Origin of the sequence: Pseudomonas sp. N040, from assembly GCF_015637705.1 — a bacterium.
In the GTDB taxonomy this organism is placed as follows: domain Bacteria; phylum Pseudomonadota; class Gammaproteobacteria; order Pseudomonadales; family Pseudomonadaceae; genus Aquipseudomonas.
The window spans coordinates 129970-239268 of the sequence record NZ_JADOBE010000006.1; the positions used below are offsets into that span (position 1 = coordinate 129970).

Genomic DNA, 109299 nt, shown 5'->3' on the forward strand with positions numbered 1-109299 from the left:
ACCTGCACCCAGACGCTGGCCGACATGGGCGCCGAGGTGATCAAGATCGAAGCGCCCGGCGGCGACCTGTGCCGCGCCCTGCCGCCCTTCGTGGGCGGCGAGAGCCTGCCGTTCATGGCCATCAACCGCGACAAGCAGAGCGTGGTGCTCGACCTCAAGGACCCGGCCCAGGTGGCCCGGGCCATCGCGCTGATCGACACCGCCGACATCCTGGTCGAATGCTTCCGCCCCGGCGTCATGCAGCGTCTGGGGCTGGGCTATGAGGCCCTGCGCGAGCGCAACCCCAGGCTCATCTACTGCTCCATCTCGGCCTATGGCCAGCACAGCCCGGACAAGGACCTGCCCGGTGTCGATGGCGTAATCCAGGCCGTATCCGGGCTGATGAGCGTGACCGGCATGCCCGACTCCGAACCCTGCAAGGTGCAGGTGCCGGTGGTCGACATGGTCACCGGCTACCTGGCCAGCATTTCGGTACTGGGTGCGCTGGCCTTGCGCCAGCGCGAAGGCGTCGGCCAGCAGCTGGACGTGAGCATGTTCGGTAGCGCGATCGCCCTGCAGCAACTGGGTATCTCCACCTATCTGCACGACCGCGAAATCCCTGCGCGCACCGGCAGCGCGGCGCCCTACTCCACCCCCAACGAAGCCCTGCGCTGCGCCGACGGCTGGATCATGGTGGCCGCCTATCATCCGGCCCGCTGGCAGGCCTTCTGCCGGGTGCTGGGCGTGCCGGAACTGGCCGATGATTCGCGTTTCGCCGAGGCTGGCGTGCGCCTGAAACACCGCGCCGAGCTGATCGCACTGCTGGAGCAGGAACTGACCAAGCGCTCCAAGCACGAATGGCTGCCGCTGCTGCAGCAGGCCGACATCATCTGCGGCGTGATCAACGACTACCGTGAAGTGGTCGGGTCTCCCGCCTTCCAGGCCGCCAACCTGGTAGAGACCTGCATGCACCCGAGCGCCGGCGAACTGAGCCTGCCGCGCAGCCCATTTCAGCACCCCGGAAGCGCTCGCCGTCCAGCGCCGCGCCTGGGCGAAAACACCCACGAAGTGCTCGGCGCGCTGTCAGCCGCCGACTGACCAACCCTTCCAGCGCCACGAGGATTCCAGCATGCCCGTTACCCTGCAGATTCAGGACTATGTCGCCACCGTTACTCTCGACCGCCCCGAGGCCCTGAATTCCCTCGACCCGGAGTCGATCACCCAACTCAAGGAGATCTGGGCGGAAATCACCCGCAACCCCGAGATCCGCGTAGCGGTGCTCACCGCCGCCGGTGAAAAGGCGTTCTGTACCGGCGCCGACCTGAAGAAGACCATGCCGCCGAAGGAGAGCTTCGCTCAGCTGCACTACGCGCCGGCGGGGGCCGAAACCTTCGCTGCCGTGCTCTCAAAGCTCTATACCGACAAGCCGGTGATCTGTGCGATCAATGGCTACGCGCTGGGTGGCGGTCTGGAACTGGCGCTGCTCTGCGATGTCCGCATTGCCTCGACCAGGGCGATCTTCTCCCTGCCGGAAGTGTGCATTGGCAGCATCCCCGGTGCCGGCGGCACGCAGCGCCTGATCCGCACCGTGGGCCGCTCGGATGCGATGCTGATGCTGCTCACCGGCGAACGCATCGACGCCGCCGAAGCCCTGCGTATCGGCCTGGTCAGCCGCGTGGTCGAGCCCGAGCAACTGCTGCCGACCGCCCAGGCCCTGGCTGAAAAGATCGCCGGCAATGCGCCATTGGCCGTGGCCGCCGTCAAACGCCTGGCCAGCATAGGCGGCGAGTTGCCGCTGGCCGCCGGCCTGGAGTTGGAGCAACACGCCTTTGGCGTTCTGCGCGACAGCGAAGACCGTATCGAAGGGCGCAAGGCCTTCGCGGAAAAGCGCAAACCCAATTTCCGCGGCTGCTAGATCGATGAAACTGAGCAAGGAACAAATCCCCGTGCGCTGCACGATCATGCGCGGTGGCACCAGCAAGGCGGTGTTCATGCGCATGGACGACGTACCGAGCGAGCCCGCTGCGCGTGATCGCTTGCTGCTGGCCCTGTTTGGCAGCCCGGACCGGCGCCAGATCGACGGGCTGGGCGGCGCCGATCCGCTGACCAGCAAGTTTGCCATGATCGGACCGGCCACCCGGGCCGATGCCGACATCGACTACACCTTCGCGCAGATCGGTATCGAAGAGGCCTACGTCAGCTACGAGATCGTCTGCGGCAATATCTCTTCGGCCACCGGTGTCTATGCCATCGAAGAGGGTCTGGTGCCGGCGGTCGAGCCAGTCACCACGGTGCGCGTGCACAACACCAACACCAACAGCATCCTGATCATCAAGGTGCAGGTAAAGGACGGCGCGCCGCTGGTTGAAGGTGACTTCGCCATTGACGGCGTGCCCGGCACCGGCGCCGAGGTGGCGCTCGATTACTCCAACACCAGCGGCGGCGCCACCGGCAAGCTGCTGCCCACCGGCAATGTGCGCGACAGCGTGCTGGTGCCCTCGCTCGGGCGCAGCATCGAGGTGTCGATCGTCGATATCGGCACCATCTGCGTCTACTTCCGCGCCGCCGACCTCGGCCTGACCGGCAGCGAGCTGCCCGGCGAAATCCCGCCCGCGAAGTACGTTGCCGCCGAAGAGATTCGCCTGGCCGCCGCCGCTTTGTGCGGCCTGCCGCAAAGTGGCAAGAACATCACGCCCTTCCAGATCATGATCGCCCCGCCGCGCGACTACAGGTCGCTGCCGGGTGAAGCGGTAAAAGCCGCGGACATCGACTTCGTCGCCCGGCAGATCAATGTCGATGGCTGGATGCACAAGGCCTTTGCCGGTGGTGCATCCACCTGCACCTCGGTAGCGGCGCAGATCGAGGGCACGATTGCGCACGAGTGCAGTTCGCTGGCTACCACTCCGCGCCGGGTCCGGATCGGCCACCCCAGCGGGGTGCTGCCGATCTTCGCCCACGTCGAGCGCGACGCGCAGGCTGCCTGGGTGGTGCGCGAAGTTCACTTCTCACGCACGGTGCGCCGCCTGATGGATGGCACGACCTATATCCGGCGTGCCGTGATGGAGGGCTGAGCGCTCGTGAAAAATCTACTGCGCGTTTTGGGTCAAGGCTTGGGCGGTGCTCGCAATCCGCATGTACTCAAGTACGTTCCGCTTGCTGCGTTCCGTCCGCACCCTGCTGCAACCCGCTCGCTACGATTTTTCACAAGCTCTGAGTCGCCAGCGGCTCAACCACTTTCGGTAGCCGCGATACCGGCACGCAGCGGGCGACCGCGATCGCCATGATCGATAAGGCCAACATGCCGGCCACCACAGCCACGATCAAGATCGAAGACGAAAGCAAGCCCGCAATCCCTGTTCCTGGTCATGTAAGGAGACCGCCATGACTACCAAGAAAAACCCGCCTAGCACAACGCGCAGCCCGGCGAAGCGGCGCGCAAGCAAGCGCGCAGAGCCCTCCGCAATCTCCGATAATGCGGCCGAACTGATCCAGGCCGCGAGCAACAATACGCTGGCTGCCAGCCCCCTGATCGGCCTTTCGGCACGCGACGTGGGCGCCGCCGCCGGGGCGATGGTCGATGCGGTGATACGCACTCCGGGCGAGGCCAAGCGTCATCTGGGTAATCTCGGGCGCGAGGTGCGCTCGGTGCTCAAGGGCGAATCCTCGCTCGCGCCCAATCCCAAGGACCGCCGCTTTGCCGACCCGGCCTGGCAAGGCAACTTCGTGCTCAAGGGCCTGCTGCAAACCTATCTGGCCACGCAACGCGAGCTCGACCGCTTCATCGAAGCCGCTGATATCAGCCCGGTGAAAAAGGGCCGCGCGCATTTTCTCTCCAGTATCGTCGTCGATGCCCTGGCGCCCAGCAACTGGCCGCTGGCCAACCCCACCGCCCTCCGCAAGGCGCTGGATACCGGCGGTGCCAACTACAAACAGGGCATACGCAACCTGATTGCGGACATTCGGCACAACAACGGCCTGCCTTCACAGGTCGATAGCGAACCGTTCAAGGTCGGCGTCAATGTCGCCACCACGCCGGGCGACGTGGTCTTCCGCAATGAAATGTTCGAGTTGCTGCACTTCCGCCCGACCACCGCCAAGGTGCACCAGCGCCCGCTGGTCATGTCACCGCCACAGATCAACAAGTACTACATGATCGACCTCGCACCGGAGAAGAGCCTGATCAAGTGGGCTACCGACAGCGGCATTCAGTTCTTCTGCATCAGCTGGCGCAACCCCAAGAGCGAGCACCGCGACTGGGGGCTGGCCGACTATGTGCGCTGTCTCGATCAGGCCGTGGATGTGGCGCGTGAGATTACCGGCAGCCCGGATGTGAACATGTGGGGCAGCTGCTCCGGCGGGCTGACCCTGGCCGCCTATCTGGCCTGGCTGGCGGGGCGTGGCGAGCAGAAAAAAGTCACCAACACGACCTGGGCGGTCTGTGTCCTTAATACCAAGATCACCGTCGACGAAACCACCATCGGGCTGTTCACCACACCCAAGAGCATGGCCAAGGCCAAGGCGGCGTCGCGCAAGAAAGGTCGGATTACCGGCGCTGAACTGGCAAGGATGTTCGCCTGGATGCGCCCGAACGACCTGATCTGGAACTATTGGGTCAACAACTATCTGCTCGGCAACAAACCGCCGGCCTTCGACATCCTGGCCTGGAATAACGACACCACGCACCTGCCGGCGAAACTGCATGCCGACTACCTCGATCTGGTGGAACGCAACCCCTATGCCAATCCCGGCGCCATGGAAATCGACGGCGTGCCCATCGACATGCGCAAGGTGAAGGTCGGTGCCTATGTCATCGGCGGCACGACTGACCACATCACGCCCTGGCATGGTTGCTATGGCAGTGCACGCCTGCTGGGCCCGGATACCACCTTCGTACTGGCCAACGCCGGCCACTTGCAATGTTTCGTTAATCCGCCCGGCAATCCGAAATCGTTCTACTTCATGGCGCCGGCCAAGGCCAGGGATGCCAATGCCTGGCTCAAATCCGCCGGGACGCAGGTGAGCGGAAGCTGGTGGCCGCACTGGCGCGAGTGGATACAGCAACGCTCAGGCATAGAAGTCGATGCCCCGGCCAAAACCGGCTCGGCCAAGTATCCGTCGCTGTGCCCGGCCCCCGGCACCTACGTGCTGGAAAAATAAACTGCCATTCAACTAGGAACTGGACATAAACCATGCGCTATCGACTGCGTTCCGCCATGGAAAAAACTTTGCACCCCGTGCAACGCGTTTTGGAGTTTCGCCAGGCACTGGTGAAACATCGGCTGCACCCTCTGGCTAACTCACGCCTGAACAGGCTGCGGGCGGCTGCTATCGAATCGACGATCCGCCTGATCAAGCCCTACCCGAAGCAGTCCTTCAACTACGCACCGATTACCGTACCAGGGCATCCCGGGCCCCTGGCCGTGGATGAAGAAGTTGTGCTGCACAAACCCTTCTGCGAGTTGCGCCGCTTCTCGACGGTACTGAGCAAGGATGCACCGAAAGTGCTCTTCGTGGCGGCCATGTCCGGTCATCACGCCACCTTGTCCAGGGAGACCTTGCAGGCGTTCCTGCCCGGCTTCGATGTGTACATTACCGACTGGGTCGATGCTCGCCTCGTTCCGCTGCAAGAGGGGCACTTCGACTTCGAAGACTATGTCAGCTACCTGATCGAGTTCCTGCAACATCTCGGGCCGAAGGTGCATCTGATCGGCCTGTGCCAGGCCGCGGTGCCGGCGCTGTGTGCCACGGCGTTGATGGCGGAGGACAAGGACACCTGCCGTCCGGCCACACTCAGCCTGTTGGCTGGGCCGATCGACGTGCGCGTCAACCCCAACAACTTCATCAAGCGCACTGCAAGCCTGCCGCATTCGATCATGAAGATGCACATTCATACCGTGCCCAAGGGCTACCCCGGCGTCGGGCGCAAGGTCTATCCCGGCTACATGCAGCTGATGGGCTTCGTCTCCCTCAACCTGCGCAACCATGTGCGCAAGCATGTCCAGTTCTTCCAGGACGTGGCGGCGGACAACCTCAGCGCCGCAGAGAAACATCGCGAGTTCTACGACGAGTACAACGCCATGATGGACTCGACCGCCGAGTTCTACCTGCAGACGCTGGAACGCGTGTTCTTCGACCAGCATCTGGCCAAGGGCACCATGCGCTACCGGGGTCGCCTGGTGAATCCGGCCGCCATTCGCGACATACCATTACTGACCCTGGAAGGCGAAAACGACGACATGGTTGCCATTGGTGTGACCGAGGCGGCACAGGGCCTGTGCACCAACCTGCCGGACAAGCTGCGCGAGCACCGGGTTGAGCCCGGGGTCGGCCACTACGGCATTTTCAACGGCACGATCTACCGCAACCGCATCGCCCCCCGGATGATGGACTTCATGCAGCGTTACCCCAGATAGACAGCGGACTGCTGCCCGTCTAACCACAATCAACATGGCTGCCCCGTGCAGCCACAAAACAGGAAAACAACACTATGTCGAATCAGATCACCGGCGCCGAACTGCTGGCGCGCGCGCTGGCCAATGAAGGCGTCCGTTTCGTCTTCGGCCTGCAGTCCCCCGAGGCCGATCCGTTCCTTGCCGCGCTGGAAGGCAACTCGATCGAATTCATCACGGTGCGTCACGAGGCGGCCGCGGTACACATGGCCGAAGGCATGTACAAAACCACCGGCCAGGTCGCCGCCGTGCTGGGCAACCCCGGCCCGGGCTCGGTCAACCTGCTGCCGGGCATCGTCACCGCGCGCCACGAAGGCGTGCCGGTCATCGCCATCACCCCGCAGCACCGCCTGGGCCTGGTCTATCCCACCACGCCGGCCACCTACCAGGGAGAAAACCAGCTCGAGCTGTTCAAGCCCGCGGTCAAGTGGGGCGGGCCCATGTTCGAATGGACACGCATTCCCGAGATCGTGCGCATGGGCATGCGGGAAATGTGGAACGGCCGCCCCGGCCCCATCCAGTTCGAGATCCCCGCCCCGGTCTTGTATGCCCTGGGTGATCCCGCCACTGCACCGATCTATCCCAGCAGCCAGGGTCGGGCCAGCCTGCCGCAAGCCTCCGAGGCGCAGCTGGAAAGCGCTGCCGAGATGCTCGCCACGGCGCGCGCGCCGGTGATCTTCGCCGGCTGCGGGGTCGACCGTGCCGGCGCCAACCAGGCCCTGCTGGCACTGGCCGAACGCCTGGGCGCGCCGGTACTGCCGTCGATGGCCGGACGCAGCGTCTTCCCGCGCGAACATCCCCTGTGCTTCCAGTCGCAAAGCCCCGCGGCCGACACGCTGCGCCAGAAGGCCGACGTGATGCTGATCGTCGGTTCGCGGGTCGGCAACATCGAAGTGCCGTTCGACAAGTACTGGGGCGACCCGCGCGGCTGCCGCATCATCCAGATCGATGTGGACGCGCTGAACATCGGCGTGTCGCGCCCGGTCACCCTGGGCATCGTCGCCGATGCGCGCAGCGCCCTGGAGGGCCTGGCGCGCCAACTGGAACAGCGCCGGATCACCAGCCACGGGCGCACCGACATTGCCGTCATGCGCCAGCAGTTCGACCAGTGGGCCCTTGGCATCAGCGCCGGCATCCAAAGCTGGCAGGGCCCCGGCATCCACCCCGCCCACGCCTGCGCCACCGTGGGTGCGGTATTCGGCCAGGAGACGGTGTATTTCCTTGATGGCGGCATGACCACCCTGTGGGCCTCCGTGGCCCTGCCAGCGACCCAGCCTTCCTCGTACCACAGCATCCTCGAGCTGGGCATGCTCGGCGTCGGCATTCCGGCCGCCATCGGTGCCAAGCTCGCGGCCCCCTCGCGCGACGTGGTCTGCGTCACCGGCGATGGCGCTGCCGGCTTCAACGTCATGGAGCTGCAGATCGCGGCCCGCGAAGGCATCAAGGTCACAGTGGTGGTGATGGCCGAAGGTGAGTGGAGCATGTCGCGCCTGAACCAACTCGCCCGCTGGGGGCGCACGTTCAAGACCGCCATGGGCGAAGTGCGCTGGGATCGGGTTGCCGAAGGCCTTGGCTGCCATGGCGAGTATGTCGAGTCGATGAGCGATCTGGGCCCCGCGCTGCTGCGCGCCAAGTCTGCCCCTGGCCCGGCACTGGTCTGCGTACGCACCGACCGCGACGCCAACGCCGACATTCCGTCGTCGATCGCCAGCCGCTTCATGGAAGTCTACACGGGCCCTAACGCCTGAACGCAGCTGCCATGCTGCCTGTCCGCAGGCAGCTCAGCCCGGACTCAGGCAATCGCCTGGAAATCGTTTAGCCCAGGTAAACGTTTCCCAGAATATATCGAATGACACTCCGAGCCCCTCTCTGGATACTCGGTGACAGAAAAAACGGCTGGAGTTGCATCGGCTGGCTGGCCAAAGTCCTTATTTGGCCGTGAGCAGAAGAAGCACCAGGCAGCACACCATCAAGCGGGTATTCCCAGGACTACCCCGCGATACAACCCAGGAGACACCAATGGGCAAGTGGAATTTCTCGGCTCCGATGGTTCAAGGCAATGCGCCGCGCCAGGCGCACGCCGACATCCCCTCCGGCCTGTGGGAGCGGGAAATGGGGCGCGATGCCTTTTTCGGCCCGTCCACCGATTTCTATCACCGCAATCCGCCGAATGCCTGGAGCACCATCGACAAGAATGGCCCGCGCCCGCACGTGTTCGACACCCGCCACATCGTGCACATCACCCGCTCGCCCTGGCATGCAGCAGAGATGCTGGTAAACGACAGTATCCGCATCCGCTACTGGAAGACCAGCGGCAGCATGGACCACCTGGTACGCAACGCTGACGGCGACGAACTGATCTTCATGCACCGCGGCAGCTGCGAGCTGTTCTGCGACTTCGGCCATATCAGCCTGGTCAAGGGCGACTACTTCATTCTGCCGCGCGGCACCATGTGGCGCATCGAGGCTGACGGTGATGTCGACATGCTGCTGGTCGAGTCCACCGACGCGCCCTACCGCCTGCCGGAAGGGTCTATGCTAGGCCGTCACCTGCCCTTTGATCCGGGCGTGCTCGACGTGCCGCAGCTGAATGAAACCTTCCGTGCGCAGAAGCGCGATGCCGAATGGCAGATCCGCGTCAAACTGGATAACCGTACCTCCGATATCACCTTCCCGTTCAACCCGCTGGATGCCGAGGGCTGGAAGGGAGACCTCTACCCGATCCGCCTGAACGTCAAGGATATCCGCCCGATCTCCTGCAGCCGCGCCCATGTGGTGCCGAGCGGCCATTGCACTTTCGTCAGTGACCGCTTTCTGGTGTGCACATTCCAGCCCTACCCGTCGCCGACCGACCCGGATGCGCTGCAACTGCCGGCTTATCACGAGAACGTCGAGTGCGATGAAGTGCTGTTCCTCCACGACGGCCAACCTTCGTCCCTGACCGAAGGTTTCGAGCCGGGCCTGATGACCCTCGACCCGCGCGGCCTGACCCACGGCCCGCTGCCGGACCAGCAGAAGTACTTCCACAACCCTGCCCCGGATATGGACAACAACTTCACTGTGCTGATGTTCGACACCCGCGACCCGCTGAAACTGGGCAAGCATGCGCGTCACTACGAACTGCCCGCCGTGCAGTGGCTGCCCACCGACGGCATCAAGAATGCCCCGGATGCGCTGCGCAAGTTTCACCCCCTGCGCCAGCTGGCCAAGGCGGGTGCCATTGCCCACTACCTGTATGTGCAGGCGCGCTACCGCATCAGAAAGATCATTTACTGAGCCCGTCGCCCCTTGTCATCCACCGCCTGAACGAGAGCCAATTCATGGATGCCCTTTACCTCACCCTGCTGCAGCAGTTCTTTGCCGGCGCCTTCCTGTGCAACAGCGTCCCCCATCTGGTGGCGGGCCTGCAGGGCCGCAAGTTCCCCTCGCCCTTCTCCATCCCCGCCACCATCGGCTACTCCTCGGCGCTGACCAATGTGCTCTGGGGCCTGATCAACGCGGTGGCCGGTCTGCTGCTGCTCAGCGCGGCGCCGGTGACTGTCGGCCTCAACGCCGGCTGCATCAGCGCCCTGCTCGGTGCAGCCAGTACCGGCATCTTCGTCGCCAAGCACTTTGGCCGGGTGACCGCCGGCGGACGCTGAGTCATCCGCACCAGGCCCACTGAACGGCAATCGCATACAGATGTCCACGTCGCAGCCGCCTCGGCGCAATGACGCAACAGGCAAGCCGCCAAGGCGCGTAAACAGGAGAACAGCATGAGCAACAAGTGGAATTTCAAGGCCCCGCTGACGCGTGGAATAGCTCCGCGTCAGGCCCACGCCAACGTACCCGAAGGCCTCTGGGAGCGCGAACTGGCGCGTGATGCCTTCTTTGGCGCGTCCACCCACTTCTACCATCGCAACCCGCCGACAGCCTGGAGCAGCATCGACGAGCAGGGCCCCCGTCCGCATTGCTTCGACACCCGACATGGCATCCCCAGCAGTGCCTCACCCTGGGACGCCCGCGAACTGGCGAGCAACGCCAGCGTGCGCATTCGCTTCTGGAAAACCAGTGGCAACATGGACCACCTGGTGCGCAACGCCGATGGCGATGAGCTGCTGTTCATCCACAGCGGCGGCTGCGAACTGTTCTGCGACTTCGGCCATATCAGCCTGGCCAAGGGCGACTACTTCATTCTGCCGCGCGGCACCCTGTGGCGCATCGAGGCCAGCGAAACTGTCGAGATGCTGCTGATCGAGTCGACCGATACGCCCTACCGGCTGCCGGAAGACTCCATGCTCGGCAGGAGTCTGCCCTTCGACGCCGGGGTTTTCGACGTACCGGAGATCGACGACGCATTTCGCGCCCAGGTGCGCGAGCGCCAGACCAGGGTACGCATCAAGCACGGCGGCAACCTGTCCAACCTGGTCTATCCATTCAACCCGCTGGATGCCGAGGGATGGCAGGGTGACCTCTACCCGATCCGTCTGAACATCCGCGACATTCGCTCTATTTCCTCGCACCGCGCCGAAGTGGTGCCCAGCGGGCATATCACCTTCCTCAGCGACCGCTTCCATATCTGCACCTCGATGCCGACACCGCCGCCAAAGGACCCGAACACACTGAAGGTGCCGGCGTTCCGCGACAGCGTGGAGTTCGATCAGGTGCTGTTCGTGCATGACGGCCACCCCAGCGCGCAGCACATCGGCCTGGAAACCGGCCTGCTGACTCTTGATCCGCGCGGCGTCACCTACGGCCCGCAACCGCACCTGCTCTATCTGTTCCATGACCAGGCGGCCAGCGCCGCGGCTCATCAGTGCAGCCTGATCATGCTCAACGTGCGTGACCCGCTGACCGTTGCTCAGGACGGCGACAGCCAGCCAGCCCCGGCCGCCAGCGCCGCTACAACCGATACCACGCCTGCAACCGCTCCGGCCGCCAACACACTGCTGCTGAACAAGCTGAACCTGTCCAGCGAACTGGCCAGCCGGCTGATGGCGGGCGCAGTCGCCAAGGCCAAGGAAATGGGCATCCCGATGTCCATCGCCATCAGCGACGCTGCCGGCAATCTGGTGCAGTTCCAGCGTATGGACAATGCCTCGCTGATCAGCCTGGGCATCGCCCAGGACAAGGCCTACAGCTCGGCTGCCACCGGCGTGCCGACCGATGCCCTGCACGAGTTCATCAAAGGCGATGCGCCGCTGGCTGCAGGCTTGGTACACACCCCGCGTCTGGTGGTATTCGGCGGCGGCTACCCGGTGATTGCCGACGGCACGGTCGTTGGCGCCATCGGCGTCAGCGGCGGTCACTACAGCCAAGACATGGACGTCGGAAAAGCCGCGCTGGCCTTTGCCGGTCTGGCCTGATTCCAACCCAACTCAACCCAACTCAACCCACCTAACCCCCACAACGGAGCTTCATCATGGAACCCACTACTCTCGTCTACCTGCAGCAATTCCTGGTCGGCATGTTCCTGCTCAACAGCGTGCCGCACCTGGCCGCCGGCCTGCAGGGCCGCACCTTCCCGTCGCCCTTCGCCAACCCGCCGACCATTGGCCACTCCTCCGCTCTGGTCAACGTGTTCTGGGGCCTGTTCAACGTAGTGGCCGGCCTGGTCCTGCTGGACATGGCACCGATCACCATCGGCTACAACGGCGGCTTCATTGCCGCCATTGCCGGCGCCCTGGGTACAGGCGTGTTCCTCGCCCTGCACTTTGGCAAGTTCGCCTGGCGCAACCAGAAGCAATGACGACCCTGTGGTGGTGACAGCCCTGTCGCCACCACTACCCTGACCCTGCCGAGGAGGTCAAGCGCGACTCCGGCACCGCCCATTTCCGCTTCAACAATGCTGGCGTGATGCTTAACCGCACCTTCGATCACCAGTCGATCGAAGAGCTACGCCCGGCTGGTGCAGATAATGACTTGAAACAGCTGACCGGCAGGAACAATGGCGTGCGCGGCCAACGGCCGCCGACACCCTGCCTGCAGCATGTAGTTCAACGGCTTTCAGAGTGCTGTCGTCAGCAATCAGCGCACTTACAGCCAGGCCATAAGCTGTCGTTCTTGAACGGGAAACCCCGGATGGCTCCAATGCGGCAGGGGCCGGACCACTGCCTGGCCCAGGCTTGAAGGCCGCAAGACATTTGCCGAGAAGCGCCAGCCGCAATATGAAGGACTGTAAGTTAGTGGAGATGATGAGTATGAAAGACGATAAGTCAGTGGCGATGACAGATGCCCCCCGAGAAGGTACACGCTATCGCTTCTCCGGCCATGAACGGATCCTGCACCGTACGCCTGCGCATAAGGGCCTACCGGAGTTGATGGACTGGTTCGGCTACCGCCGCGCCTACATTGTCTGCTCGCGAACACTCAACACCAAAACCGATGTGATCCGCCGGCTTGAGGCCGCGCTCGGCGAGCGCTGCGTCGGTGTCACCGATGCAGTAGGCGAGCATTCGCCCTTGCCCAACGTATTGGCCGCCGCCCGTGAGGCACACACGCTCGATGCCGACGTGATCGTCTCGGTGGGTGGCGGGTCGGTCATGGACATGTGCAAAGCCATGCAGTTGTGCATCACCGAGCAGGTTTTTGACCGCAGCAGCCTTCTACAGCTGCAAATGAAGCTGTCGGCCGATGGAACGGAAGTGATTGCGGCTACGCGCACCTCGCCCCGTGTCAGGCATATAGCCATACCGACGACCCTCGCTACCTCGGAATGGACGCCGGTCAGTACGCCCATCGACGAAGAAACCCACCTGAAGGCACGGTTTCTAATAACGGATGGAGCTCCACACGGCATTGTGTATGACCCGGAGCTGCTGGCGCGCACGCCTCTGTCGCTGTTGTTGTCGACCGGCATACGCGGGCTGGACCATGCCATCAACACGGTGTGCTCTACTCAGCCGCACCCCCTTGCCAGTCTGCTGGCGGAAAAGGCTATTCAGCTCTATGTCGAGAACCTGCCGCGCCTGAAAGACAGCACGGACCTGGAGGCCTTTTCGAATTGCCAGCTGGCAACCTGGTACACCGGAATGGGGCAGCTGTCCGTGCCGCACGGCTTTAGCCACTGGATGGTCCATATCGTCGGCCCTTATGCCAACATTCCGCACAGCGACGCCGCGTGCGTGCTGATGCTTGCGCAGGCCCGATGGCTTGAGCATCACGCCGCAGCCCAGCATGGCAATGTGCTGCGTCTGTTGGGGCGTTCTGGTTCGTTTGCCGACGTGCTGGATGGTCTGCTGGCGGAATTGGGCTTGCCGCGCAGTCTGCAGGACCTCGGATTGAGCGCTGAACAGGTGGAGTCCTTCATTCAGCCAGCCCTTGCGCATCCGCAGGTGACCCGGAATAACCTCCGGCCCATCACCACCGCGGAAGATCTGCGCGCAATATTGCATTTGGCTGACCGGACTTATTCTTCCACTTCGATTTGAATGTCTGAATTGCCTCTGGAGTTGCAGACAAATCCCGGTGGCTGCTTTTGGCCGATTCTGTTGAAAAAGTAGCTGTCTCCCCGTGCCGTTGGCAAAATTGCTCTGTCAGTGAACGCGGGGTCGAACTGAATCGCCCCTGATTTCGCAGACACACAATGACCGCTTCTGGTCGATTCTGTTGAAAAAGTCGGTTTTCCCAAACGCCCCATATCGTGATCTGTGAAAATGCTTTATTTGCACGTTGCTACGTGAAATCGGAGTCCAGAAGCCTCTGCCGGAAGTAAGGATTTCAATCTCAAGCGCGTACTTTTCTGTCGAGAAAATCATGACGGACTTTTTCAACAGCTTCTGGCCGTTCTCTGCCAGTCATCACTACGGCGGGCCAAGCTCAGGTCGAATGCAAATGACCGGTCAATGGCATTGCAATCGGTTGACGAAAGTCGCTGTCAATCCAACACTCCAGCCGGCACTGCCGCCGGACGCCGCCACTGGCTCAGTGCCACTCCGGCAAACACCAGCACAGCCCCCGCCATCTGCAGCACATTCAGGCGCTCATCCAGCAGCCACACGGCAAAGATCAGGGTAAACACCGGGATCAGATTGACGAAACCCGATGCCTGGCTCGCCGGCAGCCGACTGACGCCGAAGTTGAACAGCCCGTAGGCGACCACGGTCACCACCAGCCCCAGGTAGAGCACCGCCAGCGCCCCCTGCAGGCCGATCTGCACCGGCAGCGGCTGCAGCGCCAGGGCCAGCGGCAGGAAGAAGATGGCGCCGACAAACGCCTGCATGGCGGTCAGGATGAACGCCGAATAGCGCGACGACAGATGCTTGAGCAGCAGCGTGTAACCCATCGCGCAGAGCATGGCGAGAAACTCGAAGAAGTTGCCCGCCAGCGGATTGGGTGCGCTGGCATCCGCGCTGCCGACCAGGCTCATCCAGATCGCTCCGCTCACGGCCAGCAGGAAGCCGGCCAGGGTCAGGCGGGTAATCCGCTCGCCCAGCGCCAGGTAGGCGCCGATCGCCACCAGCAGCGGCATCAGCGCGGTGATCATGCCTGCCTGTGCGGCACTGGTGTTCTGCAACGCCAGGGCCTCGAAGACGAAATACAGACAGGGCTCGCACACTGCCAGCCCGAGCAGGTACTTCCAGTCACCGGCCTGATAGTGCATGCGCCCACGCCAGCGCCAGGCCAGCAGGAACACCAGGCTGCCGATGGCCATGCGGCCAAAGATCACCCACATGGGTGGCAGTTCGACAAAGGCGATTTTCAGCGCGATGAAGGAACTGCCCCAGAGCGCCATTGCCAGCGTCAGGCAGGCCAGGGCAAAGAAACGGGTATGCCGCACGCGAGTCTCCAGGGTTGGGCTGAACTATTGATTCGGCTCTTGATTTGCAAGCGCGGCGCCCGCGCCGCGACGGGGCGGCAAACGCACACGCCGGCATTACGCCAAACCGGTTGGGCAATCCGGCGGGAAGCAGTCGCCAGCCTGTACGGCCCAGCACCCAAGGGCAAGGGCATTTCCAGATGTCGGCCACAGGCACGACCATAAATGTCGCATCAGCCCAAGAGTGCTGCGCCCGCCCGTAATTCGCTGGCAGCAATGGCTTTCCAAACGGTTACAATCAAGCCTGCTGGCCATCCAGCGTGTGCCCGAATGCCCATGGAGATTCCCCCTTGCCCCTGAAGCACGCCCTGTCCCGTTTTCTGCAACTGGAGTCTGCCAGCGGGCTGCTGCTGATTGCAGCCGCCGCCCTTGCCCTGGTGATCAACAATTCACCGTTGGACTTTCTCTACAACGGCCTGCTGGATACCCGGGTTGCCGTGCAGATCGGCGCACTGGCCATTCAAAAGCCCCTGCTGCTGTGGATCAACGATGGACTGATGGCGCTGTTTTTCCTCACCGTCGGACTGGAGCTCAAGCGCGAGATCCTTGAAGGCCAGCTGGCCAGACCGGCGCAGATCATCCTCCCGGGGGCGGCGGCCATCGGCGGCATGCTGGTACCGGCGCTGATCTACTGGTTCATCAACCGCGACGACCCGGCCGCCATCAGCGGCTGGGCCATTCCGATGGCCACCGACATTGCCTTTGCCCTCGGCGTGCTCGGCCTGCTGGGCAGCCGGGTACCGGCCTCGCTGAAACTGTTCCTGATGACCCTGGCGATCATCGACGATCTCGGCGCCATCATCGTCATCGCGATTTTCTACTCGACCGACCTGTCGCAACTGTCGCTGATCCTGGCCAGCATTTTCCTGATTACGCTGATCGTGATGAACCGCCTGGGCGTGAGCAAACTCTCGCCGTACATGGTGATCGGTACCTGCCTGTGGATCTGCGTACTGAAAAGTGGTGTCCATGCGACCCTGGCCGGCGTGGTGCTGGCGTTCACCATCCCACTGCGCCCGACCAATGGCGAGTCCTCACCCGCGCACGCGCTGGAACAGGGCCTGCATCCGTGGGTAGCCTTCTTCATCCTGCCGCTGTTTGCCTTCGCCAACGCCGGTGTGCCGTTCAGCGGCATGAGCCTTGCCAGCTTTGTCGATCCGGTGCCGCTGGGAATTGCCGCCGGCCTGCTGCTGGGCAAGACCCTTGGCGTGTTTGGCCTGACCTGGCTGGCGGTGAGCTTGCGCATTGCGCGACTGCCACTCGGCGCGAACTGGACGCAAGTGCTGGGGGTCTCCGTGGTCTGCGGTATCGGCTTCACCATGAGCCTGTTTGTCGGCTCGCTGGCCTTTACCCCGGACAGTCCGTACTTCGGCCTGGATCGCGTCGGCATTCTCAGCGGCTCGCTGCTCGCCGCCGTCATTGGCTATTCGATTCTCGCGCTGGCCGGCAAAAAAACCGTGCGCTGAAGCATCCTTGCAGGCATAAAAAAACCCGCTGAAGTCAGCGGGTTTTTTACGGCTTGCGAGGTCAGGGTGCTACGCGGCTGGTGCCGTTGACCGTCATGATGCGCACACGTTGGCCGACCTTGAAGATCTGGTTGGGCTCTACTTCCTGGACATAGGCGCGCAGGCTTCCGTCGTCTTCACGCACGGTGATTTCGACACCCTGGGTGCGCGTAAAACCTTCTTCGGCAGCGGCACCGAGCAGGCCACCGGCTACCGCACCGATGACCGCCATGACATAACTGCCCTTGCCGCCACCGACCGCGCTGCCACCAATACCGCCCACCGCGGCGCCGGCACCGGCACCGATTGGCGTCTTGGTGCCTTCGATCTGCACCGGGCGCAGGTACTCAATGGTCCCCAAGCGCACGTTCTGCACACTGCGCGCTTCATCGCGGGAATAACTGTCACCGGTCAGATTGGAAGCACAACCGCCGATCATCAGGGACATGGCCGCGATACTGGCCACCAGCAAAACAGGCTTACGCATGTGAATCTCTCCATTAACAGGTTGCGCAATTAGACCGCGCAAAAGCGCAACTGTCACCCGCTCACTGAAAATCCTGTGCGAGAATTCTGCAATCGGACATTTACCGCCAGAGATCAACATGGACTACTTCATCATCGCGCTGCTCACTTTCACCGCCATCTACTTTCACTGGTGGCTGTATGTACGCTTCAAGCGCTGGGGTGACCGCGACTTGGCCCTGTCGATGGCCGGCGACGACGCCGCGAAAAAAACCTACATGCTCGAACGGCTGGCACAAGCGCAGCGCCACAAGATCAAGGGCGCCGCCCTGCAAGCCTGGCTGGAGCAGGCCGCCAGCGACTATCCGCAAGCCTGAGCGATGTTTCAGGCCACTCAGGGGGCCAGCCGCTCGCGCTGCCAGCCGCCCGTCTCCAGGCGGTAATTCAGGCGATCATGCAGCCGACTCGAGCGCCCCTGCCAGAATTCGATTCTGTCCGGCAACAGCCGGTAGCCGCCCCAATGCTCCGGGCAGTGCGGCGCCTGATCGAGAAAGCGCAGTTCGGCACTGGCCAGCAAGGCTTCCAGTTCGCCGCGATCACGCAACACCCGGCTTTGCGGGGAAGCCCAGGCGCCCAGGCGACTGCCCAGCGGCCGCACCTGAAAATAGGCATCCGACTCTTCCCGGGTAACCCGCTCCACCCGACCTTCGATGCGCACCTGGCGCTCCAGCGTTGGCCAGAAAAAGGTCATGGCGGCCAGCGGGCAGGCTTTCAGCTGCTCGCCCTTGGCGCTCTCATAGTTGGTGAAGAAGGTGAAACCACGCTCATCGAGGGCCTTGAGCAAGAGCACCCGGCAATGCGGCCGGCCGGCCCGGTCAACCGTCGCCAATATCATGGCGTTGGGTTCTACCGGCGCTCGTTCGGTCTGCCGTGCATCATCGAACCAGCGGTGAAACAGACTGAACGGTTCGTCTGGAGACTGGGCTTCAGTCAATCCTTCACGGGTATACTCCCGGCGCATATGGGCGAGTGAATGGGGCATGACGCTTCTCCTGTTACTGAAACTTTGAGCCTAACCATTAGTCAGAGAGTGCGTCTTGATTTGCGGCAAGTCACAAAACGCCAACAAAATGACGTCATAATGTGCCAGATGAATCCCGATCACTTGTAGAAATCCCCAAATACAGCAACTCTGCTAACAGGTTCACACTAATCGGACAACTCTTTGGAATCCACTGGCATTGATACCCTGACAGGCCTGCTTGACCGGCAAGGCTGCCTGCGCACGGCGACCCGGCTTACCGCCAACGCCAGGCGCAGTCATCAGCCACTGATCGCCCTGTGGCTGAACATCGACCGTTTTCGCACCATCAACGGTTCGCTGGGTATTTCCGGCGGCGATGCCGTCATCGCCAAGCTCGCCAGCCGCATGCAGTCCCGACTGCAACATCGCGCGCATCTGGCGCGCATGGGCAGCGATGATTTTCTCCTGCTGGCCAGCGGCTTCGCCGCCGGTGAAGCGACCTTGCTGGCGGCAGAGGTCATGGCGCTGATCAAGCAGCCGATGAAAATCGGCAGCATCGTGCTCCATCCAACCTGCTCCATGGGCTTGGCCAGCCTCGAATACGCCGAACCAGCCGAAATCTTTCTGCAGCGCACCGAACATGCCATGTTTGAAGCCAAGCGCCAGGGCGGCGATCAAATGGTGGTGCTGGGCGACGAGCAGCTCCCCGAGTGGTTGGGGATCAATCTGGCGCGCGAAGAGCTGGAAGTTGAACACAAGCTGCACGCCGCCCTGGAAAACAACGGCCTGTACCTGCAGTTCCAGCCGATCCTGCGCTTTGACGGCCAGGTTGAATCGGTCGAAGCACTGATGCGCTGCACGATCAACGGCGAGCTGATCCCGCCGAACATATTCATTCCGGTCGCCGAGAAGACCGGGCTGATCGTGCGCCTCGGCGAGTGGTGCCTGATGAAAGCCGCGATGCAGGCCAAGCACCTGTCCGAAGCCGGAATCAATACCAAGATCGCGGTGAATGTTTCACGGGCTCAACTGACTGCACCCAAGTTCTCCAAGGCGCTCTACAACGCGCTGGTGTGCAGCGGTGTGGCGCCCGAACTGATCGAACTGGAGATTACCGAGTCGTTGTTCATGGATGTCTCGGATCAGGTCCAGAACCACCTGCGCGACGCGATCGAGATGGGCGTCAGCCTGTCGATCGACGATTTCGGTACCGGCTATTCCTGCCTGGCCACCCTGAAAGACATTCCAGCCACCAAGCTGAAGATCGACCGCGCCTTTGTCGCCCCGCTCCCCGAAGACCAGCGCGGCTTTGCCCTGGTCAAGGCCATCACCCAGCTGGGCCGCGAACTGGGCATGACGGTGGTCGCCGAAGGTGTGGAAAACCCGGCGCAACTGGAAAAACTCCGCGAAGCCGGGGTGGATGCCATCCAGGGATTCCTGCACAGCCGACCGATGAATGAAGATCAACTGCTTGACTGGCTGCTACGCCAGAAGAAGATGAACTGGGCTGCCGACACCTTCGCGAAAATAGGCTGAGCAGCAGCGCTGGCTGCCCTGCCAGCCAGCGAGGCGAACGCATCCTGCTCCTGCCACCACCGCTACCGGCCCTCGTCCTTCCAGCGCAGCCGCTACCTACAGGCAGCCCTGCAGCACACCTGCCAGGCGCTGCGCCCTTGGGTCCATCAGCACATAGGGCCCCAGGCTGTTGGTGACAAAGCCAAAGGCTACCTCGCGCTCCGGATCGGCGAAGCCGATCGAGCCGCCAGCCCCCGGATGCCCGAAACTCTGCGGCCCGAGCCCGAAGGTGGCATTGGCAACCTCTGGTTGATCGAGCATGCAGCCCAGGCCGAAGCGGGTGCTGGTGAGCAGGGTCAGATCCTCGCCGCGGCAATGCTCGCGGGTCATCTCCGCCAGCAGCTCGCCTTCGAGCAAACGGCCGTCGAGCAAGCCGCTGTAGAACCCCGCCAGGCTGCGCGCATTGCCGTGCCCGTTGGCCGCCGGCTGCTGGGTACGGCGCCATTCGGGTTTGTTGGAGCTGGTCAGGATCGACGGCGGGTTGGCAAAGGCCAGCGTGGTCATCGCCGCCGGCTGGGTGAACGTTACCCGCAGCAAGCGCTGCGCAGCCGCATCCCCCAGCTCGCCCTTGACCCGGGACAGATGGGCCACCCGCGGAAACTCGGCATCATCCAGGCCGATATGAAAATCCAGCCCCAGAGGCGCCGCCGTTCGCGCCACGATCGCCTCGCCGGGGGCCTTGCCGGTGCACCGCCGCAGCAGTTCACCAACCAGCCAGCCATAGGTGATCGCGGCATAGCCATGGGCCTTGCCCGGCACCCACCAGGGTTCCTCGGCAGCCAGCGCCGCACACATCCGCGGCCAGTCATAGAGCGCCTCGGGCGGCAGCAAGTGACGCAAGGCCGGCAGACCCGCCTGGTGGGAGAGCAGTTGGCGCACACTGATGCGCTCCTTGCCCGCAGCGGCGAATTCAGGCCAGTAGCGGGCCACCGGCGCATCCAGCTCCAGCCGGCCTTCGCCCGCCAGCTGCAGGACGGTTACCGCGGCGAACGGCTTGGTACAGGAGAACAGGTTGAGAATGGTGTCGCTGTGCCAGGCCTGGGTGCCGTCCTTGTCCGCCAGCCCAGCCCACAGATCGACCACCGTCTCGCCGCCAACCTGCACGCAGAGCGCGGCACCGCGCTGCTGCGGGTCATTGAACAGGGCTGCGAAAGCATCGCGCAGCGCCGCGAAACGAAGATCAAAAAAACCCTGTACCTGCACCGCACTCTCCCTTGAGAAATCAACCGCAATCACGCCCGTTCGGACTCAGGGCGCAACCGCCTGCTGCGCTGCCGGCTTGGCCTGGGCCGCTGGCAACCATTGGCCAGGCAGCGCCAGATTGGCCTTGCGCACCGCTTCCACAAAACCGCGATAAGGCAGGTCGGTAATGCCGATCAGGCCCAGATGACCATTTTCACCATCGAGCAAGCGCCCGCTGACCGGCTGATCAAGGTACTGGAACCAGTGCGCGCCGACCAGTTGCGGCTCCTTGAGCGACTCCTTGAGGAAATTCGCATAGGCCGGGCCACGCTCCTCCTCCCGATAGACTTCGCTGACCCCGCCCCAGAACGGACCACGATCACGCGAGCCAAAATGGAACTCGCTGACCAGCACCGGCTTGTCCAGCTGGCGCAGCAGGCTCCAGTCGTAACCGGACTGCACTGTACGGCTGTAGAAATTGAAGCTCAGCACGTCGCAATACTGCGCACAGGCAGCCACCGCTTCCGGTGTGGTGATGGCGAAGCGCCCGCCCAGCAGCAGCTGGTTCGGTGCATGCCACTCCAGCGCATCGGCAATGGTCTTGAAGTAGGTGTCGGCGAACAGGCGGAGGAATTTCTGCAGGTCCTTTTCGATCTCCGGGTGCGCCGCATCCGGCAGTGGCGCCTCGAAGCCCGGGTCCTCCATCAATTCCCAGGCCTGCAAGTCGATGCCCCAGGCCTTGGAAATACCCTTCTGGTTACGGTACTTGTCGCGCAGCTGCTTGAGAAATGCGCGCTTGGCCGGAACGTCGGTGGTCAGGCGCAAGGTGGCATAGGCCAGGGCATAGCGCGCCCGGGCGTCGCTGCCGGGGGCCGCCCAGGCCAGCTCGTTGTCGGCGAAGTAGCCGATCAGCCAGGGGTCATCACGGCGGTCGCGGCTGGCAATGGCGATGGTGCGCTCGGTAGCCATGGCAAAGCGCGGATCAAACGGATCGGGCATGCCGCCCCACCAGTCCTGGCCGGTGCTGATCGAGGCAAAGTCACCACGAATCGACAGGGGCACGGTATAGGGCACACGCTGATTGTCGACCAGCTCCGGATCGCTCCAGTTGCCCAGCGTGTTGAAGCCCCAGGCCTGCAGGCGATCGAGGCTGAGCTGGCGCCATTGCGCCAGGTCGGCACTGCCATGGATGCGCTGGCGATTGGCATTGTAGAAGTCATACCAGCGCCCGTGATCGTAGGCCCGCCCGCGGTTGGCGCCGCTGTCGCTGCGATTGTCGCCAGTGCCGTAATGCACTGCCAGCGGCTCGCCATCCGCCGGCAGGCTGGCAAACATCGCCTCACGCCCCTCGACATAGGTCTGGCTATGCGCAGGCGATACTGCATTCACCCCGAGCGAAAAGAAGGCATTCCCCTCCGGGGTCACCAGGTACCAGCGACCATCCCGCTTGCTGGTATGGAAAAAGCCGCTGGCCTCGAAGCCCCCGGCGTTGAGCATGCCGCCAAACTTGTCGGTCTGCGGCCGCTTCGCCAGCCAGTCCTTGAGTAGTGCCTGCTCCTGCTGGGCGGCATTCTTCAGTTGCTGCTGGTCTTTGACCTTTTCCGGCCAGCTGCCACGGGTGTACTGCCCATAGGCATCGACCAGACCTTCGTACAGTGGCTTTTGCAGGCTGTCCTGGCGTGTACCGAGACGCCCCAGGAGAATGCTTTGCGGGCTATCCGGTTGCGGCATGGACAGACTGACCGACAGCACCTGGTCTGCAGCCAGCTCGCCCTCGACATTTTCTGCCAGCAGCCAGCGCTGGCCATCCCTGACCCACGGCATCGGCGGTCCGGCACGCATGCCATGGGCCAGCGGCGAGGTGGCCGCCAGCGGCAGCAGCAGGGTCTGTGCCGGACCGGCCGGCAATGCCAGGCGGGTTCGCAACAACTTGCCACCCGCACTCTCGATCACCACGTCCAGGGTAATCGCCCAGTCCATGGCGTTCTGCAGGCGCAGGCTCACGGCTTCGGCACCGCTCCAGTTCCAGCTGCCCGACTGCGGGAACATACGCAGGACCGGCTGCTCGGCGACCTTGAAGGTCAGGCGACGCAGTATCTCGCCCTGGCCATTTTCTTCGGCTGTCTGGCTGGGCAGCAGGGTGCCCTGCAACTCCAGCCGGACCACATCCAGCGGTTTCACGAAGTTGTACAACTCCGTGGGTTCTCCCGCGTACAGCTGCCCGGCAACGCCCAGCCCCATTACCATGAGCAGCATGCCCCGCCGCACCGCGCTATATAGCTTCATCTACTGCCTCTGACTTCCCGCATAGAACCGGCATTATCCTGCAAGGCAGCAGCCAAACTGCGCCAGCCCAACGGAAAACACGCGGTACCGCAATTGATTCAACCGGTTGGCCCGGCTGCCAGCTGTTTTCTGCATTAACCCTGGTGAGCGAGCCGAACCCCAAGCCGCGCATTCTCCCAATCCATTTACAGTGTCGCGCGCAACATCAACATTGATCCAGTGATTGTCGTCAAAATTTGCTGCCTTTACCCGGACTCGGCGCATGGTCACGCCTGACGCAGGACGAGTGCCAACCTCGAGCCGGATTGCGGCTCCGGCGCAGATAGCTGTTCAGTGTGTGGGGGCAGCGTTAAGTCCGACAGGCGCCTAGCCAATCTCCCGGCGAAACGGCGGCAAGGCATTGAGTATCGCCTTGCCATAGCGCTGCGTGACGACCCGCCGATCCAGCAAGGTGATGATGCCGCGGTCCTCTTCGGTTCGCAGCAAGCGGCCACAGGCCTGGATCAGGCGCAACGAGGCATCCGGCACCGAAATTTCCATGAAGGGGTTGCCGCCGCGAGCTTCGATCCACTCGGCCAGCGCCGCCTCGACCGGATCATCCGGCACCGCAAAGGGAATCTTGGCGATCACCACGTGCTCGCAGTAGGCCCCGGGCAAATCCACGCCTTCGGCAAAGCTGGCCAGGCCGAACAACACACTGGGCTCGCCGTCATCGACCCGTGACCGGTGCCGGTCAAGCGTCTCCTGCTTGGACAGGTTGCCCTGGATCAGCACCCGCCGGCGCCATTCACGCTCAAGCCCGTCGAACACCCCTTGCATCTGCTTGCGCGAGGCAAACAGCACCAGGGTGCCGCGGGCACTGCCGATAATGCCCGGCAGGTCACGCACAATGGCCGCGGTATGCGCCGCCGCATCGCGTGGGTCGGCACGCAAGTCCGGCACCTGCAGCAGGCCTGCATCGGCGTGCAGGAACGGACTCGGCACTACTGCGGTCACCGCGCTCCTGGGCAGTCCCGCGCGCATGCGCAGGCGATCGAAGCTGCCCAGCGCCGTCAGGGTGGCCGAAGTCAGCAGGGCGCCGTAGGCAACATTCCACAGATTGCGGCGCAAGGTTTCGGCGGCCAGAATCGGGCTGGCGTTGACCTCGATGTCGAACAGCGCGCCCGTTTCGGCAAGGCTCAGCCAGCGCGCCATCGGCGGGCTGTCAGCCGGATCTTCGGCGGTAAAGGCGCACCAGAGTTCCCAGTTGCCCTGCGCGCGGGTCAGCAGGCTGCCAAACAGCGGGTACCACTCCTCGGCCTGCTGGCTGGCAATTCCAGCGCCCAGCTCGCCATCCATGGCCTGCTTGAGCAGCTCGGCAAGCCGGGTAAACAGGTCGTTGAGCCGGGCAAAACCCTTTTTCAGCTCGCTCGCCAGGTCGATCAGGTGCTCCGGCACCACACCCGCGACGAAACGATGGCGCGGCCGCTCGCGGCCCTCCATGTCTTCGCCGGTCCTGAAGTCGGCCAACTCTTCGCACGCGCTGAACATGAACTGTTGCTGGCTGCGCAGCTCCCGCGCCAGCTCCGGTACCGCCCCGATCAGCCGCCCCAGCTCACCGGGCAGGGGGTGCTGGGCAAGCAGCTTGCTCAGGTTTTTCTCCACCTGCCCCAGCCAGTCCGCAGTTGCACGCAAGCGGGTGAAGTGGGCGAAGTGGCCGATCGCCTTGTCCGGCAGGTGATGGCCTTCATCGAAGACGTACAGGGTATCGCGCGGGTCGGGCAGGATCGCGCCGCCGCCCAGGGCCAAATCCGCCAGCACCATATCGTGGTTGGTGACGATCACATCGACCTTGGTCATGCCTTCGCGGGCCTTGTAGAAGGCACACTGCTGAAAGTTCGGACAATGCCGGTTGGTGCACTGGCTGTGATCGGTGGTCACCCTGGCCCAATCCGCGTCCTCGATGGCTTCGCTCCATGAGTCGCGATCGCCATCCCAGCGATTCGCCGCCAGTCGCTCCATCATCTGTCCGAGCAGCTTCTGGCCATCCTCGTCGACATCGATGCGGAAACCTTCCTCGGCAAACATCTGCGCCGTACTGCTCTGCGCCTGACCTTCCTGCAGCAGCAGGTCCAGCTTGGACAGGCACAGGTAGCGGCCACGGCCCTTGGCCAGGGTAAAGCTGAAACTCAGCCCGCTGTTGCGCAGGATGTCCGGCAAATCCTTGTTGACGATCTGCTCCTGCAGGGCCACGGTCGCCGTCGCGATCACCAGGCGCTTGCCGGCCGCCTTGGCTGCCGGAATGGCGGCAAGGCTATAGGCGACGGTCTTGCCAGTACCGGTTCCGGCCTCCACCGCAACCACCGCCGGCTCGCCCGAGCGATGCCCCTCCTCATCCATCTCGATAGCGCCGAGCACTTTGGCCACCTCGGCAATCATCAGGCGCTGGCCATAGCGCGGCTTGAGCCCCTTGGCATCGAGAAAACGGCTGTAGGCGCCCTGGATCAGGGTCTTGAGTTCGTTGCTGAGCATGCGGGGTCGCTTGTAGAAAGACTGGATAAATTCTCAGTCATACGGCTGGGCCGCTATGATAGCGCGCTACCCGCCAATACGCTGTCCGGAGTTACCGATGACGATTCACGCCCTGATTTACACCCTGCATCTGCTCTGCGCCCTGATCTGGGTGGGCGGCATGTTCTTCGCCTGGATGATCCTGCGCCCCGCCGCCGTCAGCACCCTGCAAGCACCCGCGCGCCTGGGACTCTGGAGTGATGTATTGCCGCGCTTCTTCCGCTGGGTATGGCTGGCCGTGGTGATCCTGCCGCTAAGCGGATTCGGCATGCTGCACCTTCGCCAGCAGACAATAGAAACCGCACCGCACTTCATTCAGGTAATGATCGGTCTCTATCTGGTCATGCTGTCACTATTCCTGCGCGCCCAGTTGCTGGAGCTGCCGGCGTTGCGCAAGTCGGTTGCGGCAGAAGACTGGACCCAGGGCGGTGCAGCACTGGCAAGGATTCGCCGGCTGGTCGGCTTCAATCTGCTGATCGGGATGACACTAGTCGGCCTGGCCGCCGCCCGCCCGACTTTCTGACTGCTGCACGCCACCAGCATCCGTAGCCGCCATCGGCGGCCGGTGAAAGGCGCCGAACAGCAACAATTGCAGGCGCGTCAGCCAGCGATGGCGTCCCTGCGACTGTCGCTCAAGCAACGCAAGATTGAGCAGGTGCACCAGCACGATCGCCACGGACAGCACACCGAGCACCAGGCCAAAGGGCTTGGCGACCGGGACAACCCAGGTCTCCAGCAGCGCCAGCCAGAACAACGCCAACCCCAGCTTGCCGGCCCACAGCAGATATCGCATAAAACCATCCAGACAGCCGTTAGTGTTCGAGTTTCATGTTGGCCAGAAACAACGAAGGAGGCCTAAGCCTCCCGCGTATTTACATCTTTACAAATCAGCGGTCGACCTGAATCTCCACCCGCCGATTTTGCGCCCGTCCCTCTGCAGTCGAGTTATCTGCCACCGGGTTGCTTTCACCCTGGCCTTGCTGGGTGACCTTATCCGCCGGAACGCCCTGACTGATCAGGAAATCAGCCACACTCTTGGCACGCCGCTCGGAAAGCGCCTGATTGTACGCATCCGAGCCTACGCTGTCGGTATGTCCGATGACTTTGACGCCAACCAGGTTCTGGCTGGTAATGCGATTGGCAATATCCGCAAGCAGGTCCTTGCTATCCGCAGAAAGATCGGAGGAGTCTGTGGCAAACAACACGCCGCCCAGATCACTAAGCACTATGACTTCGTCTTGGGCAGGTTCTGCAACTACGGGAGCAGGCTCAGGAAGAGCCTTGAGCGGACAACCATTTGGATAAACCTGGCTACCCGCAGGAGTGTCAGGGCAGTTATCCCGCCGGTCATGAACACCGTCAGCGTCTTGATCGCCATCCAGCGTGTAGCAAATCAGGCTACCCACAAGTGCACCCACACCGGCGCCAACACCCGCCGCAGAGGAGCTCTCGATAGCGCCCAACCCGCCACCAGCGACGGCACCAATTACTGCACAGATTGGCCAGTTCTCCTGGTTCAGCACCGCATCTCCCTTACTGGCAGTTGAAGTGCAGCCTGAAAGAACACTACTGACCAGAAGAAAGGGCACTACAGCCCGAGAGAGGGAAGTTCTCATGCTTTGAATCTCCTGTGTCACCGGTTCATTACCGGTAACACAGAAGTAAAGACTGTTAAATCGCTATGTACAAGCAGTCCATAGCGATTTAACCACTCGCTTAATTGCGATCGATTGCAACTTCCACACGACGGTTCTTGGCGCGGCCTTCAGCTGTTGCGTTATCGGCAACCGGACTGCTTTCGCCTTCACCAACCACGCCAACGATGCTCGCCTGCGGCACGCCCTGAGCTACCAGATAGTTAGCCACGGCTACAGCACGCTTCTCGGACAGCTTCTGGTTGTAGGCATCGGTACCAACGCTGTCGGTGTAGCCAGCGATAGCCAGAGTAGCATCCGGAGCTTCGGATTTAAGCTTGCCGGCCAGCTCGTCGAGCAGAGCCTTGTCGCTGTCCTGAAGGACATCGGAGTCAAAGGCGAACAGCAGGTTGTCGACGACCAGAACAACGTCAGCCTCTTCGACCACAACCACTTCTTCTACGACTTCAACAGGAACCGGGCAGCCATCAGCATCAACTTCGGTGCCTTTCGGAGTGCCTGGGCACTTGTCATTCTTGTTGGTTACGCCGTCGCCATCTTCATCGCCGTGCACCCAGCAATAGGCTGCAGCAGTCAGACCGAAGCCCAGCGCACCCCAACCAGCAACAGCGGAGCTTTCAGTAGCGCCCAGACCACCACCGACCACACCACCGATGGCGGCGCACAGCGGAATATTGTCCCCACGCTCAAAAGTCGAACAGCCAGTCAGGGCCGTCGCCAGCAGAAGCATTGGCAGTGTCTTTTTCATCATGCTCATTTGTTATCTCCTTAGGTGAATCGGCCAGTAACCGATGACATGCAGTTAAGCCGTCGCTGCTAGAATACGCCAGAGTTCCACCGCAAACCAAGCTCAAATCCAGCCAGACCAGACCTTGGAATGATTTTTCCTGCCGGATTGGCGAACCAAGCGCCGGAGTTGCACATATCCCGCTGCTTTACCGAGAAGCCCAATGATTGCAAGCATTTCAACCCGCACCCCGCAACAGGCTCTAGCCGCACTGCTGGAGCGGCAAAAACCGGTTCGACTACTGCTGGTGGGGGACAGTGAATTACCGGCTATCAAGGCCTTTATCACCAAGCACCCGGAAAGCCAGCTATGTCATGCGCCCGCCGCCGCCTTGCCAATAGCGGTGACGAGCCTGCGTTACGACCTGGCAATCGTCGCCGATTGCCTTGAGCATTTACCCAAGCGCGAAGCCCTGGAGCTGGTTGCCGGTATCCGCAACCTGAATGCCAGCCGGCTGGCAGTGATGGTCGACCTGAATGCCTGCGACTGGCTTGAGGCGGATTTCTTTGCCCTGGCCATGCAGGCCAGCGAGCGGTTCGAGCGGGACGGGCAGATGCTGACCCTGTTCACCTATGACCTCTATGACTACAAGCAGATACCCGACTGGCTGAACGCCAAATTCTGGGCCAATCCACAACACTTCGGGAAGTACTGGTGGTAAGTAGCTGCCCCTGTGGCAGTGGACAGTCCTACGCGGAATGCTGCGGCCGCTGGCACGCCGGCGCACCCGCGCCAACCCCGGAAGCGCTTATGCGCTCACGCTACAGTGCCTATGCTCTGGGTATGATCGACTACCTGATTGCAACCACCCTGCCCGCCCAGCAAGACGGACTGGACCGGCAAGCCATGCGCGAGTGGAGCATGCACAGCACATGGCTGGGCCTGACGGTCGAAAGCGCCGAGCCGGCAACCGATGCATTCGGCCACGCCAAGGTCAGCTTCCGCGTTCGCTGGGAGGACCGCGATGGCCAGCATGAGCACCGGGAATGCTCGATCTTCGTGCAGCGCGGGGAGCGCTGGTATTTCATTGACCCGGGGCTGCCGTTGCAGGCCGGACGCAATGATCCGTGCCCCTGCGGCAGCGGCGGGAAATTCAAGAAATGCTGTGCCGCCTACTTCTGACTCCCGCCGCAACGAGTAGCCACCACCCTGACGTGCCCTACTGCAACTTCAGGTGCGACACATCCGGCGGCGGTCCCGCCGGTGGACGCTTCTCCTGACCCATGTCACTCCCGGGCGGTGCGAGGCTGAACTGGCTCAGGTCAACCTTCGGTGCTGCAACCGCTGCAGGCTCGTCCTGCAGGTCGACACCCAAAGGCGCGATACCGAAGTCTGGCGCCTCGACATCGATAAAGGCCGCCATATATTCGTCGCGCGGAGCAATCTTCAATTTCCCTACTGGAGACGCAGGAATCTGGGGGTCGCCTGATGCAGCCGCCACCGGTGAAACAGTGCCGGCCTGGCTCGCTGGCGCCGGCGCTGCCGCCACATCCAGCGCCCGCACCTCGACCAGAGCGCCCGCGCGCGCCAGCGTTTCGCGGTAACGCTCAGCTCCTGCCGCATCCAGATTGCTCTTGATGACTATGCGGCGCCCGGAAAACAGCAAGGCCATGCGCTGTTCATCTGCCTGGAAAATCTTCGCGACATTGGCCTTCACCAGATCCAACCGGGCCCCGGCAATCAGTTCTCCGGAAAACGCAACTTCGTAAAGGCTCATCGCTCGACTCCTGACAGGTACGCGGCAGAGTATGGCGCAAATTTTTTTTACTAAACAACAGATTGCATGCCATTAGTGGCTTGTTACACTGCGCCGTCATTCGGAGTATCGGCATGCTATTCGCGCCAAACAGAAAATCCATAATGCACCTCGTCGTGCTCAGCCTGGTTTTCTGCCTGCCGGCCTGCTCCAGCCTGTTCAGCGAAGACTTCCACGACCCGAGCATCCATCTGGTCAGGGTTGAAGTGGTTCGCGCCAAGATGCTCGAACAAAAGTTCAACCTGTATTTTCGCGTGGAAAATCCGAACGAATTCAGCCTGGACATCGACGACCTCAGCTACAGCGTCTTTCTGAACGATATCCCGCTGGCCAGCGGGCAGCGCAGCATCAGTGTCACCCTGCCAGCGGACAGCACCACCGAATTCAAGGTTCCGGTACGTGCCAATCTGTGGCGTAACCTGAAGCAGGTGATCAAGATGCTGAAAAACCCCAACGAACCTATCCGCTATCGCCTAGAAGGTACGGTTGAGGCCGGCTCCTGGTTTGGCCGAACCGTACACCTGTCCCGCAGTGGCGAGATCATTCCAGGCAATTTCATTCCGGAGTAACGCCAATGTCCAACGAACCTCACGTCCACGGTCCCGACTGCAACCATGCGCATGAACACAACCATGAGCCTGCGCATGTGCATGGTCCGGACTGCAATCACAGCCATCAGGACCCCGTGCGCAATCCACTGAAAGATGTGGGCCGCAATGATCCCTGCCCCTGCGGCAGCCAGAAGAAATTCAAGAAATGCCATGGCGCCTGAGCGCATCCTGCTGATCGGCCGCAGTTAATTCGGAGCAGTACATGACCACTTCTGCCTGGCGCTCCCCGGCTCGTTTGCTGACCCTGCTTGCGCTCGCTGGCAGCCTGACACTGACCGGCTGCAAGGCTTTTCTCGACAGTCAGTTCGCCGACAGCGTCGCCCCTAAAACCGGCGTGGTGCGCCTGAACGGATTGGCACACAACGCCGAAATCCGTCGCAACGCACTGGGCATGCCGCTGATCGAAAGCGGTAACCTGCACGATGCGCTGTTCGCGCTCGGCTACGTGCATGCCAGCGACCGTCTGAGCCAGATGGTCGGCATGCGCCTGATGGCACAGGGGCGGCTGGCGGAAATGGCCGGTCCCGGCGTGATCGAAATCGACCGTTTCATGCGCACCATCAACCTGAAGCAGAGCTCTGCCAGCCTCTACCGAAGCGCCTCCCCGCAGATCAAGAAAGCTTATGAAGTGTATGCGCGCGGGGTTAACGCATACCTCTACCAGAACCGCGACACCTTGCCGATGGACCTGGCCGAGTCCGGTTACCAGCCGGCTTACTGGACCGCGGAAGATTCCGTCCTGGTATTCAGCCTGTTGAACTTCGGCCTGTCGATGAACCTGCAGGAAGAAATCGATGCCCTGCTGCTGGCACAGAAGGTAGGCAGCGACCGACTGGCGTGGCTGCTACCCACCTATCCGGATGAACCCCTGCCGTTCGATGAAACCGCCAAGCTGGAGGGTCTGCGCCTCGATGGGCAGATTCCGGGCCTGGCGCAGGTTGGCCGGACCGTCCAGCAGATTGCCGCTCTGGACATGCTCGGCGTGGCCGCCTCGAACAACTGGGCCATCGCACCCGCCCTGAGCAAGGGTGGCAAAAGCCTGCTGGCCAACGACACCCACCTGCCCCTGTCGATGCCTTCTGCCTGGAATTACGTGCAGATCCGCACGCCCAAATATCAGGCGGCCGGGGTCAGCCTGGCCGGGGTTCCGGCGGTGATTGCCGGCTTCAACGGCAAACTGGCCTGGGGCATGACCATGGTCATGGCCGACAACCAGGACATCTTCCTGGAGAAAATCAAGCGCGAGGGCAACCAGACCCTCTATCTGGCTGACGGCAAATGGCTACCGGTCACCCAGCGCAACGAAACCTTTTTCATCAAGGGTGAGCGGCCGATCCGCGAAACCATCTACGAAACCCGTCACGGCCCGCTGCTCAATTCGGTCCTGGGCCAGCGCAAGAGTCCCTTGCAGCCGATGGCGCTCAGCAGTGGGCTGGGCCTGGCATTCAAGAGCACGCTGTTCGAGGCCGACCAGAGCCTCGATGCGTTCTTCCAGCTGTCCCGGGCCCAGTCGGTAGAGCAGGCGCATGAGCCAGCCCGCAATATTCGTGCGGCAGGACTGAACCTGCTGTACGCCGACGCACAGAACATCGCCTGGCAAGTCAGCGGCCTGTATCCGAATCGCCGCGGTGGCCGCGGCCTGCTGCCATCGCCCGGCTGGGACAGCCGTTATGACTGGGACGGCTTTGCCGACAGCATGCTGCACCCCTATGACCAGAATCCGCCGCAAGGCTGGCTGGGTACGGCCAACCATCGCACGGTAGCCGGCGGCTACGCGGTGCAGATGTCCAACTCCTGGTTTTACCCGGAACGGGCGGAGCGCATTGCCCAGCTGGCACCGGCAGGCAAGCACGACACGCAAAGCATGATCGCCATGCAGTATGACCAGACCTCGCCTTTCGCCGGCAAGCTGCAGTCGATGCTGAGTGCAGCCGACATGGCCCCGGCATTGCAGCAGGCCATAGCCCGCCTGCCAGGCAGCCAACCGCAGCAAGCCCGGGCGGCCCTGCAACACCTGTTGGCGTTTGACGGCAAACTGTCTGCCACCTCGGCGAATGGCGCACTCTACTCGGCCTTCCTGCAGGAGAGCGCCCGGCAGATCTTCCTCGATGAACTGGGCCCGGACGACTCGCCAGCCTGGCGGGCCATGGTGGAAACTGCCGACATGTCCTATTCCGCCCAGGCCGACCACCTCACAGGACGCATCGACAGTCCCTACTGGGACGATGTTCGTACCGCAGAAAAGGAAGACAAGCCGGCGATTCTGGCGCGCAGCCTCGCAGCGGCGCAGTCCTTGTGCGAGGAAAAGCTCGGGCAGGATCCGCGCAACTGGCAATGGGGCAAGCTGCACAGCTACACCTGGGCCAGCGATGCCACCCTGCTGGCGCCCTACATGAGCAGCGCCGAGCGCAACGGCATCGAGGCGCTGCGCAGCTACCTGGACCGCGGCCCGTATGCGGCCGGCGGTGACCATACCACCCTGAATGTCTCGGCCTACCACTGGGGCAGGAACTTCGACACCTGGCTGATTCCGGCCATGCGCATCATCGTCGACTTCAATCGCGAGGAACCGATGCTCGGCCTGAACAGCTCCGGCCAGTCCGGCAACCCGGCCAGCCCACACTACGCCGACGGTATCGAGGCCTGGCTCAAGGGCCAGTACATGAGCTTCCCGATGCAGGCCAAGAACCTGCAGAAAGTCTATGGCAAGAGCGGGTTGCTGTTGCTGCCGGAGAACTAACCTACCGTTCGTCGGGTCTTTTTGAACCTAAGCGGCTCGGCGCGACTCACAGTAACGGACTTACTCCATAGATGGTTTTAGGGCGCCTCTGGCGCCCTTTTCTTTGTCCCGGATTTGGCCTTGCGCAGGTTACTCAGAGCGCAGTGCGGTAATAGAGGCTGTAGCTTTCCACACCGTCATTGGGTTCCTTGATCCCGGCATTCGAGTAGTGAATCGCGCGCACGCCGATTTCCTGCCCGGAAAACCGCAAGCCCAGACCCAGGCGGTCCTCGAACTGGAAGGCCGTGGACAGCTGGTTGCCATCCACCTCGGTGTCACTGAACAGCGCCACGCCGATACCGGCTTCTATAATCGGCCGCACGTTCTGACCGGCAAACTCGTAGACGAACACCGGCGAGAAGGACAGGCTGTGGTTGCCCGAACTGCCATTGCCGCCTTCCCAGTAGCTGTAACCCGCATCCCAGTAACCACCAAGGTGGCCGGTATCGCTCTGCAGCCAGCTATCGGTAAAGTTGAACTGGACACCCGCCCGGTACGTCATGCTGCCATCGTCAGTCTGACCAACCGCGCCGGAAATATCAGCCGCCTGCGCAGCAGTGCCCAGGGTCATGCAAGCGAGCGCCACTGCGCTCAAGGCAAATCGAATGTTCATCAGAGAGTCCCTGCCTGTTGTTTTCGGTGTAGAACAGCTAAGAAGAAGTATAGGTCTAGCCGCGTTTATTCCACCAGCATCTACCCAGCAAGCCTAGACCGGTAACGGAAAAACAGGCTCGGCGCGCCCCCAAAGGGCCGGCAGCACCGCTGCCAGCGCTGGCGCCTGCCCGCTCGACCAGAAGGCATCCGCTGCGGTTGTCCGTTCGGCGAGCAGATCCCGCTCCGCCAGCACCCGCTGCAACTGCCGGGCAACGGCTTCCCCGGTATCGATCAGCGTCACCGAAGCGGGTACCAGCTGGCGCAGCAGGGGCTTGATAAACGGATAGTGGGTGCAGCCCAGGATCAGCGTGTCGCAGCCCTCGGCGAGCAGCGGCGCGACCAGCGCCTGCAACAGCGCACGGGTTGCCGGGCTTTCCAGCTCACCAGCCTCGACGCATTCAACCAGGCCCGGGCAGGGCTGGGTGATGACGCGCACATCGCTGGCAAAACGGTCGAGCAAGGCGGCGAACTTCGCACTCTGCAACGTTCCGGTGGTCGCCAGCACGCCGACCACGCCGCTGCGGGTCGCCGCCGCGGCGGGTTTGACGGCCGGCTCCATGCCGACAATCGGCAACCGGGGATAGCTTTCCCGCAGGCTCGCCACTGCCGCGGCGGTGGCCGTATTGCACGCCAGCACCAGTGCCTTGGCGCCCTGCCCAAGCAGGAACCCGGCAATCTGCTGGCTGCGCTGGCGGATGAATTCCGGGGTCTTTTCGCCATAGGGCACATGCCCGCTGTCCGCCACATAGAGCAGCCGTTCATGCGGCAGGATGCGGCGAATCTCGCGCAGTACCGAGAGCCCGCCGACGCCGGAATCGAATACCCCCACCGGCGCATTACTCGGCATGCTTACCTCCGCAGACGCTGCAGGCCGGATCGCGCTTCACCCGCAGTTCGCGAAAGCGCGTGGTCAGCGCATCCACCAGCAGCAGCCGGCCAACCAGCGGCTCGCCAAAACCGGCCAGCAACTTGAGCGCCTCGAGTGCCTGCAGGCTGCCAACCAGGCCGACCAGCGGCCCGACCACGCCGGCCTCGCTGCAGGTCAGCCCGGCCTCGCCACCATGCCCGTACAGGCAGTGGTAGCACGGACTGTCCGCGCGCCGCGGATCGAACACCGACAACTGCCCCTCCAGGCGTATCGCCGCGCCGCTGACCAACGGCTTGCCCGCGGCCACACAGGCTGCGTTCACCGCTTCGCGGGTGCTGAAGTTGTCCGAGCAGTCGAGCACCAGATCAACCGCGGCCACGGCGGCGCCGAGAGAATCCGCATCCAGCGCCGCCTCATGCAGGCGCAGGTCCAGCTGCGGATTGATCAGGCGCAGGCGCTGCGCCGCCGACTGCACCTTCAGCTGACCGAGGCTGCTGGCGTCATGCACGATCTGCCGCTGCAGGTTGCTCAGGTCGACCCGATCAAAATCCGCCAGATGCAGGCGGCCGACCCCGGCCGCGGCCAGGTACAGGGCCACCGGCGAGCCGAGCCCGCCGAGCCCGACGATCAGCACGGCCGATTGCTGCAGGCGCAGTTGCCCGGCAATATCGATTTGCGGTAACAGGATCTGCCGGCTGTACCGCAGCAGATCGTCGTCGCTCAGCTCTAGGGTCATACTTGCCATTGTCCCAGGGAAATCCGTTCATGCCCGCCCAGATCACACCGGCTCTGCGGCTGAGCGAAACCATTTTCCAGCATTAGCCGGCGAACCTCACCCGCCTGCTCGAAGCCGTGCTCCAGCAACAGCCAGCCACCCGGTTCAAGGTGGCTGGCTGCCTGCCGGATGATCTCGCGCAAGTCAGCCAGGCCATCCGGGCCGGCCACCAGGGCACTGCGTGGCTCGAAGCGCACATCGCCCTGGCGCAGATGCTGGTCGTCCGCCGCTATATAGGGCGGGTTGCTGATGATCGCGGCAAAGCGCTGGCCGTTGAGCGCAGCAAACCAGTGACTCTGGGCAAAGCGCACGTTGGCCAGCCCCAGCCGCTGGCGATTGCGCTCAGCCAGCGCCACTGCCTCACTGACCCGATCCACACCGAGCAGCTGCCAGCGCGGGCGCTCCGCCGCCAGGGCCAACGCGATGGCGCCTGTGCCAGTGCCCAGGTCGAGCAGGTGCAGTTCGCTGGCAGGCAACAGTTCCAGTGCAGTTTCAACCAGCAGCTCGGTATCCGCACGCGGAATCAGCGTGTGCGGCGCCACTTCCAGGTCGAGGCTCCAGAAACCCTGCTGGCCGAGGATATAGGCGACCGGCTCACCGGCCTGACGCCGGGCCAGCATGCCGGCAAACGCCGCGACCTGCTCGGCGGCAGGTTCCCGCTCGGGCCAGGTATGCAAGTAACTGCGCGGCTTGCCCAGTGCCGCGGCCAGCAGCAGTTCGGCATCCAGGCGTGGCGTTGGCGAGCCGGGCAGCCCGGCATGGCGCAGCAGGGTTTCGATGCTGGGCATACGGTTATCCCTCTGAGCCGGGGCTAGCCTGCTGGGCAATCAGTCACCCAGCGCAGCCAGCTGATCGGCTTGGTATTCCAGCAGCAGCGGTCCGATCACTTGCTCGACATCGCCTGCCAGCACATCGCTCAGCGAGTACAGGGTCAGGTTGATGCGGTGATCGGTCACCCGGCCCTGGGGAAAATTATAGGTACGGATGCGTTCGGAACGATCGCCCGAGCCCACCAGCAACTTGCGCGTGTCGGAGATTTCCTTGTGCGCGGCCGCATCCTGCTGATCCTGCAGCTTGGCCGCCAGCCAGGCCATGGCCTTGGCGCGGTTCTTGTGCTGCGAGCGCTCCTCCTGGCACTCGACGACGATTCCCGACGGCAGGTGCGTGATGCGGATGGCCGAGTCGGTCTTGTTCACATGCTGGCCACCGGCGCCCGAGGAACGGTAGGTGTCCACCCGCAGATCGGCCGGGTTGATCTCGATGGCCATCTGCTCGTCAGGCTCGGGCAGCACCGCCACCGTGCAGGCCGAGGTGTGGATGCGCCCCTGGGATTCGGTTTCCGGCACCCGCTGCACGCGATGCGCTCCCGACTCGAACTTCAGCTTGGCATAGACGTTATCGCCCTCGATGCGGGCAATGACTTCCTTGTAACCGCCATGCTCGCCGGGGCTCTCGGAGAGAATTTCCACCCGCCAGCCCTGCTTCTCGGCATAGCGCGAATACATGCGGAACAGGTCGCCGGAGAAAATCGCCGCTTCATCGCCACCGGTGCCGGCGCGCACTTCGAGAAACACGTTGCGCCCATCGTTCGGATCCTTCGGCAACAACATGCGCTGCAGGTGGTCTTCCAGAACCAGCAATTGCTCGCGGGCGCTGGCCACCTCTTCGGCGGCCATCTCGCGCAGATCCGCATCACTGTCCTTGAGCAGCGCTTGCGCTCCCTCGAGATCGGCCTGCACCTTGCAGAACGCACGGAAGGTCGTCACGACCGGCTCGACTTCGGCATATTCGCGGGAATAGGCGCGGAACTGCGTCTGGTTGCCGATCACCTCGGCATCGCCGAGCAGGGCGGTAAGTTCCTCGTAGCGGTCCTGCAGGATATCCAGCTTGTTGATCAGCGACGCTTTCATTGCGGGTTCTTGTCCGAGGCCATGCGCTCGTCGAGCGCAAACAGTTCCTGCGCCACGTTCAGCGCATCCAGGCGCCCGGCGGCAGAAAATTTCTTCAATTGCACACTGGGGGCATGCATCAGCTTGTTGGTCAGCCCGCGCGCCAACTGGGCCAGCACTTCATCGGCAGGTGTACCGTTGTTGAGCAGGCGCAAGGCACGCGCCAGTTCTTCATCGCGCAGGTCTTCGGCCTGCTGCCGGCAAGCCTTGAGCACGTCCACTGCCGCACGCTCGCGCAAGCGCTGCATGAACTCGCCGGCCCCCTGGGCGACCAGTTCCTCGGCGGCATTGGCGGCACTCTGCCTGCTCTTCAGGTTTTCCTCGATCACCTCGTGCAGATCGTCGACCGAATACAGGTAGACGTCCTCCAGCTCGCCGACTTCCGGCTCGATATCGCGCGGCACCGCAATATCGACCATGAAGATCGGCTTGTGCCGGCGCTGCTTGAGCGCGCTTTCCACCGCGCCCTTGCCGAGAATCGGCAGCTGGCTGGCGGTCGAGCTGATGACGATGTCGCTGTTGACCAGCTCCTGCGGGATATCCGCCAGCAGCACCGCATGCGCGCCGAACTGCTCGGCCAGCAGGCTGGCGCGCTCCAGCGTCCGGTTGGCCACCACAATGCGCTTGATGCCCTGCTCATGCAGATGGCGGGCAACCAGCGTGATGGTTTCGCCGGCGCCGATCAGCAGCGCCTGACTACGTTGCAAGTCAGTGAAAATCTGCTTGGCCAGGCTCACTGCGGCAAAGGCCACGGAAACCGGATTCTCGCCAATCGCGGTATCGGTGCGGACACTTTTCGCCGTACTGAAGGTGGCCTGGAACAACCGGCCCAGCAGCGGACCCAAGGTGCCGGCCTCGCGCGCCACGGCAAACGCCGACTTCATCTGCCCGAGAATCTGCGGCTCGCCCAGCACCATCGAATCGAGTCCGGAGGCAACCCGCATCATGTGCTGCACGGCGGCTTCATCGGCATGCACATAGGCACTGTCGCGCAGTTCGGCCAGGCTGAGCCGGTGATATTCCGCCAGCCAGCACAGCACTTCATCGCTGTCGAGCGTTTCCTGCTCGAGATACAGCTCGCTGCGGTTGCAGGTGGAAAGGATCGCCGCCTCGCGGCAGCCGGTGACCCTGCACAACTGCCGCAACGCCTCAACCTGCAGCTCGGGGGTGAACGCCACGCGCTCGCGCACCGCTACCGATGCGGTCTTGTGGTTGATGCCTAGCGCCAGGAAAGCCATGCAGAATCGCTGGGGTAATGGAAAGCGGGCAATTGTCCTACGTCACCCGGTACAGGACAACCACCAAAGCGGCAACCGTTGCTCGCAGCGCCGTACGCTTGGCCGCGGGCTTGTGTCATCATGTACGGCAATTGCAGGTCAGCCCTCCTTAATGCCTCCCCATGAATAGATTTTTCGCCTTTTCCGCCTTCCTCGCGCTGCTCGGCGGCTGCCAGAGCAGCGCAAGCCTGCCGCCAGCGCCACCGCCCCCCGCAGAGCAAGCCAGGCAGTTACCCGCGGAAAAGCCGGCGCCAGCCGCTTCCTTTACCCAGGAAACCTTGTTCGCCCTGCTGGCTGCGGAAATCGCCGGGCAGCGCGATCACTACGATATTGCCCTGCAGAACTACAGCGCCGAGGCGCAAGCCACGCGCGACCCGGGCGTCGCCGAGCGCGCCTACCGGATTGCCGAGTACCTCAACGAACAACCTGCCAGCCTGGAGAACGCGCTGCTCTGGGCACAAGTCGCGCCGGACAACATTGATGCGCAACGCGCCGCTGCCATCCAGCTGGCCCGGGCGGGCCGCTACGATGAATCCATGAACCACATGGAGCGGGTTCTGCAGGGCCAGGGCAACACGCATTTCGATTTTCTCGCCCTCTCCGCCTCCGAGTCCGATGCGCAAACCCGTGCCGGGCTGCTGCAGAGCTTCGACCGCCTGCTGGCGAAAAACCCCGGGAATGGCCAGCTGCTGTTTGGCAAGGCGCTGCTGCTGCAGCAGGACAACCAGACCGAAGCCGCACTGGAACTGCTGGAGGACCAGCCTGCCAGCAGCGAGGAAATCTCCCCGCTGCTGCTGCGCGTGAAACTGTTGGAAAGCCTTGGGCGTGGCGAAGAAGCCCTGCCGCTGCTGGAGGATGCGCTTGAGGAGCATCCGCAAGACCCGCGCCTGCGCCTGGCCTATGCACGCCTGCTGGTGGAGCAGGGACAACTAGAAGCGGCGCGTGCGGAATTCACCATCCTGCTGCAGCAAAACCCGGAAGACGATGATCTGCGCCTGTCCCTGGCCCTGGTCAGCATGGAAGCCGAGGCCTGGAACGAAGCCCAGGCCTACCTGCGCGACCTGATTGATCGCGACAGCCACGTCGACATTGCCCACTTCAATCTCGGCCTGATTCACGAGCAGCTCAACGACAACGAGGGCGCCCTGATCGAGTATTCGCTGGTCGGGCCGGGAAATGAGTTTCTGCCCGCGCAGGCCCAGCAAACCGCCATCCTGTTGCGCGAAAAACGCACCAGCGACGCCCGCGAACGACTCGCCAAAGCCCGGCTCAGCCAGCCGGACTATGCCGTCCAGCTGTACATGCTGGAAGTCGAAAGCCTCGCCGAGGCACAGCACACCGAGCTCGCCTGGCAAACCATCCAGCACGCCCTGCAGGAGTTCCCCGGCGACCCGAACCTGCTCTACACCCGCGCCATGCTTGCCGAGCAGCGCAATGACCTGGGCCAGATGGAGCGCGACCTGCGCCAGGTGATCAAGGCCGAACCAGACAACGCCATGGCCCTCAACGCGCTTGGTTATACGCTGGCCGACCGCACCACGCGCTACGCCGAGGCACAGGCACTGATCGAGCGCGCCCACCAGCTCAAGCCGGAGGATCCGGCGATCCTCGACAGCCTTGGCTGGGTCTATTACCGCACCGGCAACCTGGCCCAGGCGGAAAGCTATCTGCGCCAAGCCTGGCAACGCTTTCCCGACGCAGAAATTGCCGCGCACCTGGGTGAAGTGCTATGGGCCCAGGGCAACCAGGCCGAGGCCCGCGAGGTGTGGGCCGCGGCCTACCAGCAGCAACCCGACAACAGCATCCTGCGCAGCACCCTGCAGCGCCTGACCGGCAGCGAGAGCCCCTGATCCATGCAACTGCGCACCCTGCTCCTGGCCAGCACCTTTCTCCTGCTCGGTGGCTGCGCCGGCCTGACCAGCCAGGAATCCATCCGTGGCCAGGGCGACCCTGCCGCCTGGGAAGCACACAAGCAGCAGGTGCAGCACATCGATGGCTGGCAGATCAATGGCAAGATCGGCATCCGCGCGCCCCGCGACTCCGGCAGCGCCACCCTGTTCTGGCTGCAGCGCCAGGACTATTTCGATATTCGCCTGGCCGGCCCTCTCGCCGTCGGCTCGGCCCGCCTCAGCGGCCGCAGCAATGATGTGGTACTGGATCTGTCCGCCGAGGGGCGCTTTCACTCCAATTCAGCCGAAGACCTGCTGGAAAAGGGCCTGGGCTGGCGACTGCCCGTGTCACAGCTGTTCTGGTGGGTTCGTGGCCTGCCGGGCCCGGACAGCCAGAGCGAAGTGACTCTCGACCGCGACAGCCGCCTGAATCAGCTGCAGCAGGACGGCTGGCAGATCCAGTACCTGAGCTATATCGAGCAGGATGGCTACACGCTGCCGGAGCGAATCAAGCTCAAGGGCCACGACCTGCAGGTGACTCTGGTGATCAAGGACTGGCAGCCCCGGCAGCTGGGCCGGTAACCCGCGGAGCAGCCAGGGATGCCTGAACACAACACACCGACCAGCAACATGGGCGCGGCACAACTGGTGCTGCCGGCACCGGCCAAGCTCAACCTGATGCTGCACATCCTCGGTCGGCGCGCCGATGGCTACCACGAGCTGCAGACCCTCTTCCAGTTCGTCGACCATGCGGATCAGCTGGGCTTCGCCGTACGCCAGGATGGCCAGATTCGCCTGCATGGCGCGATCAGCGGCGTTGCGCATGACCGCAACCTGATCGTGCGTGCCGCGCGCAGCCTGCAGCAAGCCAGCAACTGCGCGCTGGGTGCCGATATCTGGCTGGACAAGCAGCTGCCCATGGGTGGCGGGCTGGGCGGCGGCAGTTCCGATGCCGCCACCACCCTGCTCGGCCTGAATCATCTCTGGCAGCTGGCCTGGAGCGAAGAGCGCCTGGCCGCGCTCGGACTGGCCCTGGGCGCCGATGTCCCGGTGTTCGTGCGCGGCCATGCCGCCTTTGCCGAAGGCGTGGGGGAAAAGCTGCAGCCGGTAAACTTGCCGGAGCCGTGGTTCCTGGTCTGCATACCGGCGACCGAGGTCAGCACCGCCGAAGTATTCGCCGCGCCAGAGTTGACACGCAATACGCCGCCAATTAAAGTGGCCGCCGTTCTCGAGCAGGGCGGTCGAAATGACTGTCAGCCGGTGGTCGAGGAGCGCTACCCAGCTGTACGTAACGCTCTGATCTTGCTGAATAAATTTGTTCCAGCAAAACTCACCGGAACTGGGTGTTGCGTGTTTGGGTCCTTCCCAAGCAAGGCCGAAGCTGATAAAGTCGCGGCCCAACTTCCAGCCACACTGCCAAGTTTCGTGGCAAAAGGCAGCAACATCTCGATGTTGCACCGGACACTGCAGAACTTGTCCTGAGAAGCGGATGCACAGCATCCATACACGTTACAGGGGCGTCGCCAAGCGGTAAGGCACCAGGTTTTGATCCTGGCATGCGTTGGTTCGAATCCAGCCGCCCCTGCCATATTCCAAGAAGTTGTTGCAGCGTAGTTCCGACAACTTCCTGATGCATCAGGTCAAACCCAAGCCGGCAGGTACTTCACGTGTCCAAGATGATGGTCTTTACGGGGAACGCCAACCCCGATCTGGCTCGACGTGTTGTACGTCAACTGCACATCCCGCTGGGCGAAGCCTCCGTCGGCAAGTTCTCCGATGGCGAAATCAGCATCGAAATCAACGAGAACGTGCGCGGCAAGGACGTGTTCCTGATCCAGCCGACCTGCGCGCCGACCAACGACAACCTGATGGAACTGGTGGTGCTGGCCGATGCCTTCCGCCGCTCCTCGGCCAGTCGTATCACTGCAGTGATCCCCTACTTCGGCTATGCCCGCCAAGACCGCCGTCCGCGTTCGGCCCGGGTAGCGATCAGCGCGAAAGTAGTTGCCGACATGCTCACCGTGGTGGGCATTGATCGCGTTCTGACGGTTGACCTGCACGCCGACCAGATCCAGGGCTTCTTCGACATCCCGGTAGACAACATCTACGGCTCGCCGGTATTGATTGACGACATCATCGAGCAACGCTTCGACAACCTGATGATTGTCTCCCCGGACATCGGCGGCGTGGTTCGCGCCCGTGCCGTGGCCAAGACCCTCGGCGTCGACCTGGCGATCATCGACAAGCGTCGGCCCAAGGCCAACCAGTCCGAAGTGATGCACATCATCGGCGACGTCGAAGGCCGCACCTGCATCCTGGTCGACGACATGGTCGATACCGCCGGCACCCTGTGCCACGCCGCCAAGGCGCTGAAAGCACATGGCGCGGCAAAAGTCTTCGCCTACTGCACCCACCCGGTGCTGTCCGGCCGTGCCATCGAGAACATTGAAAACTCCGCACTGGACGAACTGGTGGTGACCAACACCATTCCCCTGTCCGCTGCGGCCCAGGCTTGCAGCCGTATCCGCCAGCTGGATATCGGCCCGATTGTCGCTGAGGCGGTACGCCGCATCAGCAATGAAGAATCGATCAGTGCGATGTTCCGCTAAGCGCGGACGTCCCTGAACGACATGTGCCCCGCCGAGTGCGGGGCTTTTTGCCCAACCGTCCGGATGCTGGTCGCAAGCATGAAGGACGGTTTGGTTATTGTGGAGAACTGAAATGACTGAATTTGCCCTGAATGCCGAAGTGCGTTCCGACCTGGGGAAAGGTGCGAGCCGCCGCCTGCGTCGTAACGCCGCCCTGGTTCCTGCCGTGATTTACGGTGGCGAAGCTGCCCCCGTATCGATCAGCATCCTGGCCAAAGACCTGGCCAAAATGCTCGAGAACGAAGCTGCCTTCAGCCATGTCCTGGCCCTGAATGTTGCCGGTGCTACCGAGAGCGTGCTGATCAAAGCCCTGCAGCGTCATCCCGCCAAAGGCTTCGTCCTGCACGCCGACTTCATTCGCGTCCAGGCCGATCACAAGCTGACCGCCCACGTTCCGCTGCACTTCATCAACCAGGAAACCTCGGTTGGCGTGAAGCAGCAAGGCGGTGAAGTGTCCCACACTGCCGTTGAAGTCGAAGTTTCCTGCCTGCCGAAAGACCTGCCGGAATTCCTCGAAGTCGACCTGGCGGCTGTTGAAGTCGGCCAGATCCTGCACCTCTCCGACCTCAAGCTACCGGCTGGCGTGCAACTGGTTGCCCTGGCTCATGGCAACGACCTGCCCGTCGCCAACATTCACGCTCCGCGCGTGAAAGACGAAGCGGCTGCCGAGTAATACTCGTCAAGCCTGACCGAGGGCTCCTGTCGTGACTGCCGTTCAACTGATCGTTGGCCTGGGAAATCCAGGCGCCGAATACGACCAGACCCGGCATAACGCAGGGGCCCTTTTCGTTGAGCGCCTGGCCGCCCAACAGAACGTCAGCCTCAGCCCGGATCGCAAGTATTTCGGCCTGTGTGGCAAGTTCAGCCATCAGGGTCGCGACGTTCGCCTGCTGATTCCCACCACCTACATGAACCGCAGCGGCCAGGCCGTGGCGGCACTGGCCAATTTCTTCCGGATCAGCCCGGACGCGATTCTGGTGGCGCACGACGAACTCGACATGCCGCCTGGCGTCGCCAAGCTCAAACAGGGCGGCGGGCACGGCGGGCATAACGGACTGCGCGACATCATTGCCCAACTGGGCAACCAGAACAGTTTTTACCGCCTGCGGCTTGGCATCGGCCACCCCGGACACAGCACCCAGGTTTCCGGCTATGTCCTCGGTCGCGCGCCGCGCGGCGAGCAGGAACTGCTGGACGCCAGCATCGACCTGGCCCTGGGCGTACTGCCGGAAATACTGGCGGGCGAATGGACCAAAGCGATGCACAAGCTGCACAGCCAGAAGGCTTCACTCTAACTATTCACCGCCTCTAGCGGGCGAGGGACACACCATGGGATTCAACTGCGGCATCGTCGGCCTGCCCAACGTCGGCAAGTCCACCCTGTTCAACGCCTTGACCAAGTCCGGGATCGCTGCCGAGAACTTTCCGTTCTGCACCATCGAACCCAACACCGGCATCGTGCCGATGCCCGACGCGCGCCTCGCGGCCCTGGCGGAGATCGTCAAGCCCGAGCGCGTCCTGCCGACCACCATGGAGTTCGTCGACATTGCCGGACTGGTCGCCGGTGCCTCCAAGGGCGAAGGCCTGGGTAACAAGTTCCTCGCCAACATCCGCGAGACCGATGCGATCGCCCACGTGGTGCGCTGCTTCGAGGACGACAACGTGATTCACGTGTCCAACAGCGTTGACCCCAAGCGCGACATCGAGATAATTGATCTCGAACTGATCTTCGCCGACCTCGACAGCTGCGAAAAGCAGCTGCAGAAAGTCACCCGCAACGCCAAGGGCGGCGACAAGGAAGCCGTGGCGCAAAAGGCCCTGCTGGAGCGACTGATCGCCCACTTCACCGAGGCCAAGCCGGCCCGCACCCTGCTGAAAACCATGGGCGACGACGAGAAGCAACTGGTGCGCGGTTTCCACCTGCTGACCAGCAAGCCGGTGATGTACATCGCCAACGTCGCCGAGGACGGCTTCGACAACAACCCGCTGCTCGACATCGTCAACCAGATCGCCGCGGCCGAAGGCGCCCCCGTGGTTCCGGTGTGCAACAAGATCGAGGCGGAAATCGCCGAACTCGACGACGGCGAAGAGAAGGACATGTTCCTCGAAGCGCTCGGCCTCGAAGAGCCTGGCCTGAACCGCGTGATCCGCGCCGGTTACCAGTTGCTCAACCTGCAGACCTACTTTACCGCCGGGGTCAAGGAAGTCCGCGCCTGGACCGTCCGCGTCGGCGCCACCGCGCCGCAGGCCGCCGCTGTGATCCACACCGACTTCGAGAAAGGCTTCATCCGCGCCGAAGTCATCGCCTATGACGACTTCATCCAGTACAAGGGCGAAGCCGGGGCCAAGGAAGCCGGCAAGTGGCGCCTGGAAGGCAAGGACTACATCGTCAAGGATGGCGACGTGATGCACTTCCGCTTCAACGTCTAAACAGGACATCGGATTTCGGCGTATTTTACCGGACACAAAACCCCGCATTGTCTTGTACTTGCGGGGTTTTTTGTTCCTCCTATATCCATCTCCGTCCATTGCCAGCCGGGTACTTACCGGGCACGGTACAGGGTATGAAGCCAAAGCCGGGTATCAAAAAACCGGGTATGTTTCGAATCAGGAGAACAGGCCATGCTGACCGATACCCAATGCCGTACCGCCAAGCCAAAGGATAAGCCCTACAAGCTCACAGACGGCAAAGGGCTGTATTTGGAGATCAAGCCAAACGGGGTGAAGGCCTGGCGCTACCGCTTCGAGTTGCGTCAAGGCGATGCCGCCAAGGAGAGCACCTTTGAGTTAGGCGACTACGCAATTGCCCCAAGCGGAGCGGCGACTGGCAGAGCTTCCTGAAAGCCAACAACCTGCTTGGCAGCATGAGTCGGCGTGGTAATTGCCACGACAATGCAGTGGCAGAGAGCTTCTTTCAGCTGCTCAAGCGCGAGAGAATCAAGCGAAAGACCTACAGCACACGACAGGACGCTCGGGCGGATGCTTTCGATTACATCGAGATGTTCTACAACCCGAAACGACGGCATGGTTTCAATAACCAGCTGTCACCGGTAGAGTTTGAGAAGCGACATTTACTGAGTTTGGAAAGTGTCTAGGGAATACGGGGCGATTCAGAGAATCTCTGCTTGCAACCGGGCCTCGAATCCCGGGGATTTCCATATCTATTGAATAGCGCTACTGGTACCGTTATGCAGCTTGCAAGATCAATCGGGCGTTCGGTAAGAAGGAGTCTTCAAGTGAATAGACACTCCATCACTTTCTTAGGTTTTACAGCTGCGTTGATTTTTGCCTCTTCCGCAGCGCTAGCTCAAACCACCTGTTCAGCAGACAGTTTCGGCAACACGACTTGCCGGGACAGTAGCGGCAACACAACGCGTGGCAGTACCGACTCGTTTGGCAACACAACCTGGCGAGATAGTAGCGGTAATACAACTCGGCAAAGTACCGATTCGTTCGGGAACACCACGTTGCGTGACAGCAATGGAAATACCACTCGCGGCAATACCGATTCTTTCGGCAACACAACTTGGCGTGATAGCAACGGTAACACCACTCGGCAGAGCACCGACTCGTTCGGAAATACCACCTTGCGCGATAGCAACGGCAATACCACTCGGTGCAGTGCCGATGCGTTTGGAAACACTACGTGTCGTTAGCATTTCATAAGCTATAAAATTATTTAATTCAAATAGTTGCGTGCATTTTTTGATCGCAAACGAATGCCCATCGCTTTGCGGTCGCCATAAATAATTTGGTCAAACGCAATTGCCGGGGGTTGCGGCGAAATTACGCTGATTAGATCACGCAAGACTAAATCTAAAAGCCGACGACCGACCTCCAAATACTGGCAACCTACATCTGCGGAGCTCCGAGTGGATTACGATCCAAGCTACACAGAAGATGAGCTCATCCGGTTTGTCCTAGAAAATGACATGAACATCTCGCTCTTGGCGCCAGGGCAAATCTCACGCGCTGTGGCCATAGCAGCCATCATTAGAAATCCAGACTCCATCAAATGGATTCCAAACAATTGCCGCTGCCGGTGGCCGCCGACAAGGCGATGACTTTCTGGTTATCCGGCGATACGCTCTTACGGGCACTCACCAGGGCATCGCGTAGTTTGGCCAACGCGTCTTTCTGAAAATCAAACAGCGTGACCTTTATGCCCGCGCTCCCTGTGTGCCAGCCTGACCGGCAGCGCGGTCCTGGTTCTTGTTGATCATGAAATTGAGCAGGTAGTCGCGGCAAAGCTGCATCACCTGCAAGCCAGGGTTAACCGCCCAAGAGAGCCCTTACGCAGGCAGTGAGCTACCTCTGGCATCCAGCACGGCGCAGGCGCTCGACATCGTCAGTGGTTATCCTGGCATCCAGCTCCACCAGCAGCTCACCGGCCCTGACCTGCTGGCCGTCCTGCACGTGGATAGTCTTGGCCACCGCCACTTCGCTGGGCTGGGCTGGATGACCTTGCTCTTGCAGCTGGGGACAATCTTGCCGCTGGATGAGGCGCGGTGCCGGATGCACCGGCTGCTCCTGCAGCGCCAAGGCCTGCCCCGCTCAGGCAACCCTGGCCAGTTGCTCGCGCGCCCGGGCCAGGCCCTGTTCCAGCGCCTCCGCGCCCAGATTGAGGCCCTCGGCGTGCACGAACTGCACCTGATGAATACCGATGAAGCCCAGCGCCTGGCGCAGGTAGGGCTCCTGGTGATCCAGCGTGCTGCCGGCATAGATGCCGCCACGGGCCGTCAGCACGAAGGCGCGCTTGCCGGTGAGCAGGCCTTGCGGGCCGGTTTCGGTGTATTTGAAGGTCAGCCCGGCACGCAGCACATGGTCCAGCCAGGCCTTGAGCGTGCTGGGGATGGCGAAGTTGTACATGGGCGCGGCCAGCACCAGCACATCGGCCGCCAGCAATTCCTCGGTCAGCCGGTTGGAGCGCTGCAGGGCTGCCTGCTCGGCGGGCGACTGTTGCTCGGCCGGTTTCAGCCAGCCGCCCAGCAAGTCTGCATCGAGGTGCGGAACCGGCTCGAGCGCCAGGTCACGCAGCTGCACCTGGTCGGCCGGGTGGGCCTGCTGCCATTGCGCGATGAACTGTTGCGTCAGTTCGCGGGAAACCGAACCTTGCTGACGGGCGCTGCTTTCGATAACCAGAATACGGGACATGGGTGTTACCTCCATCGGATGCCTGCGGTTGTGATGGAGCCAGACTAGAGATTGACAAATAGATTAAAAAGCGCAAATTTCTGCTTTAAACAATCTATTTAGCTGATATTTTACCGCCAAGGATTGTCCCTTGCCGGTCTGCGGAGAACGCCATGAAAGCCCCACGGGTAACCCTTGACCAATGGCGCACGCTGCAAGCGGTGGTCGACGAGGGCGGCTTTGCCCAGGCCGCCGAGGTGCTGCACCGCTCGCAATCCTCGGTGAGCTACGGCGTGGCGCGCCTGCAGGAGCAGCTGGGCATGCCGCTGCTGCGCATCGACGGGCGCAAGGCCGTGCTGACCGAGGAAGGCAGCGTGCTGCTGCGCCGCTCGCGCCAGCTGGTCAAGCAGGCGCGGCAGCTGGAAGAGCTGGCTCACCAGCTGGAGCAGGGCTGGGAGGCCGAGGTCCGCCTGGTGGTCGATGCCGCCTATCCGACGGCGCGTCTGATCCGCGCCCTCAGCGCCTTCATGCCGCAGAGCCGCGGCTGCCGGGTGCGCCTGCGCGAGGAAGTGCTGTCCGGGGTGGAGCAGGTATTTCTCGAAGGCGGGGCCGACCTGGCAATTACCGGCGCGACCCTGCAGGGTTACCTGGGCAGCGAACTGAACGAAGTCGAGTTCATTGCCGTGGCCCATCCGCAGCACGCCCTGCACCAGTTGCAGCGCGAACTGGGCTTCGAGGACCTGGAAAGCCAGCTGCAAGTGGTGATCCGCGACTCGGGTAGCGTGCAACCGCGCGATGTCGGCTGGCTCGGCGCGGAACAGCGCTGGACGGTCGGCAGCCTGGCCACCGCTGCCAGCTTCGTCAGCCGCGGCCTGGGTTTCGCCTGGCTGCCGCGCCACCTGATCGAGCGCGAGCTGCAGGAAGCCAGCCTGCAACCGCTGCGCCTGGGTGCCGGTGGCCTGCGCCGGCCGCGCTTCAACCTGTATGCCAGCAAGGAAAAGCCCCTGGGCCCGGCAACGCGGATTCTCATCGAGCTGATCAAGACCTATGATGGCGCGGCGCTCGACGCTCCGTTTGCCGCGCCCCTGCCACCCTCCAGCGAGGAATTTTGATGGCCTACTTCAGGAACGACGGTTGCCAGCTGCATTACGAAGAGTACGGCGTTGGCACCCCCGTCGTGCTGCTGCACGGGCTCGGCTCGAGCACCCGCGACTGGGAGAACCAGACATCCGCACTGGCCGCCCAGTATCAGGTGATCCTCTTCGACCTGCGCGGCCACGGGCGCTCCGACCGGCCGCGGGAGGACTACAGCATCGAGGGCTTCGCCGACGACGTGCTGGCCCTGCTCGATCATCTGCAGCTGCCCCAGGTGCATCTGGTCGGGATTTCCATGGGTGGCATGGTGGCCTTCCAGCTGGCGGTCGATCACCCGCAGCGGCTGCTCAGCCTGACCATCGTCAACAGCAGTCCCGAGGTCAAGGTCAACAGCCTGGCCAGCGCCATGCAGCTCGGCAAGCGCTGGCTGTTTTCGCGCCTGCTGAGCATGCAGAGCATCGGCAAGATGATCAGCCAGCTGCTGTTCCCCAAGCCCGGGCAGGCGGCCATGCGCGACCAGGTCGTCGAACGCTGGCGCTTGAATGACAAGCACGCCTATCTGGCCAGCCTGGATGCCATCATCGGCTGGGGCGTGCGCAAGCGCCTGCCAACGATCGCCTGCCCGGTGCTGGTGGTCGCTGCCGACCAGGACTACACCCCGGTAGCCCAGAAAGCGGCCTACGTTGCCGAACTGCACGACGCGCGGCTGCAAGTGATAGAAGATTCACGCCACGCCACCCCGATCGACCAGGCGCAACGCTTCAACGCTGTGCTGCTCGAATTTCTCGACAACATCCCGACCAAGGAACAATGACATGCTGAAGAAACTACTGATCGCCGCCAGCACCCTGCTGCTGGCCAGCCAGCTGATGGCTGCCGATGCCGTGAACAAGCGCCCGCACGTGCTGCTGACCACCAGCATGGGCGAAATCGAACTGGAACTGAAAGCCGACAAGGCGCCGATCAGCGTGGAAAACTTCCTCGCCTACGTCGACAGCGGCCACTACGACAACACCATTTTCCACCGGGTCATTCCCAACTTCATGATCCAGGGCGGCGGCTTTACCGCCGACATGGAACAGAAGGAAACCCGCGCGCCGATCAAGAACGAGGCCGACAACGGCCTGCTCAACCGCCGGGGCTCGGTGGCCATGGCGCGTACCGGCGTGGTGGACTCGGCAACCAGCCAGTTCTTCATCAACAGCCAGGACAACGACTTCCTCAACAACGGCGCGCGCGATTTCGGCTATGCCGTGTTCGCCAGCGTGGTCCGCGGGATGGACGTGGTCGACCGCATCTCCGACGTCAGCACCACCAGCAAAGCCGGGATGGGCGACGTGCCGATCAAGCCGGTAGTGCTGGTCAGCGCCAAGCGCCTGCCCTGACCCCAGCAACACTCTGGTGGGTTATGCCGCTGCGCGGCCAACCCACCCTGCGAGGGCCGGAGCAACCGCCTACTGCGGCATGCCGTATTTGCTCTTGAACTGTTTGATGGTGTCTGCCGGCAGCTTCTCTTCCTTGGCCAGCACGTAGATCACCCGCTCGCCGTTCGGCCCACCGCCGATATCGGTGTAACGAAAGGTCGGTTCGCCGATCTTGTTCATTTCAGTCATGTCGCCGGCGCGGCGGAACACGTAGATCACCTCGTCCTGGCGAATCTCGCCGTAGAACGGCCAGGCTGATGGCAGCGCTACCCGGTAGAACTGATAGGCGGCAACCTGCGCCAGCGGCTTGTCCTGCTCGCCGGCACCCAGCGCCAGCACCACCGACTGTCCCCAGCTGTCCTTTTCGCCCAGATCGCGCAGCACCGGCGCCTTGCCTGTATCGAGAAAGCCGCGGAACACGCTGTAGTCATCGAACAGATAGAGCTTGTCTGCGGTACGCACCTGGTACCAGTCTTCGTTGTTCGGCGCCGGGGCCTTGCTGGCGACAGGTTTGACTGTGCTGCACGCCGCAATGGCAACCAGCAGACAGGCAAGCGAAACGGGTTTGAGAAACGACATGGCAACTCCTGAGAGGGTGATTGGCCATGTCACTCTGCCCGGCCTGCGTTACAGCCAGATGACCCGCGGATGACCGGATGATGACGGCCCCCGGTTGCCGGCCGCAGGCTAGCGCGGCTGCTGCCGGACCAGGATCAAGCGGTCGGTGGCAAAGCCGCGTGCCGCCGCCTCTGCCTTGAAGCGCTCGATCAGTTCCGGGCTGACGGTTGGCGTGCGCGCCAGCAGCCAGAGGTAATCGGTGCTGTAGCCAGACACGAAGGCGTACTGGTAGTCCTGCTGGTCCAGGGCGAAGATGCCGTAGGCACCGTAGAACGGACCGAAGAACGAGACTTTCAGGTAGCCCTGGTCCGCCCCGCCCATCAGGTAGGCCTTGCCTTCGGCCTCCTTCCACTGCTGCTCCTCAGGCGAGTAGCCGCGGTTCAGCACACGGATGCCGCCATCTTCGCGCAGGCTGTAGTGGGCACTGACCTGCTCCAGGCCGCGCTCGAAGGAATGATCGAGCCGGGCTATTTCGTACCAGGTGCCCAGGTAGCGGTTGGCGTCGAAGGGCTGTACCGCGGTCACGCCCTCGGGCAGCCCGGTACAGGCGGTCAGCAACAGGGACAGCAGCAGAGTAAAGGCACGCATGGGGACATCTCCAGGACAGGCATGGCTGGGGAAGCGGTGTCCGACCGGATCGGCGCACAGCCACAGGGCCCCTACTGTAACGGCTGTTGAGCGCCAGCAGCAGCGCGAACTGTGCCTGACTCACGCGCACGCTGGCGGGAGGCGGCCGGCACATCGGTTTACCTGCACAGATCAATAAAATTCGTGCATTTCAGGTTAGTCTTGGCAAGACCCAAGCAAACGGAGTGACATGGTGATTCTGGCAGCCGACCTCGGAGGTACCCAGTCGCGCCTGTTGCTCGCCCGCCGCCAGAGCGACGGCTGGCAGGCACTGCGGCAGAGCACCTTGCGCAGCCAGGATTTCAGCAGTTTCGCCGAGTTGCTGGCAGCCTTCCTGCGCCCCGGAGAGCAGCCCGACAGTGCCTGCATCGCGGCGGCCGGCCCGCTCAGCAACGGCCGCCTGCAGCTGACCAACCTGCCCTGGCTGCTGGATGCCGCAGCCATCAGCCGCCAATACGCTATCCCCCGGGTGCGCCTGCTCAACGATTTCGCCGCCCAGGCCCACGCCCTGCGCCAGTTGCAACCGCAGCAGCGGTGCGCGCTGCAAGCCGGCACACCACAGGCGGACGGGGTCTGCGCCCTGCTCGGCGCCGGTACCGGGCTGGGCATGGCCCTGCTGGCGGGCAATCCGGCGCAGCCATTGGCACTGCCCAGCCAGGGCGGCCATGCAGACTTCGCCCCGCAGGACCAGCAGCAGATCGACTTGCTGCGCTACCTGCTGCCAACCCATGGCCGGGTCAGCCTCGAGTTGCTGCTCAGCGGCCAGGGCCTGAGCCGGCTCTACGCCTTCCTCGACGAGCGGCCAGTGACGGCAGCGGACTTGCCGGATGCCCAGGCCATCAGTCTAGCGGCGGCAGCCGGGGATAGCGTGGCCGAGCAGACCCTGCAGCTGTTTGCCCGCCTGCTCGGCGGCGCCGCAGGCAACCTGGCGCTGACCAGCCTGGCCTTTGGCGGAGTCTACTTGTCCGGCGGTATCGCGCCGAAAATGCTGCCTTACCTGCAGCAGGCCGAAGTCCGCGAGGCCTTCTGCAACCGGCCGCCGATGCGCGCACTGCTGGAACGCATTCCCCTCTACGTGGTACTGGACGAGTACCTCGGGCTGCAGGGCGCCGCCCAGGTTGCCGCCGGGCTGGATCGGGACAGCCAGCCATGAGGCAAAGCACCCCCAAAGCGCCGCGCCTGTCCTGGCAATATGCCCGCCTGATGGCGCCTTACTGGCACAGCGCGCGCAAATGGAAGGTACGCAGCGCCATCGCCATCCTGATTGCGCTGACGCTGTGCCAGGTCGGGCTGGCGATCTGGGCCAGCTACTGGCATCGCGGGCTGTTCGATGCACTCGAGGCGCGTTCGCTGGATGACCTGCTGATCCAGAGCGGCACCTTCGTGCTGATCCTCGCCCTGACCATGCTGGTCACCGCCCTGCACCTGCACGTCAAGCGCTGGCTGCAACTGGACTGGCGCAGCTGGCTGACCGAGATACTGCTCGACAACTGGTTGCAGCGCGGCCACCACTATCAGCTGCAGTACACCCCCGGCGAGCATGACAACCCGGACGGGCGGATTGCCGAAGATATTCGTATCGCCACCGAATCGGCCATCGGCCTGGTGCATTCGCTGCTCTACTCGCTGCTGATTCTGGGCAGCTTCATCGACATCCTGCAGAGTGTCTCCGGCAGCCTGAACATTCCCGGCACCGACATCCTGGTGCCCGGCTACCTGGTCATCCTGGCCTTTCTCTACGCCGGTGCCGGCACCGTGCTCGGCCTGCTGCTCGGACGGCCGCTGACCCGCGCGACCAACTGGCTGCAGACCGTCGAGGCCAACCTGCGCTTCGGTCTGGCGCGCGCCCGCGAAAACTCCGAACCGATTGCCCTGATGCGTGGCGAAGTGATCGAGCACCACCACGCCAGCAGCCTGTTCCGCGACGTCGGGCGCGGCTGGAACCGGCAGACCCTGGGCTACATGGGCATCGTGACGTTCTCCGCCGGCTATGGCGTGTTGCTGCCGGTGTTTCCGATCCTGGTGGCCGCCCCGCAATACATTGCCGGCGCCATGACCCTCGGCGTGCTGATGCAGGCGGCGCAGGCCTTCCAGCGCCTGACCTCGGCGCTGTCCTGGCCGATCGACAACCTCGGCGAACTGGCCAAGTGCCGGGCTTCGTTCGACCGCGTGGCAACCCTCTACCGCGACATGCTGCAACTGGAGGAACTGGCCAACCAGCCGATCGAGCACCGCATCGTGCTGCAACATGGCCGCGCCAGTGAACTGGTGCTCAAGGACCTGTGCCTGGCCACGCCGGATGGGGAAGTGCTGGTGGAGAACCTCAACGTCACCATCCGGCGCGGCGAACGGATCCTGATCACCGGCGACCCGGCCGTCACCATCAGCCTGTTCAAGGCGGTGGCCGGGCTCTGGCCGTGGGGCAACGGGGCAATCCTGCTACCGGACGATGTCAGCATCATGTTCCTGCCACAGCGACCGTTCCTCCCCGACGGCACGCTGCGCAACGCACTGACCTACCCGCGTGCCAGCAGCCACTACAGCACTTCGGCGATTCATCATGCCCTCGAATGCGCCGGCGTGGCCTGGCTGTCCCCGCGCCTGGAGGAAAGCGACAAATGGGATCGCAACCTGCCGCTGCGTGCCCAGCAGCGCCTGGGGATAGCCCGCTTGTTCCTGCACAGCCCGGCCTGGGTGTTCATCGAGGAGGCCACCGATGCCTTCGACCCCAAGGGCGAGGACTGCATGCTGGAGATGATGCACCGCGAACTGCCCAACACCACGCAGCTGACCATCAGCTTCCACAGCGACCTGGACCACCACTACTCGCGCAAGCTGATCCTCAACCGGCAGACCGAACCGCGCATCCTCGCCTGCGCCACCGACCGCTGCCAGCTACGCAAACAGTGACGGCAGCCAGCCGCGCTCGACACTCTCGCGGAAACACCAGGCCGGCGTGGTTTCGGTCTTGTAGTTCCAGAAGAACCAGCCCTGGTACTTCTCGAAGGTGGCCAGCTGGGCGGCGGCATAACCGCGATAGGCGACGTTCTGCTGGAATTTGTCCATCGCCTCCATGGCGTGGTTGAACGGCCCCTGCGCCCACAGCGACACCACCTTCAGGTCCAGCCCCAGGCTCCACTCGCCGCAGAAGGCCGGCAGGCCGAGTTCGTTGATGATCGCATCGGCCTCGGTCTTCCACTCACCGGCGGCCTTGCGCAGGTGGCCATAGATATCCATGTCGATATCGCCGCGCTCGAAGCACTGGTAGCGGTGAATGTCGAACATCACGTTCTGGTACTGCGGCGCCTGCATGAAGCCCAGGTACTCGCGGAAATCGCGGAAGCCGTCATGGAACACCACCGCCACGCTCTGCGCCGGGCAATGCTTGCGGATCCGTGCATAGGCTTCCAGGTAATAGGCCTTGAGATAGTCGGTGGGCACATCCCAGCGCGGCTCATTCAAGGCCTCGATGGCGTGCAGCGCCGGATGCCCGGCATAGCGCTCGGCCAGCCGCTCCAGCACCGACAGTGAATGCTCCAGGTACTCGGGGCGAGTATGCCATTCACAGACATCCTTGATCCCGCCATTGTCGAAGCCGTTCTGGCAGCCCGGCGCAGCGTGCAGGTCGAGCACCACGTGGAGGCCGAACTCCTGGGCCCAGGCCATGGCCTGGTCGAGCACCTCGATGCCGCCCTCGACAAACGGATAGCGCGCGCTGCCGTAACTGGGGTGCCAGGGATAATCCGCACCGAAGATCCAGTGCCCCAGCGGGATGCGCACGGCATTGATCCCGCGCTGCGCCAGCCAGGCAAAGTCGTCGCGGTTGATCCAGCGCTGCCAGTGCGCGCGCAGCCGCTCACCGGCCTGCGCACCGAGCTCGGCGCACCAGGTGGTTTCATCGGTGGCCGCCAGGCCTTCGAACAGGCTGGGCACCATCCACTTCTCCAGCACCAGCCAGCTGCCCAGATTGACCCCACGCAGTTTCGTACTTGCCGCAGCCATGACACTACTCTCCCCGGGAAACCACTCAACGAATGCCCAGAAGCATAGTGCCGCCCGGAGAGCCTGCATTGACGCATGGCAAGCTTGCTGCAGGCAGCTGCCGGATCGGGCGCGGAGCAGCAGGAAAGCTCAGCGCGTAATTGCTGGATAACGCCTGATAGTCAGCGGATTTCCAATCCGGCACCAATCCGCACCTATAACCCCACGCTGAACCATAAAAAACGCCCCGAAGATCGGGGCGTCGTTTTGCGACTCGCGGGTTAGTCGGCAGACTGCAGCACCGGACCATCACCTTCCTTGACCCGGTACCAGGCGGCATACAGCGCCGGCAGCACCAGCAGGGTCAGCACGGTGGCGACGATCAGGCCACCCATGATCGCCACCGCCATCGGCCCGAAGAACACACTGCGCACCAGCGGCACCATCGCCAGCACGGCGGCCAGCGCGGTCAGCACGATCGGCCGGAAGCGGCGCACCGTGGCATCGATGATCGCCTGCCGGCGCGGCGAGCCAGCCGCGACATCCTTCTCGATCTGGTCGATCAGGATCACCGAGTTGCGCATGATCATGCCGGACAGCGCGATGGTGCCGAGCATGGCGACAAAGCCGAAGGGTTGCTGGAACACCAGCAGGAACAGGACCACGCCGATCAGGCCGAAAGGCGCGCTGAGGAACACCATGGCCGACAGCGAGAAACTGCGCAGTTGCAGCATCAGCAAGGTCAGCACCACCACCAGGAACAACGGAATCCCGGCATTCACCGATGTCTGCCCATCGGCGGAATCCTCCACCGTGCCACCCACTTCGAGACGGTAGCCGTCCGGCATTTCGGACTCGATGCCCGCCAGGGTCGGCATGATCTGTGCGGTCACCGGTGCGGGCAGGCTGCCATCGTAGATATCCGCACGCACGGTTACCGTCGGCAAGCGGTCGCGGCGCCAGATAATGCCCTCTTCAAAGCCGTACTCGAGGGTGGCCACCTGCGACAGCGCGACACTCTTGCCGCTGTCCGTCTGCACGGTCAGGCTCGGCAGTTGCGAGAGCAGGCCGCGCTCGCTGGAGGTCCCGCGCAGGAGCACTTCGATCAACTCGTTGCCCTCGCGATAGGTGCTCACGGTCATCCCGCTCAGCAGGCTTTGCATCGCCTGCGACACATCCGCCGTGGAAACCCCGAGCACCCGGGCGCGATCCTGATCGATCTGCAGGCGCACCACCTTGCTCGGCTCTTCCCAGTTCAGGTGGACGTTCACCACGTGCGGGTTTTCCCGCACCTTGTCGGCGACCTTGCGGGCCAGCTGGCGGACCTGGTCGATATGCTCGCCCGACAGGCGCAACTGGATCGGATAACCGACCGGCGGACCATTTTCCAGACGTGAGACGCGCGAGCGTACGGCAGGGAACTGCTCGTCCAGTACTTCAATCAGCCAGTTGCGGATCTTTTCGCGTTCCTTGGCCGACTTGGTTAGCACCACGAACTGGGCAAAACTGGGTGCCGGCATCTGCTGGTCGAGCGGCAGGTAGAAGCGTGGCGCGCCCGAGCCGATATAAGCCACATAGTTCTCGATGCCGGGCTGGCTCTGGATCAGTTTCTCCAGGCGCGCCGCCTCGCTCTCGGTGGCCTTGAGCGACGAGCCCTCGGCCAGCTTCAGGTCGACCATCAGTTCGTAGCGGCCGGAGGCCGGGAAGAACTGCACCGGGATGTACTTGAACAGCACCAGCGACACCAGGAAAGCCGCCACCGTCAACAGCAGCACCCGTTTGCGGTTGTCCACACACCAGAACAGCACGCTCCGGAAACGCGTGTAAAAGGGCTTGTCATAAGGGTCATGGGCCTTTTCGCCGGCACGCAGCTTGGCCGCCGTTGGCAGCAGGCGATAGCCGAGGTAGGGCACGAACACCACCGCGGCGAACCAGGAAACCACCAGGGCAATGGTGACCACCGAGAAGATCGAGCCGGTGTATTCACCGGTGCCGGACTTTGCCGTGGCAATCGGCAAAAAGCCCGCCGCGGTGATCAGCGTGCCGGTCAGCATCGGGAACGCGGTGTTGCTCCAGGCAAAGCCGGCGGCCTTGATGCGGTCGAAGCCCTGCTCCATTTTCACCGCCATCATCTCCACCGCGATGATCGCATCGTCGACCAGCAGCCCGAGCGCCAGAATCAGCGCGCCGAGGGAAATCTTGTGCAGGCCGACATCGAAGTAGTACATCAGGCTGAAGGTCATCGCCAGCACGATGGGAATCGACAATGCGACCACCAGGCCGCTGCGCGCGCCCAGGGAGAAGAAGCTCACCAACAGCACGATGGCCAGGGCTTCAGCGAGCGCCCGCAGGAACTCGCCGACCCCGCGCTTGACCGCCACCGGCTGATCGGAAACCTTGCTCAGCTGCATGCCCAGCGGCAGGGTCTCCTGCAGGCGGGCGAACTCCTTGTCGAGTGCCGCGCCAAGCACCAGGATGTCACCACCAGCCTTCATCGACACCGCCAGGCCAATCGCATTCTCGCCCATGAAGCGCATCCGCGGTGCCGGTGGATCATTGAACGAGCGCCGCACATCGGCCACATCGCTGATGCGGAAAGTCCGGTCGCCGATCCGCAGCGGGAAGTTGCGAATCTCGTCCACCGAGTCGAAGCGGCCACTGACCCGCAACTGCACCCGCTCCTGGGTGGTCTCAAAGAAACCGGCAGGGGCCACGGTGTTCTGCTGGTTCAGCGCCTGCTGCACCGCCTCCAGCGGCAGCCCCAGATTGGCGGCCTTGGCGTTGGACAGCTCGATCCAGATTTTCTCGTCCTGCAGGCCAAGCAGCTCGATGCGCCCGACATCCTTGACCCTCTGCAGCTGCAATTGCAGGCGGTCGGCATAATCCTTGAGCACCGCGTAGTCATAGCCTTCGCCGGTCAGCGCGTAGATATTGCCGTAGACCGTACCAAACTCGTCATTGAAGAACGGGCCGAGCACGCCCTGCGGCAGGGTGTGGCGAATATCGCTGATCTTCTTCCGCACCTGGTACCAGGCAACCTCGTTTTCCGCAGGCTTGAGATACTCCTGGGTCAGGAAGGTCACCTGCGATTCACCTGGCCGCGAGTAGGAAACGATCTCCTTGAACTCGCCGGCTTCCATCAGCTTCTTTTCGATGCGGTCGGTCACCTGCAGCGCGACCTCTTCCGCGCTGGCGCCCGGCCAGATGGTGCGGATCATCATGGCGTGCCATGAGATCGGCGGGTCTTCGGCCTGCGACAGCTTGGTGTAGGCAATCGCACCGGCGACACTGCACAGGAGGATCAGGTACAGCACGACCTGGCGGTTCTTTACCGCCCAGATGGAAAGGTTGAAATTCATCCAGCCCTACTCCTTGCCTGCCAGTGTGACCGGACGGTTGTCGCGGTCGACGGTGCGCACCTTGACGCCTTCCTTGAGCACCTGCACCCCGGCAGACACCACCCAGTCAGTGGCCTTCAGGCCTGCCAGGATGGGAACCTGCTCTTCGCCATAGGCACCGGCCTGCACTGCGACCCGCTGCAGGGTCGCGGATGCCGGATCGACGACCCAGACATAGGTCTTGCCGGCATCCGCGGTGAGTGCCGAAAGGGGTACCGACAGCGGTATGTCACCGGCCTGGCTGACAAACACCTGGGCACTCTGGCCCAGCTCGACGGGGGCCTCGGTGTCTTCAACAATGGTCACCCGGGCCGCGTAGGTACGCGATTGCGGATCGGCTGCCGGGGAGATTTCGCGCAGTTTTCCGGCGAAAAAAGTCCCGGGCCGCGACCACAGTTCGATGCGCACACCCTGACCAGCACTGAACTGGCCGATGCTGCCTTCCGGCAGACTGATGACGATTTCACGCTCGCCATCGGCCGCCAGATTGAAAACAGTCTGCCCCGCCGCCACCACCTGCCCGACTTCCAGCATGCGCCGGGAAATCACGCCATCGCGGGGCGCGCGCAGAACGGCGTAGCCGGCCTGGTTGCGGCTGACATCGTATTCGGCCTTGGCCTGCTTCAACCTGGCCTCACCCGCCTGATAGAGATTTTCCGCATTGTCGTACTGCGAGCGACTGACCAGTTGCCGCGCGAACAGCTGCTTGTAGCGATCGCGCTCGGCGCGCACCAGCGCGAGGTTGGCCTCTGCCGCCGCCACTTGGGCGCGCATGGCGCCCAGCTGCAGCTGCACATCCTTCGGATCCAGCTCGGCCAGCACCTGGCCCTTCTTGACTTGATCTCCGCTGTCCACCAGGCGTTTGGTCACTTCACCGCCAATGCGAAAGGCCAGGTCCGGCTCAAAGCGCGCACGCACTTCGCCAGGATAGGCTTCCAGTTGCGCCAGCGCTGGCTGCGGGTTGACCACCATCACCGGGCGCGGGCGCTGGGTGTCGGCCTGATCATTGCCGCAACCCGCCAGCAGGACAGCAAGACCGAGCGGAAAAACCAGGAACAGGACGCGTCGTAACATGGCGAATGACCTTAGCAAGCAAGGGGGGGGTTCATATTATTGAACTGCAGAGTATAGTAATGACACCCTTGTGCCCAGTCCAGCATTTGTAAATGAACCTCTCAGACCCCGCCGCACCGTCGAGCCCCGGACGCCCGAAAGATCCGGCCAAGCGCCAGGCCATCCTGGACGCCGCCAAACGCCTGTTCCTGCACAAGGGCTATGACGGCAGCAGCATGGACGCGATTGCGGCGGAAGCCGGGGTCTCCAAACTGACGGTGTACAGCCACTTCACTGACAAGGAGACGCTGTTTTCCGCCGCGGTAAAGTCGAAGTGCGAAGAGCAGCTGCCACAACCCTTCTTCGAGCCATCCAGCGAGACCTCGATCGAAAGCGCACTGCTGAATATCGGTCGCGGTTTTCACAGCCTGGTCAACAGCAGCGAGTCGATCGAGCTGCACCGGGTGATGGTGGCGCAGGCCAATGCCAACCCCAAGCTGTCGCAGCTGTTCATGGATGCCGGCCCGCAGCGCGTGATGCGCGAGATGGAGCGCCTGCTGCTGCAGGCCGATCAGAATGGCCAGCTGCGGGTTCCCGACCCGACGCGCGCCGCCGGGCACTTCTTCTGCATGATCAAGGGCACCAACAACCTGCTCCTGCTGCTCGGTTGCAGCCCGGAACTTGCCGATGACGCCGAAGTCGCGGCACATGTGCAGGACGTGGTGGAGGTGTTCATGCGCGCCTACCGGGCTCAACCGGGGTAAAGCGCTTCAGTCGCCGGGCTTGAGGGATTTCTTCGGATAGATGTCGTAGCGGCTCGACTTGCCTTCCAGGGCGTAAGCCGGCTTGACCCCCTCGACCGCCGGGGCCTTGCGCGGGCGCTTGACCACCACCCGGTGCGTGGCCAGGGCCAGCGCCGCCGCGAGCAGCGCCGGGGCATCCACATCGGCCCCGACCAGCGGGCGGAACAGGCGCATTTCCTTCTTCACCTGGGCACTCTTGTCGCGATGCGGAAACATCGGGTCGAGATAGATCACCTGCGGCGGCTCGCCGGCCCAGGCCTGCATCAGTTCGATGGCATCCGCGCCATGCAACTGCATGCGCGCCACGATCGGTGCGACCTCGGCATCTGCCGCCGCGCGGCGCAGGCCATCCTCGAGCAGGGCCGCCACCAGGGGCTGGCGCTCGATCAGCGCGACCGGGCAACCCAGCGTCGCCAGCACGAAGGCATCGCGGCCCAGCCCGGCGGTCGCATCCAGCACCCGCGGACGAACACCCGGCTGCACGCCAACCGCCTTGGCAATCATCTGCCCGCTGCCGCCGCCATGCAGGCGCCGATGGGCGGCGGCCCCCTCGACAAAATCGACGCGCACCGGCCCCGGGCCATGCTCGACCAGCTCCACCAGTTGCAAGCCGGCCGCACCCACCTGCAGGGCGAAATCCGCTTCGCCCTGCAGCGGCAGGCCCAGGCGCTCGGCCCAGGCACGGGCCATGTCGGCAAAAATCGGATCAAGCGGCTCGACGCGGACCCTGGTGGAAAGCTGTGGCTCGCTCATGCAGAAAATGTCCCGGGTAAATCAGTTTGACTGCAGCCAGGATGCCCCGCGCGCGCTGGCGGCGTGGCGGCCTCCTAGACCGGAGCCTTTTTCGGCGTGGCCACATTGTCGCGCAGGTAGACCGGCTGGGCCTGCTCGGCAGGCAGCGCCTCGCCGCGCTGCCAGGCAAAGCGTGCCAGTTGCAACAGGTCCTCGGCATGCGGCAGCAGGTCCCCGGCACAGGCCGCCACTGCAGGCAGGCGCTCGCGGTAACTGCCCCAGCCAGTCCCGGCGCCGAACCAGTCACCTTGCGCCAGGCGCGGCAGGCTGGCGCGCTCCGCCGGCAGCACTTGCTCCAGCCCCTGCAGACGCATCTCTTCCTGCTCCAGCCGGTAACAGCCCCAGTACACCTCATCCATGCGCGCGTCGATCGCCGCCGCAACCTGGATTGCCGCGAACTCGCGATGGGCGCGCTGAGCCAGCACCGCCAGGTTGGAAACCGGAAGCACCGGGCGCTGCAAGGCGAACGCCAGGCCCTGCACCACGCCGATGGCAATCCGCACCCCGGTAAATGCTCCCGGGCCGCGGCCGAAGGCGATGCCATCGATGGCCGACAGGGCAATCCCGGCTTCACTGCGCAGCGCCTCGATCATCGGCAGCAGGCGCTGGGCATGCAGGCGCGGGATGACCTCGTAGTGGCTGATGACTTTGCCATCGTGCAGCAAAGCCACGGAGCAGGCTTCGGTGGCGGTATCCAGGGCCAGCAGGGTGGTCATCGGCAGGGTCCGGCAGGTGGGTGGGCGGGCAGGCAGTATAAACGCCGACGGCCCGCAAGCGGGCCGTCGGTTGGACAACAGGGTGTCAGCTGAGGGCTGCCAGCACCTTCGCCGTGATCTCTTCCACCGAACCAACGCCGGCGATGGCGCTGTACTTCGGCGTGCCGGCCACTGCTGCCAGCTTCGAATAGAAGCCGATCAGCGGCTTGGTCTGCGCATGGTAGACCGACAGGCGATGGCGCACGGTGGCCTCCTGGTCGTCCTCGCGCTGAATCAGCTCGTCACCGGTTTCATCATCCTTGCCCGCCGCTTTCGGCGGATTGTGCTCGGTATGGTAGACCCGGCCGGAAGCCGGGTGCACCCGGCGACCGGAGATGCGGCCAACAATCTCTTCGTCCTCGACGGCGATTTCAACCACGTGATCGATGGTCACGCCAGCCTGCTGCAGGGCTTCAGCCTGGGGAATGGTGCGCGGAAAGCCATCGAACAGGAAACCCTTGGCGCAATCCGGCTGGGCGATGCGCTCCTTGACCAGGTTGATGATCAGGTCATCGGAAACCAGGCCACCGGCATCCATCACGCTCTTGGCCTTCAGGCCGAGCTCGGTGCCCGCCTTGACCGCGGCACGCAACATGTCGCCGGTGGAGATCTGCGGAATGCCGAACTTCTCGGTGATGAAGCGAGCCTGGGTACCTTTGCCGGCACCGGGCGCCCCCAGCAGAATCACGCGCATCGATGTGCTCCTAAAGATTGGACTAGAAGTTTGCAGATTCGCCTCTTGCGGCCAATCCCGGAATCTGTAGGGCGCGATGCCCCCAAGGGATGCCAAGATACACAGCACACCCCCCACGCACAAGCCACCAAAAGTCGAATGGGCGCCGGCATCAACCGGTATTGCGCAACCCGGCAGCAATGCCCGCGACGCTCACCAGCAGGGCCTGTTCGAGGCTGGCCGCGGGCAGCTCGCGCGCCCCTCGGGACCGCGCCAGCAGCTCTACCTGGAGCAGGTGCAGGGGGTCCAGGTAGGTGTTGCGCAGGCTGATTGATTCGAGGGTCTGCGGACTGTGGCCCAGCAGATCTGACTGTCCGGTCACGGCCAGTACTGCAGCGCCCGCCTGCGACAATAGGCCGCGCAACTGATCACCCAATGGTCGCAATTCGTCCGCCACCAGCCGCTCGTCATAGCGCTGGGCAATCGCCCGGTCGGCTTTGGCCAGGACCATTTCCAGCATGTCGATGCGCGTGCGAAAGAACGGCCAGCGGGCGCACATCTCCCGCAGCAGGGGCAATTCGCCGCGTCGCAGGGCGTTTTCCAGCGCCGTTTCCCAGCCCAGCCAGGCGGGCAGCATCAGCCGCGTCTGCGTCCAGGCAAAGATCCAGGGAATCGCGCGCAGACTCTCCACCCCGCCCTCACCGCGCTTGGCCGGACGACTGCCCAGCGGCAGGCGCGCCAGCTCCTGCTCTGGCGTGGCCTGGCGAAAATAGGCGACAAACTGCGGATGCTCGCGAACAATCGCCCGGTAGGTAGCGACGCCATCAGCCGCCAGCCGGCCCATCACCGCGCGCCAGGCCGGCTCGGGGGCCGGCGGTGGCAGCAGAGTGGCCTCCAGTACGGCGGCCAGATAGAGGCTGAGATTCTGTTCGGCGATGCCCGGCAGGCCAAACTTGAAGCGGATCATTTCGCCCTGCTCGGTGGTGCGAAAGCGCCCAGCCACCGAGCCCGGTGGCTGCGAGAGGATCGCCGCGTGCGCCGGACCGCCGCCGCGCCCAACCGTGCCGCCACGGCCGTGAAACAGCAGCAGCTCGACCGCATGCTGCTGGCAGACGGCCACCAGGGTTTCCTGCGCACGGTACTGCGCCCAGGCCGCCGCCGTGGTGCCGGCGTCCTTGGCCGAATCGGAATAGCCGATCATCACCTCCTGCGGGCCCTGCAAGCGCTGGCGATAGCCGGGCAGGCCGAGCAGGCGGTCGATCACCGGTCCGGCTTGCTCCAGGTCGGCCAGGGTTTCGAACAGCGGCACCACCCGCATCGCACGCAGTACGCCGGCTTCCTTGAGCAGCAATTGCACCGCCAGCACATCCGAAGGGGCTCCCGCCATGGAGATCACATAGGAGCCCAGGGAAGCCGCGGGGGCCTCGGCGACAACCCGGCAGGTCGCCAGCACCTCCGCGGTATCCGGAGTTGCCTGGAAATGCCGGGGCAGCAGCGGCCGCGGGTTGTCCAGTTCGCGCAGGAGAAACTCGACACGCGCCGCCTCGCTCCACTCCAGATAGCTGCCAAGGCCCAGGTAACGGGTGATTTCATCCAGGCTCGCGGCATGCCGGGACGCGTCCTGGCGAATGTCCAGGCGCACCAGGAACAGGCCGAAGGTGTTCGCCCGGCGCAGGCAATCCAGTACGGCACCCTCGGCGATCACCGCCATGCCGCACGCGTGCAGCGACTGGTAGCACAGCTCCAGCGGCTCCAGCAGTTGCAGGTTGTCCTGCAGCACCTCCGGCGCTGCGGCGATCTCTGCCTGCAGGGCCTCCTCGGCCCAGCTACGGGTTGCCCGCAAGCGTTCGCGCAGCGGCTTGAACAGCGCACGATAGGGTTCGGCACAGGCACCGACCCGTTCCCGCAGCGCGGCGCTGGCCTGCTGCATGGAGAGGTCGGCCGCCAGCTGATCGACATCGCGCAGGAACAGGTCGGCCGCCATCCAGCGCGCCAGCAACAGCACTTCGCGGGTAACCGCCGCGGTGACATTCGGATTGCCGTCACGGTCACCGCCCATCCAGGAGGCAAAGCGGATCGGCGCGGCGTCCAGTGGCAAGCCCCGCCCGGTGGCCGCGCGCAGGGCCTGATCGGTCTGCCGCAGCACTGCCGGCAGCGCCTGCCAGAGCGAATGCTCGATCACCGCGAAGCCCCACTTGGCCTCATCCACCGGCGTCGGCCGGCTGCGCCGAATTTCATCGGTGTACCAGGCCTCGGCAATCAGCCCGCGCAAACGCTGGTTGATGCGCTCGCGCTCGGCCGCGCCGAGATCGCTGTGATCAAGCAACGCCAGTTGCCCGGCGATGGCGTCATATTTCTGGATCAGAGTCCGCCGCGCGATTTCCGTGGGATGCGCGGTCAGCACCAGTTCGATCTGCAGCCCGCTGACCTGGCGCAGCAACTGCTCGGCCGGGTGCCCGGCCGCCAGCAGGCGCTCGAGCAGGGCCGGCAGCGCGAGCAGCTCGAAAGGCTGCGCCTCGTCGCTGCGGAGCCGGCGAATCTGGTGATACTGCTCGGCAATATTGGCCAGGTTGAGGAAATGGCTGAACGCCCGCACCACGGGCAGCAGTTCGTCGGCGTCCAGGGCATTCAGAACGGCCGCCAGCTGCCCGGCATCCTCGTCAGCGCGCCGCGAACGCTTGGCGCCCTGGCGAATGCGCTCGATCTTGTCGAAGAATGCCGCCCCCTGCTGGGCGCGCAGGGTGTCGCCAAGCAACTGACCGAGCAGGTGTACATTTTCCCGCAAACGCGCGTCGATTTCCGCCATGCCCACCTACTCCGCCAAAGCCTGCAAGGGCTGGACCCCGGAACCAGCCAGCACCCGGACCCTGCTGGAAAGCATGGGCTGCGCACCCGCGAGTGTCCAGCCTGCCGGTTTCGCTTGCCGGGCACTTGCCGATGCGCGGAACGGTCTAGGCTTATAGGGCAGGCCCGCAACAGGATCGACTTGAGTGGCTGGCGGATGCGCCGGCCCGGGAGGAGGTGAAGATGAAAATTCGCGACCTGGTCAAACAGTGGGAGCAGAACGCCACGGGGCGCCTGACCAGCAACCTGTACCAGATCCGCCTGGACCTGGTCTCGGCCGCGCGCCTCAAGGCACTGGTCGAGATGTATCCCAAGCGCCACCCGGAGGAAATCCTCGGCGAACTGATCGGTGCCGCCCTGGAAGAACTGGAGGCGAGCCTGCCCTACGTCAAGGGCAACCAGGTAGTCGCCACCGACGAACAGGGTGACCCGTTGTATGAGGATGTCGGGCTGACCCCGCGTTTCCTGACGCTGTCACGCAAATACCTGCACGAGCTGGAAAAGCAGGAATAGCGCCAGCCAGAAAGCCCCCGGGCGGCCCGGGAGCAGATAGCCGGCGGGCCAGGGCCCGCTCGGCGCGGTGACTTACTCGGCCGGTTTTGGCTGCTCTTCACTGACACAGCGCACCGCGCGCTGGCGCTTGTCCACCAGGACGCCGCTGAGGCCCTTCTGCTGCATGTCGAACAGCACCAGCACGCCATCGAAGCACTGCGCAATCTGGTCGGCCGGCTGCAGCGAGACCTTGTAGTCCACACCCTCGACGGTCTTGAGCATGGTGAACTCGTTCAGCAGCAGGGCATCCTCCTGCTTGGCGAAATGCAGGTAGCCGTAATACCAGAGCACCAGCACAGTGCCGATGATGCTGGCGATACCGGTAAGAATCAGCGGGATAGGGCTACGTTCTGCGCTCATGATCGGTTCACTTATCGACGGAATTGAAAGGAGAGTCTTGCGGGCGCCAAGGATACCTCAGGCGCCCGGGCGCTGTTGAGGCCTGCACGCTTCAAGGCGGCGGAATACTTGCGGGAACTTCCGCCAGGCGCCGCAGGCCGCTGAATCCGGCCGGATCCTGCAGGTAAGTCAGCATGACCTCGCGCCAGACCGGCACATTGAAGGTTTCCACGTGGGCGCCGCGGGTCAGTTGCAGCACCCGCGGTGGCGGCGCGGCCTGGTACAGGCTGATGCCATTCGCCAGCGGCACCACCTGGTCGTCGATACTCTGGAAGATCAGCACCGGCAAGCCGTCCAGTTTCGGCATGGCGTACTGCGCACTCTCGGCCTCCGGTACCAGCCAGCTCAGCGGCACCTGCAGCGGCCAGGTTAGCCAGGCAGTGCCCAGCACGTGCTGCGCCACCTGGCGGTAGCTGGCCGGCACGCTGTCCAGTACCAGCGCCTGCAGCTGGCCCCTCTGCTGCGGGTGCTCGGCCAGGTAATGCACCGCCAGCGCCCCGCCGAGGCTTTGCCCGAGCAGCACCAGCGGCTTGCCCTGCACCTCGGCAGACTGCTGCAACCAGCGCAGCGCCGCATCGATATCGGCATACACCGCCGGCAGGCTCGGCTCGCCGGCGGAAACCCCGTAGCCGCGATAATCCAGCATCAGCACCTGGTAGCCCTGCTCCGGCAACCAGTAGCTGCCGGCCAGGTGCCAGGCCAGATTGCCGCCGTTGCCATGCAGGTGCAGCACCGTGCCCTTGACCGGCACCCCGGCCTTTACCGGCAACCACCAGCCATGCAGGCGCGTGCCATCCGCCGCGGTCAGCTGCACATCACGATATTCAAGCCCGGCTTCCTTCGGCGTGATCGGCAGGCCCGGCTCCGGAAAGAACAGCAGGCCGCTGCAGCCCGACAGCAGTAGCGCCGCCAACAGCAGCAGGCGTTTCATTGCTGTCCGCCGGCGCGGACTTCCTCGCGGGCCTTGAAGGTGGCCTCATAGATGCGTTCGGCCAGGCGCGAGAACGGCAGGCTCTGGATCCACACCGTACCAGTGCCCTTGAGCGTGGCAAGGAGAATTCCCTCGCCACCGAACAACATGCTTTTCAAGCCGCCGGCCAGGCCGATGTCATAGTCGATGCCACTGCTGAATGCCACCAGGCAGCCGGTGTCCAGGCGCAGGGTTTCGTTGTCCAGCTGTTTGCGAATCAAGGTGCCGCCGGCATGCACGAAGGCCAGCCCGTCACCCTCGAGCCGCTGCAGGATGAAGCCCTCACCGCCAAAGAAGCCGGCCCCGATGCGCTTGCTGAAGCTGATGCCGACCTGCGTGCCGAAGGCGGCGCAGAGAAAGGCATCCTTCTGGCAGATCAGGTGCCCGCCGAGCGAGCCCAATTCGATCGGCACCACCGTTCCCGGATAGGGCGCCGCAAAGCCAACCCGCGCCGGCTGCGTGCCGGCGTTGCTGAAGTGCGTGAGGAACAGCGACTCGCCGGTCAGCAGGCGCTTGCCCGCGCCCCACAACTTGCCCAGCAGGCCGCTGGCCGAACCGTCGCCCATGCGCGTGTCGAAGCGGATGCCCTCGGTCATGTAGTTCATCGCCCCGGCCTCGGCGATCACCGTCTCGCCCGGGTCGAGGATGATTTCCACCGCTTGCGCGCCGGCACCGAGGATTTCGTAGTCGAGTTGATGGCTGGGCATGGTGGATTCCTTGGCATCGGTCCGTGCTGGAGCCAGCAGGGGCAGCGAGCGAATCAGAGGATATTGGCGTAGTCCGCTTCGATCCGGTCCAGATTCAGGTGGTTGAGGAAGTTCGAGAAACACATCCAGGCCGACAGCGCATTCAGGTCGCGAAACTGCGGCGGCAGGTACTTGGGCGGCACCAGCAGACCCTCGTCGACCAGCTGGCGCAGGGTGCGCATGTCTTCCAGGGTGGTCTTGCCGCTGAACAGCAGGGGGATCTGCTCCAGCTTGCCCTTGCGCACCGCGAGCTGGATGTAGTTGTAGATCAGGATGAAGCCCTTGAGGTAGGACAGGTCCTTGGTGAACGGCAGACCGTCCGGGGTCGAGCCGCGAAACACCCGGCTGGAATTACTGTAGCTGCTCTCGGCACTGAAACCCTGCTCGCGGTAGAAGTGGTAAACCTCGAGGAAGTCCGCGCCCTCCTCGGCCATGTGGATGGCCCGGGTGCGGTTGGTCAGCTTGCGCAGGCGGGTCGGGTAGGAGGTGAAGCTGATGACCTCCATGAGGATCGCCAGTCCTTCCTGGGTGACGGTCGACGAGGGCGGCCCCTTGGCCAGGAAGGTGCAGAACGGCTGGTTGAGACCATTCAGGGTAGTGGCCACATGCACCATGCCTTCATGCACTTCCAGCGCCCGCACATCGCGCGGATTGAACAGTGCATCGCTGCGGATCTTGATGTAGTCGGCCCCGGCTGCCGCATCGGCGACGATGCCGTCGGATTCGAACACGCGGATGGTGTCGTCGCCGAACACCGCGGCCAGACGCTCCTGCAGGATGGCTACGGCATCACTGGCGGTGAGCGTCTTGGCCTCGTCCTTGAGATCGCCACGACTGTCGATGTTGTTCAGGTAACCGGACAGCATCAGCCCCAGATCGGCCAGGGTCGGATCACCGGCATGGAAGGCGTCGGACGCGGCGCCGTAGAGTTCCTGGGAGATCAGGCCGAAATCCGCCGTACCGCGCGCTTCGAGCATGCGGATGACCATGCGGTATTCCTTGCACATGCGCCGCATGATCTGCCCGACCGGGTTGAACTGGCCGAGCTGGCGGGTGATGTCGCGCTCGATGTTCTGCAGTTCGAGCTTTTTCTCGCCGGCGTCGAACGGCAATGGCCGGTTCTCGTAGTAAGCCCGGTCGACCTGCGGCAGCGCCTTGCCGCCGGCCTTGAGAAAAGCCTGGCCAACCGCATCATCCCACTTGATCGCGTCAAGCACGCGGATCGGGTTCTGCGCCAGCACGATGCGCTCCGACAGGGCGCGAATGGTCTGCTGATAGTCCTCCGGCGACTTGCGCGTGCTCATGCGGGCCTCACTGCCCGCTGCGCTGGTAGCGGGCAGCCTCGACGAACACATCGGCATTCGCCGGATCGTTGAGGAACGCCAGCACATCGGCAGCCGGGGCGGTGACCAGTGCGCTTTCGCCCTCCACCGTGTCGATCACCTCGCCCTGCAGGCGCCCGGCGCGGATCTCGTCGATGAACAGCTGGTTATCCAGGCTGTAGACCAGCAACTCGTTGCTGCTGGTGATCTCGAACCCGCCAACCGCGAAGCTTTCACCAAAGCGCCGGGGCAGGCGCGTGGAGAGATACCAGCGGTGGCCGCTGTGATTGACGGTGAAGTCATATTCCTCGGCGCCTTCCAGGTTTTCCGGACTGCCGGCCATCAGCCGCGCCCTGAAACTGTTCTCGCCGGAACGGCTGATATCGAGAAACATCTGCTCGCCCCACTCGTTGCTGCGCGACCATTCACCGAGCAGCGCCAACGGTGGCGGCTCGTTGGCCGGCAGCGGCTCGCGAAACACCACCAGGCAGCCACCGAGCAGCAGGAAAGACAGGGCCAGCACAACACGCAATGCTTTCACTAAGCGCTCCTTGTGACGCGAAAAGACCAGGCGACCACTCTTACAAGCCGGTGACCAGGTAAAGATAGCGTTTCAGAATCCCGCGGGTCTCATCCACGTCGATATTTTCCAGCCCGACCAGCAGGCCCTGATACTCCATGCGCAGAATGATCGACGTCAACAAGTGCGCATCTTCGCGCGGACGCTTCGAACCGAGGGCCTCGAAAAACAGGTCGACGCCACTGGCGAGGATCTGCTGGTGGGCCATGCTCACCTGGCGCAGGGCCGGATTGTTCAGGGCCTCCAGGCGCAGGGCCTGTTCCGCCAGCAACCCGTCGCGGTTGTCGCGCAGCTGGTTGCGCACATACAGCAGGGCGCGCTCGACCACATGGTCAACCACGGCGCGACGCGACGCTTCATCCTGCTTAAGACCGGCCGAGAGCGCCTGCAGATCGGTTTCGGCATCGGCCCAGAAGCGCGACAGCATGGCCGCATTGTGCTCGACAAACTGGGCAAAGGTGTCGGTAATCAGGTCGTTGATGTCTTTGAAGTAGTAGGTGGTCGCCGACAGCGGCACCCCGGCTTCGGCGGCTACCGCGCGGTGGCGCACCGCGCGCACCCCGTCGCGCACGATGATGCGCATGGCGGCATCGAGAATGGCCTGGCGGCGCTGCTCGCTGCCCTTGCGGCTGGCCTTGCGGCCCTGATACTGGATGCTCTCGGCCAGCGCACTGGCAACTTCCGAAGCACCTTCTCCGACGGCTCTGTTGGTCACGACGGTTGAATCCCGGCAAGTGGACAATCGTTAAGGCACATTGTCCCGCCCGCCCAGCCAACAAGCAATGCCGGGGCTGCCGGCATTGCTTGTTGGCTCAGAGTTCCGGACGCATGTGCGGGAACAGGATCACGTCGCGGATCGACGGCGAATTGGTCAGCAGCATGACCAGCCGGTCGATGCCGATGCCCTCGCCGGCGGTCGGCGGCATGCCGTATTCGAGGGCACGCACGAAGTCGGCGTCGAAGTGCATGGCCTCGTCGTCGCCGGCATCCTTGTCCGCCACCTGGGCCATGAAGCGCTCGGCCTGGTCTTCCGCATCATTCAGCTCGGAATAGGCGTTGGCGATCTCGCGGCCGCCGATGAACAGCTCGAAGCGGTCGGTGACATTCGGGTTCTGGTCGTTGCGCCGCGCCAGCGGCGAGACTTCGAACGGGTACTGGGTGATGAAGTGCGGCTGCTCCAGCTTATGCTCGACCAGCTCCTCGAAAATCATCACCTGCAGCTTGCCCAGCCCTTCGTGGCCGAGCAGCTTGGCTCCGGCGCGCTTGGCGATGGCGCGAGCGGACTCCAGATCATTCAGATCGGCGGCGCTGATGTCCGGGTTGTACCTGAGGATCGAGTCGAACACCGAGAGGCGGGCGAACGGCTCGCCGAAATGGAACAGCTTGTCGCCGTAGGGTACGTCGGTACTGCCCAGCACCAGCTGCGCCAGCTCGCGGAACAGCTCTTCGGTGAGGTCCATCATGTCCTCGTAGTCGGCGTAGGCCTGATAGAACTCGAGCATGGTGAACTCGGGGTTGTGCCGGGTCGACACGCCTTCGTTGCGGAAGTTGCGGTTGATCTCGAACACCCGCTCGAAACCGCCGACCACCAGGCGCTTGAGGTACAGCTCCGGGGCGATGCGCAGGAACATCGGCAGATCCAGGGCGTTGTGATGAGTCTCGAACGGCTTGGCCGCGGCGCCACCGGGGATCATCTGCAGCATCGGCGTTTCCACTTCGAGGAAATCGCGCTCGCGGAGGAACTGGCGGACATGCGCGATCACCTGCGAGCGCACGCGGAAAGTCTCGCGCACCTCGTCATTGACGATCAGGTCGACATAGCGCTGGCGATAGCGCTGCTCGGTGTCGGTCAGGCCGTGGAACTTGTCCGGCAGCGGGCGCAGCGCCTTGGTCAGCAGGCGCACATTGCGCAGGTCGACATACAGGTCGCCCTTGCCGGAACGGGCCAGGCTGCCCTCGGCAGCAATGATGTCACCCAGGTCGAAGTGCTTGAGGGCTTCCAGTTGTTCGTCACCCAGGGTCTTGCGGTTGACGTACAGCTGGATGCGCCCGCTCATGTCCTGCAGCACCAGGAAGGCGCCACGGTTGAGCATCAGGCGCCCGGCGACCTTGACCTGAATCGCCGCGGCTTCCAGCTCTTCCTTGCTCTTGCCGGCGTTGGCCCGCTGCAGGTCGGCGCAGTAGCTGTCGCGGCGAAAGTCATTGGGGAAGGCATTGCCCTGCTCACGCACGACGCCAAGCTTTTCCTTGCGCTGGGCAATCAGCTTGTTTTCTTCCTCGTGGATCGCGTGCTCGTTCAGCGGTTGTTCGCTCATGGTCGTAGGGTTCCGAAAAATGTAATCAGGTCTGGCTGGACGCTTACAGGCCTTGCTTGAGGCTGGCTTCCAGGTACTCGTCAAGGTCGCCATCGAGCACCTTGTCGCAGTCACTGCGCTCGATATTGGTGCGCAGGTCCTTGATCCGCGAGGCGTCGAGCACATACGAGCGGATCTGGTGGCCCCAGCCGATGTCCGACTTGGAATCCTCCAGCTCCTGCGAGGCGGCGTTGCGCTTCTGCACTTCCTGTTCGTACAGGCGCGCGCGCAGCATCTTCATCGCCGTGTCCTTGTTGGCGTGCTGGGAACGCTCGTTCTGGCAGCAGACCACGGTGTTGCTCGGCAGGTGGGTGATCCGTACCGCCGAGTCGGTGGTGTTGACGTGCTGGCCACCGGCGCCCGAGGAGCGGTAGGTGTCGATGCGCAGGTCCGACGGGTTGATCTCGATCTCGATGTTGTCGTCGATTTCCGGCGAGACGAACACCGCGGTGAACGAGGTGTGCCGGCGGTTGCCCGAGTCGAACGGGCTCTTGCGCACCAGGCGGTGCACGCCGATCTCGGTACGCAGCCAGCCAAAGGCGTATTCGCCCTTGATATGCACGGTAGCGCCCTTGATCCCGGCCACTTCGCCGGCGGACAGTTCCATGATAGTGGCCTCGAAACCGCGCTTGTCGGCCCAGCGCAGGTACATGCGCAGCAGCATGTTGGCCCAGTCCTGGGCCTCGGTGCCGCCGGACCCGGCCTGGATATCCAGGTAGGCGTTGTTGGCGTCCATCTCGCCGCTGAACATGCGGCGGAACTCGAGCTTCTCGAGGATCGAGCAGAGACGGTCCAGTTCGCTGCTGATATCGGCGACGGCACCCTCGTCGTTTTCCTCGACCGCCATCTCCAGCAGGTCACGGGAATCGGCCAGACCACCCTCGAGATCGTCCAGGGTATCGACGATCAGCGCCAGCTGGGCGCGCTCGCGACCCAGGTTCTGGGCGTACTCCGGGTTGTTCCAGACGTTGGGGTCTTCGAGTTCGCGGTTTACTTCGACCAGCCGATCATGCTTGTGATCGTAGTCAAAGATACCCCCGAATGGTCAGGGTCCGTTCGGACAGGTCCTTGATACGGTTGAGAATCGGGTTGATTTCCATGGCTGGCAGCACTCACGGGTAAAACAGGCGGAAAAGCCGGCGAGTATACCCGAGTCGGCCTGCGCTGGCAGCCGCGACGCAGCGCAAGCGTTTGCCTGGCCGGATTTAGCGGCTACTCTATCGATAAATACGAACGGCAGCGCCAGCCATCTCAAAAAAACCATAGCGAGCACCCACTTTCATGATGACCCTGCGCCAGATCCGTCACTTCATCGCCGTGGCCGAGACCGGCTCCATCTCGGCAGCCGCCCAGGCGGTGTACATCTCGCAGTCGACCCTGACCCTGGCGATCCAGCAACTCGAGGAAGAAATCGGCGTGCGCCTGTTCGACCGCCACGCCAAGGGCATGACCCTGACCCACCAGGGCCACCAGTTCCTGCGCCAGTCGCACCTGATCCTGGCCACCGTCGACAACGCCAAGCGCAGCCTGCAGCAGAGCACCGACCAGGTTGCCGGCAGCCTGACCATCGGCGTCAGCAGCCTGGTCGCCGGCTACTACCTGGCCGACCTGATCACCCGCTTCCAGCGCGCCTTCCCCAACGTGCAGACGCGGGTGGTCGAAGACGAACGCAGCTATATCGAGCACCTGCTGGTCAGCGGCGAAATCGATATCGGCGTGCTCATTCTGTCCAACCTGGAAGACCGCCACGCCCTGCAGACCGAAGTCCTCACCCACTCGCCGCACCGCCTGTGGCTGCCGCCACGGCACCCGCTGCTGGAGCACGACAGTATCAGCCTGGGCGATGTCGCCGAGGAGCCGCTGATCCAGCTCAACGCCGACGAGATGGGCCTGCACACCCAGCGCATCTGGGCCCGCGCCGGCCTGACGCCGAAAGTGACGCTGCGTACCGCCTCAGTGGAAGCCGTGCGCAGCCTGGTGGCTGCCGGCCTGGGCATCTCCATCCAGCCGGACATGACCTACCGCCCCTGGTCGCTGGAAGGCGACATCATCGAGGCACGCCCGCTGGTCGATCTCAGCGAGACCCTGGATGTCGGCATGGTCTGGCGCCGGGGCACCGCCAGGCCGGCGCTGGTCGACCCGTTCCTGACCGTGGCGCGCGAACAGCCGCACGGGCGCCGACATTCGATTTAATCGAATGGTGCTTTCAATAATTAGTATTTGTTGACCTCCCATCCTGCCCCTAGTCTCAATCCAACCTCAGGGGCATCCGCGTCACTCTTGCCGGAGCCAGTCATGCCCCCCGCACCAACCAGCGAAATTCCGAGTAGTGCCGCGATGAACGCCAGTGCCAGCCCGCGCATCTTTCCCAACCAGTTGCTGATCGCCGGCGAACTGGTGACGGGCGACGGGATTGCCGAGCCAATCATCAACCCGGCCACCGGCGAAGTCATCTGCAGCGTGCAGGAGGCTTCCGGCGAGCAGCTGGAAAGCGCGGTGCGCTCGGCGACCCTGGCCTTTGCCCAGTGGTCCAGAACCACCCCGGCGCAGCGCTCCGCCGTCCTGCTCGAGATTGCCGACGCCATCGAGCGCCAGGCCGACCTGCTGGCCAGCCTGGAGTCGATCAACTGCGGCAAGCCGCTGCACCTGGCGCGCCAGGACGACCTCAGCGCCAGCGCCGATGTATTCCGCTTCTTCGCCGGCGCCGTGCGCTGCCAGCAGGGCCAACTGGCCGGCGAGTACCTGCCGGGCTACACCAGCATGGTACGCCGCGACCCGATCGGCCTGGTCGCCTCCATCGCGCCATGGAACTACCCGCTGATGATGGCCGCCTGGAAGCTGGCACCAGCCCTGGCCGCCGGCAACTGCGTGATCTTCAAGCCCTCCGAGCACACCCCGCTGTCGACCCTGGCCCTGGCCCCGGCACTGAATGCAATCCTCCCGCCGGGGGTACTCAACCTGCTCTGTGGCGGCGGCGAAAGCGTCGGCAGCCCGCTGGTCAGCCACCCGAAGATCCGCATGGTGTCATTGACCGGCGACATCATCACCGGGCAGAAGATCCTCCAGGCCGCGGCGCGCACCCTCAAGCGCACCCACCTGGAGCTCGGCGGCAAGGCCCCGGTGATCGTCTGCGACGACGCCGACCTCGCCGCGGTGGTCGAAGGCGTGCGCACCTGGGGCTACTACAACGCCGGCCAGGACTGCACCGCGGCCTGCCGCATCTACGCCCAGGCCGGCATCCATGAGCGCCTGGTCGCCGCACTGGGCGACGCGGTAAGCAGCCTGCGCTTTGCCCGCAAGAACGACGCCGAGAACGAAATCGGCCCACTGATCAGTGCCCGCCAGCGTGACCGCGTGGCCAGCTTCGTCGAGCGCGCGTTGAGCCAGCCACACATCGAGCGCATCACCGGTGCGGCCGTGCACTCCGGCCCCGGCTTCTTCTACCAGCCGACCCTGCTCGCCGGTTGCCGGCAGGCTGACGAGATCGTCCAGCGCGAGGTGTTCGGCCCGGTGGTGACGGTGACCCGTTTTGACGAACTGAGCCAGGCCGTGAGCTGGGCCAACGACTCCGAATATGGTCTAGCCTCATCGGTATGGACCCGGAACCTGGACAAGGCCATGCAGGTGGCCAGCCACCTGCAGTACGGCTGCACCTGGATCAACAGCCACTTCATGCTGGTCAGCGAGATGCCCCACGGCGGCCTCAAGCGCTCCGGCTATGGCAAGGACCTGTCCAGCGACTCGCTACAAGACTACAGCGTGGTGCGCCACATCATGGCGCGCCACTCCGGACAATTGATGTAACCACCAACGGCCGCCAGGCCTGCTTCATGACGTAACGGCCCATACCAATACAAAAGAGGGAACACCCATGTCATCTCGCAAAACGCTACTGCTCAGTGCAATCACCACCGCCCTGCTGGCCAGCGCCGGCGTACAGGCCGCCGGCCTGCCGCAAGCGATCGGCGCCGGAGAAGGCCAGCTGGATATCGTCGCCTGGCCCGGCTACATCGAGAACGGCTCCAGCGACAAGGCCTATGACTGGGTCACCGGCTTCGAACAGGAAACCGGCTGCAAGGTCAACGTGAAGACCGCCGCCACTTCCGACGAGATGGTCAGCCTGATGGCCAAAGGCGGTTACGACCTGGTGACGGCTTCCGGTGATGCCTCGCTGCGTCTGATCGCCGGCAAGCGCGTGCAGCCGATCAACACCGCGCTGATCCCCAACTGGAAGAACGTCGATGAGCGCCTGCAGAACGGCGCCTGGCACACGGTCGACGGCCAGCACTACGGCACGCCTTACCAGTGGGGCCCGAACGTGCTGATGTACAACACCAACACCTTCAAGGAAGCCCCCACCAGCTGGTCGGTGGTCTTCGAAGAGCAGACCCTGCCCGACGGCAAGAGCAACAAGGGCCGTGTGCAGGCCTACGACGGCCCGATCTACATCGCCGATGCGGCGCTCTACCTCAAGGCCACCCAGCCGGCGCTGGGCATCCAGGACCCCTACCTGCTGAACGAGGAGCAGTATGCGGCCGTCCTCTCCCTGCTGCGCAAGCAGCACGCGCTGACCCACCGCTACTGGCATGACGCCACCGTGCAGATGAGCGACTTCAAGAACGAGGGCGTGGTCGCCTCCGGCTCCTGGAAGTACCAGGTCAATGCCCTGCAGCTGGAGAAGCAGCCGATCAGCTCCACCGTGCCCAAGGAAGGCGCCACCGGCTGGGCCGACACCACCATGCTGCATGCCGACTCCAAGCACCCGAACTGCGCCTACAAGTGGATGAACTGGTCGCTGCAGCCCAAGGTCCAGGGCGACGTCTCCGCCTGGTTCGGCTCGGTGCCGGCGGTGCCGGCTGCCTGCAAGGGCAATGCCCTGCTCACCGACGAAGGCTGCAAGGCCAACGGCTTCGACGACTTCGCCGCGATCGCCTTCTGGAAAACCCCGCAGGCCGAAGGCGGCAAGTACGTGCCTTACAGCCGCTGGACCCAGGACTACATCGCGATCATGGGCGGTCGCTAAGGCAGCCGCACCGGCTGCGCGATTCGTGGGCGGCGTTGTGTCCTCGCACAGCGCTCGCCTACCCGGCGGTATGTCTCGCACTGTGCTGCGGGACGCCTTGCCCACGAACCGCTCGCTCGATGCTCACCGATGCGTATACCGAAAGACGATTTTGCGATTCGTAGCTCGTAGGGTGGAAAACGGCCAACGGCCTTTTCCACCATTGCTGCCACCGGCGGCGGGAAATCGCTATGCGAGTTCCCCACCCTAAGGGCTGGATCGTAGTTTCTGCGTAGGCTGGGCTTCAGCCCGCCCTTCGCCTGCAATGCCCCATCCACCCCGGCGCACCCGGGGCCGGATGGTTTTTCCTCCTGGAGCGATTGAGATGACCCCTGCAGTGCAATTTATCGATGTTTCCCGCGTATTCGGCGAGGTCAAGGCCGTCGACCGGGTATCCCTCGAGATCCGGGATGGCGAATTCTTTTCCATGCTGGGCCCCTCGGGCTCCGGCAAGACCACCTGTCTGCGCCTGATCGCCGGCTTCGAACAACCGAGCGCCGGCTCGATCCGCATCCACGGCAGCGAAGCCGGCGGCCTGCCGCCCTACGAGCGCGACGTGAACACGGTGTTCCAGGATTACGCGCTGTTCCCGCACATGAACGTGCTGGAAAACGTCGCCTACGGCCTGCTGGTCAAGGGCGTCGGCAAGGCCGAGCGGCTGGCGCGGGCCGAGGAAGCGCTGGGCATGGTCGCCCTGTCCGGTTTCGGCAGCCGCAAGCCGGCGGCCATGTCCGGCGGCCAGCGCCAGCGCGTGGCCCTGGCCCGCGCGCTGGTCAACCGCCCGCGGGTGCTGCTGCTCGACGAACCGCTGGGGGCGCTGGACCTCAAGCTGCGCGAGCAGATGCAGAGCGAGCTGAAGAAGCTGCAGCGCCAGCTCGGCATCACCTTCGTCTTCGTCACCCACGACCAGAGCGAAGCACTGTCGATGTCCGACCGCGTGGCAGTGTTCAACAAGGGCCGCATCGAGCAGATCGACACGCCACGCAACCTCTACATGAAGCCGGCCACCCCGTTTGTCGCCGAATTTGTCGGCACCTCGAACGTCCTGCGCGGGGAACTGGCGCAGCAGATCAGCGGCTCCAGCCAGCCGTTCTCGATCCGTCCGGAACATGTGCGCCTGGCCGGCAGCGAGGCGGCCGGCAGCGACGAACTGGAAATCAGCGGCCTGCTGCACGACATCCAGTACCAGGGCGCCGCGACCCGCTACGAGCTGCAACTGGACAACGGCCAGAACTTCTCCATCAGTCAGGCCAACAACCAGTGGAACCTCGGCGATGCGCCCTGCCAGCCCGGGCAGAAAGTCAGCGCGCGCTGGCCGCGTGCCGCCATGGTGCAGCTGAGCGAGGAGCAATGAGATGAGCAGCCAGTCGCTCACCCCGTCGGCCGGCAACAGCGGAGCGCTGCGGCGTTTCTCCAACCTGCTGTACCAGCGCCCCAACCTGTACCTGCTGCTGTTGCTGGTGCCGCCACTGCTGTGGTTCGGCGCGATCTATTTCGGCTCGCTGCTGACCCTGCTCTGGCAGGGTTTCTACACCTTCGACGACTTCAGCATGACGGTCACCCCGGAGCTGACCCTGGCCAACTTCAAGGCGCTGTTCGCCCCGGCCAACTACGACATCATCCTGCGCACGCTGAGCATGGCCATCATGGTCTCGCTGGCCAGTGCCATGGTCGCCTTCCCGATTGCCTACTACATGGCCCGCTACACCAGCGGCAAACTCAAGGCGTTCTTCTACATTGCGGTGATGATGCCGATGTGGGCCAGCTACATCGTCAAGGCCTACGCCTGGACCCTGCTGCTGGCCAAGGGCGGCGTGGCCCAGTGGTTTATCCAGAACATGGGGCTGGACGGCCTGCTGCAGTTGATCCTGGGCATCCCCGGGGTCGGTGGCAGCACCCTGTCGACCTCGCACCTGGGACGCTTCATGGTGTTCGTCTATATCTGGCTGCCGTTCATGATCCTGCCGATCCAGGCCTCGCTGGAACGCCTGCCGCCGTCGCTGCTGCAAGCCTCGGCCGACCTTGGGGCGCGGCCGCGGCAGACCTTCACCAAGGTGATTCTGCCGCTGTCGATACCGGGAATAGCCGCCGGTTCGATCTTCACTTTCTCGCTGACCCTCGGCGACTTCATCGTGCCGCAACTGATCGGCCCGCCCGGCTACTTCGTCGGCAGCATGGTCTACGCCCAGCAGGGCGCGATCGGCAACATGCCGATGGCTGCCGCCTTCACCCTGGTGCCGATCGTGCTGATCGCCGTCTACCTGTCCATCGTCAAACGCCTGGGGGCCTTCGATGCGCTCTAATGCCGCAAAGCAGGGTGATCAAGCCTCCTGGGGGCTGAAAGCCGCCGCCTGGGGCGGGCTGGTGTTCCTGCACTTCCCGATCCTGATCATCTTCATGTACGCCTTCAACACCGAAGACGCCGCCTTCAGTTTTCCGCCGCAGGGCTTCACCCTGCACTGGTTCAGCGTGGCCTTTGCCCGTGAAGACGTCCTCGAATCGATCAAGCTGTCGCTGCAGATCGCCTGCATTGCCACGCTGATCGCCATGCTGCTGGGCACCTTTGCCGCTGCCGCGCTGTACCGCCGCGACTTCTTCGGCAAGGAAAGCATCTCGCTGATGCTGATCCTGCCGATCGCCCTGCCCGGCATCATCACCGGTATCGCCCTGCTCGCCACCTTCAAGACGCTCGGCATCGAGCCCGGCATGTTCACCATCGTGGTAGGGCACGCGACCTTCTGCGTGGTGATCGTCTACAACAACGTGATTGCGCGCTTCCGCCGCACCTCGCACAGCCTGATCGAGGCCAGCATGGACCTCGGTGCCGACGGTTGGCAGACCTTCCGCTACATCATCCTGCCGAACCTCAGTTCGGCGCTGCTGGCCGGCGGCATGCTGGCCTTCGCGCTGTCCTTCGACGAGATCATCGTCACCACCTTTACCGCCGGCCACCAGCGCACCCTGCCGATCTGGCTGCTCAACCAGCTCAGCCGCCCGCGGGATGTGCCGGTGACCAACGTGGTGGCGATGCTGGTGATGATCGTGACCATGCTGCCGATTCTCGCCGCCTACCAGCTGACCAAGGGTGGCGAAGGCGTCGCCGGCAGCGGCGGCAAGTAGGGTGGAAAACGGCCGCAGGCCTTTTCCACCAGCAATCACGGTGGTGGGAAATCGCCATGCGAGTTTCCCACCCTACGAAACTCCTGCAACTCCGATAACGCGAGGCTTAACGCAATGCAAACCAAACTGCTGATCAACGGCCAGCTGGTGGCTGGCGAAGGTGCCAGCCAGGCTGTGCTCAATCCATCGCTGGGCGCCGCCCTGGTCAACATCAACGAAGCCAGCACCGCCCAGGTCGACGCCGCCGTGTGTGCCGCCGCCGCCGCGTTCGAGGGCTGGTCGCAGACCGCGCCGAAAGACCGCTCCCTGCTGCTGCTGCGCCTGGCCGACAAGATCGAGGCGCACGGCGAGGAACTGGCGCGCCTGGAGTCGGACAACTGCGGCAAGCCCTACGGCAACGCGCTGAATGACGAGATCCCGGCGATCGCCGATACCTTCCGCTTCTTCGCCGGCGCCAGCCGCTGCCTCTCCGGCTCGGCCGCCGGCGAGTACCTGCCCGGGCACACCTCGATGATCCGCCGCGACCCGATCGGCGTAGTGGCCTCCATCGCGCCGTGGAACTACCCGCTGATGATGGCCGCCTGGAAGCTTGCCCCGGCGCTGGCCGCCGGCAATACCGTGGTGCTCAAGCCCTCCGAACAGACCCCGCTGAGCGCGCTCAAGCTGGCCGAGTTCATCGCCGAGATCTTCCCGGCCGGCGTGGTAAACATCGTATTTGGTCGCGGCCCGAGTGTCGGCAGCCCGCTGGTCACCCATCCGAAAGTGCGCATGGTCTCGCTCACCGGTTCGGTGGCGACCGGCTCGAACATCATCTCCAGCACTGCAGCCAGCGTAAAACGCATGCATATGGAACTGGGCGGCAAGGCCCCGGTGCTGATCTTCAACGATGCCGACATCGCTGCTGCGGTGGAAGGCATCCGCACCTTCGGCTTCTACAACGCCGGCCAGGATTGCACCGCTGCCTGCCGCATCTATGCGCAGAAGGGCATCTACGAGAAATTCGTCGCCGAACTCGGCGCTGCCGTCGGCAGCCTGCAGTCCGGCCTGCAGCACGATCCGAAAACCGAACTCGGCCCGCTGATCACCGCCCAGCACCGCGAGCGGGTGGCCGGCTTCGTCGAGCGCGCCAGCGCCCAGTCCAACATCGAAGTGGTCACCGGCGGACGCATGGGCGAAGGCCCGGGGTTCTTCTACGAGCCGACCGTGCTGGCCGGCGCCAGCCAGAGCGACGAGATCGTGCGTCGCGAGGTGTTCGGTCCGGTGGTCTCGGTCACCCCGTTCGACGACGAGGCGCAGGCCCTGGCCTGGGCCAACGATTCCGACTACGGACTGGCCTCCTCGGTGTGGACCAGCGATGTCGGCCGCGCCCATCGCCTGTCGGCACGCCTGCAGTACGGCTGCACCTGGGTCAACACCCACTTCATGCTGGTCAGCGAAATGCCGCACGGCGGCATGAAGCTGTCCGGCTATGGCAAGGACATGTCGATGTACGGACTGGAGGACTACACCGCCATCCGCCACGTGATGATCAAACATTGATCTGAACGCCGCGCACTTGGCCGGGCGTTGTTGGCCAGCACCTCGAAATGCTCACGTACTCCAGTACGCTGCGCTTTCTCGGCGCTGGCCGCCTAGCCCTGCCGGCGCGCACGACGCCCAGATCGCCTCCGGATTTCTTCACAACAACGCAGGAGCAACAACAATGAAAAGCACCCTCCGCAACATCAGCCTGGTCGCCCTGTTCGCCTTCGCCGGCCTGGTCCAGGCCGCCAACGACAACAAAGCCCTGATCGACGGTTACATGGCTGCCTGGAACGCCCACGACGCCGAGAAGGCTTCGAGCTTCTTTGCCGAGGACGGCGTGTACTTCGACGCCACCGTCGGCACGCCGCAGAAAGGCCGGGTCGCCGCCCGTGACAACGTGATCAAGGTGTTCCTCACCGCCGTGCCGGATGCCAAGTGGGAGATGACCAGCAAGCCGATCGTTGGCAAGCACGGGATTGCCTTCCAGTGGAAATTCAGCGGCACCAACACCGGTGCCTGGGGTCCGGAAACCCCGGCCACCAACAAGCCGCTGAGCTTTGAGGGCGTGAGCTTCGTGCGTATCGAGGCGGGCAAGATCACCTACCAGGGCGACTACTACGATGCCCTGGGCTTCAACAAGCAGCTCGGCTGGTAATCCCGCGCAGCGCCCACCGCTGCTGGTGGGCGCTGCTCTGCTCTAACCTGATCTACTCTGCTGCGGCCGCAAGGGCCGGACCGCCTACCTGATTTCGGCGCAGAAGATATTCACCGAATGATCGGCCGGCGTCGTGCGCAGCACCACCGAATAGCTCCCCTCGCGCAGGTCTTCCAGCTCCGCCGGCACACTCTTGGCCATGCGCCAGCCACCATCCACCACCAGGGTCTGGGTGGTGCTGTTCATGGCGTAGGCCGGCTTGCTCCCCAGCGCCGTGCAACTGCCCGGATAGATATAGCTCAGCAGGTTCAGCGGCCGCCCGGTCCAGGGCGGCACACCGCCGATGAAGAAGCTCAGGCTGGTCTCGTCACCCTGCGGCAGCAGGGCCACCTGGCCGACCGCACCGGCATTCTCCTGGGTGGCCTGCAGGTCCAGCTGGAGGAACTGCGCGGCATCGCCGCCGGTTCCTGCGCAGCCGCCCAGGGTGGCGGCCAGCAGCCCGACAGCCAGCGCCAGCCGGCGGCGCCCGGATATGTTGCTGCAGCGGTTGTCATGCACTCGACTCATCGATCACGCGCTCCGGAATTGCGGGTTGATTGCCACAGTGCTGGCCAGGGCGGGCTGTATGCGCCACGCCGGCAGATCATTCAGGGGCCAGCTCACTACACGTTAGCCTATCCCCGGACAGGCCGGTAACCACCGCGCAAAGCACTGCGCCGGTTGCGCGCGCAGGCTGCGGTATCAGCGCGGGGCAATATGGCTGATCAGCAGCTGCACCGCCTCGCGCCCGCGGAACTCGTTGAGATCCAGCTTGTAGGCCAGCTCGACCCAACGCACGGTGGGGTTCGGCCACTGCTCGCGGTCGATGTTGAAGGCGATGCCGTCGAGCGTCTGCGTGCCGCACTCGGTCTTCAGCAGCAGCTTCAGGTGCTTTTCACCGACCAGGCGCTGCTGGACGATTTCGAACACGCCGTGAAACAGCGGCTCGGGAAAGTGCTGGCCCCAGGGTCCGGCGTGACGCAGCGCGCGGGCCAGTTCCAGATCGAACTCGGCGGCAGCCAGCTGGCCATCGCAGAGCAGGCGCCCGGTCAGGTCCTCGGCACAGAGCTGGCGGCGCACCTCGGCATCGAAGGCCGCGGCAAACGCCGGATAATTTTCCCGCGGCAGGGACAGCCCGGCAGCCATCGCGTGGCCGCCGAACTTGCTGATCAGGCCCGGATGGCTGGCCGCCACCGCGTCCAGCGCATCGCGGATGTGCAGGCCGGGCACCGAGCGCGCCGAGCCCTTGAGCAGGCCGTCGCCGGCATCGGCAAAGGCGATCGCCGGGCGGTGATAGCGCTCCTTCAGGCGCGAGGCCAGGATGCCGATCACGCCCTGGTGCCAGTCGGCCTCGAACAGGCACAGGCCGAACGGCAGATCGTCCAGCGGCAAATCCTGCAAGCGCGCCAGTGCCTCGCGCTGCATGCCCTGCTCGATGCTCTTGCGGTCCTTGTTCAGTTCATCCAGCTGCACCGCCATTTCGCGGGCCAGCGCCGGGTCCTCGCAGAGCAGGCATTCGATGCCCAGGCTCATGTCGTCCAGGCGGCCGGCGGCATTCAGGCGCGGCCCGAGGATGAAGCCGAGGTCGGTCGAGTTGATCCCCTGCGGATCACGCCCGGCCACTTCCAGCACTGCGCGCAGGCCCGGCCGCGCGCGCCCGGCACGAATCCGCGCCAGCCCCTGATGCACCAGGATGCGGTTGTTGGCGTCCAGCGGCACCACGTCGGCGACGCTGCCCAGCGCCACCAGATCGAGCAGCTCGCCCAGGTTCGGTTCGCTGCGCGCCGCGCTGAACCAGCCGATCTCGCGCAGCCGCGCCCGCAGCGCCAGCAGCAGGTAGAACATCACGCCGACGCCGGCCAGCGCCTTGCTCGGGAAGCCGCAGCCCGGCTGGTTGGGGTTGACGATGACGTCCGCCGCCGGCAGTTCGGCCCCCGGCAGGTGGTGATCGGTGATCAGCACGGTCAGGCCGGCGGCCTTGGCCGCAGCCACCCCGTCCACGCTGGAAATCCCGTTGTCCACGGTGAGCAGCAGATCCGGCGCGCGCTGCAGGGCCACGGCGACGATCTCCGGGGTCAGCCCGTAGCCATACTCGAAGCGGTTGGGTACCAGATAATCCACCTGCGCCGCGCCAAGCAGGCGCAGGCCAAGCACCCCGACCGTGCTGGCGGTGGCGCCATCGGCATCGAAATCGCCGACGATGAGGATCCGCTGGCGTTGCTGCAGCGCGACGACCAGCAGCGCGACCGCCGCCTCGATGCCCTTGAGTTGCTGGTACGGCAGCAGCCGCGCCAGGCCCTTGTCCAGTTCGGCCGCCGACTGCACGCCACGCGCGGCATACAGGCGGGTCAGCAGCGGCGGCAGATCACCCAGGTCGGGCAGGCTGGCGGGTAACGGACGCTGTTCGATACGCATGGAGCAGGGATCTCACTCTTAAAGCCTAGGCTCCGTTGAGCGTAGGGTGGGCTTCAGCCCACCGCCGGCTCAGCGCAAGCTTGACTGGTGGGCTGAAGCCCACCCTACGCAATGACTAGCGGCCGCCCGCCAACCACACCAGCGGGATCTCATGCTGGCCGCGCTCGTCGGTGACGAACAGTTCGCCATCGCTGATCATCACGCTCCAGTTCAGCGCCCGCGGCATATCCAGCGCCAGGGCGGCCAGGGCTTCCTGGTCGAGGCCCAGCACATTGAGGTTCTTCAGGCTGCGCACCCCGTCCAGCACCCGGGTCTGCCACACACGCAGGTTGCCGTAGGCCAGCAGGGTGAACTTCTCGGCACGCCGTGAACACCAGGTGATGCGGTCGGCATCCGGCTGGCCAACTTCGATCCAGTGCAGCACGCGCCCGTCCAGGCTCTTTTCCCACAGCGCCGGCTCATCCACATCCGACAAGCCGCGACCGAAAGCCAGCTGCTCGTCATAGAACAGCGCATAGGCGATCAGGCGCACCGCCAGCCGCTCTTCGGTCTCCGACGGGTGCCGGGCCACGGTGAAGCGCAGGTTCTGGTAGATGCTGCGGTCCAGGTCGGTGAGGTTGATTTCGATCTTGTAGGTGGTCGATGGCTGGGCCATGGGGCGACTTCTTGGCTGGCGGAAAAGGCCGCAAGTCTACCCGATGGCGCCCGGGCACGTTAGAGTCGCCGGCATACCCGGACGGATGGACACCCCATGCAGCAGCCCAGCAAACCCCTCGCCGGCCCCCTTGCCGGTTTGAAAGTAGTCGAGCTCGGCACCCTGATCGCCGGCCCCTTCGCCGCGCGGATCTGCGCCGAATTCGGGGCCCGGGTGATCAAGGTCGAGTCGCCGGATGGCGGCGATCCGCTGCGCAAGTGGCGCAAGCTGTACCAGGGCACCTCGCTGTGGTGGTTCGTGCAGGCGCGCAACAAGCAATCGATCACCCTCAACCTCAAGCATGCGGACGGCCGCGAGGTGCTGAAGAAGCTGCTCAGCGAGGCCGACATCCTGATCGAGAACTTCCGCCCCGGCGTGCTGGAAAAGCTCGGCTTGGGCTGGGACGTACTGCATGCGCTCAACCCCAACCTGGTGATGGTGCGCCTGTCCGGCTTCGGCCAGACCGGGCCGCTGAAGGATCAGCCGGGCTTCGGTGCCGTCGGTGAGTCGATGGGCGGGCTGCGCTACATCACCGGTTTCGCCGACCGTCCGCCGGTGCGCACCGGCATCTCCATCGGCGACTCGATAGCCGCGCTGTGGGGAGTGATCGGCGCGCTGATGGCGCTGCGTCACCGCGAGGTCAACGGCGGCCAGGGCCAGGTGGTGGACGTGGCCCTCTACGAGGCGGTGTTCGCCATGATGGAGTCGATGGTGCCCGAGTTCGACGTGTTCGGCTTCATCCGCGAGCGCAGCGGCAACATCATGCCCGGCATCACCCCCTCCTCGATCCACACCTGCGCGGATGGCAAGCACATCCAGATCGGCGCCAACGGCGATGCGATCTTCCAGCGCTTCATGCGCGCAATTGGTAGAGCAGATTTGGCCAGCGACCCGGCACTGGCCGACAACGCCGGCCGCGATGCCCGCCGCGACGAGCTGTACGGCGTCATTGACCGCTGGGTTGGTAGCCTTCCACTGGCTGAAGTGGAAAGTACCCTGCAGCAGGCAGAGGTGCCGGCCAGCCGGATTTTCTCGGCCGAAGACATGTTCAGCGATCCACAATTCATTGCCCGCGAAATGTTCCTCAGCGCCAGGCTGCCGGATGGCAAGCCGTTCCGCATGCCCGGCGTGGTGCCCAAACTGTCGGAAACGCCAGGAACTGTCGAATGGACCGGGCCAGCGCTCGGCGAACACAACCAGGCAGTACTCGGCGCCCTCGGCTACAGCGCCAGCGAGATTGCCGCGCTGGCCCGCAGCGGGGCGATCTGACGGTCCTGGCGGCCGGGCCCGCGGCAGCGGCTCAGAACACCAGGCCCATGGCCAGGAAGTACACATCCTTGTCGCGCGCCGGGTCGTAGTCGACATCGCGCTTGAACCAGCTGCGCCCCAGTTCGACAAAGTAGGCGCGCTGGAAAACCGTGCGCAGGCTCGCGCCGATCACCTGGCGGCCCTCGACCTGACCACTGTCGACCGAGTAGCCGTCGACATCATGCGTCCAGGACAGTTGCGGGCGGAACTCGAGCCCCAGCTCCGGCTTGGGCAGGTTGACGCTGGCCAGCACCCGGTAACCCCAGCTGAAATCGGTGGCATAGCCCGCGGTGCTGCAGCCATGCTCCGTCGCTTGGGTCAGCGTCGGACACCCGGCATCCGCCGTTGCCGCGCTGCCCCAGTTGCTGTTGCGGCCGATGCGCTCCTCATCGGTACCCGGCAGGTTGGAAACCCACTGCGCGGAAGCCTCGGCCACCAGTTTCGCATCGGACAAACCGACGCTCTGGGCCAGGTCCAGCTCGCCGCCGAGCAACAGCTGGGTGCGGTCTACCGGGATGCTGCCACTGAAGGTGGAGCCCGGAGCGGCGGCCGCGATGCGCTGGGCATAGATGCCGGTATGGTCAACCGCCGCGCTGAGCATGTCGGTCAGGTTGCGCTGGGCCGGCAGGTTGCGAAAATGGCTGAGTTCCAGGGAGTAGGCCAGGTTGCGCAAACCACTGGCTGCCGAGAGGGCCATCGCATGGACATTCTCGTGATACTTCAGCGGCAGGGCCAGGCCGCTTGCGCCCGAACACGGTTGCGTGTCGCACAGGGTCAGGTCGACCACCGGGTTGGTCGCATGGTAATTGACGTAATACACCCCGAATTCGGTATCCAGCGCTTCGACGAAGTAGCGGCTCGACAGGCCGAACTGTCCCGAGCTGCCGGGCTTTTTCGCGTAGGGCCGGGCGACCAGGTACGGATTTCTGCCCAGCTCGCCCTGCTCGAACATCTGCTGGTCGGTGAGCGCCGCGGCTGCCGTGCCGGCATTGCAGGCCGGGTCGGCAATGGCGTCGATGCCCGCGCCCTGGGTGCCGCAGGCCGGCAGCTGGGAGGCCGTCCAGTCCAGCGCATAGAAGGCCTCGATGCTCACCGCGTTGCGGGTTATCAGGTTGCCGTAGAGCCGGTTGACCGGGATCAGCGCTTCATCCTGGCGCACCGTGGAGCGCCCCAGTGCGGAATAGCTGATCGGATTGAAGCCGTTGATACCGACATGCAGCAGGCTTTCCCCCCAGTTGATCGACTGCTTGCCGAGGCGTCCGGTAAAGCGGTTCTCGCCAAAATCCCAGTTGCCGTAGGTATACAGGTCGAGTACCTGGTAGCCGTGGAACTGGTTGTAATCGTAATAATCGCTGTCATCCAGCGGTTCATTCGGCCGGTAGCCATTGGCGATACTGCCATGCGGCACTGCGCGGTCTTCACCGGCAGAGTCGTACCAGGCGTTGAGTTTGCCATAGACGCCGTACTTGCCCCGGTAACGCAATTCGAGATCGGTGGTGTAAATCAGCGGCGCACTGACCACGTCGCCCTTGTGGTAGTTCAGGTTGCCATCATCGGCAGTGCTCACCGCGCCCTTGGCGCCGGGGTATTCGGGTGCGTTGTTGGCCCCCACCAGTTGCTTGTCCGGGTCCCTGGCGCGGATCACCGTGGCTGCCACGATGCTGTTGTTCCACACGCCGACGATGTCTTCATTGACCTGGAACGGCAGCGCTGGCGCCTCGCTGGCGGCCAGTGCGGCGCACAGGCCAACGCCCAGCGCGCGGCGGCGCGACGGCATCAGGCGCGCCGGCATGCTAGCGCGTCCCCAGGCGGCGCAGATTCACCGGCATGAATACCGTGATATCGGGCTTGATGCCCCATTTGCGCGGCCGGACAGACTCGTTGTCGAGGTCGCTGACCAGGTAGGCGCCCGCCTTGAAATCGTAAACCAGCTGCGCCCGGTACCAGGGCACCAGGGCATCATAGAACTGCATGGCCGGGTACTCGGCAAACCGCCACAGCTGGCCGGCACTGTCGTAGGCATCCTCGAGGGCAACCTGCCAGGTGTCCTCATCCAGGTAGAAGGTCCGCCGCGGATAGCGGTGGACCTTGCCCGGGCGCAAGGTCGCCTCGATCACCCAGACCCGATGCAGCTCATAGCGCAGCAGTGCAGGATCCAGATGACCGGGACGGATCATGTCCTGGTACTTGAGCTGCTTGTTGCTCAGCTTGTAGCTGTTGTAGGGAATGTACAGCTCGCGCTTGCCCAGCAGCTTCCAGTCGTACAGATCGGGCGCGCCATTCCAGCCATCGTACTGGTCGACGGTGCGCAAGCCCTGGGTACGCTTGTCGATGTCGCCGTAACCCAGCCCCGGATCGCGCGACACGCGCCGGGTAACCGGCTGATAGCTCCAGACCTGGCGGGGTTCGTCGACCTGATTGATCGGCTCCCAGACCAGGGTGATCTGCCCCTCGATACTGGCCGGTGCCATGTACACGCCATACAGGTTGAACAGGCGGTTGGGCCGCGAGCCGTTGACATAGCCTTGCTGGTCGAAGGCCATCGCCTCGATCACCCGCACGTTGAAATAGCGCCCCTTGCGGTCCACGGGAAACCAGCTGTACTCGCGGATAACCGAACCGCCACGCCAGCGCAGGGTGTGGTTCCACATCATTTGCAGCGGATCACGGGTCAGCGGAAAGGGCACCGCGCTCTTGCCCACGTCGAGCAGCGCGTAACCCTCGGTGCGCGCATAGGGCGCCTGGCGCCGGACCTCGGCCAGCACCTCCGCCGGCCAGTTGGCACTGCGGCGGCTCGGGTAGACATTCATCCGGTAGGTTTGCGGGTACTGGCTGAGCATCTGCCGCTGGCCAGCCGACAGGTGCCCGGCGTACTGCTCGGCGTTGGCGGCACTGATGCTGAACAGCACCGGGTCGGCGGCATAGGGATCGACATAGCCGACCGCCGGATCCAGCGCCTGCTGCGGCAACCCGCCGGTCCAGGGCGGAATGCTGCCGTCGGCATTGGCGCCGCGCTCGGCACCCACCGGGGTCAGTTCGCTGTCCAGCCGGGCCAGCTGTTCGGCCGTGACGCCAGCCACGCCAGGCCGGGCGGCCAGCAATGCGCTGCCCAGTACAGCCAGCAAGAGAAAGCGATCCAGCAGCATCAATAGCCCTCGGCCCTGGCGGATTGACAGCAACAAGCAGCTGATCCCGTCTGCGGGTAAGCTGCCTCTGACTCTACTGCAGCATGCACGACAAGCAACCCGGACGACGCAACTCAGTCATCACGCGTCAGCACTTCGAGCAACTCGATCTCGAAGACCAGATTGGAATGCGGCTTGATCAGCGCGCCCATCTGCCGTTCGCCATAGGCCAGCGCGGCCGGCACCCGGAGCCTGCGCTGGCCGCCAACACGCATGCCCATCAGCCCCTGGTCCCAGCCCTTGATCACCCGCCCCGTGCCGATCACGCACTGGAACGGTTTGCCCCGCGCAAATGAGGAATCGAAGGAGCTGCCGTCTTCCAGCCAGCCGCGGTACTGGGTGGTGATCAGGGCACCCCTGACCACTGCCTTGCCGTCACCCAGGCGCAGGTCTTCGATCTGCAATTGGTCATTCATTTGCGCTTCTCGCTGTTCAGTCGAGCAAGGTGCAGGCCATCACCACCGCATCCTCGCGGCCGCCAACCGCCGGATAATAGTCGCGCCGGCGGCCGATTTCGTTGAAGCCATAGCGCTCGTACAGCCGGTAGGCGGCGCGGTTGCTGTCGCGCACCTCGAGGAAACACTCGCGGGCATTGAGCTGCGTGGCGCGCTGCATCAGCTGCTCGAGCAGGCGCAGGCCCAGGCCGCGGCCCTGGCTTTCCGGCTTGACGGTGATGTTGAGCAGGTGTGCCTCGTCGAGGATCACCTGAATCACGCCATGGCCGACCTGCTGGCTGCCTTCGAACATCAGCCAGCAGTCGTAGGACTGCAGCCCGTCGAGAAAGATGCCGCGTGTCCAGGGATGGCTATAGGCGGCGTATTCGACCTTGAGCACGGCATCGAGGTCGGCCTCGGTCATCCGCCGGAAGCTGATCGAGTCACTCATTGGCTGGCTGCCAGCGCTGCATGACCCGGCGCATGGCCTGCCAGAGGGGCGCCTTGCGCTGCGGTTCATCCATCAGCAATTCCAGGCCGGGCAGCGCCCAGGCCGCGCCAAGCTCATCAATCTGCAGCTCGCGGTTATACATGTCCTCCTCGACCTCACCGGCATGCCGCATGGCCGGCAGCCCCACCAGCCACAGACAGGCGCAGCCCGGCTGATCTTCCATGCGCGCGGCCAGATAACCCTGCAAGAAATCACGTGCAGCATCCGGCCCCTGATCCAAGTTGCCTCCGGCGAGCAATGGCCAGCGCACCGGATCACCGAGCAGCTGCGGACTGTCCGGCAGCCCGGCCGCACGCAGCAGATCCTTGAGCAGCAGATAGGCCGGGTCACGACTCTGGAAGGCTTCGCCGGTCGGCAACTCGACCAGCAGCAGGCAGGCGCCGGCCCGGTACAGCTGCAGGCTGAAGCGCGGAATGGCAAGCGCAGGCGTGATGGCTGCCGGCGGTTCTTCGACCTGCACCTTGGCCGCTACCTGCGGCTCAACCACCTGGCGCGCCTGCTCCAGGCGGGCACGCACATCATTGATTGCGCCGTCAGCGGCCCTTGGTACAACAACCAATGGCTGCACCGGAACACTCTCGCCAGGCGTCACCAGCGGCTCGGCAGCCAGTGCTTGCTGCGGGTGCAGCAATTCCGCGCGCGATGCCGCCGCAAATGGCAGCACCTGGGTCGGCAGCCAGCTGACCACCTGCATGGCGTTCAGGTAGGCGCGGCGGCGCAGCTCGGCAATCAAACGTCAGCCACCTGCGGATGCGCCTTGTGACCGTCCGCCTGCATCAAGTTGAGGGCATTGATATAGGCCTTGGCCGAAGCCACCAGAATGTCGGTATCGGCGCCATTGCCGTTGACGATGCGTCCGGCCTTCTCCAGGCGCACGGTGACTTCGCCCTGGGAGTCGGTGCCCTGGGTGATGGCATTCACCGAATACAGCTGCAGCCCTGCTTCGGAGCAGGCAATCGACTCGATGGCCTTGAAGGTCGCGTCCACCGGACCGGAGCCGGTTGCACCGGCGCTCTGCTCACGCCCGTCGACGCTGAGAACAATCTTCGCCTCGGGCACTTCGCCGGTCTTGCTCGCCACTTCCAGGGTGACCAGCTTGAAGTGCTCCGGCGCCTCCTCGTCCAGCGCGTCGGAGACGATGGCCTGAAGGTCCTCGTCGAAAATCTCGTGCTTCTTGTCCGCCAAAGCCTTGAAGCGGGCAAAGGCGGCATTCAGCTCCACCTCGCTGGCCAGGGCGATACCCAGCTCTTCCAGCCGTGCGCGGAAGGCGGCACGCCCGGAATGCTTGCCCATCACCATCTTGTTGGCGTTCCAGCCGACCGACTGCGCGGACATGATCTCGTAGGTCTCGCGGTGCTTGAGCACGCCATCCTGGTGGATGCCCGACTCATGGGCGAACGCATTGGCGCCAACAATGGCCTTGTTCGGCTGCACCGGGAAGCCGGTAATGCCGGAGACCAGGCGCGAGGCGCTGAGGATGTGTTCGGTCTCGATACGGGTGTGCACGTCGAGCAGGTCGGCACGGGTCTTGATGGCCATGACGATCTCTTCCAGCGCGGCGTTGCCGGCACGTTCACCGAGGCCATTGATGGTGCACTCGACCTGCCGCGCGCCAGCTACCACCGCCGCCAGCGAGTTGGCCACGGCCAGACCGAGGTCGTTGTGGCAATGCACCGAGAACACCGCCTGATCGGCATTCGGGATGCGCTGCAGGAGCTGACGCATGGTCTCGGCATACTGGTGCGGAATGGCGTAGCCGACCGTGTCCGGGATGTTGATGGTGCGGGCGCCGGCCTTGATCGCCGCTTCGATGATGCGGCAGAGGAAGTCGATCTCCGAACGGCCGGCGTCCTCGCAGGAGAACTCCACATCGCTGCACAGGTTGCGCGCGTGCTTCACCGCGTGCACCGCCTGGGCCACCACGTCGTCCGGCTGCATGCGCAGCTTGTACTGCATGTGGATCGGGCTGGTGGCGATAAAGGTGTGAATGCGCCCGGAATTGGCGCCGCGCAGCGCCTCGGCGGCCCGCTCGATGTCGGCATCGATGGCGCGCGACAGGCTGCACACGGTGCTGTCCTTGATGGTGTCGGCAATCGCCTTGACCGCCTCGAAGTCACCCGGACTGGCGATGGCGAAACCGGCTTCGATCACGTCCACGCGCAGGCGCTCCAGCGCCTTGGCGATGCGCAGCTTCTCTTCCTTGGTCATGGACGCGCCAGGGCTCTGCTCGCCGTCGCGCAGGGTGGTGTCGAAGATGATGACGCGATCGTTGCTGCTCATGCGGGTTTCTCCACGAACCGAAACGCCCCCCGACGGAACGCCGGGGGACGAGGTAAAAGACAATGCACTGATTGTCGCGTGAAATGGCTCAGGCGGGAAGCCGCGCCGCCCTGTTCGCGCCAATCCAGGCAGTTGGCGCTGCGCCAGGTGGCTGGTTCCAGGCGCGGTCGCCGTGCTCGTCGCGGATCCGCGTCGGCAAGCCCATCTGGTCGAGCAGTTCGAGGAATGGCCCGGGAGGCAGCTGCTCGACGTTGACCATGCGCCGGGCATCCCACTCGCCACGGGCGATCAGCCGCGCGGCCGCCACCGGCGGCACCCCGGCAGTGTAGGAAATGCCCTGGCTGTCGGTTTCGGCATAGGCCTCGGCATGGTCGGCGACGTTGTAGATCAGCACTTCGCGCTCCTGACCATTTTTACGGCCCTTGATCAGATCGGCGATGCAGGTCTTGCCGCTGTAGCCCGGCGCCAGCGAGGCTGGATCCGGCAGCACGGCCTTGACCAGCTTGAGCGGCACCACTTCTAGCCCCTCGGCGGTAGTCACCGGCTGCTCGGAGAGCAGGCCGAGGTTGTTCAGCACCGTGAAGACGTTGATGTAGTGCTCGCCGAAGCTCATCCAGAAACGGACGTTCGGCACATCGAGGTGCCGGGACAGCGAATGCACTTCGTCATGCCCGGTCAGGTAGAGGTTCTGCTGGCCCACCACCGGCAGGTCGTCGCTGCGCTTGACCTCGAACATGCGGTTGCTGGTCCACTGGCTGTTCTGCCAGCTCCACACCTGTCCGGTGAACTCGCGGAAGTTGATCTCCGGGTCGAAGTTGGTGGCGAAGTACTTGCCGTGGGAGCCGGCGTTGACGTCGAGAATGTCGATCGAGTCGATCTGGTCGAAATGCTGCTGGGCCGCCAGCGCCGCCCAGGCGTTGACCACGCCCGGATCGAAGCCGACGCCGAGGATCGCGGTAACGCCCTTCTCCTGGCATTCGGCCAGGTGCTTCCACTCATGGTTGCCGTACCACGGCGGGGTCTCGCAGATTTTCCCCGGTTCCTCGTGGATGGCGGTATCCAGGTAGGCCGCACCGGTGTCCATGCAGGCGCGCAGCACCGCCATGTTGAGGAAGGCCGAGCCAACGTTGATGACAATTTGCGAGTCAGTCGCGCGGATCAGCGCCTTGGTCGCCTCGATATCCAGCGCATTCAGGGCATGCGCGGTGATCTCGGCCGGCACCTTCAGGCTGCCCTTGGCCTTGACGCTGTCGATGATGGTCTGGCACTTGCCGACACTGCGCGAGGCAATGGCGATGGCGCCGAGTTCATCATTGTTTTGCGCGCACTTATGGGCCACAACCTTGGCCACACCGCCGGCCCCGATGATCAGAACGTTCTTCTTCAATTCAGCTCCCCCAATCGCAGGCCTCAGGAGAGGCTCCGCAGGTAGTCGTCAAAACCAAACTCGCGCACCAGCTCGACGCTGCCGTCGAGCTGGCGCACGGCAATCGCCGGCATCTTGAGTCCGTTGAACCAGTTTTTCTTGACCATGGTGTAGCCCGCCGCATCGATGAACGACAGGCGATCGCCGATGGCCAGCGGACGCTCGAACTGGTACTGGCCGAAGATGTCACCGGCCAGGCACGACTTGCCGCAGACCATGTAGCTATGCGCGCCGGCGCAGGGCGCCATCTTGGCGTTCAGGCGGTAGATCAGCAGGTCGAGCATGTGCGCTTCGATCGAACTGTCGACCACGGCCAGGTGCTTGCCGTTGAAGAGAGTGTCGAGCACCGTCACTTCCAGCGAGGCGCACTGGGTAATGGCGGCCTCACCGGGCTCCAGGTAGACCTGCACGCCATATTTCCCGGCGAAGGCCTTGAGCCGCGCGGCGAAGGTCTCCAGCGGGTAATCCGCGCCGGTGAAGTGAATGCCGCCACCCAGGCTGACCCATTGCACCTGATGCAGCAGGTGGCCGAAGCGCTCCTCGATGGTAGCGAGCATCCGCTCGAACAGCGCGAAGCTGCTGTTGTCGCAGTTGTTGTGGAACATGAAGCCGGACACCTGATCGATCACCGCTGCGATCCGTTGCGGATCGGACTCGCCCAGACGACTGAACGGCCGCGCCGGATCGGCCAGCGGATAATCCGAGCTGCTCACCTGCGGATTGACACGCAGGCCGCGTACCGCGCCGCTGGCCACTTCGGCGAAACGCTCGAGCTGGCTGATCGAGTTGAAGATGATCTTGTCCGAGTTGGCCAGCACCTCGGTAATCTCGTCGTCAGCCCAGGCCACGCTGTAGGCATGGGTCTCGCCGGCGAACTTCTCGCGGCCCAGACGCACCTCATACAGCGACGAGGACGTGGTGCCGTCCATGTACTGCTGCATCAGGTCGAATACCGACCAGGTGGCGAAGCACTTGAGTGCCAGCAGTGCTTTGGCCCCGGACAATTCACGTACGCGGGCGATCTTCTGCAGATTGACCAGCAGCTTCTGCTTGTCGATCAGGTAGTACGGCGTTTTCAGCATCGGAGCCCCCAACAGGTCTGCATGCAACCGGGCGGAATCTATCCACCAGAAAAAAGCGCGCGAATTGTGCCGGCATGAATGCCTGCGGGAAAGGCCTGAAGAGCCATTTCGTCCGACCATCCACCATTTCCGGAACATTCCAGTACAATCGCCGGCTGTCAAAAACCGTGATGACTGCCTGCCAATGATTGATCCCCGGCGCGTACTGCGTGCCCTCGCCGAACACTGGGCGCTGCTCGAACCGCTCTGCGAGCGCTTCGATGCGGGCACCCTGAGCCTGGTCGAACTGCGCAAGCAGCTGGCCCTGCAACTGCCCGAAGGCAGTCCGGCCGAGGTCACCGCCCTGCTCGATATGTGGATCCGTCTGGATATCCTGGTGCCGGTGGCCAAGAGCCCCAACCGTTTCGAACTGAATGCGCAGATCCACGACTTCCTCGCCTACCTGCGCCGCGAACACCGCCTCGGCCTGTGCCTGGAAATCGAGGCCTACCTGCGCCATCTGGAACGCCTGGCCGGACACATCCTGGATGCATTCGAGGTGCGCGACGCCCAGGACCTGGCGCGCCAGCTGCGCCTGCTCGACATGCGCGTGCGCGACGTATTGAAGAAGCTGGCCAACGACGAGCAGGCGCTGGTCGGCGTGGCCGAGCGGGCCAAGACCAGCGACCGGCAGATCCCGCTGCGCCAGCGCTATGCCGAGGTGCTGGCGACCTGGGACGAGTACGTCGAACCGATGATCCAGCTGGTCGCCGCCGATGGTGCCTTCGAGCAGGGCGTGCGCCGTGTCGAGCAGGTACTGCTCAAGCTGCTCGGCGAGCAGCAGCGCCTCGGCCAGTTGGTCGACGATGATCTGCTGCTGCGCACCCACGCGCGCATCCTGGAAATGCAGGGCATCGCCCAGCTCACCCTGCGCCGCGCCCGCGAACTGCTGCTGCCGCTGCGCGAGGAAGCACGCCGGCACAATGCCGTGACCCGTGGCGCCGCGCTGGCGCTGGCGACGATCCGCCGCAAGGGGCTGGACGCCGTGCCGCAGGCCGCACTGCCGCTGTTTTCCCGGCCGCAGAGCAACTTCCTCGGCAGCGCGTCTCAGGTCGAGGCCTATGTCTACGCGCTGGCGCGCTTCGAGGCCAAGCCCACGCAGTTCCCCAAGGCCAGTGCCAGCCGCCGCGGTGCACCGCCGCGCGCACCGCGCACCGCGCGCGAGATGCTGGAGCGCTGCGAACAGGCGCTGCCGCTGCCCGACCTGATGCTCTGGCTGCTGGAACAGGAGTCGGAAGGCGCCACCGACGAACTGCTCTACTGGTTTTCGCGCCTGTCACGTGATGCCCGCTTCCAGCGCGAGCGCCTGGAACGCCGCGACTACCTGACCACCGAGCACCAGCTCAGCCTGAGCTCTTACGCTCTGGTGGGGCGGCCCAATGCTTGATTCCTGCGTAGGGTGGAAAGCGGCCAACGGCCTTTTCCTCCATCAAGATCACCGGTGGAAAACCGCTACGCGAGCGTTTCACCCTACGACTGCCTGCGAGCACACCGTATGAATATCGATCTCTCCGAACTGACCTTGCTGCCGGCAATCTTCCGCGAGCTGTTCAAGGGCTATCACATCAGCCGCCGCGACCCGGAACTGTACAGCCAGCTGTCCAACCTGCAGGACGCCTACCGCGCGCTGTTCAAGTCGCTGGGCTTTGAGCTGGTATGCGACAGCCGCGGCTTCTACTACTTCGTCCCCGAGCAGATGGGTGCCCAGGTCAACAAGACCGCCCAGCGTCTGGCGCTGTTCTGCTTCATCCTCATCGAGCACCTCGCCGACCAGGGCCGCGACCCGCTGGCCGTGCTCGACGGCGGCAGCCTCGGCCGCGACGAGTTGCCGCCGCTGCTGGATAAGTACAAGGACCTGTTCCTCCAGGCCGAAGTCGGCAGCCAGGACGAGCTGGAAGAGAAAATCCTGCGCCGCCTGACCCAGCTCGGCTTCGCCAGCGAGGACAACGGCGTGTACCGCTTCCTCGCGCCGCTGCACCGTTTCCTCGACGTCTGCCTGGCGGTGCAGCAGGACCGCGACCTCTCCGCCAGCCTGCACAGCAGTCTGCCGCTGCCGACGCCCGAGCTGCTGGCCGATGACGAGGAAGACCTGCCTGACCTGACCGCGGCCCTAGAAGAATCGGAAGAACAGGCCATGGCCCGCGCCATGGCCGAAGAACGTGCCGCCCAGGAGATCGACGCATGAGCCAGCCCCGCTACGGCATCCGCCGCTTCGCCCTGCTCAACACCGCCGGCTACAGCCTCGGCCTGTTCCCGCTGGAACACCCGCTGTCGGTCTATGGCGCCAACAACCTGGGCAAGTCGGCGTCGATCAACGCACTGCAGTTCCCGATCCTGGCGCGCATGTCGGACATGAGCTTCGGCAAGTACAGCCTGGAGCAGTCGCGCAAGTTCTACTTCGGCAGCGACACCAGCTACATCCTGGTGGAAGTCGCGCTGCCCCACGGCCCGCACGTGATCGGCGTGGTCGGCCGCGGCCCGGGCGGCGGCTTTGGCCACCAGTTCTTCGCCTACCAGGGCGAGCTGGATCTGGCGCACTACCAGAACAACAACGGCAGTTGCGTGCGCGAGCGCGAGCTGTTCGCCAACCTCGACCAGGCCGGCATCCATGCCTGGGAGCTGAAACCGGATGAGCTGCGCCGGCTGCTGGTCGGCGGGCATACGGCGATCCCGCTGGACCTGACGCTGATCCCGCTGCGTTCGACCAGCGAACAGAGCCTGAAGACCTTCCGCGCGCTGTTCATCAACCTGCTGCACATGCGCGAGATTACGGCTGCCAAGCTCAAGCAGCTGTTTCTCGATGCCTTCGAGCACAGCCTGCGCTCGGGCAGCGTCGACTATATCGCCGCCACCGAGGAAGCCTTCCGCGACGTGCGCCGCATGGAGCAGGACTATCAGGCTCTGGTCGCCGCCGGCCCGCTGATCGAAGCGCTGTCCGCCGGCGTGGCGCAGCGCGAGATTCTGCGCGGCAAGCTGCATCGCCTGTCGCCGATGCTGGATAACCTGCTCGGTGCCTGGCAGGACTACAGCGGCGCGCGCCGCGACGAACTGTTGGCGCAGCATGAGCATTACCGCTCCGAGCAGGACGGCCTGCAGCAGGAGCAGCGCGGCGGCACCCAGGAACTGATGCGCCTGGAACGGCAGATCAGCGAGGTGCAGCGCTGGCTCGGCGAACTGGCGGTGCTAAAAAACCGCTTTGCTCTGGTTACTGATGTGAAAGTGCTGGAAGACCAGCTGCTGGCGGCCAAGGACAGCCACGACGAACTGGCCGGTGCCCTGGCGCAATCCCGGCAGTTCTCCGCCGAGGACCTTGATGAGCGCATGCGCGACCTGGAGCAGCGCCTGAAATCGGTACGCCAGCAGATCGAGCATGCCGACAACAACAGCTATGCGCGGCTGCGCGAGGAGTTCTCCCAGGCCGACGTCGATCGCCTGATGCGCCTGTTCAACGGCCAGCTGTTCAGCCTGCCGCTTGTCGACAAGAGCAGCGAAAAGGGCATCCATACCGAGGGCGACGCCTGGGTCAAGGCCGTGGAAGCCGTGCTGGAGCACTTCAAGGGCGAGCGTTTTGAAGTGCCGGGGCTGTCCATCGACCTATCCCATATCGAGCCGCCGGCACTGCAGGCACTGGCCGACCGCGCCGCCCTGCGCGACCAGCGCGACCGCCTGGAGCGCGAGCTGAAGCAACTGAAGACCCAGCATGCGGTGGCCAACGATCGCGCAGCGAGCAAGGCCCAGGCCGAGCAGCTGTACCAAAGCATGCTGGATGCGCAGAAGGCGCTGGAGGATTTCCGCCGTTGCCAGACATTGGCCGTCGAGGAGCCTCACCAGCTGGAGCAACTGGCCGAACTGGAAGCTGCCCAGGATGAACTCAAGCGCGCCAGCGACGCCTTCGCCGAGCGCGTGCAGCAGATCTCCGCCAGGCTGCAGCTGGTCGGTCGGCAACTGGCCGATCTGGAAGCCAAGCAGCGCACCCTGGAGGATGCGCTGCGCCGGCGCCAGCTGCTGCCGGCCGACCTGCCGTTCGGCAGCCCGTTCACCGAGCCGGTGGACGACTCGCTGGACAACCTGCTGCCGCTGCTGGGCGACTACCAGGATTGCTGGCAGGCGCTGCAACGCATCGACGGGCAGATCGAGGCGCTCTACGCCCAGGTGCGCCTGAAAGGGGTGGCCAAGTTCGACAGCGAGGACGATGTCGAACGCCGCCTGCAGTTGCTGGTCAACGCCTACGCGCATCGCCAGGACGAAGCCCTGACGCTGGCCAAGGCGCGTCGCGCGGCAGTCACCGATATCGCCCGCACCCTGCGCAATATCCGCAGCGACTACGACAACCTGGAACACCAGCTGGCGCTATTCAACCGCGAGATCAACAAGCGTCAGGTGTCCAACCTGGAAAGCTTCCGCATTGTGCTGGCGCCCAACCGCGACGCACTCCGGCACATCGACCAGATCATCCACAGCGCCGGGCAGTACGAAGAAGGCGAAACCCTCTCGGTGTTCGATCTGCAGCAGAGCGGCGAGCAGGATGCGAAGAACGAGGAGGCCAAGGAGTACCTGGCACGGCTGGTGGCCGCCAACCACAATCAGCTGGGGCTCAAGGACCTGTTCGAGCTGGCCTTCGAGATCACCAAGGTCGGCGGCGCGCCGGTGATCCACACCGACATCGACGGCGCGGCGTCCAACGGCACCACCATGACCATCAAGGCGCTGACCAACATGTACCTGCTGCTGCACCTGATGGACCGCGAGCAGGCCGGCAAGGTACGCCTGCCCTACTACCTGGACGAGGCGGCGGACATTGACGAACGCAACCAGCAGGCGCTGATCGAGACCAGCCTGCAGCTCGGTTTCGTGCCGATCCTGGCCTCGGTCAAGCCGCAGGTTTCAGCTCACGTGGCGATTGATCTGGAGGGGGGTAGCGGACCGGGGGGCATTTATATCGACGAAGCTGACTGGAAGTACATCCAGCGCCGCGAACCCGCCGCCAAGCCGCTGTCGCAGCCTGCCTAGAGCAAAATGACAAGGGCCGCTATGCGGCCCTTGTCATTTGCACAGCGATCAATCAATCCGCTTTTGTTTCAGCATTGTCCCAGATCAACCGCGGATCGAAGGCCACTGCGGCGAGCATGGTCAGAACCACCACACTGCAAAAGGCGACAGCACCGAATCCCGCCTCGATGGATGCCAGGCTGCCAAACTTGACCAGGGCCACGAGGATGGTAATCACGAAGATATCGAGCATGGACCAGCGGCCAATCCACTCGATAAAGCGGTACATCATGCCGCGCTGCCGGGCAGACAATGGCTGTTTGCGCTGGATCGAGTACAGCAGCAGGCCCAAGCCAACCAGCTTGAAGGTTGGTACCAGGATACTCGCGACAAACACGACGATGGCAATCGGCACCATGTCGTAATGAATCAGCTCGATCACACCGGACATGATGGTATCCGGCTGGCCCTTGCCCAGCGAATAGACCGTCATGATCGGCAGCACATTGGCCGGGATGTACATCAGTGCCGCAGTCAGCAGCAAAGCCCAGGTTCGGCGCAGGCTATCCGGGCGCCGGGCATGCAAGTGAGCGCCGCAGCGGCTACACAATTGCTGTGCCATGCCTTCCTCGCGACGATTTAATTCGTGGCATTCGCCACAAACCAGAATGCCGGCATCAATGGCTCTCATTGCTATCCCCTTCAGCCAGCGCCTCCCAGATCTGATGTGGTGCCATGGTGACTTCCAGCCATACCTGGATCAGCAATAAGGAGATGAAACAGACCAAACCAACTCCGATTGTCGGCTTGGCTATATCGATGAGCTTGACGATGGAGACCAGGATGCCCATCAGATACACCTCGAGCATGCCCCATTCACGCATCTGGTGGTAAATCCTGTAGAGGAACAATCCATAGGCACGCCCAACGTCCAGGCGAATACTCAGGAGCACCAGGAACTGGATCATCAACTTGAGAAACGGGATAACCATGCTGGAAAGAAAAACCACCACGGCAATGCTCTGCAAGACTCCACCCGCTTCATATAAGCTGACAACACCGGTCCACACAGTGTCTTGCGAAGTCTGACCGAGCACATTGATCTGCATGATGGGAAAAAAGCTGGCAGGGATGAACAGCAGCAATGCTGCAATAACCAGCGCCAGACTACGCTTTACCACTTGGGTATTGTGCCGATACAGCTCGAAGCCACAGCGAGGGCAATCAGCCCGCTCACCGTTGGCCAGATGCGGCTTGAGCATCAGCAAATCGCACTCATGGCAAGCGACCAATTGATCCAGCGGCTTATCCGCAAGCACGTTGCAGTCAGCAGTCTGCCTCATATCGACTTCCTGGCTTTTTGACGAGTCTGATTATAACCCTATCCTGCAAAAGCAAACCCCCGACCCGCTTACGCGGATCGGGGGTTTGGGATAGGTGCTTGACGATGACCTACTCTCACATGGGGAAACCCCACACTACCATCGGCGATGCATCGTTTCACTTCTGAGTTCGGGATGGGATCAGGTGGTTCCAACGCTCTATGGTCGTCAAGCAATTTTGTTGCTGTCTCGGGGTTAGCCGCTACAGCGAATCGGGTATGTGATATCGGTTGGTAATGCGTGTTCTGGCAAACTTTCGGTTTGTTGTCGACTTCAACCATCGAGCACGCAAACTACAAATTGTTTGGGTGTTATATGGTCAAGCCTCACGGGCAATTAGTATTGGTTAGCTCAACGCCTCACAGCGCTTACACACCCAACCTATCAACGTCGTAGTCTTCGACGGCCCTTCAGGGAGCTCAAGGCTCCAGTGAGATCTCATCTTGAGGCAAGTTTCCCGCTTAGATGCTTTCAGCGGTTATCTTTTCCGAACATAGCTACCCGGCAATGCCACTGGCGTGACAACCGGAACACCAGAGGTTCGTCCACTCCGGTCCTCTCGTACTAGGAGCAGCCCCTCTCAAATCTCAAACGTCCACGGCAGATAGGGACCGAACTGTCTCACGACGTTCTAAACCCAGCTCGCGTACCACTTTAAATGGCGAACAGCCATACCCTTGGGACCGGCTTCAGCCCCAGGATGTGATGAGCCGACATCGAGGTGCCAAACACCGCCGTCGATATGAACTCTTGGGCGGTATCAGCCTGTTATCCCCGGAGTACCTTTTATCCGTTGAGCGATGGCCCTTCCATACAGAACCACCGGATCACTAAGACCTACTTTCGTACCTGCTCGACGTGTCTGTCTCGCAGTCAAGCGCGCTTTTGCCTTTATACTCTACGACCGATTTCCGACCGGTCTGAGCGCACCTTCGTACTCCTCCGTTACTCTTTAGGAGGAGACCGCCCCAGTCAAACTGCCCACCATACACTGTCCTCGATCCGGATAACGGACCAGAGTTAGAACCTCAAAGTTGCCAGGGTGGTATTTCAAGGTTGGCTCCACGCGAACTGGCGTCCACGCTTCAAAGCCTCCCACCTATCCTACACAAACAAGTTCAAAGTCCAGTGCAAAGCTACAGTAAAGGTTCACGGGGTCTTTCCGTCTAGCCGCGGATACACTGCATCTTCACAGCGATTTCAATTTCACTGAGTCTCGGGTGGAGACAGCGCCGCCATCGTTACGCCATTCGTGCAGGTCGGAACTTACCCGACAAGGAATTTCGCTACCTTAGGACCGTTATAGTTACGGCCGCCGTTTACCGGGGCTTCGATCAAGAGCTTCGCTTGCGCTAACCCCATCAATTAACCTTCCGGCACCGGGCAGGCGTCACACCCTATACGTCCACTTTCGTGTTTGCAGAGTGCTGTGTTTTTAATAAACAGTCGCAGCGGCCTGGTATCTTCGACCGGCATGGGCTTACGTAGTAAATACTTCACCCTCACCGGCGCACCTTCTCCCGAAGTTACGGTGCCATTTTGCCTAGTTCCTTCACCCGAGTTCTCTCAAGCGCCTTGGTATTCTCTACCCAACCACCTGTGTCGGTTTGGGGTACGGTTCCTAGTTACCTGAAGCTTAGAAGCTTTTCTTGGAAGCATGGCATCAACCACTTCGTCATCTAAAAGACAACTCGTCATCAGTTCTCGATCTTGAACGCCCGGATTTGCCTAAGCATTCGATCTACCACCTTAAACACGGACAACCAACGCCGTGCTGGCCTAGCCTTCTCCGTCCCTCCATCGCAGTAACTAGAAGTACAGGAATATTAACCTGTTTCCCATCGACTACGCTTTTCAGCCTCGCCTTAGGGACCGACTAACCCTGCGTCGATTAACGTTGCGCAGGAACCCTTGGTCTTTCGGCGTGGGTGTTTTTCACACCCATTGTCGTTACTCATGTCAGCATTCGCACTTCTGATACCTCCAGCCAGCTTCTCAACTGACCTTCACAGGCTTACAGAACGCTCCTCTACCGCATCACTTACGTGATACCCGTAGCTTCGGTGTATGGTTTGAGCCCCGTTACATCTTCCGCGCAGGCCGACTCGACTAGTGAGCTATTACGCTTTCTTTAAAGGGTGGCTGCTTCTAAGCCAACCTCCTAGCTGTCTAAGCCTTCCCACATCGTTTCCCACTTAACCATAACTTTGGGACCTTAGCTGACGGTCTGGGTTGTTTCCCTTTTCACGACGGACGTTAGCACCCGCCGTGTGTCTCCCATGCTCGGCACTTGCTGGTATTCGGAGTTTGCATCGGTTTGGTAAGTCGGGATGACCCCCTAGCCGAAACAGTGCTCTACCCCCAGCAGTGATACATGAGGCGCTACCTAAATAGCTTTCGAGGAGAACCAGCTATCTCCGAGCTTGATTAGCCTTTCACTCCGATCCACAGGTCATCCGCTAACTTTTCAACGGTAGTCGGTTCGGTCCTCCAGTTAGTGTTACCCAACCTTCAACCTGCCCATGGATAGATCGCCCGGTTTCGGGTCTATACCCAGCGACTAAAGCGCCCTATTAAGACTCGCTTTCGCTACGCCTCCCCTATTCGGTTAAGCTCGCCACTGAATATAAGTCGCTGACCCATTATACAAAAGGTACGCAGTCACCCAACAAAGTAGGCTCCCACTGCTTGTACGCATACGGTTTCAGGATCTATTTCACTCCCCTCTCCGGGGTTCTTTTCGCCTTTCCCTCACGGTACTAGTTCACTATCGGTCAGTCAGTAGTATTTAGCCTTGGAGGATGGTCCCCCCATATTCAGACAAAGTTTCTCGTGCTCCGTCCTACTCGATTTCACTTCTAAGACCTTTTCGCGTACAGGGCTATCACCCACTATGGCCGCACTTTCCAGAGCGTTCCGCTAAAATCAAAGAAGCTTAAGGGCTAGTCCCCGTTCGCTCGCCACTACTAAGGGAATCTCGGTTGATTTCTTTTCCTCAGGGTACTTAGATGTTTCAGTTCCCCTGGTTCGCCTCTTGCACCTATGTATTCAGTACAAGATAACCATCTTATGATGGCTGGGTTCCCCCATTCAGACACCTCCGGATCAAAGTCTGTTTGCCGACTCCCCGAAGCTTTTCGCAGGCTACCACGTCTTTCATCGCCTCTGACTGCCAAGGCATCCACCGTATGCGCTTCTTCACTTGACCATATAACCCCAAGCAATCTGGTTACTGTCTCGAACGTGAAGACGACATTCGCCGAAAATTTGCACTTGAGAACACGCAAATTTTACCTTGACTCAAACAATCACCAGTGAAAGAGATTGTTTGGTCACTTCTATCACATACCCAAATTTTTAAAGAACAGTTCTGGCGCAAAGACCAGAACTCAACATCTCAGCCTATCCAGGCAGATGCTCAGTTCTGAGCTTTCAGCGATTTCGAGTTAATGGTGGAGCCAAACGGGATCGAACCGTTGACCTCCTGCGTGCAAGGCAGGCGCTCTCCCAGCTGAGCTATGGCCCCATCTAATGATCTGGCCACGACCCTTGACAATTGGTGGGTCTGGGCAGATTCGAACTGCCGACCTCACCCTTATCAGGGGTGCGCTCTAACCAACTGAGCTACAGACCCAATCGTCTCTCTCGGGTCTATTAACCCAATCGCTTTTCGCAAGTGAATCAAGCAATTCGTGTGGGTGCTTATGAAGAAGCTGAAGTCTTCGATTAAGGAGGTGATCCAGCCGCAGGTTCCCCTACGGCTACCTTGTTACGACTTCACCCCAGTCATGAATCACTCCGTGGTAACCGTCCCCCTTGCGGTTAGACTAGCTACTTCTGGAGCAACCCACTCCCATGGTGTGACGGGCGGTGTGTACAAGGCCCGGGAACGTATTCACCGTGACATTCTGATTCACGATTACTAGCGATTCCGACTTCACGCAGTCGAGTTGCAGACTGCGATCCGGACTACGATCGGTTTTGTGGGATTAGCTCCACCTCGCGGCTTGGCAACCCTCTGTACCGACCATTGTAGCACGTGTGTAGCCCTGGCCGTAAGGGCCATGATGACTTGACGTCATCCCCACCTTCCTCCGGTTTGTCACCGGCAGTCTCCTTAGAGTGCCCACCATAACGTGCTGGTAACTAAGGACAAGGGTTGCGCTCGTTACGGGACTTAACCCAACATCTCACGACACGAGCTGACGACAGCCATGCAGCACCTGTGTTCGAGTTCCCGAAGGCACCAATCTATCTCTAGAAAGTTCTCGACATGTCAAGGCCAGGTAAGGTTCTTCGCGTTGCTTCGAATTAAACCACATGCTCCACCGCTTGTGCGGGCCCCCGTCAATTCATTTGAGTTTTAACCTTGCGGCCGTACTCCCCAGGCGGTCAACTTAATGCGTTAGCTGCGCCACTAAGTCCTCAAGGAACCCAACGGCTAGTTGACATCGTTTACGGCGTGGACTACCAGGGTATCTAATCCTGTTTGCTCCCCACGCTTTCGCACCTCAGTGTCAGTATCAGTCCAGGTGGTCGCCTTCGCCACTGGTGTTCCTTCCTATATCTACGCATTTCACCGCTACACAGGAAATTCCACCACCCTCTACCGTACTCTAGCTTTGCAGTTTTGGATGCAGTTCCCAGGTTGAGCCCGGGGATTTCACATCCAACTTACAAAACCACCTACGCGCGCTTTACGCCCAGTAATTCCGATTAACGCTTGCACCCTCTGTATTACCGCGGCTGCTGGCACAGAGTTAGCCGGTGCTTATTCTGTCGGTAACGTCAAATCAGCAACGTATTAAGCTACTGACCTTCCTCCCAACTTAAAGTGCTTTACAATCCGAAGACCTTCTTCACACACGCGGCATGGCTGGATCAGGCTTGCGCCCATTGTCCAATATTCCCCACTGCTGCCTCCCGTAGGAGTCTGGACCGTGTCTCAGTTCCAGTGTGACTGATCATCCTCTCAGACCAGTTACGGATCGTCGCCTTGGTGAGCCATTACCTCACCAACTAGCTAATCCGACCTAGGCTCATCTGATAGCGTGAGGTCCGAAGATCCCCCACTTTCTCCCGTAGGACGTATGCGGTATTAGCGTCCGTTTCCGAACGTTATCCCCCACTACCAGGCAGATTCCTAGGCATTACTCACCCGTCCGCCGCTCTCAAGAAAAGCAAGCTTTTCTCTACCGCTCGACTTGCATGTGTTAGGCCTGCCGCCAGCGTTCAATCTGAGCCATGATCAAACTCTTCAGTTCAATACTGATCGGGTTTTGAGAAAACCCTAAACTTGGCTCAGCAATCGCAAAAAACTCTCAAATTAACGAGTGTTACTTGTGATGCTGATAATCTTGCGATCCTCAGTCTTACTACACAAGCACCCACACGAATTGCTTGATTCAGTTGTTAAAGAGCGTTTGGCTGATTCGTTCGTCTCAACCAAGGCCGCGCATTCTACAGCAGCCTCTACTTCCGTCAAGCCTATTTCAAAGAATTTTTCGTTTCTTCTCAACCGCTTGCGCTACTAACACCAACACTGCATGCCGGTAGCGGGAGGCGAATTCTACAG

At 63.2% G+C, this 109299-nt stretch carries 95 protein-coding genes, 3 tRNA genes, 3 rRNA genes and 2 pseudogenes (1 of these 103 only partly in view); 49 read left to right on the forward strand and 54 right to left on the reverse strand.

The genetic code is table 11. The features are described 5' to 3' along the window. The 11 genes from ISX93_RS10785 to ISX93_RS10835 all read left to right on the forward strand — a co-directional run. Positions 1–1077, forward strand: partial view of a CaiB/BaiF CoA transferase family protein gene (locus ISX93_RS10785; RefSeq protein ID WP_195778734.1) — the 3' portion only. 63 nt of this gene lie to the left of the window's left edge; only the last 1077 of its 1140 coding nucleotides appear in the window; its start codon lies beyond the left edge, outside the window; it ends in the stop codon at positions 1075–1077. Positions 1078–1108: 31 nt separating this feature from the next. Next, positions 1109–1894, forward strand: a complete 786-nt coding sequence (locus tag ISX93_RS10790; protein WP_195778735.1) for an enoyl-CoA hydratase/isomerase family protein — start codon at positions 1109–1111, stop codon at positions 1892–1894. Between the two features lie 4 nt (positions 1895–1898). After that, entirely contained in the window at positions 1899–3050 is a 1152-nt protein-coding gene (locus ISX93_RS10795; protein ID WP_195778736.1) for a 2-methylaconitate cis-trans isomerase PrpF family protein, read from the forward strand. Between the two features lie 310 nt (positions 3051–3360). Beyond that, positions 3361–5136 carry an alpha/beta fold hydrolase gene (locus ISX93_RS10800; RefSeq protein WP_195778737.1) on the forward strand — a complete coding sequence of 592 codons (1776 nt, stop codon included), beginning with the start codon at positions 3361–3363 and terminating at the stop codon, positions 5134–5136. 32 nt (positions 5137–5168) lie between these two features. After that, positions 5169–6392 carry a polyhydroxyalkanoate depolymerase gene (gene phaZ, locus ISX93_RS10805; RefSeq protein WP_258166971.1) on the forward strand — a complete coding sequence of 408 codons (1224 nt, stop codon included), beginning with the start codon at positions 5169–5171 and terminating at the stop codon, positions 6390–6392. Positions 6393–6466: 74 nt separating this feature from the next. Beyond that, a complete protein-coding gene (locus tag ISX93_RS10810; protein WP_195778739.1) occupies positions 6467–8176 on the forward strand; it encodes a thiamine pyrophosphate-binding protein in 1710 nt (569 codons plus the stop codon). 271 nt (positions 8177–8447) lie between these two features. Then, positions 8448–9704 carry a homogentisate 1,2-dioxygenase gene (locus ISX93_RS10815; RefSeq protein WP_195778740.1) on the forward strand — a complete coding sequence of 419 codons (1257 nt, stop codon included), beginning with the start codon at positions 8448–8450 and terminating at the stop codon, positions 9702–9704. Between the two features lie 44 nt (positions 9705–9748). Further along, the gene (locus ISX93_RS10820) at positions 9749–10069 is read left to right on the forward strand and encodes a hypothetical protein (protein WP_219841018.1); all 321 of its coding nucleotides are present in this window, start codon (positions 9749–9751) and stop codon (positions 10067–10069) included. A gap of 114 nt (positions 10070–10183) precedes the next feature. Continuing rightward, positions 10184–11773, forward strand: coding sequence for a heme-binding protein (locus tag ISX93_RS10825; protein ID WP_195778741.1), 1590 nt, complete (start codon positions 10184–10186; stop codon positions 11771–11773). Positions 11774–11829: 56 nt separating this feature from the next. Then, a complete protein-coding gene (locus ISX93_RS10830) occupies positions 11830–12156 on the forward strand; it encodes a hypothetical protein (RefSeq protein ID WP_195778742.1) in 327 nt (108 codons plus the stop codon). Between the two features lie 451 nt (positions 12157–12607). Next, entirely contained in the window at positions 12608–13837 is a 1230-nt protein-coding gene (locus ISX93_RS10835) for an iron-containing alcohol dehydrogenase (RefSeq protein WP_219841019.1), read from the forward strand. 446 nt (positions 13838–14283) lie between these two features. Here ISX93_RS10835 and ISX93_RS10840 read toward each other — a convergent pair whose 3' ends face one another. Continuing rightward, complete coding sequence (locus ISX93_RS10840; protein ID WP_308705326.1) at positions 14284–15186, reverse strand: DMT family transporter; 903 nt, start codon at positions 15184–15186, stop codon at positions 14284–14286. Between the two features lie 329 nt (positions 15187–15515). Here ISX93_RS10840 and nhaA point away from each other — a divergent pair, with 329 nt between their 5' ends. Beyond that, positions 15516–16691: a Na+/H+ antiporter NhaA gene (nhaA, locus tag ISX93_RS10845; RefSeq protein ID WP_195778743.1), complete on the forward strand. Its 1176-nt coding sequence runs from the start codon at positions 15516–15518 to the stop codon at positions 16689–16691. Positions 16692–16752: 61 nt separating this feature from the next. Here nhaA and ISX93_RS10850 read toward each other — a convergent pair whose 3' ends face one another. Next, a complete protein-coding gene (locus ISX93_RS10850; protein WP_195778744.1) occupies positions 16753–17217 on the reverse strand; it encodes a hypothetical protein in 465 nt (154 codons plus the stop codon). A 118-nt stretch (positions 17218–17335) separates the two neighbouring features. On the opposite strand from ISX93_RS10850, the gene ISX93_RS10855 reads away from it, so the two are divergent. Next, entirely contained in the window at positions 17336–17572 is a 237-nt protein-coding gene (locus ISX93_RS10855; RefSeq protein WP_195778745.1) for a hypothetical protein, read from the forward strand. 17 nt (positions 17573–17589) lie between these two features. On the opposite strand, the gene pdxH is transcribed toward ISX93_RS10855, so the two are convergent. Continuing rightward, positions 17590–18237 (reverse strand): pyridoxamine 5'-phosphate oxidase, encoded by a 648-nt coding sequence (pdxH, locus tag ISX93_RS10860; RefSeq protein WP_195778746.1) that lies wholly within the window; start codon positions 18235–18237, stop codon positions 17590–17592. Positions 18238–18420: 183 nt separating this feature from the next. Between pdxH and ISX93_RS10865 the strand changes: the two genes are divergently transcribed. Then, entirely contained in the window at positions 18421–19755 is a 1335-nt protein-coding gene (locus ISX93_RS10865; protein ID WP_195778747.1) for a putative bifunctional diguanylate cyclase/phosphodiesterase, read from the forward strand. 96 nt (positions 19756–19851) lie between these two features. Here the strand turns inward: ISX93_RS10865 and ISX93_RS10870 are convergent, their stop codons facing one another. The 3 genes from ISX93_RS10870 to dinG all read right to left on the reverse strand — a co-directional run bounded on the left by ISX93_RS10870 (position 19852) and on the right by dinG (position 25773). Then, a complete protein-coding gene (locus ISX93_RS10870) occupies positions 19852–20997 on the reverse strand; it encodes a serine hydrolase domain-containing protein (protein WP_195778748.1) in 1146 nt (381 codons plus the stop codon). A 45-nt stretch (positions 20998–21042) separates the two neighbouring features. Next, positions 21043–23232: a beta-agarase gene (locus tag ISX93_RS10875; RefSeq protein ID WP_195778749.1), complete on the reverse strand. Its 2190-nt coding sequence runs from the start codon at positions 23230–23232 to the stop codon at positions 21043–21045. 396 nt (positions 23233–23628) lie between these two features. After that, positions 23629–25773 carry an ATP-dependent DNA helicase DinG gene (dinG, locus tag ISX93_RS10880; RefSeq protein ID WP_195778750.1) on the reverse strand — a complete coding sequence of 715 codons (2145 nt, stop codon included), beginning with the start codon at positions 25771–25773 and terminating at the stop codon, positions 23629–23631. A 97-nt stretch (positions 25774–25870) separates the two neighbouring features. On the opposite strand from dinG, the gene ISX93_RS10885 reads away from it, so the two are divergent. Then, on the forward strand, positions 25871–26335 hold the full coding sequence (locus tag ISX93_RS10885; RefSeq protein ID WP_195778751.1) for a CopD family protein: 465 nt from the start codon (positions 25871–25873) through the stop codon (positions 26333–26335). On the opposite strand, the gene ISX93_RS10890 is transcribed toward ISX93_RS10885, so the two are convergent. From ISX93_RS10890 to ISX93_RS10900, 3 genes are all read right to left on the reverse strand, one after another. Then, a complete protein-coding gene (locus ISX93_RS10890; protein ID WP_195778752.1) occupies positions 26300–26605 on the reverse strand; it encodes a DUF1145 domain-containing protein in 306 nt (101 codons plus the stop codon). The genes ISX93_RS10885 and ISX93_RS10890 overlap by 36 nt on opposite strands. Positions 26606–26699: 94 nt before the next feature. Further along, positions 26700–27428 (reverse strand): OmpA family protein, encoded by a 729-nt coding sequence (locus ISX93_RS10895; protein WP_195778753.1) that lies wholly within the window; start codon positions 27426–27428, stop codon positions 26700–26702. Between the two features lie 100 nt (positions 27429–27528). Further along, positions 27529–28224: an OmpA family protein gene (locus ISX93_RS10900; RefSeq protein WP_195778754.1), complete on the reverse strand. Its 696-nt coding sequence runs from the start codon at positions 28222–28224 to the stop codon at positions 27529–27531. Between the two features lie 193 nt (positions 28225–28417). On the opposite strand from ISX93_RS10900, the gene ISX93_RS10905 reads away from it, so the two are divergent. Together ISX93_RS10905 and ISX93_RS10910 are read left to right on the forward strand one after the other, a co-directional pair. Next, on the forward strand, positions 28418–28915 hold the full coding sequence (locus tag ISX93_RS10905) for a DUF6231 family protein (RefSeq protein WP_195778755.1): 498 nt from the start codon (positions 28418–28420) through the stop codon (positions 28913–28915). Next, positions 28906–29376 (forward strand): YchJ family protein, encoded by a 471-nt coding sequence (locus ISX93_RS10910; RefSeq protein WP_195778836.1) that lies wholly within the window; start codon positions 28906–28908, stop codon positions 29374–29376. The genes ISX93_RS10905 and ISX93_RS10910 overlap by 10 nt, the downstream gene beginning before the upstream one ends. Before the next feature lie 37 nt (positions 29377–29413). On the opposite strand, the gene ISX93_RS10915 is transcribed toward ISX93_RS10910, so the two are convergent. Further along, complete coding sequence (locus tag ISX93_RS10915; protein ID WP_195778756.1) at positions 29414–29971, reverse strand: hypothetical protein; 558 nt, start codon at positions 29969–29971, stop codon at positions 29414–29416. Between the two features lie 143 nt (positions 29972–30114). Here ISX93_RS10915 and ISX93_RS10920 point away from each other — a divergent pair, with 143 nt between their 5' ends. From ISX93_RS10920 to ISX93_RS10930, 3 genes are read left to right on the forward strand one after another with little or no spacing between them, the layout of a single operon-like run. Beyond that, positions 30115–30579, forward strand: coding sequence for an LEA type 2 family protein (locus tag ISX93_RS10920; protein WP_229732159.1), 465 nt, complete (start codon positions 30115–30117; stop codon positions 30577–30579). A gap of 5 nt (positions 30580–30584) precedes the next feature. Beyond that, complete coding sequence (locus ISX93_RS10925) at positions 30585–30782, forward strand: SEC-C metal-binding domain-containing protein (RefSeq protein ID WP_195778758.1); 198 nt, start codon at positions 30585–30587, stop codon at positions 30780–30782. Positions 30783–30823: 41 nt separating this feature from the next. Continuing rightward, entirely contained in the window at positions 30824–33361 is a 2538-nt protein-coding gene (locus ISX93_RS10930; protein ID WP_195778759.1) for a penicillin acylase family protein, read from the forward strand. 133 nt (positions 33362–33494) lie between these two features. Here the strand turns inward: ISX93_RS10930 and ISX93_RS10935 are convergent, their stop codons facing one another. The 6 genes from ISX93_RS10935 to hemA form a co-directional block, all read right to left on the reverse strand. Further along, a complete protein-coding gene (locus tag ISX93_RS10935) occupies positions 33495–34013 on the reverse strand; it encodes an acyloxyacyl hydrolase (RefSeq protein ID WP_195778760.1) in 519 nt (172 codons plus the stop codon). Positions 34014–34106: 93 nt separating this feature from the next. Next, entirely contained in the window at positions 34107–34901 is a 795-nt protein-coding gene (gene murI / locus ISX93_RS10940) for a glutamate racemase (RefSeq protein ID WP_195778761.1), read from the reverse strand. Further along, positions 34891–35658, reverse strand: coding sequence for a molybdopterin-synthase adenylyltransferase MoeB (locus ISX93_RS10945; RefSeq protein WP_195778837.1), 768 nt, complete (start codon positions 35656–35658; stop codon positions 34891–34893). Before ISX93_RS10945 ends, murI begins: the two co-directional genes overlap by 11 nt. Beyond that, positions 35655–36485, reverse strand: coding sequence for a peptide chain release factor N(5)-glutamine methyltransferase (gene prmC / locus ISX93_RS10950; RefSeq protein WP_195778762.1), 831 nt, complete (start codon positions 36483–36485; stop codon positions 35655–35657). The genes ISX93_RS10945 and prmC overlap by 4 nt, the downstream gene beginning before the upstream one ends. A gap of 39 nt (positions 36486–36524) precedes the next feature. After that, positions 36525–37607, reverse strand: a complete 1083-nt coding sequence (prfA, locus tag ISX93_RS10955; RefSeq protein ID WP_195778763.1) for a peptide chain release factor 1 — start codon at positions 37605–37607, stop codon at positions 36525–36527. Next, complete coding sequence (gene hemA, locus ISX93_RS10960) at positions 37604–38884, reverse strand: glutamyl-tRNA reductase (RefSeq protein ID WP_195778764.1); 1281 nt, start codon at positions 38882–38884, stop codon at positions 37604–37606. Before hemA ends, prfA begins: the two co-directional genes overlap by 4 nt. A gap of 161 nt (positions 38885–39045) precedes the next feature. On the opposite strand from hemA, the gene ISX93_RS10965 reads away from it, so the two are divergent. The 10 genes and pseudogenes from ISX93_RS10965 to ISX93_RS11010 form a co-directional block, all read left to right on the forward strand. Next, positions 39046–40773 carry a tetratricopeptide repeat protein gene (locus tag ISX93_RS10965; protein WP_195778765.1) on the forward strand — a complete coding sequence of 576 codons (1728 nt, stop codon included), beginning with the start codon at positions 39046–39048 and terminating at the stop codon, positions 40771–40773. Positions 40774–40776: 3 nt separating this feature from the next. Continuing rightward, positions 40777–41394, forward strand: a complete 618-nt coding sequence (lolB, locus tag ISX93_RS10970) for a lipoprotein insertase outer membrane protein LolB (protein ID WP_195778766.1) — start codon at positions 40777–40779, stop codon at positions 41392–41394. Positions 41395–41442: 48 nt separating this feature from the next. Next, complete coding sequence (gene ispE, locus ISX93_RS10975; RefSeq protein ID WP_195778838.1) at positions 41443–42294, forward strand: 4-(cytidine 5'-diphospho)-2-C-methyl-D-erythritol kinase; 852 nt, start codon at positions 41443–41445, stop codon at positions 42292–42294. A gap of 31 nt (positions 42295–42325) precedes the next feature. Then, positions 42326–42400: transfer RNA gene (locus tag ISX93_RS10980), tRNA-Gln, on the forward strand. 79 nt (positions 42401–42479) lie between these two features. Further along, positions 42480–43421, forward strand: coding sequence for a ribose-phosphate pyrophosphokinase (locus tag ISX93_RS10985; protein ID WP_195778767.1), 942 nt, complete (start codon positions 42480–42482; stop codon positions 43419–43421). Positions 43422–43533: 112 nt separating this feature from the next. After that, on the forward strand, positions 43534–44133 hold the full coding sequence (locus tag ISX93_RS10990) for a 50S ribosomal protein L25/general stress protein Ctc (RefSeq protein ID WP_195778768.1): 600 nt from the start codon (positions 43534–43536) through the stop codon (positions 44131–44133). A 31-nt stretch (positions 44134–44164) separates the two neighbouring features. Next, the gene (pth, locus tag ISX93_RS10995) at positions 44165–44755 is read left to right on the forward strand and encodes an aminoacyl-tRNA hydrolase (RefSeq protein ID WP_195778769.1); all 591 of its coding nucleotides are present in this window, start codon (positions 44165–44167) and stop codon (positions 44753–44755) included. 34 nt (positions 44756–44789) lie between these two features. Continuing rightward, positions 44790–45890: a redox-regulated ATPase YchF gene (ychF, locus tag ISX93_RS11000; RefSeq protein WP_195778770.1), complete on the forward strand. Its 1101-nt coding sequence runs from the start codon at positions 44790–44792 to the stop codon at positions 45888–45890. Between the two features lie 192 nt (positions 45891–46082). Next, positions 46083–46259 (forward strand): annotated as a pseudogene (locus ISX93_RS17135) (Arm DNA-binding domain-containing protein); the annotation flags it as partial. A gap of 17 nt (positions 46260–46276) precedes the next feature. Next, positions 46277–46555 (forward strand): annotated as a pseudogene (locus ISX93_RS11010) (IS3 family transposase); the annotation flags it as partial. 916 nt (positions 46556–47471) lie between these two features. Here the strand turns inward: ISX93_RS11010 and ISX93_RS11015 are convergent. The 3 genes from ISX93_RS11015 to ISX93_RS11025 are packed head-to-tail and all read right to left on the reverse strand — an operon-like array spanning position 47472 to position 48614. After that, positions 47472–47708 (reverse strand): hypothetical protein, encoded by a 237-nt coding sequence (locus ISX93_RS11015; RefSeq protein WP_195778772.1) that lies wholly within the window; start codon positions 47706–47708, stop codon positions 47472–47474. A gap of 60 nt (positions 47709–47768) precedes the next feature. Then, positions 47769–47981 (reverse strand): biotin/lipoyl-binding protein, encoded by a 213-nt coding sequence (locus ISX93_RS11020; RefSeq protein WP_229732160.1) that lies wholly within the window; start codon positions 47979–47981, stop codon positions 47769–47771. Between the two features lie 33 nt (positions 47982–48014). Continuing rightward, positions 48015–48614, reverse strand: a complete 600-nt coding sequence (locus tag ISX93_RS11025) for an FMN-dependent NADH-azoreductase (RefSeq protein ID WP_195778773.1) — start codon at positions 48612–48614, stop codon at positions 48015–48017. A gap of 152 nt (positions 48615–48766) precedes the next feature. On the opposite strand from ISX93_RS11025, the gene ISX93_RS11030 reads away from it, so the two are divergent. From ISX93_RS11030 to ISX93_RS11040, 3 genes are read left to right on the forward strand one after another with little or no spacing between them, the layout of a single operon-like run. After that, a complete protein-coding gene (locus ISX93_RS11030) occupies positions 48767–49705 on the forward strand; it encodes a LysR family transcriptional regulator (protein WP_195778774.1) in 939 nt (312 codons plus the stop codon). After that, positions 49705–50502, forward strand: a complete 798-nt coding sequence (locus ISX93_RS11035; protein ID WP_195778775.1) for an alpha/beta fold hydrolase — start codon at positions 49705–49707, stop codon at positions 50500–50502. The genes ISX93_RS11030 and ISX93_RS11035 overlap by 1 nt, the downstream gene beginning before the upstream one ends. A 1-nt stretch (position 50503) precedes the next feature. Beyond that, complete coding sequence (locus ISX93_RS11040) at positions 50504–51073, forward strand: peptidylprolyl isomerase (protein ID WP_195778776.1); 570 nt, start codon at positions 50504–50506, stop codon at positions 51071–51073. A gap of 69 nt (positions 51074–51142) precedes the next feature. On the opposite strand, the gene ISX93_RS11045 is transcribed toward ISX93_RS11040, so the two are convergent. After that, positions 51143–51691 carry a hypothetical protein gene (locus ISX93_RS11045; protein ID WP_195778777.1) on the reverse strand — a complete coding sequence of 183 codons (549 nt, stop codon included), beginning with the start codon at positions 51689–51691 and terminating at the stop codon, positions 51143–51145. 108 nt (positions 51692–51799) lie between these two features. Then, positions 51800–52318 carry a lipocalin family protein gene (locus tag ISX93_RS11050; RefSeq protein ID WP_195778778.1) on the reverse strand — a complete coding sequence of 173 codons (519 nt, stop codon included), beginning with the start codon at positions 52316–52318 and terminating at the stop codon, positions 51800–51802. A 229-nt stretch (positions 52319–52547) separates the two neighbouring features. Between ISX93_RS11050 and glk the strand changes: the two genes are divergently transcribed. Next, positions 52548–53510, forward strand: coding sequence for a glucokinase (gene glk, locus ISX93_RS11055; protein WP_195778779.1), 963 nt, complete (start codon positions 52548–52550; stop codon positions 53508–53510). Further along, positions 53507–55267, forward strand: coding sequence for an ABC transporter ATP-binding protein/permease (locus ISX93_RS11060; protein WP_195778780.1), 1761 nt, complete (start codon positions 53507–53509; stop codon positions 55265–55267). The genes glk and ISX93_RS11060 overlap by 4 nt, the downstream gene beginning before the upstream one ends. Here the strand turns inward: ISX93_RS11060 and ISX93_RS11065 are convergent. The 3 genes from ISX93_RS11065 to ISX93_RS11075 form a co-directional block, all read right to left on the reverse strand. Then, entirely contained in the window at positions 55253–56359 is a 1107-nt protein-coding gene (locus ISX93_RS11065; protein ID WP_195778781.1) for a glycoside hydrolase family 5 protein, read from the reverse strand. The genes ISX93_RS11060 and ISX93_RS11065 overlap by 15 nt on opposite strands. Positions 56360–56619: 260 nt before the next feature. Beyond that, positions 56620–59697, reverse strand: a complete 3078-nt coding sequence (locus ISX93_RS11070; protein WP_195778782.1) for an efflux RND transporter permease subunit — start codon at positions 59695–59697, stop codon at positions 56620–56622. A gap of 6 nt (positions 59698–59703) precedes the next feature. Next, entirely contained in the window at positions 59704–60810 is a 1107-nt protein-coding gene (locus tag ISX93_RS11075; protein ID WP_195778783.1) for an efflux RND transporter periplasmic adaptor subunit, read from the reverse strand. Between the two features lie 92 nt (positions 60811–60902). Here ISX93_RS11075 and ISX93_RS11080 point away from each other — a divergent pair, with 92 nt between their 5' ends. After that, entirely contained in the window at positions 60903–61553 is a 651-nt protein-coding gene (locus ISX93_RS11080) for a TetR/AcrR family transcriptional regulator (RefSeq protein WP_195778784.1), read from the forward strand. 6 nt (positions 61554–61559) lie between these two features. On the opposite strand, the gene ISX93_RS11085 is transcribed toward ISX93_RS11080, so the two are convergent. The 4 genes from ISX93_RS11085 to ppc all read right to left on the reverse strand — a co-directional run bounded on the left by ISX93_RS11085 (position 61560) and on the right by ppc (position 66618). After that, the gene (locus tag ISX93_RS11085; RefSeq protein ID WP_195778785.1) at positions 61560–62345 is read right to left on the reverse strand and encodes a class I SAM-dependent methyltransferase; all 786 of its coding nucleotides are present in this window, start codon (positions 62343–62345) and stop codon (positions 61560–61562) included. 74 nt (positions 62346–62419) lie between these two features. After that, entirely contained in the window at positions 62420–63100 is a 681-nt protein-coding gene (gene tsaB, locus ISX93_RS11090) for a tRNA (adenosine(37)-N6)-threonylcarbamoyltransferase complex dimerization subunit type 1 TsaB (protein ID WP_195778786.1), read from the reverse strand. Between the two features lie 85 nt (positions 63101–63185). Further along, positions 63186–63833 carry an adenylate kinase gene (gene adk, locus ISX93_RS11095; protein WP_195778787.1) on the reverse strand — a complete coding sequence of 216 codons (648 nt, stop codon included), beginning with the start codon at positions 63831–63833 and terminating at the stop codon, positions 63186–63188. A 151-nt stretch (positions 63834–63984) separates the two neighbouring features. Next, a complete protein-coding gene (gene ppc, locus ISX93_RS11100; RefSeq protein ID WP_195778788.1) occupies positions 63985–66618 on the reverse strand; it encodes a phosphoenolpyruvate carboxylase in 2634 nt (877 codons plus the stop codon). A 221-nt stretch (positions 66619–66839) separates the two neighbouring features. Here ppc and ISX93_RS11105 point away from each other — a divergent pair, with 221 nt between their 5' ends. Next, positions 66840–67169 (forward strand): pilin assembly protein, encoded by a 330-nt coding sequence (locus ISX93_RS11105; protein WP_195778789.1) that lies wholly within the window; start codon positions 66840–66842, stop codon positions 67167–67169. A gap of 72 nt (positions 67170–67241) precedes the next feature. On the opposite strand, the gene ISX93_RS11110 is transcribed toward ISX93_RS11105, so the two are convergent. The 8 genes from ISX93_RS11110 to prfB all read right to left on the reverse strand — a co-directional run bounded on the left by ISX93_RS11110 (position 67242) and on the right by prfB (position 74679). Beyond that, positions 67242–67568 (reverse strand): hypothetical protein, encoded by a 327-nt coding sequence (locus ISX93_RS11110; RefSeq protein WP_195778790.1) that lies wholly within the window; start codon positions 67566–67568, stop codon positions 67242–67244. Between the two features lie 91 nt (positions 67569–67659). Further along, positions 67660–68538, reverse strand: coding sequence for an alpha/beta hydrolase (locus ISX93_RS11115; protein WP_195778791.1), 879 nt, complete (start codon positions 68536–68538; stop codon positions 67660–67662). Then, positions 68535–69284 (reverse strand): TIGR00266 family protein, encoded by a 750-nt coding sequence (locus ISX93_RS11120; RefSeq protein WP_195778792.1) that lies wholly within the window; start codon positions 69282–69284, stop codon positions 68535–68537. The genes ISX93_RS11115 and ISX93_RS11120 overlap by 4 nt, the downstream gene beginning before the upstream one ends. A gap of 53 nt (positions 69285–69337) precedes the next feature. Beyond that, complete coding sequence (locus tag ISX93_RS11125; protein WP_195778793.1) at positions 69338–70627, reverse strand: flavohemoglobin expression-modulating QEGLA motif protein; 1290 nt, start codon at positions 70625–70627, stop codon at positions 69338–69340. Positions 70628–70634: 7 nt separating this feature from the next. Continuing rightward, positions 70635–71186, reverse strand: coding sequence for a hypothetical protein (locus ISX93_RS11130; protein ID WP_195778794.1), 552 nt, complete (start codon positions 71184–71186; stop codon positions 70635–70637). Positions 71187–71226: 40 nt separating this feature from the next. Next, entirely contained in the window at positions 71227–71940 is a 714-nt protein-coding gene (locus tag ISX93_RS11135) for a TetR/AcrR family transcriptional regulator (RefSeq protein WP_195778795.1), read from the reverse strand. A 97-nt stretch (positions 71941–72037) separates the two neighbouring features. Next, positions 72038–73540 carry a lysine--tRNA ligase gene (gene lysS, locus ISX93_RS11140; protein WP_195778796.1) on the reverse strand — a complete coding sequence of 501 codons (1503 nt, stop codon included), beginning with the start codon at positions 73538–73540 and terminating at the stop codon, positions 72038–72040. A 43-nt stretch (positions 73541–73583) separates the two neighbouring features. Continuing rightward, positions 73584–74679, reverse strand: a protein-coding gene (gene prfB / locus ISX93_RS11145; RefSeq protein ID WP_195778797.1) for a peptide chain release factor 2 whose coding sequence is annotated in 2 segments (ribosomal slippage) — positions 73584–74606 and positions 74608–74679 — 1095 coding nt in all. Because the reading frame shifts where the segments join, the coding sequence is not laid out codon by codon here. Between the two features lie 181 nt (positions 74680–74860). On the opposite strand from prfB, the gene ISX93_RS11150 reads away from it, so the two are divergent. The 8 genes from ISX93_RS11150 to ISX93_RS11185 all read left to right on the forward strand — a co-directional run bounded on the left by ISX93_RS11150 (position 74861) and on the right by ISX93_RS11185 (position 83940). Continuing rightward, the gene (locus tag ISX93_RS11150; RefSeq protein ID WP_195778798.1) at positions 74861–75772 is read left to right on the forward strand and encodes a LysR family transcriptional regulator; all 912 of its coding nucleotides are present in this window, start codon (positions 74861–74863) and stop codon (positions 75770–75772) included. Positions 75773–75916: 144 nt separating this feature from the next. Beyond that, positions 75917–77383, forward strand: coding sequence for a gamma-aminobutyraldehyde dehydrogenase (locus ISX93_RS11155; RefSeq protein WP_195778839.1), 1467 nt, complete (start codon positions 75917–75919; stop codon positions 77381–77383). A 67-nt stretch (positions 77384–77450) separates the two neighbouring features. Further along, entirely contained in the window at positions 77451–78602 is a 1152-nt protein-coding gene (ydcS, locus tag ISX93_RS11160) for a putative ABC transporter substrate-binding protein YdcS (protein ID WP_195778799.1), read from the forward strand. Positions 78603–78966: 364 nt separating this feature from the next. Next, complete coding sequence (locus ISX93_RS11165) at positions 78967–79995, forward strand: ABC transporter ATP-binding protein (protein WP_195778800.1); 1029 nt, start codon at positions 78967–78969, stop codon at positions 79993–79995. 1 nt (position 79996) lies between these two features. Beyond that, the gene (locus tag ISX93_RS11170) at positions 79997–80944 is read left to right on the forward strand and encodes an ABC transporter permease (RefSeq protein WP_195778801.1); all 948 of its coding nucleotides are present in this window, start codon (positions 79997–79999) and stop codon (positions 80942–80944) included. After that, positions 80934–81761 carry an ABC transporter permease gene (locus ISX93_RS11175; protein ID WP_195778802.1) on the forward strand — a complete coding sequence of 276 codons (828 nt, stop codon included), beginning with the start codon at positions 80934–80936 and terminating at the stop codon, positions 81759–81761. The genes ISX93_RS11170 and ISX93_RS11175 overlap by 11 nt, the downstream gene beginning before the upstream one ends. Before the next feature lie 114 nt (positions 81762–81875). Then, positions 81876–83300: a gamma-aminobutyraldehyde dehydrogenase gene (locus ISX93_RS11180; RefSeq protein WP_195778803.1), complete on the forward strand. Its 1425-nt coding sequence runs from the start codon at positions 81876–81878 to the stop codon at positions 83298–83300. A gap of 163 nt (positions 83301–83463) precedes the next feature. Continuing rightward, positions 83464–83940, forward strand: a complete 477-nt coding sequence (locus tag ISX93_RS11185; protein ID WP_195778804.1) for an ester cyclase — start codon at positions 83464–83466, stop codon at positions 83938–83940. A gap of 84 nt (positions 83941–84024) precedes the next feature. Here ISX93_RS11185 and ISX93_RS11190 read toward each other — a convergent pair whose 3' ends face one another. The 3 genes from ISX93_RS11190 to ISX93_RS11200 all read right to left on the reverse strand — a co-directional run bounded on the left by ISX93_RS11190 (position 84025) and on the right by ISX93_RS11200 (position 87049). Next, positions 84025–84507, reverse strand: coding sequence for a hypothetical protein (locus ISX93_RS11190; RefSeq protein WP_195778805.1), 483 nt, complete (start codon positions 84505–84507; stop codon positions 84025–84027). 174 nt (positions 84508–84681) lie between these two features. Then, the gene (recJ, locus tag ISX93_RS11195) at positions 84682–86394 is read right to left on the reverse strand and encodes a single-stranded-DNA-specific exonuclease RecJ (RefSeq protein WP_195778806.1); all 1713 of its coding nucleotides are present in this window, start codon (positions 86392–86394) and stop codon (positions 84682–84684) included. A gap of 115 nt (positions 86395–86509) precedes the next feature. Then, positions 86510–87049, reverse strand: coding sequence for a YaeQ family protein (locus ISX93_RS11200; protein WP_195778807.1), 540 nt, complete (start codon positions 87047–87049; stop codon positions 86510–86512). Between the two features lie 96 nt (positions 87050–87145). Here ISX93_RS11200 and ISX93_RS11205 point away from each other — a divergent pair, with 96 nt between their 5' ends. Beyond that, entirely contained in the window at positions 87146–88357 is a 1212-nt protein-coding gene (locus ISX93_RS11205) for a CaiB/BaiF CoA transferase family protein (RefSeq protein WP_195778808.1), read from the forward strand. Positions 88358–88388: 31 nt separating this feature from the next. On the opposite strand, the gene ISX93_RS11210 is transcribed toward ISX93_RS11205, so the two are convergent. The 8 genes from ISX93_RS11210 to ISX93_RS11245 form a co-directional block, all read right to left on the reverse strand. After that, positions 88389–90188, reverse strand: coding sequence for a DUF1302 domain-containing protein (locus ISX93_RS11210; RefSeq protein WP_195778809.1), 1800 nt, complete (start codon positions 90186–90188; stop codon positions 88389–88391). 1 nt (position 90189) lies between these two features. Further along, a complete protein-coding gene (locus ISX93_RS11215; RefSeq protein ID WP_195778810.1) occupies positions 90190–91542 on the reverse strand; it encodes a DUF1329 domain-containing protein in 1353 nt (450 codons plus the stop codon). A 113-nt stretch (positions 91543–91655) separates the two neighbouring features. Next, positions 91656–91997 (reverse strand): FKBP-type peptidyl-prolyl cis-trans isomerase, encoded by a 342-nt coding sequence (locus tag ISX93_RS11220; protein ID WP_195778811.1) that lies wholly within the window; start codon positions 91995–91997, stop codon positions 91656–91658. A 16-nt stretch (positions 91998–92013) separates the two neighbouring features. Beyond that, positions 92014–92466, reverse strand: coding sequence for a ribosomal protein S18-alanine N-acetyltransferase (gene rimI, locus ISX93_RS11225; RefSeq protein WP_195778812.1), 453 nt, complete (start codon positions 92464–92466; stop codon positions 92014–92016). After that, a complete protein-coding gene (locus tag ISX93_RS11230; RefSeq protein WP_195778813.1) occupies positions 92459–93259 on the reverse strand; it encodes an energy transducer TonB in 801 nt (266 codons plus the stop codon). Before ISX93_RS11230 ends, rimI begins: the two co-directional genes overlap by 8 nt. Next, entirely contained in the window at positions 93256–94806 is a 1551-nt protein-coding gene (locus ISX93_RS11235; protein ID WP_195778814.1) for a 2-isopropylmalate synthase, read from the reverse strand. Before ISX93_RS11235 ends, ISX93_RS11230 begins: the two co-directional genes overlap by 4 nt. An 88-nt stretch (positions 94807–94894) precedes the next feature. Further along, the gene (locus tag ISX93_RS11240; RefSeq protein ID WP_195778815.1) at positions 94895–96193 is read right to left on the reverse strand and encodes a saccharopine dehydrogenase family protein; all 1299 of its coding nucleotides are present in this window, start codon (positions 96191–96193) and stop codon (positions 94895–94897) included. Between the two features lie 23 nt (positions 96194–96216). Next, positions 96217–97314, reverse strand: a complete 1098-nt coding sequence (locus tag ISX93_RS11245; protein ID WP_195778816.1) for a carboxynorspermidine decarboxylase — start codon at positions 97312–97314, stop codon at positions 96217–96219. Between the two features lie 184 nt (positions 97315–97498). Between ISX93_RS11245 and mksB the strand changes: the two genes are divergently transcribed. From mksB to mksF, 3 genes are all read left to right on the forward strand, one after another. Then, positions 97499–98740, forward strand: coding sequence for an Mks condensin complex protein MksB (mksB, locus tag ISX93_RS11250; RefSeq protein ID WP_195778817.1), 1242 nt, complete (start codon positions 97499–97501; stop codon positions 98738–98740). Between the two features lie 108 nt (positions 98741–98848). Then, positions 98849–99538, forward strand: coding sequence for an Mks condensin complex protein MksE (mksE, locus tag ISX93_RS11255; protein ID WP_195778818.1), 690 nt, complete (start codon positions 98849–98851; stop codon positions 99536–99538). Further along, positions 99535–102363, forward strand: coding sequence for an Mks condensin complex protein MksF (gene mksF, locus ISX93_RS11260; RefSeq protein WP_195778819.1), 2829 nt, complete (start codon positions 99535–99537; stop codon positions 102361–102363). Before mksE ends, mksF begins: the two co-directional genes overlap by 4 nt. Positions 102364–102415: 52 nt before the next feature. Here the strand turns inward: mksF and ISX93_RS11265 are convergent, their stop codons facing one another. The 7 genes from ISX93_RS11265 to ISX93_RS11295 all read right to left on the reverse strand — a co-directional run bounded on the left by ISX93_RS11265 (position 102416) and on the right by ISX93_RS11295 (position 108988). After that, complete coding sequence (locus ISX93_RS11265) at positions 102416–103033, reverse strand: paraquat-inducible protein A (protein ID WP_195778820.1); 618 nt, start codon at positions 103031–103033, stop codon at positions 102416–102418. Further along, positions 103020–103685, reverse strand: coding sequence for a paraquat-inducible protein A (locus tag ISX93_RS11270; RefSeq protein WP_195778821.1), 666 nt, complete (start codon positions 103683–103685; stop codon positions 103020–103022). Before ISX93_RS11270 ends, ISX93_RS11265 begins: the two co-directional genes overlap by 14 nt. 96 nt (positions 103686–103781) lie before the next feature. Next, positions 103782–103897: ribosomal RNA gene (gene rrf, locus ISX93_RS11275) — 5S ribosomal RNA — on the reverse strand. Between the two features lie 142 nt (positions 103898–104039). Beyond that, positions 104040–106932 (reverse strand): 23S ribosomal RNA (locus ISX93_RS11280). Between the two features lie 242 nt (positions 106933–107174). Then, positions 107175–107250 (reverse strand) — tRNA-Ala (locus ISX93_RS11285). A gap of 31 nt (positions 107251–107281) precedes the next feature. Beyond that, a tRNA-Ile gene (locus tag ISX93_RS11290) sits at positions 107282–107358 on the reverse strand. A 93-nt stretch (positions 107359–107451) separates the two neighbouring features. Continuing rightward, a 16S ribosomal RNA gene (locus ISX93_RS11295) occupies positions 107452–108988 on the reverse strand. Together the 16S, 23S and 5S rRNA genes with 2 tRNA genes alongside form the textbook arrangement of a ribosomal RNA operon. Positions 108989–109299 lie beyond the last annotated feature (311 nt).

Bases quoted from the DNA above. Each gene is read 5' to 3' on its own strand.
- ISX93_RS10800 (WP_195778737.1), top strand. From the start codon at position 3,361: ATGACTACCAAGAAAAACCCGCCTAGCACAACGCGCAGCCCGGCGAAG.
- prfA (WP_195778763.1), bottom strand. From the start codon at position 37,607: ATGAAAGCGTCGCTGATCAACAAGCTGGATATCCTGCAGGACCGCTAC.
- ISX93_RS10920 (WP_229732159.1), top strand. From the start codon at position 30,115: ATGCACCTCGTCGTGCTCAGCCTGGTTTTCTGCCTGCCGGCCTGCTCC.
- ISX93_RS10830 (WP_195778742.1), top strand. From the start codon at position 11,830: ATGGAACCCACTACTCTCGTCTACCTGCAGCAATTCCTGGTCGGCATG.
- lysS (WP_195778796.1), bottom strand. From the start codon at position 73,540: ATGAGCGAACAACCGCTGAACGAGCACGCGATCCACGAGGAAGAAAAC.
- ISX93_RS10905 (WP_195778755.1), top strand. From the start codon at position 28,418: ATGATTGCAAGCATTTCAACCCGCACCCCGCAACAGGCTCTAGCCGCA.
- ISX93_RS10885 (WP_195778751.1), top strand. From the start codon at position 25,871: ATGACGATTCACGCCCTGATTTACACCCTGCATCTGCTCTGCGCCCTG.
- ISX93_RS11125 (WP_195778793.1), bottom strand. From the start codon at position 70,627: ATGAGCACGCGCAAGTCGCCGGAGGACTATCAGCAGACCATTCGCGCC.
- murI (WP_195778761.1), bottom strand. From the start codon at position 34,901: ATGCCGAGTAATGCGCCGGTGGGGGTATTCGATTCCGGCGTCGGCGGG.
- lolB (WP_195778766.1), top strand. From the start codon at position 40,777: ATGCAACTGCGCACCCTGCTCCTGGCCAGCACCTTTCTCCTGCTCGGT.
- prmC (WP_195778762.1), bottom strand. From the start codon at position 36,485: ATGCCCAGCATCGAAACCCTGCTGCGCCATGCCGGGCTGCCCGGCTCG.
- ISX93_RS10835 (WP_219841019.1), top strand. From the start codon at position 12,608: ATGAAAGACGATAAGTCAGTGGCGATGACAGATGCCCCCCGAGAAGGT.
- hemA (WP_195778764.1), bottom strand. From the start codon at position 38,884: ATGGCTTTCCTGGCGCTAGGCATCAACCACAAGACCGCATCGGTAGCG.
- ISX93_RS11035 (WP_195778775.1), top strand. From the start codon at position 49,705: ATGGCCTACTTCAGGAACGACGGTTGCCAGCTGCATTACGAAGAGTAC.
- ISX93_RS11065 (WP_195778781.1), bottom strand. From the start codon at position 56,359: ATGGCTGCGGCAAGTACGAAACTGCGTGGGGTCAATCTGGGCAGCTGG.
- ISX93_RS10990 (WP_195778768.1), top strand. From the start codon at position 43,534: ATGACTGAATTTGCCCTGAATGCCGAAGTGCGTTCCGACCTGGGGAAA.
- tsaB (WP_195778786.1), bottom strand. From the start codon at position 63,100: ATGACCACCCTGCTGGCCCTGGATACCGCCACCGAAGCCTGCTCCGTG.
- phaZ (WP_258166971.1), top strand. From the start codon at position 5,169: ATGCGCTATCGACTGCGTTCCGCCATGGAAAAAACTTTGCACCCCGTG.
- ISX93_RS11190 (WP_195778805.1), bottom strand. From the start codon at position 84,507: ATGAGTCGAGTGCATGACAACCGCTGCAGCAACATATCCGGGCGCCGC.
- ISX93_RS11175 (WP_195778802.1), top strand. From the start codon at position 80,934: ATGCGCTCTAATGCCGCAAAGCAGGGTGATCAAGCCTCCTGGGGGCTG.
- ISX93_RS11075 (WP_195778783.1), bottom strand. From the start codon at position 60,810: ATGTTACGACGCGTCCTGTTCCTGGTTTTTCCGCTCGGTCTTGCTGTC.
- adk (WP_195778787.1), bottom strand. From the start codon at position 63,833: ATGCGCGTGATTCTGCTGGGGGCGCCCGGTGCCGGCAAAGGTACCCAG.
- ISX93_RS11265 (WP_195778820.1), bottom strand. From the start codon at position 103,033: ATGAGAGCCATTGATGCCGGCATTCTGGTTTGTGGCGAATGCCACGAA.
- ISX93_RS11115 (WP_195778791.1), bottom strand. From the start codon at position 68,538: ATGAAACGCCTGCTGCTGTTGGCGGCGCTACTGCTGTCGGGCTGCAGC.
- ISX93_RS10790 (WP_195778735.1), top strand. From the start codon at position 1,109: ATGCCCGTTACCCTGCAGATTCAGGACTATGTCGCCACCGTTACTCTC.
- ychF (WP_195778770.1), top strand. From the start codon at position 44,790: ATGGGATTCAACTGCGGCATCGTCGGCCTGCCCAACGTCGGCAAGTCC.
- ISX93_RS11185 (WP_195778804.1), top strand. From the start codon at position 83,464: ATGAAAAGCACCCTCCGCAACATCAGCCTGGTCGCCCTGTTCGCCTTC.
- ISX93_RS10945 (WP_195778837.1), bottom strand. From the start codon at position 35,658: ATGACCCTAGAGCTGAGCGACGACGATCTGCTGCGGTACAGCCGGCAG.
- ISX93_RS10850 (WP_195778744.1), bottom strand. From the start codon at position 17,217: ATGCGTAAGCCTGTTTTGCTGGTGGCCAGTATCGCGGCCATGTCCCTG.
- ydcS (WP_195778799.1), top strand. From the start codon at position 77,451: ATGTCATCTCGCAAAACGCTACTGCTCAGTGCAATCACCACCGCCCTG.
- ispE (WP_195778838.1), top strand. From the start codon at position 41,443: ATGGGCGCGGCACAACTGGTGCTGCCGGCACCGGCCAAGCTCAACCTG.
- ISX93_RS11110 (WP_195778790.1), bottom strand. From the start codon at position 67,568: ATGAGCGCAGAACGTAGCCCTATCCCGCTGATTCTTACCGGTATCGCC.
- ISX93_RS11085 (WP_195778785.1), bottom strand. From the start codon at position 62,345: ATGAGCGAGCCACAGCTTTCCACCAGGGTCCGCGTCGAGCCGCTTGAT.
- ISX93_RS10930 (WP_195778759.1), top strand. From the start codon at position 30,824: ATGACCACTTCTGCCTGGCGCTCCCCGGCTCGTTTGCTGACCCTGCTT.
- mksF (WP_195778819.1), top strand. From the start codon at position 99,535: ATGAGCCAGCCCCGCTACGGCATCCGCCGCTTCGCCCTGCTCAACACC.
- ISX93_RS11045 (WP_195778777.1), bottom strand. From the start codon at position 51,691: ATGTCGTTTCTCAAACCCGTTTCGCTTGCCTGTCTGCTGGTTGCCATT.
- ISX93_RS10855 (WP_195778745.1), top strand. From the start codon at position 17,336: ATGGACTACTTCATCATCGCGCTGCTCACTTTCACCGCCATCTACTTT.
- ISX93_RS11060 (WP_195778780.1), top strand. From the start codon at position 53,507: ATGAGGCAAAGCACCCCCAAAGCGCCGCGCCTGTCCTGGCAATATGCC.
- ISX93_RS10795 (WP_195778736.1), top strand. From the start codon at position 1,899: ATGAAACTGAGCAAGGAACAAATCCCCGTGCGCTGCACGATCATGCGC.
- ISX93_RS11165 (WP_195778800.1), top strand. From the start codon at position 78,967: ATGACCCCTGCAGTGCAATTTATCGATGTTTCCCGCGTATTCGGCGAG.
- ISX93_RS11080 (WP_195778784.1), top strand. From the start codon at position 60,903: ATGAACCTCTCAGACCCCGCCGCACCGTCGAGCCCCGGACGCCCGAAA.
- ISX93_RS11210 (WP_195778809.1), bottom strand. From the start codon at position 90,188: ATGCCGGCGCGCCTGATGCCGTCGCGCCGCCGCGCGCTGGGCGTTGGC.
- ISX93_RS10875 (WP_195778749.1), bottom strand. From the start codon at position 23,232: ATGCTGCTCATGGTAATGGGGCTGGGCGTTGCCGGGCAGCTGTACGCG.
- ISX93_RS10965 (WP_195778765.1), top strand. From the start codon at position 39,046: ATGAATAGATTTTTCGCCTTTTCCGCCTTCCTCGCGCTGCTCGGCGGC.
- mksE (WP_195778818.1), top strand. From the start codon at position 98,849: ATGAATATCGATCTCTCCGAACTGACCTTGCTGCCGGCAATCTTCCGC.
- ppc (WP_195778788.1), bottom strand. From the start codon at position 66,618: ATGGCGGAAATCGACGCGCGTTTGCGGGAAAATGTACACCTGCTCGGT.
- recJ (WP_195778806.1), bottom strand. From the start codon at position 86,394: ATGCGTATCGAACAGCGTCCGTTACCCGCCAGCCTGCCCGACCTGGGT.
- ISX93_RS11270 (WP_195778821.1), bottom strand. From the start codon at position 103,685: ATGAGGCAGACTGCTGACTGCAACGTGCTTGCGGATAAGCCGCTGGAT.
- ISX93_RS11040 (WP_195778776.1), top strand. From the start codon at position 50,504: ATGCTGAAGAAACTACTGATCGCCGCCAGCACCCTGCTGCTGGCCAGC.
- ISX93_RS11205 (WP_195778808.1), top strand. From the start codon at position 87,146: ATGCAGCAGCCCAGCAAACCCCTCGCCGGCCCCCTTGCCGGTTTGAAA.
- ISX93_RS11025 (WP_195778773.1), bottom strand. From the start codon at position 48,614: ATGTCCCGTATTCTGGTTATCGAAAGCAGCGCCCGTCAGCAAGGTTCG.
- ISX93_RS11155 (WP_195778839.1), top strand. From the start codon at position 75,917: ATGAACGCCAGTGCCAGCCCGCGCATCTTTCCCAACCAGTTGCTGATC.
- ISX93_RS11220 (WP_195778811.1), bottom strand. From the start codon at position 91,997: ATGAATGACCAATTGCAGATCGAAGACCTGCGCCTGGGTGACGGCAAG.
- ISX93_RS10925 (WP_195778758.1), top strand. From the start codon at position 30,585: ATGTCCAACGAACCTCACGTCCACGGTCCCGACTGCAACCATGCGCAT.
- mksB (WP_195778817.1), top strand. From the start codon at position 97,499: ATGATTGATCCCCGGCGCGTACTGCGTGCCCTCGCCGAACACTGGGCG.
- ISX93_RS11215 (WP_195778810.1), bottom strand. From the start codon at position 91,542: ATGCTGCTGGATCGCTTTCTCTTGCTGGCTGTACTGGGCAGCGCATTG.
- ISX93_RS10895 (WP_195778753.1), bottom strand. From the start codon at position 27,428: ATGAGAACTTCCCTCTCTCGGGCTGTAGTGCCCTTTCTTCTGGTCAGT.
- ISX93_RS11120 (WP_195778792.1), bottom strand. From the start codon at position 69,284: ATGCCCAGCCATCAACTCGACTACGAAATCCTCGGTGCCGGCGCGCAA.
- dinG (WP_195778750.1), bottom strand. From the start codon at position 25,773: ATGCTCAGCAACGAACTCAAGACCCTGATCCAGGGCGCCTACAGCCGT.
- ISX93_RS11235 (WP_195778814.1), bottom strand. From the start codon at position 94,806: ATGAGCAGCAACGATCGCGTCATCATCTTCGACACCACCCTGCGCGAC.
- ISX93_RS10825 (WP_195778741.1), top strand. From the start codon at position 10,184: ATGAGCAACAAGTGGAATTTCAAGGCCCCGCTGACGCGTGGAATAGCT.
- ISX93_RS11030 (WP_195778774.1), top strand. From the start codon at position 48,767: ATGAAAGCCCCACGGGTAACCCTTGACCAATGGCGCACGCTGCAAGCG.
- ISX93_RS11245 (WP_195778816.1), bottom strand. From the start codon at position 97,314: ATGCTGAAAACGCCGTACTACCTGATCGACAAGCAGAAGCTGCTGGTC.
- ISX93_RS11150 (WP_195778798.1), top strand. From the start codon at position 74,861: ATGATGACCCTGCGCCAGATCCGTCACTTCATCGCCGTGGCCGAGACC.
- ISX93_RS10915 (WP_195778756.1), bottom strand. From the start codon at position 29,971: ATGAGCCTTTACGAAGTTGCGTTTTCCGGAGAACTGATTGCCGGGGCC.
- ISX93_RS10900 (WP_195778754.1), bottom strand. From the start codon at position 28,224: ATGAGCATGATGAAAAAGACACTGCCAATGCTTCTGCTGGCGACGGCC.
- rimI (WP_195778812.1), bottom strand. From the start codon at position 92,466: ATGAGTGACTCGATCAGCTTCCGGCGGATGACCGAGGCCGACCTCGAT.
- ISX93_RS10810 (WP_195778739.1), top strand. From the start codon at position 6,467: ATGTCGAATCAGATCACCGGCGCCGAACTGCTGGCGCGCGCGCTGGCC.
- ISX93_RS10935 (WP_195778760.1), bottom strand. From the start codon at position 34,013: ATGAACATTCGATTTGCCTTGAGCGCAGTGGCGCTCGCTTGCATGACC.
- ISX93_RS11200 (WP_195778807.1), bottom strand. From the start codon at position 87,049: ATGGCCCAGCCATCGACCACCTACAAGATCGAAATCAACCTCACCGAC.
- ISX93_RS10890 (WP_195778752.1), bottom strand. From the start codon at position 26,605: ATGCGATATCTGCTGTGGGCCGGCAAGCTGGGGTTGGCGTTGTTCTGG.
- ISX93_RS10815 (WP_195778740.1), top strand. From the start codon at position 8,448: ATGGGCAAGTGGAATTTCTCGGCTCCGATGGTTCAAGGCAATGCGCCG.
- ISX93_RS11180 (WP_195778803.1), top strand. From the start codon at position 81,876: ATGCAAACCAAACTGCTGATCAACGGCCAGCTGGTGGCTGGCGAAGGT.
- ISX93_RS11050 (WP_195778778.1), bottom strand. From the start codon at position 52,318: ATGCGTGCCTTTACTCTGCTGCTGTCCCTGTTGCTGACCGCCTGTACC.
- ISX93_RS11070 (WP_195778782.1), bottom strand. From the start codon at position 59,697: ATGAATTTCAACCTTTCCATCTGGGCGGTAAAGAACCGCCAGGTCGTG.
- ISX93_RS10820 (WP_219841018.1), top strand. From the start codon at position 9,749: ATGGATGCCCTTTACCTCACCCTGCTGCAGCAGTTCTTTGCCGGCGCC.
- pdxH (WP_195778746.1), bottom strand. From the start codon at position 18,237: ATGCCCCATTCACTCGCCCATATGCGCCGGGAGTATACCCGTGAAGGA.
- glk (WP_195778779.1), top strand. From the start codon at position 52,548: ATGGTGATTCTGGCAGCCGACCTCGGAGGTACCCAGTCGCGCCTGTTG.
- ISX93_RS11170 (WP_195778801.1), top strand. From the start codon at position 79,997: ATGAGCAGCCAGTCGCTCACCCCGTCGGCCGGCAACAGCGGAGCGCTG.
- ISX93_RS11105 (WP_195778789.1), top strand. From the start codon at position 66,840: ATGAAAATTCGCGACCTGGTCAAACAGTGGGAGCAGAACGCCACGGGG.